Annotated in this window: 106 protein-coding genes, 4 tRNA genes and 1 pseudogene (2 of these 111 cut by a window edge); 56 read left to right on the forward strand and 55 right to left on the reverse strand. The window is 71.3% G+C overall.

The features are described 5' to 3' along the window. Positions 1-76, forward strand: the 3' end of a protein-coding gene (locus tag QUY26_RS20025; protein ID WP_289948617.1) for an ATP-binding protein. The gene continues 431 nt to the left of window position 1, outside the view; only the last 76 of its 507 coding nucleotides appear in the window; its start codon lies off the left edge, out of view; it ends in the stop codon at positions 74-76. A 229-nt stretch (positions 77-305) separates the two neighbouring features. On the opposite strand, the gene QUY26_RS20030 is transcribed toward QUY26_RS20025, so the two are convergent. Further along, on the reverse strand, positions 306-1,112 hold the full coding sequence (locus tag QUY26_RS20030; protein WP_289948619.1) for an NAD(P)H-binding protein: 807 nt from the start codon (positions 1,110-1,112) through the stop codon (positions 306-308). Positions 1,113-1,219: 107 nt separating this feature from the next. Here QUY26_RS20030 and QUY26_RS20035 point away from each other — a divergent pair, with 107 nt between their 5' ends. Next, positions 1,220-1,648 carry a winged helix-turn-helix transcriptional regulator gene (locus QUY26_RS20035; protein WP_289948622.1) on the forward strand — a complete coding sequence of 143 codons (429 nt, stop codon included), beginning with the start codon at positions 1,220-1,222 and terminating at the stop codon, positions 1,646-1,648. Here QUY26_RS20035 and QUY26_RS20040 read toward each other — a convergent pair. Further along, positions 1,645-3,204, reverse strand: a complete 1,560-nt coding sequence (locus QUY26_RS20040) for a PLP-dependent aminotransferase family protein (RefSeq protein WP_289948624.1) — start codon at positions 3,202-3,204, stop codon at positions 1,645-1,647. The two genes, QUY26_RS20035 and QUY26_RS20040, sit on opposite strands and share 4 nt — an antisense overlap. Positions 3,205-3,245: 41 nt before the next feature. Here QUY26_RS20040 and QUY26_RS20045 point away from each other — a divergent pair, with 41 nt between their 5' ends. After that, complete coding sequence (locus QUY26_RS20045; protein ID WP_289948626.1) at positions 3,246-3,743, forward strand: carboxymuconolactone decarboxylase family protein; 498 nt, start codon at positions 3,246-3,248, stop codon at positions 3,741-3,743. Between the two features lie 24 nt (positions 3,744-3,767). On the opposite strand, the pseudogene QUY26_RS20050 reads toward QUY26_RS20045, so the two are convergent. From QUY26_RS20050 to QUY26_RS20060, 3 genes and pseudogenes are all read right to left on the reverse strand, one after another. Then, positions 3,768-5,069 (reverse strand): annotated as a pseudogene (locus tag QUY26_RS20050) (MFS transporter). 192 nt (positions 5,070-5,261) lie between these two features. Next, positions 5,262-6,782 (reverse strand): aminopeptidase P family protein, encoded by a 1,521-nt coding sequence (locus QUY26_RS20055; protein ID WP_289948628.1) that lies wholly within the window; start codon positions 6,780-6,782, stop codon positions 5,262-5,264. A 75-nt stretch (positions 6,783-6,857) separates the two neighbouring features. After that, a complete protein-coding gene (locus QUY26_RS20060) occupies positions 6,858-8,297 on the reverse strand; it encodes a PP2C family protein-serine/threonine phosphatase (protein WP_289948629.1) in 1,440 nt (479 codons plus the stop codon). Between the two features lie 614 nt (positions 8,298-8,911). Between QUY26_RS20060 and QUY26_RS20065 the strand changes: the two genes are divergently transcribed. Both QUY26_RS20065 and QUY26_RS20070 read left to right on the forward strand, forming a co-directional pair. After that, entirely contained in the window at positions 8,912-9,613 is a 702-nt protein-coding gene (locus QUY26_RS20065) for a bifunctional DNA primase/polymerase (RefSeq protein ID WP_289948630.1), read from the forward strand. Between the two features lie 54 nt (positions 9,614-9,667). After that, the gene (locus QUY26_RS20070; RefSeq protein ID WP_289948632.1) at positions 9,668-10,372 is read left to right on the forward strand and encodes a hypothetical protein; all 705 of its coding nucleotides are present in this window, start codon (positions 9,668-9,670) and stop codon (positions 10,370-10,372) included. Positions 10,373-10,654: 282 nt separating this feature from the next. Here QUY26_RS20070 and QUY26_RS20075 read toward each other — a convergent pair whose 3' ends face one another. The 3 genes from QUY26_RS20075 to QUY26_RS20085 form a co-directional block, all read right to left on the reverse strand. Then, positions 10,655-11,677 (reverse strand): DUF5926 family protein, encoded by a 1,023-nt coding sequence (locus QUY26_RS20075; protein ID WP_289948634.1) that lies wholly within the window; start codon positions 11,675-11,677, stop codon positions 10,655-10,657. A 198-nt stretch (positions 11,678-11,875) separates the two neighbouring features. Further along, the gene (locus QUY26_RS20080; RefSeq protein ID WP_436840369.1) at positions 11,876-12,517 is read right to left on the reverse strand and encodes an ATP-binding protein; all 642 of its coding nucleotides are present in this window, start codon (positions 12,515-12,517) and stop codon (positions 11,876-11,878) included. Between the two features lie 38 nt (positions 12,518-12,555). Continuing rightward, positions 12,556-13,416 carry a glycerophosphodiester phosphodiesterase gene (locus tag QUY26_RS20085; RefSeq protein ID WP_289948636.1) on the reverse strand — a complete coding sequence of 287 codons (861 nt, stop codon included), beginning with the start codon at positions 13,414-13,416 and terminating at the stop codon, positions 12,556-12,558. 215 nt (positions 13,417-13,631) lie between these two features. Here QUY26_RS20085 and QUY26_RS20090 point away from each other — a divergent pair, with 215 nt between their 5' ends. From QUY26_RS20090 to QUY26_RS20100, 3 genes are all read left to right on the forward strand, one after another. Continuing rightward, entirely contained in the window at positions 13,632-15,275 is a 1,644-nt protein-coding gene (locus QUY26_RS20090; RefSeq protein ID WP_289948637.1) for a S1C family serine protease, read from the forward strand. A 52-nt stretch (positions 15,276-15,327) separates the two neighbouring features. Then, positions 15,328-15,412 (forward strand) — tRNA-Ser (locus tag QUY26_RS20095). A 321-nt stretch (positions 15,413-15,733) separates the two neighbouring features. Continuing rightward, positions 15,734-15,862 (forward strand): hypothetical protein, encoded by a 129-nt coding sequence (locus QUY26_RS20100; protein ID WP_289948638.1) that lies wholly within the window; start codon positions 15,734-15,736, stop codon positions 15,860-15,862. Positions 15,863-15,956: 94 nt separating this feature from the next. On the opposite strand, the gene QUY26_RS20105 is transcribed toward QUY26_RS20100, so the two are convergent. Beyond that, positions 15,957-16,508 carry a hypothetical protein gene (locus tag QUY26_RS20105; protein WP_289956428.1) on the reverse strand — a complete coding sequence of 184 codons (552 nt, stop codon included), beginning with the start codon at positions 16,506-16,508 and terminating at the stop codon, positions 15,957-15,959. A gap of 27 nt (positions 16,509-16,535) precedes the next feature. On the opposite strand from QUY26_RS20105, the gene QUY26_RS20110 reads away from it, so the two are divergent. The 3 genes from QUY26_RS20110 to QUY26_RS20120 all read left to right on the forward strand — a co-directional run bounded on the left by QUY26_RS20110 (position 16,536) and on the right by QUY26_RS20120 (position 20,732). Further along, positions 16,536-17,294 carry a GntR family transcriptional regulator gene (locus QUY26_RS20110; RefSeq protein ID WP_289955851.1) on the forward strand — a complete coding sequence of 253 codons (759 nt, stop codon included), beginning with the start codon at positions 16,536-16,538 and terminating at the stop codon, positions 17,292-17,294. A 999-nt stretch (positions 17,295-18,293) separates the two neighbouring features. After that, a protein-coding gene (locus QUY26_RS20115) for an IS5 family transposase (RefSeq protein WP_436840517.1) occupies positions 18,294-19,077 on the forward strand; the annotation gives its coding sequence in 2 pieces (ribosomal slippage) (positions 18,294-18,628 and positions 18,627-19,077; 786 coding nt in all). 1,409 nt (positions 19,078-20,486) lie between these two features. Continuing rightward, entirely contained in the window at positions 20,487-20,732 is a 246-nt protein-coding gene (locus tag QUY26_RS20120; RefSeq protein ID WP_289948641.1) for a hypothetical protein, read from the forward strand. 116 nt (positions 20,733-20,848) lie between these two features. Here QUY26_RS20120 and QUY26_RS20125 read toward each other — a convergent pair whose 3' ends face one another. Continuing rightward, positions 20,849-21,991: a bifunctional DNA primase/polymerase gene (locus QUY26_RS20125; protein ID WP_436840370.1), complete on the reverse strand. Its 1,143-nt coding sequence runs from the start codon at positions 21,989-21,991 to the stop codon at positions 20,849-20,851. Between the two features lie 372 nt (positions 21,992-22,363). Here QUY26_RS20125 and QUY26_RS20130 point away from each other — a divergent pair, with 372 nt between their 5' ends. From QUY26_RS20130 to QUY26_RS20170, 9 genes are all read left to right on the forward strand, one after another. Next, positions 22,364-22,675, forward strand: a complete 312-nt coding sequence (locus QUY26_RS20130; RefSeq protein WP_289948643.1) for a hypothetical protein — start codon at positions 22,364-22,366, stop codon at positions 22,673-22,675. Positions 22,676-22,961: 286 nt separating this feature from the next. Further along, on the forward strand, positions 22,962-24,149 hold the full coding sequence (locus QUY26_RS20135; protein ID WP_289948644.1) for an acyl-CoA dehydrogenase family protein: 1,188 nt from the start codon (positions 22,962-22,964) through the stop codon (positions 24,147-24,149). Beyond that, the gene (locus QUY26_RS20140; protein ID WP_289948645.1) at positions 24,146-25,279 is read left to right on the forward strand and encodes a bifunctional MaoC family dehydratase N-terminal/OB-fold nucleic acid binding domain-containing protein; all 1,134 of its coding nucleotides are present in this window, start codon (positions 24,146-24,148) and stop codon (positions 25,277-25,279) included. The genes QUY26_RS20135 and QUY26_RS20140 overlap by 4 nt, the downstream gene beginning before the upstream one ends. Position 25,280: 1 nt before the next feature. After that, positions 25,281-26,348: an acyl-CoA dehydrogenase family protein gene (locus tag QUY26_RS20145; RefSeq protein WP_289948647.1), complete on the forward strand. Its 1,068-nt coding sequence runs from the start codon at positions 25,281-25,283 to the stop codon at positions 26,346-26,348. A 35-nt stretch (positions 26,349-26,383) separates the two neighbouring features. After that, positions 26,384-26,893, forward strand: a complete 510-nt coding sequence (locus QUY26_RS20150) for a MaoC family dehydratase (RefSeq protein WP_289948649.1) — start codon at positions 26,384-26,386, stop codon at positions 26,891-26,893. Next, positions 26,890-28,056, forward strand: coding sequence for a lipid-transfer protein (locus tag QUY26_RS20155; RefSeq protein ID WP_289948650.1), 1,167 nt, complete (start codon positions 26,890-26,892; stop codon positions 28,054-28,056). Before QUY26_RS20150 ends, QUY26_RS20155 begins: the two co-directional genes overlap by 4 nt. Before the next feature lie 52 nt (positions 28,057-28,108). Next, positions 28,109-28,999: a DUF1906 domain-containing protein gene (locus tag QUY26_RS20160; protein ID WP_289948651.1), complete on the forward strand. Its 891-nt coding sequence runs from the start codon at positions 28,109-28,111 to the stop codon at positions 28,997-28,999. 338 nt (positions 29,000-29,337) lie between these two features. Next, positions 29,338-29,901, forward strand: a complete 564-nt coding sequence (locus QUY26_RS20165; RefSeq protein ID WP_030357870.1) for a SigE family RNA polymerase sigma factor — start codon at positions 29,338-29,340, stop codon at positions 29,899-29,901. Positions 29,902-30,255: 354 nt separating this feature from the next. Beyond that, the gene (locus QUY26_RS20170) at positions 30,256-31,905 is read left to right on the forward strand and encodes a long-chain fatty acid--CoA ligase (protein WP_289948653.1); all 1,650 of its coding nucleotides are present in this window, start codon (positions 30,256-30,258) and stop codon (positions 31,903-31,905) included. Between the two features lie 189 nt (positions 31,906-32,094). On the opposite strand, the gene QUY26_RS20175 is transcribed toward QUY26_RS20170, so the two are convergent. Then, positions 32,095-33,342 (reverse strand): MFS transporter, encoded by a 1,248-nt coding sequence (locus QUY26_RS20175; RefSeq protein ID WP_289948654.1) that lies wholly within the window; start codon positions 33,340-33,342, stop codon positions 32,095-32,097. A 242-nt stretch (positions 33,343-33,584) separates the two neighbouring features. On the opposite strand from QUY26_RS20175, the gene QUY26_RS20180 reads away from it, so the two are divergent. Together QUY26_RS20180 and QUY26_RS40945 are read left to right on the forward strand one after the other, a co-directional pair. Further along, complete coding sequence (locus QUY26_RS20180) at positions 33,585-34,172, forward strand: TetR family transcriptional regulator (RefSeq protein ID WP_289948656.1); 588 nt, start codon at positions 33,585-33,587, stop codon at positions 34,170-34,172. Between the two features lie 337 nt (positions 34,173-34,509). Then, complete coding sequence (locus tag QUY26_RS40945; RefSeq protein WP_354670763.1) at positions 34,510-34,815, forward strand: transposase family protein; 306 nt, start codon at positions 34,510-34,512, stop codon at positions 34,813-34,815. 156 nt (positions 34,816-34,971) lie between these two features. On the opposite strand, the gene QUY26_RS20185 is transcribed toward QUY26_RS40945, so the two are convergent. From QUY26_RS20185 to QUY26_RS20195, 3 genes are all read right to left on the reverse strand, one after another. Further along, positions 34,972-35,463: a hypothetical protein gene (locus QUY26_RS20185; protein ID WP_289948658.1), complete on the reverse strand. Its 492-nt coding sequence runs from the start codon at positions 35,461-35,463 to the stop codon at positions 34,972-34,974. A 307-nt stretch (positions 35,464-35,770) separates the two neighbouring features. Beyond that, positions 35,771-40,735, reverse strand: coding sequence for a response regulator (locus QUY26_RS20190; protein ID WP_289948660.1), 4,965 nt, complete (start codon positions 40,733-40,735; stop codon positions 35,771-35,773). A gap of 231 nt (positions 40,736-40,966) precedes the next feature. Next, on the reverse strand, positions 40,967-41,485 hold the full coding sequence (locus QUY26_RS20195; RefSeq protein ID WP_289948661.1) for an SSI family serine proteinase inhibitor: 519 nt from the start codon (positions 41,483-41,485) through the stop codon (positions 40,967-40,969). 198 nt (positions 41,486-41,683) lie between these two features. Here QUY26_RS20195 and QUY26_RS20200 point away from each other — a divergent pair. Continuing rightward, positions 41,684-41,774, forward strand: a tRNA-Ser gene (locus tag QUY26_RS20200). Positions 41,775-42,124: 350 nt separating this feature from the next. Next, positions 42,125-42,200 (forward strand) — tRNA-Arg (locus QUY26_RS20205). A 92-nt stretch (positions 42,201-42,292) separates the two neighbouring features. Here the strand turns inward: QUY26_RS20205 and QUY26_RS20210 are convergent. Both QUY26_RS20210 and QUY26_RS20215 read right to left on the reverse strand, forming a co-directional pair. After that, positions 42,293-43,513 carry a tyrosine-type recombinase/integrase gene (locus QUY26_RS20210; RefSeq protein WP_289948663.1) on the reverse strand — a complete coding sequence of 407 codons (1,221 nt, stop codon included), beginning with the start codon at positions 43,511-43,513 and terminating at the stop codon, positions 42,293-42,295. Beyond that, positions 43,506-44,000, reverse strand: coding sequence for a helix-turn-helix domain-containing protein (locus tag QUY26_RS20215; RefSeq protein WP_289948665.1), 495 nt, complete (start codon positions 43,998-44,000; stop codon positions 43,506-43,508). The genes QUY26_RS20210 and QUY26_RS20215 overlap by 8 nt, the downstream gene beginning before the upstream one ends. 304 nt (positions 44,001-44,304) lie before the next feature. Here QUY26_RS20215 and QUY26_RS20220 point away from each other — a divergent pair, with 304 nt between their 5' ends. The 11 genes from QUY26_RS20220 to QUY26_RS20270 all read left to right on the forward strand — a co-directional run bounded on the left by QUY26_RS20220 (position 44,305) and on the right by QUY26_RS20270 (position 54,423). Further along, on the forward strand, positions 44,305-44,532 hold the full coding sequence (locus tag QUY26_RS20220) for a DNA-binding protein (RefSeq protein ID WP_289948666.1): 228 nt from the start codon (positions 44,305-44,307) through the stop codon (positions 44,530-44,532). Positions 44,533-44,784: 252 nt separating this feature from the next. Then, the gene (locus tag QUY26_RS20225) at positions 44,785-44,940 is read left to right on the forward strand and encodes a hypothetical protein (protein ID WP_289948667.1); all 156 of its coding nucleotides are present in this window, start codon (positions 44,785-44,787) and stop codon (positions 44,938-44,940) included. Further along, on the forward strand, positions 44,937-45,371 hold the full coding sequence (locus QUY26_RS20230; RefSeq protein ID WP_289948669.1) for a DUF2742 domain-containing protein: 435 nt from the start codon (positions 44,937-44,939) through the stop codon (positions 45,369-45,371). Before QUY26_RS20225 ends, QUY26_RS20230 begins: the two co-directional genes overlap by 4 nt. Further along, a complete protein-coding gene (locus tag QUY26_RS20235) occupies positions 45,368-46,606 on the forward strand; it encodes an AAA family ATPase (protein WP_289948670.1) in 1,239 nt (412 codons plus the stop codon). Before QUY26_RS20230 ends, QUY26_RS20235 begins: the two co-directional genes overlap by 4 nt. Before the next feature lie 316 nt (positions 46,607-46,922). Next, positions 46,923-47,156, forward strand: a complete 234-nt coding sequence (locus QUY26_RS20240; RefSeq protein WP_289948671.1) for a hypothetical protein — start codon at positions 46,923-46,925, stop codon at positions 47,154-47,156. An 11-nt stretch (positions 47,157-47,167) separates the two neighbouring features. Next, positions 47,168-47,413 (forward strand): hypothetical protein, encoded by a 246-nt coding sequence (locus tag QUY26_RS20245; protein ID WP_289948673.1) that lies wholly within the window; start codon positions 47,168-47,170, stop codon positions 47,411-47,413. 46 nt (positions 47,414-47,459) lie between these two features. After that, complete coding sequence (locus tag QUY26_RS20250) at positions 47,460-47,741, forward strand: hypothetical protein (RefSeq protein ID WP_289948674.1); 282 nt, start codon at positions 47,460-47,462, stop codon at positions 47,739-47,741. Positions 47,742-47,968: 227 nt separating this feature from the next. After that, entirely contained in the window at positions 47,969-48,361 is a 393-nt protein-coding gene (locus tag QUY26_RS20255; RefSeq protein WP_289948675.1) for a hypothetical protein, read from the forward strand. A gap of 324 nt (positions 48,362-48,685) precedes the next feature. After that, positions 48,686-49,318, forward strand: coding sequence for a hypothetical protein (locus tag QUY26_RS20260; RefSeq protein ID WP_289948677.1), 633 nt, complete (start codon positions 48,686-48,688; stop codon positions 49,316-49,318). 241 nt (positions 49,319-49,559) lie between these two features. After that, on the forward strand, positions 49,560-49,862 hold the full coding sequence (locus tag QUY26_RS20265; protein WP_289948679.1) for a hypothetical protein: 303 nt from the start codon (positions 49,560-49,562) through the stop codon (positions 49,860-49,862). Positions 49,863-50,019: 157 nt separating this feature from the next. Beyond that, positions 50,020-54,423 (forward strand): phage tail protein, encoded by a 4,404-nt coding sequence (locus QUY26_RS20270; RefSeq protein WP_289948680.1) that lies wholly within the window; start codon positions 50,020-50,022, stop codon positions 54,421-54,423. A 129-nt stretch (positions 54,424-54,552) separates the two neighbouring features. On the opposite strand, the gene QUY26_RS20275 is transcribed toward QUY26_RS20270, so the two are convergent. The 18 genes from QUY26_RS20275 to QUY26_RS20360 form a co-directional block, all read right to left on the reverse strand. Further along, positions 54,553-54,771, reverse strand: a complete 219-nt coding sequence (locus tag QUY26_RS20275; RefSeq protein ID WP_289948681.1) for a hypothetical protein — start codon at positions 54,769-54,771, stop codon at positions 54,553-54,555. Then, positions 54,768-55,238, reverse strand: coding sequence for a hypothetical protein (locus tag QUY26_RS20280; protein WP_289948682.1), 471 nt, complete (start codon positions 55,236-55,238; stop codon positions 54,768-54,770). Before QUY26_RS20280 ends, QUY26_RS20275 begins: the two co-directional genes overlap by 4 nt. A gap of 76 nt (positions 55,239-55,314) precedes the next feature. Continuing rightward, a complete protein-coding gene (locus QUY26_RS20285; protein ID WP_289948683.1) occupies positions 55,315-56,484 on the reverse strand; it encodes a helix-turn-helix domain-containing protein in 1,170 nt (389 codons plus the stop codon). A 366-nt stretch (positions 56,485-56,850) separates the two neighbouring features. Then, on the reverse strand, positions 56,851-59,010 hold the full coding sequence (locus QUY26_RS20290; RefSeq protein ID WP_289948684.1) for a zonular occludens toxin domain-containing protein: 2,160 nt from the start codon (positions 59,008-59,010) through the stop codon (positions 56,851-56,853). Between the two features lie 86 nt (positions 59,011-59,096). Continuing rightward, positions 59,097-59,261 carry a hypothetical protein gene (locus QUY26_RS20295; RefSeq protein WP_289948685.1) on the reverse strand — a complete coding sequence of 55 codons (165 nt, stop codon included), beginning with the start codon at positions 59,259-59,261 and terminating at the stop codon, positions 59,097-59,099. Beyond that, the gene (locus QUY26_RS20300; protein ID WP_289948688.1) at positions 59,254-59,487 is read right to left on the reverse strand and encodes a hypothetical protein; all 234 of its coding nucleotides are present in this window, start codon (positions 59,485-59,487) and stop codon (positions 59,254-59,256) included. The genes QUY26_RS20295 and QUY26_RS20300 overlap by 8 nt, the downstream gene beginning before the upstream one ends. Positions 59,488-59,583: 96 nt before the next feature. Next, positions 59,584-59,919: a hypothetical protein gene (locus QUY26_RS20305; RefSeq protein WP_289948691.1), complete on the reverse strand. Its 336-nt coding sequence runs from the start codon at positions 59,917-59,919 to the stop codon at positions 59,584-59,586. Next, on the reverse strand, positions 59,907-60,107 hold the full coding sequence (locus tag QUY26_RS20310) for a hypothetical protein (RefSeq protein ID WP_289948692.1): 201 nt from the start codon (positions 60,105-60,107) through the stop codon (positions 59,907-59,909). The genes QUY26_RS20305 and QUY26_RS20310 overlap by 13 nt, the downstream gene beginning before the upstream one ends. Further along, complete coding sequence (locus QUY26_RS20315; RefSeq protein ID WP_289948693.1) at positions 60,104-61,003, reverse strand: DUF2637 domain-containing protein; 900 nt, start codon at positions 61,001-61,003, stop codon at positions 60,104-60,106. Before QUY26_RS20315 ends, QUY26_RS20310 begins: the two co-directional genes overlap by 4 nt. After that, positions 61,000-61,497, reverse strand: a complete 498-nt coding sequence (locus QUY26_RS20320; RefSeq protein WP_289948694.1) for a hypothetical protein — start codon at positions 61,495-61,497, stop codon at positions 61,000-61,002. Before QUY26_RS20320 ends, QUY26_RS20315 begins: the two co-directional genes overlap by 4 nt. After that, the gene (locus QUY26_RS20325; RefSeq protein ID WP_289948695.1) at positions 61,494-61,946 is read right to left on the reverse strand and encodes a hypothetical protein; all 453 of its coding nucleotides are present in this window, start codon (positions 61,944-61,946) and stop codon (positions 61,494-61,496) included. The genes QUY26_RS20320 and QUY26_RS20325 overlap by 4 nt, the downstream gene beginning before the upstream one ends. A gap of 193 nt (positions 61,947-62,139) precedes the next feature. Beyond that, positions 62,140-62,517, reverse strand: a complete 378-nt coding sequence (locus QUY26_RS20330; RefSeq protein WP_289948696.1) for a DUF6907 domain-containing protein — start codon at positions 62,515-62,517, stop codon at positions 62,140-62,142. Continuing rightward, positions 62,514-63,209 (reverse strand): hypothetical protein, encoded by a 696-nt coding sequence (locus QUY26_RS20335; protein WP_289948698.1) that lies wholly within the window; start codon positions 63,207-63,209, stop codon positions 62,514-62,516. The genes QUY26_RS20330 and QUY26_RS20335 overlap by 4 nt, the downstream gene beginning before the upstream one ends. Beyond that, positions 63,209-63,592: a hypothetical protein gene (locus QUY26_RS20340; RefSeq protein ID WP_289948701.1), complete on the reverse strand. Its 384-nt coding sequence runs from the start codon at positions 63,590-63,592 to the stop codon at positions 63,209-63,211. The genes QUY26_RS20335 and QUY26_RS20340 overlap by 1 nt, the downstream gene beginning before the upstream one ends. A gap of 706 nt (positions 63,593-64,298) precedes the next feature. Beyond that, positions 64,299-64,937, reverse strand: coding sequence for a site-specific integrase (locus QUY26_RS20345; protein ID WP_289948704.1), 639 nt, complete (start codon positions 64,935-64,937; stop codon positions 64,299-64,301). Positions 64,938-65,323: 386 nt separating this feature from the next. After that, positions 65,324-66,094, reverse strand: a complete 771-nt coding sequence (locus tag QUY26_RS20350; protein WP_289955858.1) for a protein kinase domain-containing protein — start codon at positions 66,092-66,094, stop codon at positions 65,324-65,326. A 136-nt stretch (positions 66,095-66,230) separates the two neighbouring features. Then, positions 66,231-66,674 carry a hypothetical protein gene (locus QUY26_RS20355; RefSeq protein WP_289948706.1) on the reverse strand — a complete coding sequence of 148 codons (444 nt, stop codon included), beginning with the start codon at positions 66,672-66,674 and terminating at the stop codon, positions 66,231-66,233. Positions 66,675-66,919: 245 nt separating this feature from the next. After that, the gene (locus QUY26_RS20360; protein ID WP_289955859.1) at positions 66,920-67,162 is read right to left on the reverse strand and encodes a hypothetical protein; all 243 of its coding nucleotides are present in this window, start codon (positions 67,160-67,162) and stop codon (positions 66,920-66,922) included. A gap of 107 nt (positions 67,163-67,269) precedes the next feature. Between QUY26_RS20360 and QUY26_RS20365 the strand changes: the two genes are divergently transcribed. From QUY26_RS20365 to QUY26_RS20390, 6 genes are all read left to right on the forward strand, one after another. After that, a complete protein-coding gene (locus QUY26_RS20365; RefSeq protein WP_289948708.1) occupies positions 67,270-68,013 on the forward strand; it encodes an XRE family transcriptional regulator in 744 nt (247 codons plus the stop codon). Positions 68,014-68,015: 2 nt separating this feature from the next. Beyond that, positions 68,016-68,486: an NUDIX domain-containing protein gene (locus QUY26_RS20370; RefSeq protein ID WP_175512619.1), complete on the forward strand. Its 471-nt coding sequence runs from the start codon at positions 68,016-68,018 to the stop codon at positions 68,484-68,486. A gap of 100 nt (positions 68,487-68,586) precedes the next feature. Further along, positions 68,587-72,150, forward strand: coding sequence for a type I restriction endonuclease subunit R (locus tag QUY26_RS20375; protein WP_289948712.1), 3,564 nt, complete (start codon positions 68,587-68,589; stop codon positions 72,148-72,150). A 5-nt stretch (positions 72,151-72,155) separates the two neighbouring features. Next, the gene (locus tag QUY26_RS20380) at positions 72,156-73,577 is read left to right on the forward strand and encodes a restriction endonuclease subunit S (RefSeq protein WP_289948714.1); all 1,422 of its coding nucleotides are present in this window, start codon (positions 72,156-72,158) and stop codon (positions 73,575-73,577) included. Continuing rightward, positions 73,574-75,133: a type I restriction-modification system subunit M gene (locus QUY26_RS20385; RefSeq protein WP_289948717.1), complete on the forward strand. Its 1,560-nt coding sequence runs from the start codon at positions 73,574-73,576 to the stop codon at positions 75,131-75,133. Before QUY26_RS20380 ends, QUY26_RS20385 begins: the two co-directional genes overlap by 4 nt. Positions 75,134-75,206: 73 nt before the next feature. Beyond that, entirely contained in the window at positions 75,207-75,857 is a 651-nt protein-coding gene (locus QUY26_RS20390; RefSeq protein ID WP_289948719.1) for a HEPN domain-containing protein, read from the forward strand. Positions 75,858-76,105: 248 nt separating this feature from the next. Here QUY26_RS20390 and QUY26_RS20395 read toward each other — a convergent pair whose 3' ends face one another. The 4 genes from QUY26_RS20395 to QUY26_RS20410 all read right to left on the reverse strand — a co-directional run bounded on the left by QUY26_RS20395 (position 76,106) and on the right by QUY26_RS20410 (position 80,336). Then, the gene (locus tag QUY26_RS20395; protein WP_289955861.1) at positions 76,106-77,350 is read right to left on the reverse strand and encodes an FAD-dependent oxidoreductase; all 1,245 of its coding nucleotides are present in this window, start codon (positions 77,348-77,350) and stop codon (positions 76,106-76,108) included. Positions 77,351-77,537: 187 nt separating this feature from the next. Continuing rightward, complete coding sequence (gene sigJ, locus QUY26_RS20400; protein WP_289948721.1) at positions 77,538-78,485, reverse strand: RNA polymerase sigma factor SigJ; 948 nt, start codon at positions 78,483-78,485, stop codon at positions 77,538-77,540. A 217-nt stretch (positions 78,486-78,702) separates the two neighbouring features. Continuing rightward, positions 78,703-79,302, reverse strand: a complete 600-nt coding sequence (locus tag QUY26_RS20405) for a CatB-related O-acetyltransferase (RefSeq protein ID WP_289955863.1) — start codon at positions 79,300-79,302, stop codon at positions 78,703-78,705. Between the two features lie 203 nt (positions 79,303-79,505). Next, positions 79,506-80,336, reverse strand: a complete 831-nt coding sequence (locus QUY26_RS20410) for an MOSC domain-containing protein (protein ID WP_289948725.1) — start codon at positions 80,334-80,336, stop codon at positions 79,506-79,508. A gap of 215 nt (positions 80,337-80,551) precedes the next feature. Between QUY26_RS20410 and QUY26_RS20415 the strand changes: the two genes are divergently transcribed. From QUY26_RS20415 to QUY26_RS20455, 9 genes are all read left to right on the forward strand, one after another. Next, on the forward strand, positions 80,552-81,568 hold the full coding sequence (locus QUY26_RS20415; protein ID WP_289948726.1) for a DUF2797 domain-containing protein: 1,017 nt from the start codon (positions 80,552-80,554) through the stop codon (positions 81,566-81,568). Positions 81,569-81,687: 119 nt separating this feature from the next. Further along, positions 81,688-82,074: an antibiotic biosynthesis monooxygenase family protein gene (locus QUY26_RS20420; RefSeq protein WP_289948728.1), complete on the forward strand. Its 387-nt coding sequence runs from the start codon at positions 81,688-81,690 to the stop codon at positions 82,072-82,074. A 55-nt stretch (positions 82,075-82,129) separates the two neighbouring features. After that, positions 82,130-83,032: an amidohydrolase family protein gene (locus tag QUY26_RS20425; RefSeq protein WP_289955865.1), complete on the forward strand. Its 903-nt coding sequence runs from the start codon at positions 82,130-82,132 to the stop codon at positions 83,030-83,032. Positions 83,033-83,135: 103 nt separating this feature from the next. Beyond that, complete coding sequence (locus tag QUY26_RS20430) at positions 83,136-83,882, forward strand: response regulator transcription factor (protein ID WP_289948730.1); 747 nt, start codon at positions 83,136-83,138, stop codon at positions 83,880-83,882. Continuing rightward, entirely contained in the window at positions 83,879-85,582 is a 1,704-nt protein-coding gene (locus QUY26_RS20435; RefSeq protein WP_289948732.1) for an ATP-binding protein, read from the forward strand. Before QUY26_RS20430 ends, QUY26_RS20435 begins: the two co-directional genes overlap by 4 nt. 26 nt (positions 85,583-85,608) lie before the next feature. Next, positions 85,609-86,970, forward strand: a complete 1,362-nt coding sequence (locus QUY26_RS20440; protein ID WP_289948733.1) for a bifunctional glycosyltransferase family 2/GtrA family protein — start codon at positions 85,609-85,611, stop codon at positions 86,968-86,970. Further along, complete coding sequence (locus QUY26_RS20445) at positions 86,967-89,174, forward strand: glycosyltransferase family 39 protein (RefSeq protein WP_289948735.1); 2,208 nt, start codon at positions 86,967-86,969, stop codon at positions 89,172-89,174. The genes QUY26_RS20440 and QUY26_RS20445 overlap by 4 nt, the downstream gene beginning before the upstream one ends. A 94-nt stretch (positions 89,175-89,268) precedes the next feature. Beyond that, on the forward strand, positions 89,269-90,822 hold the full coding sequence (locus QUY26_RS20450) for an MFS transporter (protein WP_289948738.1): 1,554 nt from the start codon (positions 89,269-89,271) through the stop codon (positions 90,820-90,822). A gap of 105 nt (positions 90,823-90,927) precedes the next feature. Then, positions 90,928-91,776 carry a TetR/AcrR family transcriptional regulator gene (locus QUY26_RS20455; protein WP_289948740.1) on the forward strand — a complete coding sequence of 283 codons (849 nt, stop codon included), beginning with the start codon at positions 90,928-90,930 and terminating at the stop codon, positions 91,774-91,776. Here QUY26_RS20455 and QUY26_RS20460 read toward each other — a convergent pair. The 4 genes from QUY26_RS20460 to QUY26_RS20475 form a co-directional block, all read right to left on the reverse strand. Beyond that, positions 91,751-92,209 carry a PPOX class F420-dependent oxidoreductase gene (locus QUY26_RS20460; RefSeq protein ID WP_289948742.1) on the reverse strand — a complete coding sequence of 153 codons (459 nt, stop codon included), beginning with the start codon at positions 92,207-92,209 and terminating at the stop codon, positions 91,751-91,753. The two genes, QUY26_RS20455 and QUY26_RS20460, sit on opposite strands and share 26 nt — an antisense overlap. A gap of 81 nt (positions 92,210-92,290) precedes the next feature. Next, complete coding sequence (locus QUY26_RS20465; protein WP_289948744.1) at positions 92,291-93,109, reverse strand: YceI family protein; 819 nt, start codon at positions 93,107-93,109, stop codon at positions 92,291-92,293. Positions 93,110-93,393: 284 nt separating this feature from the next. After that, on the reverse strand, positions 93,394-95,964 hold the full coding sequence (locus QUY26_RS20470; RefSeq protein WP_289948746.1) for an MFS transporter: 2,571 nt from the start codon (positions 95,962-95,964) through the stop codon (positions 93,394-93,396). A gap of 19 nt (positions 95,965-95,983) precedes the next feature. Continuing rightward, the gene (locus QUY26_RS20475; protein WP_289948748.1) at positions 95,984-96,487 is read right to left on the reverse strand and encodes a MarR family winged helix-turn-helix transcriptional regulator; all 504 of its coding nucleotides are present in this window, start codon (positions 96,485-96,487) and stop codon (positions 95,984-95,986) included. Between the two features lie 175 nt (positions 96,488-96,662). Between QUY26_RS20475 and QUY26_RS20480 the strand changes: the two genes are divergently transcribed. After that, positions 96,663-96,887 carry a hypothetical protein gene (locus QUY26_RS20480; protein ID WP_289948750.1) on the forward strand — a complete coding sequence of 75 codons (225 nt, stop codon included), beginning with the start codon at positions 96,663-96,665 and terminating at the stop codon, positions 96,885-96,887. Between the two features lie 98 nt (positions 96,888-96,985). Here QUY26_RS20480 and QUY26_RS20485 read toward each other — a convergent pair whose 3' ends face one another. From QUY26_RS20485 to QUY26_RS20505, 5 genes are all read right to left on the reverse strand, one after another. Next, entirely contained in the window at positions 96,986-97,930 is a 945-nt protein-coding gene (locus tag QUY26_RS20485; RefSeq protein ID WP_289948752.1) for a hypothetical protein, read from the reverse strand. A 175-nt stretch (positions 97,931-98,105) separates the two neighbouring features. Beyond that, entirely contained in the window at positions 98,106-98,978 is an 873-nt protein-coding gene (locus QUY26_RS20490; RefSeq protein WP_289948754.1) for an RNA polymerase sigma factor SigF, read from the reverse strand. Positions 98,979-99,221: 243 nt separating this feature from the next. Beyond that, positions 99,222-100,160 carry an RNA polymerase sigma factor SigF gene (locus QUY26_RS20495; RefSeq protein ID WP_436840371.1) on the reverse strand — a complete coding sequence of 313 codons (939 nt, stop codon included), beginning with the start codon at positions 100,158-100,160 and terminating at the stop codon, positions 99,222-99,224. A gap of 242 nt (positions 100,161-100,402) precedes the next feature. Further along, a complete protein-coding gene (locus QUY26_RS20500; RefSeq protein ID WP_030357900.1) occupies positions 100,403-100,696 on the reverse strand; it encodes a Dabb family protein in 294 nt (97 codons plus the stop codon). Positions 100,697-100,706: 10 nt separating this feature from the next. Continuing rightward, positions 100,707-100,886: a hypothetical protein gene (locus QUY26_RS20505; protein WP_289948759.1), complete on the reverse strand. Its 180-nt coding sequence runs from the start codon at positions 100,884-100,886 to the stop codon at positions 100,707-100,709. Positions 100,887-101,404: 518 nt separating this feature from the next. Here QUY26_RS20505 and QUY26_RS20510 point away from each other — a divergent pair. Continuing rightward, complete coding sequence (locus QUY26_RS20510) at positions 101,405-101,803, forward strand: hypothetical protein (protein ID WP_289948760.1); 399 nt, start codon at positions 101,405-101,407, stop codon at positions 101,801-101,803. 292 nt (positions 101,804-102,095) lie between these two features. Next, on the forward strand, positions 102,096-102,929 hold the full coding sequence (locus tag QUY26_RS20515) for a hypothetical protein (RefSeq protein ID WP_289948761.1): 834 nt from the start codon (positions 102,096-102,098) through the stop codon (positions 102,927-102,929). A gap of 82 nt (positions 102,930-103,011) precedes the next feature. Here QUY26_RS20515 and QUY26_RS20520 read toward each other — a convergent pair whose 3' ends face one another. From QUY26_RS20520 to QUY26_RS20540, 5 genes are all read right to left on the reverse strand, one after another. Beyond that, the gene (locus tag QUY26_RS20520) at positions 103,012-103,743 is read right to left on the reverse strand and encodes a hypothetical protein (protein WP_289948763.1); all 732 of its coding nucleotides are present in this window, start codon (positions 103,741-103,743) and stop codon (positions 103,012-103,014) included. Positions 103,744-104,446: 703 nt separating this feature from the next. Continuing rightward, positions 104,447-104,534: transfer RNA gene (locus QUY26_RS20525), tRNA-Ser, on the reverse strand. Positions 104,535-104,582: 48 nt separating this feature from the next. Beyond that, positions 104,583-105,044: a tRNA adenosine(34) deaminase TadA gene (gene tadA / locus QUY26_RS20530; protein WP_289955867.1), complete on the reverse strand. Its 462-nt coding sequence runs from the start codon at positions 105,042-105,044 to the stop codon at positions 104,583-104,585. 54 nt (positions 105,045-105,098) lie between these two features. Continuing rightward, the gene (locus QUY26_RS20535) at positions 105,099-105,656 is read right to left on the reverse strand and encodes a tRNA adenosine deaminase-associated protein (RefSeq protein ID WP_289955868.1); all 558 of its coding nucleotides are present in this window, start codon (positions 105,654-105,656) and stop codon (positions 105,099-105,101) included. Between the two features lie 192 nt (positions 105,657-105,848). Further along, positions 105,849-106,046, reverse strand: a complete 198-nt coding sequence (locus QUY26_RS20540; RefSeq protein WP_289948765.1) for a hypothetical protein — start codon at positions 106,044-106,046, stop codon at positions 105,849-105,851. Between the two features lie 103 nt (positions 106,047-106,149). On the opposite strand from QUY26_RS20540, the gene upp reads away from it, so the two are divergent. After that, positions 106,150-106,785 carry a uracil phosphoribosyltransferase gene (upp, locus tag QUY26_RS20545; protein ID WP_289948767.1) on the forward strand — a complete coding sequence of 212 codons (636 nt, stop codon included), beginning with the start codon at positions 106,150-106,152 and terminating at the stop codon, positions 106,783-106,785. A 40-nt stretch (positions 106,786-106,825) separates the two neighbouring features. Here upp and QUY26_RS20550 read toward each other — a convergent pair whose 3' ends face one another. After that, positions 106,826-107,485 carry a LytR C-terminal domain-containing protein gene (locus QUY26_RS20550; protein ID WP_289948768.1) on the reverse strand — a complete coding sequence of 220 codons (660 nt, stop codon included), beginning with the start codon at positions 107,483-107,485 and terminating at the stop codon, positions 106,826-106,828. A gap of 97 nt (positions 107,486-107,582) precedes the next feature. Further along, on the reverse strand, positions 107,583-107,879 hold the full coding sequence (locus QUY26_RS20555; protein WP_003999914.1) for a type II toxin-antitoxin system VapB family antitoxin: 297 nt from the start codon (positions 107,877-107,879) through the stop codon (positions 107,583-107,585). A gap of 120 nt (positions 107,880-107,999) precedes the next feature. Here QUY26_RS20555 and QUY26_RS20560 point away from each other — a divergent pair, with 120 nt between their 5' ends. Next, positions 108,000-109,655, forward strand: coding sequence for a helicase HerA-like domain-containing protein (locus QUY26_RS20560; protein WP_289948770.1), 1,656 nt, complete (start codon positions 108,000-108,002; stop codon positions 109,653-109,655). 105 nt (positions 109,656-109,760) lie between these two features. Here QUY26_RS20560 and QUY26_RS20565 read toward each other — a convergent pair whose 3' ends face one another. After that, complete coding sequence (locus QUY26_RS20565; RefSeq protein WP_289948771.1) at positions 109,761-110,354, reverse strand: HhH-GPD-type base excision DNA repair protein; 594 nt, start codon at positions 110,352-110,354, stop codon at positions 109,761-109,763. A gap of 266 nt (positions 110,355-110,620) precedes the next feature. Here QUY26_RS20565 and QUY26_RS20570 point away from each other — a divergent pair, with 266 nt between their 5' ends. Then, positions 110,621-112,205, forward strand: the 5' portion of a protein-coding gene (locus tag QUY26_RS20570; RefSeq protein WP_289948775.1) for an ABC-F family ATP-binding cassette domain-containing protein. Its footprint extends 14 nt past the window's final position; only the first 1,585 of its 1,599 coding nucleotides appear in the window; its start codon is at positions 110,621-110,623; its stop codon lies beyond the right edge, outside the window.

Below are 112,205 nucleotides of genomic sequence, written 5' to 3' on the forward strand. Positions count from 1 at the left end.
GGGGCGCGGTGGCGCGGTGATCAGCTTCGACAAGGTGCTCAAGTGGCGGGAGGACGCGCCGCTCGTCAGCGCGTAGTCGGTCGTCAGCGCGACGGCGGGCTGCTGCTGGCGCTGTCCGTACGTCGACGTCGCCCTGCACGGCGGTGCCGAGCCCAACCTCGGCCCCGAAGTGCTCGACGGCACCGCCGAGTTCATCGCCTGGTGCGTCCTGCGCGCCCTCGACGCGGAATGACGCGGGATGATGCGTAATAACGCGGAATGGCGCGGAATCCGGAAGTGGCGGGGCCGGAGGCGCAAGGGCCGGTTCACCGCACTGTCGCCGCGTACACCTCGATGGCCGGCCGCGGCGCCCGGCCGAGCAGCGCGCGCAGCTGGTTGTCCGTGACCGACGTGCCGTCGAGGAAGCCGCCCGCGATCGCCGAGTAGGTGCTCAGGAGCATCGGCACCTGGAAGGGCAGGGCGTCGCCGGAGGCGGTGACGGCCTCGCGGGTCGCGGCGAGGGTGCCGGGTTCGTAGCGGCCTTCGACCGCCGCGGCCAGGTCGGCGCCGCCCAGGGCCTGTTCACCGACGAGTTCGTAGGTGCGGCCCGCGTGCGGGGCCGGGTCGGTGGCGACGCGGACGGCGACGTCGGCGAGGTCCTCGCGGGCGACGGCGGCGAGGCGGCCGTCGCCGAGGGGCGCGGCGACGGTGCCGTCGGGGCCCGGGGCGGCGATCGCGGCCAGGAACTCGGCGTACAGGCCGTTGCGGAGGACCGTCCAGTTCAGCGGGGAGCGGCGCAGTCTGCGTTCGGTCCAGCGGTGGGCGAGGGCGTACGTGAGGTGGTCGCCGTCGCCGCTGAGGCTGGTGTAGACGAGGTGGCCGACGCCCGCCTTCTCGGCGGCGGAGATCACGGCCTCGTGGCGGGCGGCGACGACGTCGTCCTCGGCGGCACCGGCCGAGATGACGAGCAGGGTGTCGACGCCGGTGAAGTCCAGAGACGACGGGTCGTCGAAGTCGACGCGGCGCTGTCCGGGGGCCGGGGCGCGGGTGCCGACGACGACGTCGTCGCGGTCGGCGAGGCGGGCGGCGACGAGCTTGCCGAGTGCGCCGGTGGCGCCGGTGATCATGAGCATGGGAATGTCCCCCGTCGTTCTGGTTTCCTGGAGAGCGGTCGGCGGTGCTCGCCGGGCCCGGGAAACATCGTGGTCGGCGGCGGACGATCACGTAAGGAGGCACTTCGATGTCAGCAGGGCACACGGCGGTAACCACTTCCGGCGCGCTCGCGGACAAGCCGGTGATCAGCTGCGAGACGCCGCAGGACGAGTGCGGGGTCCGGGACGTCCTGGACCGGCTCGGCGACAAGTGGTCGGTCTACGTGGTGGTCGAACTCGCCTCCGGAGTCCTGCGGTTCAAGGAGCTCCAGCGCCGCATCCACGGCGGCATCTCGCAGCGCATGCTGACCCTGACGGTGCGCCGTCTGGAGCGCGACGGCCTGGTCAAGCGCACCGTGCACCCCACGATCCCGCCGCAGGTGGAGTACGAGCTGACGGAGATGGGCCACAGCCTCACCCACCTCGTGAAGTCCCTCGCGGACTGGTCGATCGCCCACCGCCCGGCGATCGCCAAGGCGCGGGAGAAGTACGACGCGCGGTCCGCGGCCGACGCCTAGCCGTCCCCGGCGGGGCCCCGCTCCGCTTCTTCCTCCGCCGCCGGTGGCAGCACCCGGCACAGTGCCTCGATCGCCGCCGCGTACCCGTGCTCGGGCGGTGTCGCGTACCCGACCACCAGGCCGTCCGGCGCGTGCGTGGCCGCCTCCGGGTGCCGGTAGCCCGACAGGCCCTCCAGGGCGACGCCCTGCCACGCGGCGGCCTTCACGGCGGACGCCTCCGTGCCGGGCGGCAGCCGCAGCACGGCGTGCAGGCCTGCCGCGATGCCGGTGACGGAGATGTGCGGGGCGTGTTCGGCGAGGGTGGTGACGAGGTGGTCGCGGCGGCGCCGGTAGCGCTGGCGCATGCGGCGGACGTGCCGGTCGTAGTGGCCGGAGTCGATGAGGTCGGCGAGGGTGAGCTGGTCCAGGACGCTCACCCAGGCCTCCCGCTCGCCCTTGGCGGCGACGACCGCGCCGACCAGGTGTTCCGGAAGAACCATCCAGCCGATCCGCACGGCCGGCGACAGGCTCTTGCTCACCGACCCGACGTACACGACGTGTTCGGGGTCGAGGCCCTGGACGGCGCCGACGGGCTCCCGGTCGTAGCGGAACTCGCCGTCGTAGTCGTCCTCCAGGATCAGCCCGCCGTGCGTGCGGGCCCAGTCGACGACGGCGCCGCGGCGCGCGGGGTGCAGCGGCCCGCCGGTGGGGAACTGGTGCGCGGGCGTGAGCAGCACCGCCCGCACGGGCCCCGGCACGTCCGCCAACTCCTCGACGCGGGCGCCGTGTTCGTCCAGCCCCAGGGGCAACGTCCGTACCCGCGCCGCGTCCAGGATCGAGCGGTGGAAGCCGAGCCCGTACGCCTCCACGGCAACGGGGTCTCCTCTGTTCGAGCGGAGCCGAGAACGTGGGGAAGGCCCGCTCAGCGCCCCGCCGCCCGCGCCGCCACCGGGACCGGCGAACAGCAGCCGCAGGGCGTGTGCGAAACCGGAGCACACCACGATCCGGTCAGGATCTGTCCTGGTCCCGCGCACCCGCGCCAGGTACGAGGCGAGCGCCCGGCGCAGCTCGATCCGGCCCTGCGGATCACCGGGCCCGAAGGCCTCGTTGGGCGCGGCGGTCAGCGCGCGGCGGGCGGCGGCGAGCCAGGCGGCGCGGGGGAAGGAACCGGCGTCCGGCTGGCCCTGGACGAGGTTGTGCGCGGGCTTCGCGGGGACGTTCGGCGAGCGCTTGGGCACGCGGACGCGGGGCGGGGGCGCGGTCCTGCCCCGCGCTCCCGGCTCCGCTCGAACAGGGGAGACCCCCAGTGCGACGCGGGTGCCCGAGCCCTGCCGGGCGGTCAGCCAGCCCTCGGCGACGAGTTCGGCGTAGGCGTCGGCGACGGTGTTGCGGGCGACGCCGAGGTCGGCGGCCAGGGAGCGGTACGGGGGCAGGCGGGTGCCGGGGGCGAGGCGTCCGTCCTGCACGGCGGCGCGCAGGGCGCGGATGAGCGCGGCTCTGCGACTGCCGCCGCCGGACAGCTCCAGGTGCAGGTCCCTGCCGACGCTCTCCGCCGAATTGACCCAGGATTCCGCCATGGAAATGCACCCTACCCGTGGTCTTTGACCGCCGTAGATTCATGGTCATGACGAACAGCACGACGCACACCGTGTCCCACGAGCCCGTTGCCCGCATCGACTTCGCCAAGACCGCCCCGAAGGTCTTCAAGGCCGTCATCGGCCTGGACGCCGCCGCCCGCGCCGGACTCGACCCGGCCCTGGTGGAACTGATCCAGATCCGTGCCTCGATCCTCAACGGCTGCGCGTACTGCCTGCACATGCACACCAACGACGCGCGCAAGGCGGGCGAGAGCGAGGACCGGCTGCACCTGGTCGCCGTCTGGCGCGAGGCCAGGAACTTCTACACCGCCAAGGAGCAGGCCGCTCTCGCCCTGACGGACGCGGTCACCCTCGTCGCCGACGCCGGTGTTCCGGACGCCGCGTACGCCGAGGCGGCGGCGCACTTCGACGAGGCCGAGCTGGCCCAGGTGATCGCCCTGATCCTCGCGATCAACACGTGGAACCGGATCGCCCTCAGCACGGCGAAGGTGGCCGGTACGGACGAGCGCGAGGGCTGAGCGCCCTCGGCGCTCCTGCCCTCGCTACCGGCCCCGGCTGTCTGCTGCCCGCCGAGGGCTGATGTGCGGGCATCGGCCTGCGGCCTCGTCCTCAAACGCCGGACGGGCTGAAATCGCCACCGCCGCCGGACGGGCTGAAGCAGCCCACCGCGCCGCGGGCCCCATCGCGTACGAAGCCCCCAGGATCACCCCGCCAAGGAGCAGCCACCCCGGCGCCCCCCACTCCACCAGGAGCGTGGCGAGGACCAGGGGGCCGAGGGTGCGGGCGACGGTGACGCCGGTGCCGAAGAAGCCCTGGTACTCGCCGATCCGGCCGGCGGGGGCCAGGTCGAAGCCGAGCTGCTAGGAACCGGCGGACTGCAGCATCTCGGCGGCGAGCAGCACCACGGACGCGGCGACGAGCACCGCGGCGGCCGTCCACGCCCCGCCCGCGGCGGCCGACAGGGCGAACACCGCGCACGCGGCCAGCATCAGCACGCCGGACCTGCGCACGGCCCGCACCGCCGTCGGGATCCCGGAGACCGACCGTGCCGTACGCACCTGGAAGGCCATGACACCGACGGTGTTGAGGACGAACAGCGCCGAGACGAGCCACGCGGGGGCGTCCGTGCGCTCGGTGAGCCACAGCGGGATGCCGAGGCTGAGCAGCGGCATCCGCATCAGGAGCACGGTGTTGAGGAGGGTGACCAGCGCGTACGGCCGGTCCCTGAGCACCGCGAGCCGCTCGCCCGCCACCGCCGCCCTCGGCGCCACGGCGGGCAGCCGCCACAGCACCGCGGCGCACACCACGAACCCGGCGGCGTCCAGCGCGAACACCGAGAGGTACGCGGCCTCGCTGCCCTGGTGCAGCGCGATGCCGCCGAGCCCGGCACCCACGGCGAGCCCCGCGTTCAGCGTGGACTGGAGGTGGGCCAGCAGCCCGGTGCGCTCCTCCTTGGCGACGAGCCCGGCCAGCAGCGCCTGACGTGCCGCGGAGAGGCCCGACTGGGCGGTGGCGTACACGAGGGCGGCGGCCACGAACGGCACGAAGTCGCGGACGACGAGGAAGGACGCGACGGCGGCGCCGGTCGCGAGGGCCAGGAGCACGGCCGTGCCGCGCGGCCCGCGCCGGTCGGCGAGCCGCCCGAGCGGCACCCCCACGACGGACCCGACGGCCCACGCGAGCGTCAGCCCGAGCCCGATCCGCGCCGGGGCGAGCCCGACGACGTGCGTGAAGTAGAGGGCGGACGTGACGTAGTACGCGCCGTCGCCCACGGAGTTGGCGAGTTGCGCGAGGGCTAGCTGCCGCGCGGGGCCGGGGGCCGGAAGGAGGCGGGATGTCGTCATGCCCCGAACATTAGGAAGCCAGTGGCCCCCTCAAGTGGTCCGCTTCCCGCATCCATTCATGGGCCAATTCGACGCTTCCCTGGCCGCCTCGACGCTTCCCCGGAGCAGCGAAAAGCGCCGGACGGGCTGGTCCAGCCCGTCCGGCGCTCGGGGGCGAGCGCGGCGCGCGATCTGCCGCGCCCACGCCCTGGGTCAGCTCTTCAGCTCGGCCATCCAGCGCTCGACCTCGTCCGACCGCCGGGGCAGCGCGGCGGACAGGTTCCGGTTGCCGTCCTCGGTGACGAGGATGTCGTCCTCGATGCGCACGCCGATGCCCCGGTACTCCTCGGGCACGGTCAGGTCGTCGGCCTGGAAGTACAGACCGGGCTCGACGGTCAGGCACATGCCCGGCTCCAGGGTGCCGTCCACATACGTCTCGGTGCGCGCGGCGGCGCAGTCGTGGACGTCCATGCCGAGCATGTGACCGGTGCCGTGCAGCGTCCAGCGGCGCTGGAGCCCCAGTTCGAGGACCCGCTCGACGGGACCCTCGACGAGCCCCCACTCGACCAGCTTCTCGGCGAGCACGCGCTGCGCGGCGTCGTGGAAGTCGCGGTACTTGGCGCCCGGCTTGACCGCCGCGATACCGGCCTCCTGGGCCTCGTACACGGCGTCGTAGATCTTCCGCTGGAGTTCCGTGTAGCGGCCGTTGATCGGCAGCGTGCGGGTGACGTCCGCGGTGTAGTACGTGTGCGTCTCCACGCCCGCGTCGAGCAGGAGCAGCTCGCCGGAGCGGACGGCGCCGTCGTTGCGCACCCAGTGCAGGGTGGTGGCGTGGGGGCCCGCGGCGCAGATGGAGCCGTAGCCGATGTCGTTGCCCTCGACGCGGGCGCGCAGGAAGAACGTGCCTTCGATGTAGCGCTCGGAGGTCGCCTCGGCCTTGTCGAGGACCTTCACGACGTCCTCGAAGCCGCGCACCGTGGAGTCCACGGCCTTCTGCAGCTCGCCGACCTCGAACTCGTCCTTGACGAGGCGGGCCTCGGAGAGGAAGACGCGCAGCTCCTCGTCGCGCTCGGCGGTGACCTTGTCGGTCAGGGCCGCCTCGATCCCGGCGTCGAAGCCGCGCACGACGCGGACGGGCCCGGTGGCCTCGCGCAGCGCGCCGGCCAGCTCGCGGACGTCGGAGGCGGGGATGCCGTACAGCTTCTCGGCCTCGGTCAGGGAGTGGCGGCGGCCGACCCACAGCTCGCCCTGGCCGTCGAGCCAGAACTCGCCGTTCTCGCGGTCGGAGCGCGGAAGGAGGTAGATCGTCGCGTCGTGCCCGCCGGCCCGGTTCGGCTCCATGACGAGGACGCCGTCCTCGGTCTGGTTGCCGGTGAGGTAGGCGTACTCGACGGAGGCGCGGAAGGCGTACTCCGTGTCGTTCGAGCGGGTCTTCAGGTTGCCCGCGGGGATCACGAGGCGCTCGCCGGGGAAGCGCGCGGAGAGCGCGGCGCGGCGGGCGGCGGTGTGCCCGGCCTGCTCGATCGGCTCCAGGTCGCGCAGCTCGGTGTCGGCCCAGCCCGACTTCATGTTCTCGGCGAGCTCGTCGGAGACACCGGGGTAGAGGCCGTTCTTGCGCTGCTTGATCGGCTCTTCTTCGGTCTCCACCAGCTCTTCCGGGGTCTCCGGGTTGAGGGCGTCCGACACGGTCTGCCTCCTGATTGACGGCTCTGTACGACTCTGGACCCCCTCCATCGTACGGTCGTACGGAAGGGGGCCCAGGGGCGGAAGACCTGTTACCGCGAAGGCTCACGGGCCGTGCGCGAGGCGTCACTCGAAGCGCGCCGCGAGCAGCACCACGTCCTCCTCGCTCGCCGCGGCGGACGCACTGTCCAGCCCCTCCGGCAGGACCGTGCGCAGCACGTGGTCGGCGATCTCCCCGGGGTCGTCGCGGGCCGCCTTCGGCACGCTCGCGGCGGCCGCGTGCAGCCGTGCGAAGGCCCGGTCCATGGCGTCGCCCGTGCGCTGAAGCAGCCCGTCCGTATAGAGAAGCAGCGTTTCTCCTGGCTCCGGGCGGATGTCCACGCTGGGCGCCTCCCAGCAGGCGAGCATGCCGAGCGGTGCCGAGAGGGACGTCTCCACGAACTCCGTGCGCCTCTCCCCGACGATCAGCGGCGGGCTGTGCCCGGCCCCGGCGAGGACGATCTTGCGCTGGGCGGGCTCGCAGAAGGCGAACAGCGCCGTCGCCGACCGCGCGGGTTCGGTGAGGCGGAGCAGCAGCTCCAGGTCGGAGAGGACGGCGACGGGGTCCTCGCCCTCCATCACCGCGTACGCCCGCAGGGAGGCCCGCAGCCGTCCCATCGCGGCGACCGCGCTCGGCCCGGACCCGGTGACGGAGCCGACGGCGAGGCCGAGCGCCGCGTCCGGCAGGGGCAGCGCGTCGAACCAGTCGCCGCCGCCGCGCGGCCCCGTGCTGTGCCGGGCCGCGAGCTGCACCCCGGCGACGCGGGGCAGCCGCGGGGGCAGCAGTTCCGCGCGCAGGGTCGCGGTCGTGGAGCGGGCGCGGTCGAGTTCCACCAGGCGCGCCAGGTGCTCGGTGGCGTACTGCAGGTAGCGGCCGGTGAGGTGCCGCTGCCGCTCGGCGGGCTCGGCGGGCTCGTCGTACAGCCAGACCACCGCGCCGACGCGGCCCGCCGAGTCGGTGAGCAGCGGCAGGGCGTAGCTCGCGGCGTACCCCAGGCGGACGGCGACCTCGCGGTGGCGGGGGTCGAGGGTCTCGTCGGCGAGGAGGTCCGGCTGCACGATCTCGGTGACGGGGGTCGCGGCGGGGGGTGCGGACTCCGCCGCGCCGGGGGTGGCTGCGGCGGTGGCGTCGAGGAGGCGCCCGAAGGAGGTGGCGGCGCGGGGCACCGTCTCCAGATGGCCGAGGTCGGCGCGGGCGAGGCCGAGGCCGACGGTGGTGGTGGGGCCGAGGCCGTCGGCGGGCTCCAGGACGACGAGGCCGCGGCGGGCGCCGACGAGGGCGGCTCCGGCGCGCAGGAGTTCGCCGAGTGCGCCGTCGAGTGCGGCCGTGCGGGACAGGCGTTCGTTGAGTTCGTGCAGCGTGGTGAGGTCGGAGACCCAGCCGGCCAGGCGGTCCTGGATCAGTGCTCCTGGGGCTCCCTGGACGCCGGAGGCGGCAGGGGCTCCCTGGGCGGACGGGGCAGTGTGGGCCGGTGGCGGAACAGTGGAATCGATTCCGGCCACTTTCGGGAGGTGCGGGGCGTTCATGGCTGACGGCTTTCCGGCCAGCGCGTATTGCTCAATAGCATCGCAAACCCCCTGTCATTCTGCGCCGCTAGCAATGTCTCCACATCTACACGCAGGGGAGAGGGGATGTCCAGCATTGTCCTGCAAGGATTCCTGGTGTCCAGTGGGACGGGAGTGAATTCCGGGAACTGTCAGCGATCTTGAGAACTTGTCTGAAAACTGTTGCAGGGAACGGCATATTGCGGTCGACTGACATTGTTCGAAGGAGCGTCACAGCGGTCGCGATGGGTACGTACTCGGTGATGGTCAGGGGCAGTTGCGGGACGCCCGGAACCTGGCGGCGGACCCGAGCGTCCTAACCCACGGCGGCCGTACCCCATCCTCCCGCGGCACGGGCGGCAAGAATTACGCGGGACGGCAAACGCCAGGCGCCGCCACCCCTCGCCACGTCAACGCTCGGCCCATAGGGGAGCCCCATGCCGCAGGCTGGGGTGTGATGCGCCAGCTTGTACGCACCTGTACGCACTTGCATGCACCTAGTACGCGCACCTCGTACGCACGTCGATAGTGATCCACACATGGTGTGATGTGGCCCGAAGTGTCCCTCTGCGTGTAACGGAAAGGAACGAGCGCTCATGCGCGAGATCCTCGGAAGGCGACGCAGGCTCCTGTCCTGGCGAATCGGTAGGAAGTCTGACCAGAGTCCCGCTCTGCTCGGCGCGGCCATCACCTTCGCGACCGTGTGGCGCTGGCCCGTGCTGCCCGGCGTCGGCATCGACAGCCAGGTCAGGCGTGGTATCGACACCGAAGGCGACCGGCGCTGCGCCTGCCCCGACCCCGAGTGCGGATTCCCCGGCGCCCATCCGCTCGACCCCGGACTGCTCGCCGCGACGACCGACGAGCGCATGGTGCGCTGGTGGTGGACCAACCGCCCCGGCGCACCGGTGCTCCTCGCCACCGGCGGCCGCGCCCCCTGCGCCGTGAGCCTGCCCGCCGCGGCCGGCGCGCGCGCCCTCGCCGCACTCGACGACGCGGGCATCAGGCTCGGCCCGGTCGTCTCCACCCCGGCCCGCGTCTTCATTCTCGTCGCGCCGTACTCGATGGAGCAGTTGGGCGCTCTTCTGTACGCCAAGGACTGGGTCCCGGGCTCACTGCGCTTCCACGGCGAGGGCGGGTACGTGGCGCTGCCGCCCTCGGAGACGGGCCAGGGCCAGGTCCGCTGGGAGCGCGCGCCCCTGCAGGGCTCGGCCGCGCCCTGGGTGCCCGACGTCGAGGCCGTCGTGGACGCGGTGGTCGACGCCCTCACTCGTACGGGTGTGAGCGCCCCCGAGTTGTAGGGCATTGGGCGCGCGGCGAACGCTCCGCGCGCCCGCCGTCGTTATCTTCGGGCCATGCACCCGCGCCCGGCTGTGAACCCCCGCCTGCTCGCGCTCCTGGGAGTCGTGGCCGTCGCGGTGCTCGTGCCGCTCGCCGGCGCCTCCGCGGGGCCCGTGCTCCATGACTCCGTACGTGACGACGCCGTACGCCATGACGCCGCACGCGACGACTCCGCACGCGACGACTCCGCACGCGACGACGCCGCACGCGACGACTCCGCACACCATGACGCCGCACACCATGACTCCGCACGGAGCGACGACGCCAAGCGTCCCGGGCTCCCGCCCTCGCCCCCGCCGTCCCGGCCCGCGGCCGCGCCACCGTCCCGGCCGCAGGACAAGCCCCGTGACGCCGTCGCTCCCGCGCGCCCCGCGCACGACGCCGCGCCCCCGCGGGAGACCACCGCCCGGTGCGGCCCCGAACTGTCCTCGCCGCACGGCGTGGAGGCCCAGACCTGCGTCCTGTCCCAGGCCGGCGACACCTGGGCGCGTACCTACTACCGCAACGCCACGGGCGAGGCGCTGAAGGCCGTTCTGAGTGTCATGGGGCCGAAGGGGCGCACCGTGCAGATGCACTGCGCGGTGGGCGCCGACGACGAGCCGGCGGTGTGCGAGACGCCCCGCGAGCGCACGGCGGGAACGGCGGCGCGGTACACGGCGGTGGCGGAGTTCGCCCGTGCGGGCGGAGCTGCGCTGCTGCTGCGCTCCGGCAGCAACTGAGCGGTGTCCCGGTGCAGTTGGGACGGTTGTCGGCCGCCGGACGGCCACCAGGTGTGCACCGGGCACAGAAACGCCCGGTTGCTGGCGACGGGGGATGCACCAGCAACCGGGCTACCTGAACGGTAACAAGAGATCGGCGCTTGGCAAATTCGATCTCAGTTATCCGGACAGGGATTTACCTGTGACCAAGGGGAGTTGTGACGGGAGTCACGCGTTCCGTTCCGACTGACTGGTGGGTCAGTGCGAACGGCTCGCGCGCCGCGGCCCGGGATCCCCGCGAGGTCAGCTGAGGGTGACCTGTCGGTTGGTGAGGCCGCCGCGCGCCCTGCGCTCTTCCGGAGTCAGCGGCTCCGTCGCCGCGAGCGCCGTCGCGAGGCGCGACGCGAACTCGGCGGCGGGCTGCTCGATGTCCGCGGCCCCCATGCCGCTCGGCAGGTCCCACACCGGCACCGTCAGACCGTGCGCGCGGAAGGAGCCGACCAAGGGGGTCCCCCCTGCTCGAGCGGAGTTGAGAGCTTGGGGGAGGGTGCCCTCGCCGAGGCTCGACGTGCCGGCCGCGTGCAGCCGCGCGAGCGCGTCGAGGAGCTGCTCCTCGGGGTGCGGCATGACCCAGCGCAGGTGGTTCTTCTCCGGCGTCTCGCACCAGTAGGCGGCGTCCACGCCGGAGAGCTTGACCGTCGGGATGGCGGCGGCGTTCGCCCGCTCCAGCGAAGCCGACACCTCCGGCGTGGCGTTCTCCGCGTCCGGCACCCAGAACTCGAAGCCGGGGTGCACGACCGGCTCGAAGGCGCTCTTCTCGTCGATGAGCTCCTGCAGGCGCGGGCCGTCCCCGGGCGCGCGGCGGCCGGGGACCGGCTGGCCGGGCTCGGTGACGAGGGCCCGCTGGAGGGTGTCGGCGAGGTCGCGGCTGATGTCGCCGGAGGAGGTGTCGTTCTGCAGGCCGAGCAGCACCGAGCCGTCGTCGCGGCGCAGCGCGGGCCAGGCCATCGGAAGCACGGTCGCCAGCGTCACGGAGGGCACGCCCTCGGGGAGGCCGTCCTTCAGGGTGAGTTCGACGGTCGCCGCGGGCACCAGCTCGCGCAGGGCCACCCAGTCGCACTCGCCGGGCAGGCCGTCGAAGGGGCGCTGCACCAGTTCGGTCACGGCGTGCGCGGCGGCCCGGCCGTGACAGGCCTTGTACCGGCGGCCCGAACCGCAGGGGCAGGGTTCCCGGGCGCCGACGACCGGGACCTCGCCGTCCTTGAGCTGCGGCTGCTTGCCCTTGCTGCCCTGGTTGCCCTTGGTCTGCGGGCGCTTCTTGGCCATCGTGGGTGTCTCCCGGTTACGGCTCGCTTGCGTACGGGCGCGAGCCTAGCCGTTCGCCGCCGGGGGCCTGGGGGACCGGGTGCGGCCCCGCTGTCCGCGGAGTCAGTCCGCTGCCGCGTCAGTCCACTCCCCGCGGTGTCAGTCCACGCCCCGCGGTGTCAGTCCACTGCTCACGGTGTCGGTGCCCTGTCCGCGGTGTCAGTCCACGTCGTCGAAGGGGTCCGTGATGCCGAGGTCGGATATCGCGGCCGCCGACGGCGCGGCGACGCGCGTAGCGAAGTCCTCGTGGCGGTGCCCGGACTGCACCAGGGCCCAGACGGTGACCTCGCCGCGGATGTCGTCGCGTACTCCCCATGCCTCGGCGAGGGCGGTGATGATGTTGAGCCCGCGGCCGCCGTGGGCCGTGACCGAAGGAGTGGCCGGGATCGGGCGGGTCGGACCGCCGCCGTCCGTCACTTCGACCGTGAGCCGACCGGTCTTCTCGACGCGCCACGCGGCGCGCACGTCTCCGTCGTCTCCGTCCCCGTTGAGCCCCTCGCCCAGCGGCCTGCCGTGTCGGCAGGCGTTGCTGAGGAGTTCGGAAAGGATCAGTACGGCGTCGTCGATGACCGACTCCGACACCCCGTGGCCGCGCAATTGATCGCGCATCCGGTGTCTGGCTTCGCCCACGCCCGCAGGACCATGGGGTACGGCCATGCTCGACGACGTGGGCACCTCCTGTGCCACCACAAACGCCACCCCCGAGACCTCCTTTGCCCCACGCCACGGTGTGAATGCCCCAATGGACTGGACCGGAAACCGGCCAACACCGCGATGGTGACGCACTCGACACGGTCGCATACGCACCGAACGCGCCGGTGCACTCCCCGTAATGGGCGTCAGGCGCGGCCGAGTTGGGACAGCACCTGCTTCGGGCGGTTGGTGATGATCGCGTCCACGCCGAGCCGGGCGCACAGCTCGACGTCGGCGGGCTCGTTCACGGTCCACACGTGCACCTGGTGCCCGGCCCGCTTGAGCTTGGCGACGTACCCGGGGTGGTTGCGTACGATCCGGATCCCCGGGCCCGCGATCCGCACGCCCTGCGGGAGGCGGCCGTCGCGGTGGCGGGGCGAGACGAACTGCATCAGAAAGACGGTGGGCAGCGTCGGGGACGCGGCCCGCACGCGGTGCAGCGAACGCGCCGAGAAACTCATGACGCGGACGGGCGAGGGGCCGTCGGCGGGCGGCGCGTCCAGACCGAAGCGCTTCAGCAGGTGCAGCAGCCGCTCCTCGACCTGGCCCGCCCAGCGGGTGGGGTGCTTGGTCTCGATGGCGAGCTGGACCCGGCGCCCGGAGGCATTGTTTTCAGCCACGAGCTCAAGGAGCCGTTCCAGGGTGAGGACAGAGGTGTCGCTGGGGTCGGCGGGGTCCTTCCCCTCGTCCCAGTCGGGGCCCTCGGTGTCTTCGGGGTCACCGGGGTCTCCGGGGCCGCCGCGGCTCTTCCAGGAGCCGAAGTCGAGGGCGGCGAGGTCGGCGAGCTCCAGGGCGGAGACGGCGCCGCGGCCGTTCGAGGTGCGGTTGACGCGGCGGTCGTGCACACAGACGAGATGGCCGTCCGCGGTGAGCCGTACGTCGCACTCAAGGGCGTCGGCGCCGTCCTCGACCGCCTTCTTGTACGCGGCCAGGGTGTGCTCCGGGGCGTCCTCGGAGGCTCCGCGGTGGGCGACGACCTGGATGTGGGGCTGTCGTGCGTGGGTCACCGCGTCATCGTGCCATCGCTGACCGGTTGCGCCTTCCGTATGGGTGGGTTTCGCCCGCCGTGAACGCACAGCATCGGCTTATGGTGCCCTGACAGCCCATGGGAAAAGCTGACTGAAGACAAAACTGAACCGAAACGCAAAACTGAACCGAAACGATCGTCTGCTGCTCTCAGGCCGTGACCGAGTACGACAGCGTGGACCGAGGAGAAGAAGCTGTGAGCACCGAGAACGAGGGCACTGAGGTACCCCCGGCCCCGTCCGCACCCCCCGTGCCGGTGGATACTCCCGCTGCTTCCGCCCCCGACGCCCCGGCGCCGAAGCCACCGGCGGACGAGCCCGCCGCGTCCGCGACCACCCCGGCGGACGCTCCCGACGCGAGCACGCCGCCCGCGTCGGCTCCGGCTCCCGCCCCGGCCCCGAACATCCCCGATCCGTACGCCCACACGGCAGGGCACGCGGGCGGGGGCCAGCAGGGCGCCGGTCAGCAGGGCGCCGGCCAGCAGAGCGGCAGTCAGACGGGCGGCGGATACACCCAGGCGGGTCAGCCCGGCGCGGCGTACGGCCAACAGCCCGCCCACGCGCAGGCTCCGGCCCACGCCACGCCCGTCGCCTCGCCGTCCGGCGCGTGGCCGCCGCCCCCGGCCGTGCCGTCGTACGCACAGGACGGCGCCGGGTCCGGCGGTTCGGGCTGGGGCGCGTCGTGGACGGCGGAGCAGCCGGCCGCGCCGAAGCCGGGTGCCCGGCGCGGCGGTCTGGTCGCGGCGGTGCTCGCGGCGGCGCTGGTCGCGGGCGGTGTCGGCGGCGGCCTCGGCTTCTGGGCGGCGGACCGCAACGACGACAACAGCACGGACTCGACGACGGTCTCCGCGTCGGACAGCCCCGCCGACCTCAAGCGGGAGCCCGGCTCGGTGGCGGGCATCGCGAACAAGGCGCTGCCGAGCGTCGTCACCATCGAGGCCCAGAGCGGCAGCGGCGAGGGCGGCACGGGCACGGGCTTCGTGTACGACAAGCAGGGCCACATCCTCACCAACAACCACGTGGTGGCGTCCGCGGCCGAGGGCGGCAAGCTGTCGGCGACGTTCTCGAACGGCAAGAAGTTCGACGCCGAGGTCGTGGGCCGCGCCCAGGGCTACGACGTCGCGGTCATCAAGCTCAAGGACAAGCCCTCGGACCTCGCCCCGCTGCCGCTCGCCGACTCCGAGAAGGTGGCCGTCGGCGACTCCACGATCGCGATCGGCGCCCCCTTCGGCCTGTCGAACACGGTCACGACGGGCATCGTCAGCGCGAAGAACCGCCCGGTGACCTCCAGCGACGGCGGCAGCAGCAAGAGTTCGTACATGAGCGCGCTGCAGACCGACGCGTCCATCAACCCGGGCAACTCCGGCGGCCCGCTCCTGGACGCCCGCGGCGCGGTCATCGGCATCAACTCCGCGATCAAGCCCGCCGACAGCGGCGGCATGGGCGGCGGCCAGTCCGGCTCGATCGGCCTGGGCTTCGCGATCCCGGTGAACCAGGCGAAGAACGTGGCACAGCAGCTGATCAAGACGGGCGAGGCGACGTACCCCGTGATCGGCGCCTCGGTCTCCCTGGCGAACACCTCGGACGGCGCCGTCATCTCCGACCGTGCCGCCGGCGGCTCCGGCGCCGCGGTGGAGCCGGGCGGCCCGGCGGCCAAGGCGGGCCTCAAGTCCGGCGACGTCATCAAGAAGCTCGACGACACGGTCATCGACAGCGGCCCCACCCTCATCGGCCAGATCTGGACCCACCGCCCCGGCGACACCGTCAAGATCACCTACGAGCGCGACGGCAAGGAGCGCACCACCGACGTGGTCCTGGGCGCACGCAAGGGCGACAGCTGACCCGCTACTCTTGACCCCGCGCCCGCGGCCGATCACCGGCCGCCCGGCGCGGGGTGGGTTGCCCGAGCGGCCTAAGGGAACGGTCTTGAAAACCGTCGTGGCGCGAGTCACCGTGGGTTCAAATCCCACACCCACCGCAGGCAGGTCAGGGACCTAGCAGGTCAGAAGGGGTGCAGCTCTCCGGAGCGGCACCCCTTCCGCATGACCTTGTCTCACCCTGGCTCGCCCGTTTCCCACCCCTGACCAGTGCGTGCGGCCAACCTGCGGCCAGGTGTCAGGACGGCGGAACCCTAGCTCTCGAGCCGCTGCTGATTCACACAGAAATGCGGTCTATCGAAGCGTCCGGCTAGTAGCTACGTTTGGAACGTCTCCGTCTTCTTCGTAGGGGGAAGGACCGGCCTGCCTGGGCGGCGTGCCCATGTCGGCAGGCCGGTCCCTGCACCGAAAGGAGGGGAGACATGGCCGACGAACCGTCGACCAAGCGGGCGAAGATCTTTCGGGAACTTGCTTCACGTGTGGCGGTAGCTCTGAGCGTTCGCGCTCTATGGGCTGTCATTGTGGAGCTCGTTCGCGGCGACGATCTTTGACCGCACCCGGCGCGATGGGGTCTCCCCCTTCCCACGCGCCGGAACCATGAATGACTGGTGCGGTTTGCGCGGCCATCCACGAGTCTGTTGGTGACTATCCCGGTCCTTCGGCGTCGCTTTCGTGCTCGGCCAACCCTTGCTCGATCAGCGCGTTCATCTTCGCTTCCTCGCCGTCCAGCACCTTGGCGTAGTAGCGCTGGAGGACGGCGACGCTTTGCCCCGCCCGGCGGGCCGTCTCGGCGAGGCTCACCCCGGAGCGGAGCCAGAACGACACGCATGCATGCCGCAGGTCGTACGGAATCGCGGCCAGCGGAGAGGCCACCTGCGCGGCCGTGAGCGCCTTCCGGCGAGCTTCCTTCCATACGGCGCCGTACTCCTGAGACCGGACCGGCCCGCCGCGTACAGCGCTGAACAGTCGCCCCTCTGCCGTAGTGCCGCACGAGCCCAGGTGAGCACGCAGGATGTCGACCAGCACCGGCGGAATGGGCACCGGCCGGACCGCCCGGCGGGCCCGGTGCTTCAACTGCCGTTCCTCGTAGGGCTTGCCGTCGTCCGTCCACGCGGAACCCACCTGCGGCCGGGCACCGGCGAGCAGGAGACGCCCCCACCCCTCGGTGGGAAGGTCACACTGGTCGGCGCTGAGCATGGAGACTTCCTCAGGCCGCATGGCGGCATAGTAGATGCACGCGAAGTACGGGCGCCGTACGCGCGGATTGCTGCCCACTACGCGGAGCTGATCGCGTCCGGTGAGCTGCCGCCAGGGTCGCTTCTGCCGAGCATCAAGAACCTCTCCGAGGAGTGGAGCGTGAGCACCGCGACGGCTGAGAAGGCCCTGCGCAAGCTCCGCAACGAGGGCCTGGTCAGGGGCATTCACGGCATCGGAACGGAGGTTCTGGACCGGTCGGCCCCGATGTCTTCGGGATCTCAGCGCCAGGACCGGGGGCACCGCACCGGGTCGAGTTGGGGATCAGGTGAACGGTCTGACTCGCACCAGGCGGCGGTAGTCCCGGCACCTACGGATGTAGCTCAAGCCCTGGACATTGAGCCTGGCTCCGAAGTCATCCGCCGACGCCGCGTGTACAGGGACCGACACGGCATCGTGGCGCACAGCACCTCGTGGATCCCCATTCAGTACGGGAAGTTGATCCCCCAGTTGGCAAAGAGTGAGCGCTTGACCGGGGGAACGTCGCTCCAACTCATCGCCACGGCAACCAGCCGCCCGATCAGTCATCGGATCGACACGGCCTCTGCCCGTCTGCTGACAGCCGAGGACGCACAGCTTCTGGAGTTGGACCCCAGCAACCCGCCTGTAGAACCTTCAGTCGTGATGACAGCGAAGTTCGTCGACAGCGAGGGCAGCGTGGTGGAGTACGGCGTCGACCTTGGCGGCCCCGGCCGGACCTGGCGAACGGAGTCGGAGGTCTCCGAGTGACGGTCATGGATGACACGCTCATGAGCGTGCTTGAAGGTCGCCTAGACGCATTGCTCTCGGCTCGCCATAGCGGCCCACTCACACTCGAAGCCGAAGCGGAGACGGCCGCCATCTCTCGGACCTTGACGAAGCCGATGCCTACCCGTCCGCCACGCTGTGTCCTGATGGCAGGGCTCCCCGGCTCCGGTAAGACCACGCTCGCCCGTGTCCTAGCCGCTCGTGGGTTCATGCGCCTGTGTCCGGATGAGGAGATGTACCGCCGCCACGGTGTGTACGGGGTGGACTTCCCCGGGGCACCTTCCCCGCCCTTGAGCGGCCGGTCCTTGAGGATGTCGCGGTTGAACTGCGGAAGCAGCTTCTCGCAGGGCGCGATGTTGTGGTGGACCACGGCTTCTGGACCCCGTAAGACCGCGCCCGGTGGAGGACCATCGCGACCGACGCAGGTGCCTCTTCAGAGCTTGTCTATTTCGCAGCAAGCCATGACGAACTCTGGTCCCGAATCAGCCAACGCAACGAGTTCTATGCGCACGACCCCAATGCGATCTTTTTCTCTGAGAGCGACCTTCAGCGATACCGCACTCGCTTTGTGCCCCCAGGAGCTGACGAACCACACGTGACATACGACGGTGACCCTGCGGGTGTGTTCGCGGCCATCGACGCCGAGTAGGGCTTGTCGTTGGCCTACTCCAGCAACAATCCCTTGCCGTCCCCTGGACCAGCCCGCGTGTGCGGGGACCACTGCTGCGCCATCAACAAGTTGAACGTCGTCATGGGACCACCCCCGCATGCGCGGGGACCACAGCATGCCAGGGTGGCTAATCCGGTAAGCGGTGGGACCACCCCCGCACGCGCGGGGACCACGTCCCACTCGGCCTCGATCTCGGCCTGTGACAGGGACCACCCCCGCACGCGCGGGGACCACACTTCCTGTAAGACGCCATTTCGTTTGGTGTGATCTTGCGGCAGCCTGGGACGGTGACTTCTTCGCTTGTTGAGCGAATGGCTCCAGATGATCTGTGGGAGCTGTTCGAGCGGGTGGTGCCGCCGGCGCCGGAGCGTCCGCAGGGCGGCGGTCGCCGTCGGCATGGGGACCGGGAGGTGCTGGCCGCGATCATCTTCGTCGCCACCTCGGGCTGCACGTGGAACCAACTGCCGCCGGGCTTCGGCCCTTCGGGAGTGACCGCTTTCCGCCGGTTCACCGAGTGGTCCGAGGCGAGGGTGTGGGCCAAGCTCCATCGCCTTGTCCTCGATGAGCTCGGCTCCCGCGGTGAGCTGGACTGGTCGCGCTGTGCGATCGACTCAGTCAGCGTCCGCGCCCTCAAAGGGGCGGCTGACGGGACCGAATCCGACCGACCGCGGCAAGAGCGGATCGAAAATCCACCTGATCGTCGACCGTCACGGCCTGCCTCTCTCGCTCGGAATCTCCGCCGCCAACCTCCACGACAGCCAGGCCCTCATCCCGCTGGTCCGCGGTATCCCGCCCGTCCGCTCCCGCCGCGGCCCCAGGCGTCGGCGGCCCGCCAAGCTCCACGGCGACAAGGGGTACGACTACCCCCACCTGCGACGCTGGCTCTCTTTACGGCAGATCACCCACCGCATCGCACGCAAGGGCACTGAGTCTTCCCAGCGCCTGGGTCGGCACCGCTGGGTCGTGGAACGGACGGTGTCCTGGCTGTCGGGCTGCCGCCGACTCCACCGCCGATACGAACGCAAGCCCGAGCACTTCCTCGCCTTCACCGCCATCGCGGCAACCCTCATATGCCATCGCAGAATCGCCAAATGAAATGACGTCTAAGTTCCTGCCCCTGCGCACACTGGGACCACCCCCGCACGCGCGGGGACCACAGGAGCTGACCAGGCACGTTAGCTAGACCGACCCCGCTTTTTGCTCGCTTTGAGAGAAGCGGACATTTCATCCCCTTCTGCATCCCAGTAGCTGACGCATGAAGAGTATCCAGGCCGGATCCGGCCCGGGTGTGGCCAACCTGCGGCCAGGTCGCCCGCGTTCTGTGACTGTGGCATGCGGTCTCAGCAGGTCAAGGCCCATACTCGTCACGCCGAGTTGGCGGTCTTGGAAACCGTCGTGGCAGCGATGTCACCGTGGGTTCAAATCCCACACCCACCGCAGGCAGGTCAGCGTATGAGCTGGTCAGAAGGGGTGCCCCGATTCCGGGGCGCCCCCTCTTCATGACTTCACGGGCATCTCCTGAGTGCGCGACGTCCTGATCGAGCGAGGGCACCCGAACCATGGGTCGGTGCTGGTGGAGCAACTGGCCCATGCGTCGCGGGAAGACGCGCAGAGGGGGCCGTTGAAGAAGCAGACGGGGCCGTTGAGGAAGCGGCGCCGAGGCCGACCAGCCCGCAGCCGGAAGAGTCGCGAGGTGCCGGCACGACCGCAGCCAAGCGAGAGGTCAGGGCCAGTCAGGGGCGTCTTTCTGGCTCGACAGGTCCCCGTGGCCCTCTCCCCAGTGGTTGACCCAGCGCACTCGCCGCATGCGTAGCGGCCGTTCGGACCATCCACTTGCGTGCCGCACCGTCGACAGAAACGTTGTGGTGATCTCTGCCTCGGGGGGCGCGGTGTCCGCCACCGTGTCCGCCTCAGCTTCGTGCGGGCGCTGCTTCTTCATGCTGCGGAGCGCACTCAGAGGTCGGACCACACAGTGTGCAGTCCTTCAACTCGGTGGGAGGGCCTGTGTAGTGGTACCCCCACCGACGGCCGTCAGGTTGAGGTCGTTTCACGACGGCTGCCCTCCCTGGCCAAGGGGAAGCTCCGCCAACCAGGAGACGGGAACGCCTTGCAATGTGTATCCGTGGCCGTCGTCGGCGCGGCTGCCCCGCCGAGAATGCGCATCGCCTCAGAGGCAAGGCGAGTTGGACGTCGCCCTGTTTCAACCCCCCTGTCGTCAGTGTTGGTTCGGATTCCTGTCCCCTCTGTTTGATGAGAGGGAGGGGGAGAGGCATGGGAGGGGGGAATGATCACCCGGGATTGATGTGTGATGTTCACCTCAAGGCGTGCGCGCTTCTGTGGTCAACTTGCCCCCTATGTGTGCATATCAGTGGGGTGTTTTGACTGTTTCATCACGACTGCATGTTTACTGTCAAGGGGCCTTGAGCGTTCTTGACATGCGGTTTGTGTAAAACGCATGATCTCCCGGCGTCCGAATTCTGGCGCCTGCAATTCGAAACGGGAGAATGAAAATGCGTAAGGCTTGCACGGCAATCCTGACGGGACTGTTCAGCGTCACACTCTTTGTCGCGCTTCCTGGCAACCAGGGCGAAGCCCGCGCCATCACCTTCGACCCCAACGCGTGCCTTGATCTCTCCCAGGTGCAGGTGTGCAAGAAGGGCTACATCTACAAGAACGTGCCGATGACCGGGCCCGTGGCGCCCGGCAAGTGCCGTCCGTGGGTTTCGGTGAAGACCAAGAAGAAGTGCTGACGACACTGCTCCGCAGTTCGCGCGCGTGAGTGGCGGGCCATCATGTGATGGTCCGCCACTTTCTGTTCGTCTGGGGTGATGCGGGCGGGACGGGGGCGGAGGGCGGGGCGGTCGGCCTACCCGTGGCCCGTAAGCCGCGCCGCCGACGCGATCGTCGATGCCGCCTCGCGCGCGGTGAGGCCCACGCGGACAGCCGCGTCGGTGAGGGGTGCGGTGAGGGCCTCGCCGAAGCCGTTCTCGTACGCGCGGCACGCCGCCCAGAACAGGCGGGTGTTGCGCTGTCCTTCGTGCGCGGCGAGGACGAACTGGACCAGGCCCTGGCCCTGTTGGAGGTCCGGCGCACCCGCGTGCGCGGGCCGCGGTCGGCGTCGCGGTGTCGGCGTGAGCAGGCGCAGGAGCGCGGGCGGGCAGGTGGCCGGCGGGAGGTGGGCCGTGCCGGGGACCGCGCTGTAGACGCCGTGTTCGGTGCGGGAGCCCGGGCCGACCAGATAGCCGCCCGCGCCCCGGATGTCGATGCCGGGTGCCAGGCGGCCCGCCGAGTTCGGTACGACGGTGTCGGGCGGCCCGGCCAGCCAGATGTGACGGCCCCCGCTCGGCGTCGCCACGACCACGGTCTCCGGGATCGTGAACAGGTGCCGCAGCGCCAACTCGCGCAGTTCCGCCGGGGCGTCGACGCCGGACTTGGTGTCCAGGTCGATGCCGATCAGGTGGTACGGCGGCAGCCCGCAGGCGATTCCGTATCCGGAGGCCCAGGGCGCGGCGGCGAACAGCTCGCGGATGCGGTGCGGGTCGGTCGACGCGTCGTACACGCCGTGTCCCATGCGGCCGCACTCGCCGCGGCAGGGCGATGGCCGCGGAGGGGCGTCGCGGTGCTCCGGGGAAGCGTGGTGTCCCGGGGTGCCGTGGTGCCGCGCGTCGTCGTGGTGTCGCGCGTCGTCGTGGTGCCGCACGTCGTCATGGTGTCGCACGTCGTCGTGGTGCGGGGAGCGCAGCGCCGGGAGCTTGCTCCGCGACAGCGGGATGACGGCGAGGCCTCGCTCGGCGGCGGTCAGGGCGTGGGCCAGGGCCAGGGTGGCGGTGCGGCGGTCGGCCCGGACCGCGGTGGCGTCGGGCGCGGCGGTCCGGTGCGCCGCCGGGTGGGGCCCGGTGTGCGGATCAGGGTGGGGCTCGGCGTGCGGATCGGCCCGGTGGGGCTCCGCCGGGTGGCGGGGGGAGTGGTCGGCGTCGCGGTCTGCGGCATGGCGGTCGATGGGGGCCATGACTTCAGTTTCGTACAAACGTTCGATGAAGGGAAGGGGGGTGGCTGAGGGTGGCGCGCCGGGCAGGGGCGGCGCCCCTCTTTTCGGGCTCCTGCCGGAACGCTTCAGCCCGTGCGGCGCCTGGCCTCGGTCACCGGAACGGCGCTGAGCTGCGGCTTCAGGGGCGCAAAGCATGTTTATCGACTTGTCCTCACGCTTGCGGGGGAATCGGTCCTTCCGGGGTGGTTCGCCGGGGATTCGGTGGGCAACTCTGGTCTCGCGACGTCGTGCAGATGCAGGACCGGGGCGGTCGGCCAACCGCCTTGGAGCAAGCGTTACTTGAGACGTGTCCGGCTCCCGGCCGGTGCGAATCTCCCGTTCTGGAGGAATGACATGGCAAGCATCCGTACCGCCCGCGCCCTCGCTGCTGTCGCGGCCCTGCCCCTCGCCGCCGCGCTGTTCTCCGGTGTTGCGATGGCCGACAACGGCTCGTTCGCGGACGACGGATCCAACGCCGGTGTGGCCACGGTCAGCGGCAGCGGCGTCGGCGACGACAACAACGGCAACTCGTCCACGACGCAGCAGCAGGCGGTCGGCAACGGCGCCTCGAACCAGAGCAACACGGCTCAGGTGAACGGTTCCGCGTTCACGGAGATCAACCAGTCCAACGCGAACGTCGCCGTGAACTTCAGCGAACTGTGGTGACCTCGGGCCTCGTTGGGGAGTGATCCTCGGGGGCTGCTCCAAGGGGTGATGTGACAGTTGCGCGGCGGTGCCTCGGGCCCGCCGCGCAGCTGCGTTCGGCGTGCCGGGAGTCGCGGGGGCCTTGACGCCGGTTCTATTTCTGACGGACAGTCAGAAATCGTTCCGGGTACGTGGTGCCGTACGGGGTCCGTACGTGATCCGTACGTGACCCGTACGAGGCCGTACGAATCCCTGCGAAGCCGAACCAGGCCGTACGAGGCCGTACGAGAAGGAGAGGCCGCCCGCCGTGCACCTCGCCCCCACCGAACGCCAGCAGCGCCTGCGCGCCGAACTGCGCGCGTACTTCCGCGAGCTGATGCCGGACGGCCCGCCCGCGAGCGACGACAAGGCCGCACAGCGGCGGCTCCTGCGCCGCATCGGCGCGGACGGCCACCTCGGTCTCGGCTGGCCCGTCGCGTACGGAGGCCAGGGGCGCGGCGCCGACGAGCAGTTCGTGTTCTTCGACGAGGCGTACCGCGCGGGCGCGCCCGTGTCGATGGTCACGCTGAACACGGTCGGGCCGACGCTGATGAAGTACGGGACCGAGGAGCAGAAGGCCGCCCTGCTGCCCGGCATCCTGCGTGGGGAAACCGTCTTCGCGATCGGTTACAGCGAGCCGTCCGCGGGCACGGACCTGGCGGCGCTGCGGACGCGGGCCGTTCGAACGGAGGGCCCGCCCGACGAGTGGCTGATCCACGGCCAGAAGAGCTTCACCTCCAACGCCCAGAACGCCGACTGGATCTGGCTCGCCTGCCGCACCGACCCGGAGGCCCCCAAGCACCGGGGCATCTCGATCATCCTCGTGCCGACCGACGCGCCCGGGTTCTCCTGGACCCCGATCGAGACCGTCGGCGGCCAGACCACCACGGCGACGTACTACGACGGCGTGCGCGTGCCCGCAGGGAACCTCGTCGGTGAGGAGCACGGCGGCTGGAAGCTCATCACCAACCAGCTCAACCACGAGCGGATCGCGCTCGCGGCCATCGGCATGCAGGCCGAGGACTTCTACGCGGCGGCGCGCACGGCCGCGCAGTCACCTGATCCGGTGAGTGGTGAGCGCCGGATTGACGCTCCGTGGGTCCGTTTGAAACTGGCTGAGGCGCATGCGCGGCTCGCGGCTACGCGCCTGCTCAACTGGCGTTTGGTGGGGGATGTGGAGGCGGGCGGTCCGGCCCCTGGGGACGCGAGCGGCGTGAAGTTCGTGGGAACCGAATCGGCGGTCGAGGTGTACCGAATATGTCAGGAGATCGCGGGGGACGCGGGGCTCGTGCGGGCCGGTTCACCCGGATCCCTGGCACTGGGGACGGCCGGGGACGGGGAGCTGGAGCGGATGAACAGGGCGGCGCAGATCAACACCTTCGGGGGCGGGGTGAGCGAGGTGCAGCGGGAGATCGTGGCGACGATGCGGCTCGGGATGCGCAGGGGGCGGCGATGACGCGCGGGGCCGACGCGGGCGGGCCGGATGGGCCGGATGGGCCGGGCGGGCCGGGCGGGCACGAGCCGGACGAGCTGTACGAGAAGTTGAAGGCGTACGAGGGCCGGGCCGCCGCGGTCGCGGGGCACGGCAAGGACCCGGTGAACGAGCCGATGATCAGGCACTGGTGCGAGGCGATGGGAGACACCCACGCCGCGTACGCCGGCCCGGAGGCCGTGGCCCCGCCGACCATGCTCCAGGTGTGGACGATGGGCGGCCTCTCCGGACACAGCGGCCGCTCCGAGGCGTACGACGAGCTGTTCGCCCTGCTCGACGACGCCGGGTACGCCTCGGTGGTGGCGACGGACTGCGAGCAGGAGTATCTGCGTCCGCTGCGCCCCGGGGACGAGATCACCTTCGACGCGGTGATCGAGTCGATCTCGGAGCGCAAGACGACCAAGCTCGGTACGGGGTACTTCGTGACGACGCGGATGGACGTCCGCGCGGACGGCGAGCCGGCGGGGACGCACCGCTTCCGGATCCTGAAGTACGTGCCCGCGCGAAGGCGGGCGTCGAGTGCGGACGCGGCGGGATCGGCTGGGGCAGCGGGGCGGGAAGCAGTCGCCCCGGCGCGGAGCCGACGGCCCCGGCCCGTGATCAACAGGGACAACGCGGGTTTCTGGGAAGGCGTGTCCCGGCACCGGCTCCTGATCCAGCGCTGCGGCTCCTGCGCCCGCCTCCGCTTCCCCTGGCTGCCGGGCTGCAACGCCTGCGGCTCGCCCGAGTGGGACACGGTCGAGGCGAGCGGCGAGGGCACGGTCTATTCGTACGTGGTGATGCACCACCCGCCGTTCCCGGCCTTCACCGCGCCGGAACAGGCCACTGCCGGGACGGGGCCGTACGCGGTCGTGCTCGTGGAGCTGGCGGAAGGGGTCCGGATCATCAGCCAGGTGGTGGGGGTGGAGCACGAGCGGGTGCGGATCGGGATGCCGGTGCGGCTCGAGTTCCAACGGGTCGACGAGGAACTGGAACTGCCGCTGTTCCGGCCGCTCGCGCAGGTCGGCGATGCGCAGGTCGGCGATGCGCCGGACGGTGACTCGGGCGTGGTCCCGGCCGGGGCGGCCGTTCGCGGGCGAGAGGGCGTGCGCTGACATGGACTTCACGCCTACGCCGGAGCAGGCGGCCGCCCGGGACCTGGCCGCGCGGATCTTCGGGGATCTGTCCACACCGGAGCGGCTCGCGGCGGCGGGCACCGCGTCGGACGCCGAGCTGTGGAAGGCGCTGTGCGCGGCGGGCCTGCCGGGCGCGGTCGAGGAGGTCGGACTGCTCGGCCTCGTGCTGCTCCTGGAGGAGCAGGGTCGGACGACGGCGCAGGTGCCGTTCGCGGTGAGCTGTGTGTACGGACTGCTCGCGGTCTCGGCGCACGGTTCGACGGACCAGCGGGCGCGGTTGCTGCCGGGGCTGCGGGACGGGACGGAGGTGGCGACGGGGGCGTTCCCCGCGCGCGGCGGGGCCGGTCGGGTGCGGGCCGAGGACGGCAGGCTGACGGGGGCGGTGCCGTGGGTGCCGTGGCTGCGGGACGCGACGTTCGTGCTGGTGCCGGCGGGGGACCGGGGCTTGTGGCTGGTGCGGACGGCCGACGCGGGGTGCGAGCCGGTCGAGCTGACGGCGCCGTGGCGGGCGGGACGGCTGGTGCTGGACGGGGTGCGGGGAGAGCGGCTGGGCGACGGTGCGGGCTCCGGCCGGGGCGGGGGCGCGGCGGAGGTCGCGTACGACGACGTGCTCGCCTCCGCCCGGACGGCCTTCGCCGGGCTGCAGGCGGGGGTCTGCGCGGGTTCGCTGGCCCGCGCCGTGGCGTACACCAATGAGCGGGAGCAGTTCGGGCGCCCGCTCGCGGCGAAGCAGGCGGTCCAACTCCGTGCGGCAGAGGCGTACATGGACACGGAGGCGATCCGGGTCACCGCGTACGAGGCGGCGTGGCGCCGGGACGGGGCACTGGCGTACGGCACGCACGCGCTGACCGCCGCGTGGTGGGCGTCGGAGGCGGGCCGCCGCGTCGTGCACGCGGGCCAGCACCTGCACGGCGGCGTGGGCGCCGACGTGGAGTTCCCGGTGCACCGGCACTTCCTGTGGGGCCGCCAGCTGGACGCGTATCTGGGCTGTGGCGGCGAAGTCCTCGCCGAGCTGGGCGACTTGATCGCTACGGAGGAGTCCGCATGAGTACGGAGGAGTCAGGTGCGGGAGGGGGAGGCCGCATGAGCCCCGGGTCCGTCCCGCGCGCAGGGGACGCGCTGCCGCCCCTGGAGATCCCGGTCACCCGCACCCTGATCGTCGCCGGGGCCATCGCCTCGCGGGACTACCAGGACGTGCACCACGACGCGGAGCTGGCCAGGGCGAAGGGCTCCCCCGACATCTTCATGAACATCCTCACGACCAACGGCCTGGTGGGGAGGTACGTGACGGACTGCTTCGGCCCCGGAGCCGTGCTCAGGAAGGTGGCGATCAGGCTGGGGGCGCCCAACTACCCCGGGGACACGATGACGTTGACGGGGACGGTCGAGCGGGTCGAGCGGGCCGGGCGGGTCGAGCGGGTCGCGACGGGTACGCCGGGTGCCCCGGGTGCGCCCGGCGGAGGGGTGGCGGCGGTCACCGTCAGGGTCGTCGGCGCCAACAGCATCGGCAAGCACGTGACCGGCACCGCCACGGTGACGGTGCCCGCCGGACCACGGCGGACGGCGGGCGGACGGACCGGGGGTGACGCGTGAGCGTACGGAAGAAGGACAGCCTCGGCGGGCAGGCGGCGGTCGTCGGGATCGGGGCGACGGAGTTCTCCAAGGACTCCGGGCGCAGCGAGCTGAAGCTGGCCGTCGAGGCGGTGCGGTCCGCGCTCGACGACGCGGGCCTCGGCCCGGCCGACGTGGACGGCCTGGTGACGTTCACGATGGACACCAGCCCGGAGATCACGGTGGCGCAGGCGGCGGGGATGGGCGAGCTGTCCTTCTTCTCCCGCGTGCACTACGGCGGTGGCGCGGCCTGCGCGACCGTGCAGCAGGCGGCCCTCGCGGTGGCGAGCGGGGTGGCCGAAGTGGTCGTGTGCTACCGGGCGTTCAACGAACGCTCGGGCCGCCGCTTCGGCTCCGGGGTGCGGCACCGGGAGCCGTCGGCGGAGGGCGCGGCGCTCGGCTGGTCGCTGCCGTTCGGGCTGCTCACGCCCGCGTCGTGGGTGGCGATGGCGGCCCAGCGCTATCTGCACACGTACGGCCTGACGACGGAGGCCTTCGGCCAGGTGGCGGTCGTCGACCGGAAGTACGCGGCGACGAACCCCGCGGCGTACTTCCACGGCAGACCCATCACGCTCGCGGACCACGCAGCCTCGCGGTGGATCGTCGAGCCGCTGCGGCTCCTGGACTGCTGCCAGGAGACGGACGGCGGCCAGGCGATCGTCGTGACGAGCGCGGAGCGGGCCCGCGACCTGCCGCACCCGCCCGCCGTGATCGCCGCCGCGGCCCAGGGCGCGGGCCGCGCGCAGGAGCAGATGACGAGCTTCTACCGCGACGACCTCACGGGTCTGCCCGAAATGGGCGTGGTGGCACGGCAGTTGTGGCGCACGTCGGGGCTCGCGCCGGGGGATGTGGACGTGGGGATCCTGTACGACCACTTCACGCCGTTCGTGCTGATGCAGCTGGAGGAGTTCGGGTTCTGCGAGCCGGGAGAGGCGGCGGAGTTCGTGGCGAAGGAGCGGCTGCCCCTGAACACCCACGGCGGTCAGCTCGGCGAGGCGTATCTGCACGGGACGAACGGCGTGGCCGAGGCCGTCCGGCAGATCCGCGGCACGGCGGTGAACCAGATACCCGGCGCCGCGCGGGCCCTCGTCACGGCGGGCACCGGCGTCCCCACATCGGGGTTGATTCTGACGGCGGACGGCTGAACGCGGCGCGTGTCCCGCGCTCGGCGGCGGACCCTGCCCGTTCACTCGCTGCATGCGCCATCGAAAGAAGCTCCTGGGAATCGTGCTGGGCCTGGCCCTGGCCACACTGGCCATGGACACGGAGGCGGGCTCGGCCGCGTCGACGACGACCACGATCACGCCGCCGGGCGGGCCGCCGCCGGGCCCCGACCCCGGCTTCGCGCGCGCCGCCTCCGCGGGCCGCGCCGGCGGCCTCTTCTACGGCCGTGCCTTCGACACCTGCCAGGCGCCGTCCGCCGACACCATGCGCCGCTGGCTGGCATCGGACTACGGAGCGGTCGGGGTGTACTTCGGCGGCCGCGGCCGGGCCTGCCCGAACCAGCGGCACCTGAGCCGGGACTGGCTGCGCTCGGTCGACGAGATGGGCTGGGGGGTGCTGCCGCTGTACGTCGGGTCGCAGTCGCCGTGCGTCGTGGCTCAGAACAAGCAGCATGTCCGCATCGAGGGCAGCCCCGCGCGGCAGGGCGCCCGGGAGGGCGGGGACGCGGTCGACAAGGCCCAGGCCCTCGGCATCGCGCCGGAGAGCCCGCTGTACCTGGACATGGAGTCGTACCGCCACAACGATCGCGCCTGCGCACGCGACACCCTCGCGTTCGTCCGCGCCTGGAACCGCGAAGTGCGCAGCCAGGGCTACGTGCCGGGCTTCTACAGCAGCGCGAACTCCGGCGTACGGCACATGGACGAGGCCCGTCGGCAGGGAGTCGACGACCTGCCGGAGGTGATGTGGTTCGCGCGCTGGAACATCCGGCCCGATCTGTACGGCGAGCCCGCGCTCGGGCAGGACGCCTGGCAGCCCAACCGGCGGATCCACCAGTACGCGGGCAACGTCACCGAGCGGCACGGGGGACGCACGATCACCATTGACCGCAACCTCGTGGACGCCCCGGTGGCCACACTGGGCTAGACCTGCCCCGTCGGACCGTGGTCCCGGGGGTTCCTCCGGGACCACGGTCCCACCCGGACCACGGTCCCACCCGGACCACCGTGACGGACCCGTGCCCGCCCGGTCTCGCCCGGCCTCGCCCGCCGTGCGCCCGCCGACCGCCGGGCGCGTACGCCCCCGGACCCCGACCCCCGCCGCCAGCCGCTTTCGTACACCTCAGGGTTGAACCCGCAGGGGTCGGCTCCCTCTCCTCCACCTTCAGGAGGTGGGGCTGGCTCCCCTCGTACAACCTGAGGCGGACAAGCCTTCGGGACCTGCGGCCGATCCGCTGATGTAGGGGTCGCTTCTAGCGTGGAGCCATGACCGCATCCATGGTGTCCGTGTGCACCAGCGCATCGAAGGCCGCGACGCGGACCACGAGTCCTTCCGCCTACCCGTCGTTCGCCTCCTACGTCCGCGCCCGCCAGCTTGTGCTGCTGCGCACCGCCCGGTCGCTGACGGCGAACCCGAGCGATGCCGAGGACCTGCTGCAGACGGCACTGACCAAGACGTATGTGGCCTGGGACCGGATCGAGGACCACCGGGCGCTGGACGGCTATGTGCGCCGGGCGCTCCTGAACACCCGCACGTCGCAGTGGCGCAAGCGCAAAGTCGACGAGTTCGCCTGCGACGAGCTGCCCGAACCCGAGACCGTGCCGGCCGGTGACCCGGCCGAGCAGCAGGCGCTGCACGACGCGATGTGGCGCGCGATCATGAAGCTGCCCGCGCGGCAGCGGGCGATGGTCGTCCTGCGGTACTACGAGGACCTGAGCGAGGCCCAGACGGCCGAGGTGCTCGGGGTCTCCATCGGCACGGTGAAGAGCGCGGTGTCGCGTGCGCTCGGCAAGCTCCGTGAGGACCCGGAGCTGACGCCGGTCCGCTGAACGCCGGTTTCCGCCGCGCGTCCGGCTCTCCCGCGCGTCCGGCTCTCCCGCGCGTCCGGCTCTCCCGCGCCTCCGGTCCCCCGCGCCTCCGGTCCCCCGCGCCTCCGGTCCCCCGCGCGTCCGGTTCCCCCGGGTGTCGGCCCGCCGAGTGTGTGCTCCGCCGGGCACCGCTCCGCGCCTCCGGCCCGGGTTCGACGGGGTCATGCCACGTCGTCCGCTCCGTCGCGGTCATTTTCCCTTCAGGTGCTCCCGCGGTAGTGACATACCGTGCGGTATGCGGCAAGAATCTGGGGCTACTAGCAGGTAAAGCGCCGGGACCACCCGGTCGCCTGTGCCGCCCACCAGGAGGACGCCGTGCTGAGCACCATGCAGGACGTACCGCTGACTGTGACCCGCATCCTCAACCACGGGACGACCGTGCACGGGGATTCGCAGGTCGTCACGTGGACCGGTGACGGTGCTCCGCAGCGCCGGGCCTTCCGGGACATCGGCGCCAGAGCCGCCCAGCTCGCCCACGCCCTCCACGACGACCTCGGCATTCGCGAGGGCGACGCGACGGGGACGTTCATGTGGAACAACGCCGAGCACGTCGAGGCGTACTTCGCCGTCCCCTGCATGGGCGCCGTCCTGCACACCCTCAACCTGCGGCTGCCCGCCGACCAACTGACCTGGATCGTCGGCCACGCAGCCGACCGCGTGATCATCGTCAACGGCTCGCTGCTCGGCCTGATCGCACCGCTCCTCGACCGCCTGCCGACCGTCGAGCACCTGGTCGTCTCCGGTCCCGGTGACCTCTCCCTCCTCGACGGCGCCCGCGTCCGCGTCCACGACTACGAGGAACTCATCGCGGGCAAGCCCACCACCTACGACTGGCCCGAGCTCGACGAACGCCGTGCCGCCGCCATGTGCTACACCTCCGGCACCACCGGCGACCCCAAGGGCGTCGTCTACTCCCACCGCTCCATCTACCTGCACTCCATGCAGGTGAACATGACCCAGTCCATGGGCCTCACCGACGCCGACCTCAGCCTCGTCGTCGTACCGCAGTTCCACGTCAACGCCTGGGGACTGCCGCACGCCACCTTCATGACCGGCGTCAGCATGCTGATGCCGGACCGCTTCCTGCAGCCCGCGCCGCTCGCGGAGATGATCGAGTCCGAGCGGCCCACACACGCCGCCGCCGTCCCCACCATCTGGCAGGGCCTGCTCGCCGAACTCACCGCCAAGCCCCGCGACGTCAGCTCCCTGGGTCAGGTGACCATCGGCGGCTCGGCCTGTCCGCCCTCCCTGATGGAGGCCTTCGACCGCCTCGGCATGCGCGTCTGCCACGCCTGGGGCATGACCGAGACCTCGCCGCTCGGCACGGTCGCGCGTCCGCCCGCGCATGTCATCGGCACCGCCGAGGAGTTCGCCTACCGCCTCACCCAGGGCCGCTTCCCCGCCGGTGTCGAGGGCCGCCTGGTCGGCCCCGACGGCACCCACCTGCCGTGGGACGGCGAGTCCGCGGGCGAGCTCGAGGTGCGCGGCCCCTGGATCGCCGGTTCCTACTACGGCGGCGTGGGCGGCGAGGCACTCAAGCCCGAGGACAAGTTCAGCCCCGACGGCTGGCTGAAGACCGGCGACGTCGGTGTCATCAGCGCCGACGGCTTCCTGACCCTCACCGACCGCGCGAAGGACGTCATCAAGTCCGGCGGCGAGTGGATCTCGTCCGTCGAGCTGGAGAACGCGCTGATGTCCCACCCGGACGTCGCCGAGGCCGCCGTCGTCGCCGTCCCCGACACCAAGTGGGGCGAACGCCCGCTCGCCACCGTCGTCCTCAAGGAGGACGCCACCGCCGACTACGCCGCCCTGCGCGATTTCCTCGCCACCCGCGTCGCCAAGTGGCAGCTCCCGGAGCGCTGGGCGATCGTCCCTGCCGTCCCCAAGACCAGCGTCGGCAAGTTCGACAAGAAGGTGCTGCGCAGGCAGTACGCGGCGGGCGAGCTGGATGTGACCCAGCTCTGAAGCTCGGCTGCCGTACGGCACCGGCTGCCCCGCGGGCGTGGCTCGCGGGGCACCGTCCCCTCCGTCCAGGTTGTCCAGCCTGTCCAACGCCGTTGCCCTGCGCACCACTCAGCCCCGCAGTGACTGCTTAGCCTCGCAGTGACTGCTCAGCTCCGTGCCCGCTGCTCAGTTCCGCAGCCGCAGCGTCGCTCATCGTCGTGTCCGCAAGGACGTCACCCCCCACGCCACGGCCAGGCAGCCCGCCGCCACCGCGCACACCCCGTCCCAGCCCCAGTGTGTGAACGCCGTGCCCGCGAGGGCCGAGGCCGTCGCTCCGCCCGCGAAACCCGCCACCACATAGGCGGTGTTGGCGACCGCCGGGGTGGAGGTGGTGGTCAGGGCCAGGGTCTGGTTGGCGATGTGGCTCGCGACGAGCGCCGCGTGGACGGCGACCGCCGCCGCGCACAGGGCCCACAGCCGCTCCCCGCCCAGCCAGAACAGCGGCACCGACACCGCCGCGAGCGTGTAGGCCGACGCCACCACCCTGGCCACGCCGAACCGGTCCACGAGGCCGCCCGCGACCGGCGCCACGAGGCTCGCCGCCAGGCCGAAGAGCCCGAACAGGCCGGCCGCGCCCGTCGTCATGCCGTACCCGCCGTTCCCCTCGCCGGTGAGCAGCAGCGCGAGGGAGGTCCACAGCGCGCTCCACGCTCCGTACATCCCGCCCTGGCGTATGCAGGCCCGGCGCAGCTCCGGTGACATCCGCACGACACCGGGGAGTTGGGCGAGGCCCGCGAACAGCGGGCCGGTGCGGCGGTGCCCTTCCTTGGGCAGGGCGGCCGCGGAGGCCAGGCCGAGCACCGCAGTGAGCACGGCCGCGCCGACGAAGACGGCACGCCAGCCGAAGGCCTGCCCCGCGAGCGCGCCGAGCACCCGGGCGGCGACCACGCCGGTGAAGAGCCCGGCTATGAGGGCCGCGACATGGCTGGCCCGGCGGTGCGCCGGTGCCCGCGCGGCGACGAGCGGCACGAGCAGCTGCGGAACGACCGTCGCGGCGGAGGCGACCAGGACGGCGGCGGCGAGCACGGTCGCGCCCGAGGCCGTCGCGCCGACGGCCAGCGCGGCGGCGGTGGCCAGGGACAGCGCCGCGACCAGCCGTCGGCGGTTCACACGGTCGCCGAGCGGGGCGAAGAACAGCAGCCCGGCCGCGTACCCGAACTGGGCCACCGAGGCGATCCACGCGACGCCCGACGGTGTGGAGCCGAAGTCCCGGGCCATGAGGGGGAGCAGCGGGGCGGCGACGTAGATGTTCGCTGCCGTGACCGCCGTGCAGACGGCTATGAGGACGAGGAAGAGGCCCGGTGGGAGCCCGCGGGGGTCCGCCCGGTCCGCGGCTACTGCCACCGGCGTGCCCGCGGGCGCGTCCGTCCGGACGGGAGATGGCGTGCGTGAGGTCATGGGTGGCAGGGCTCCTCTTGCTCCTTCTACGTACCGCGGCGGCACTCTCGTGCGACCGACGGCGCTCTCGTACGACCGACGGCGGGCGCTTCCGTACGACCCACGGCGCTTCCGTACGACCGTCGGCACTCGTCCCGCAGTTAACAACCAACTGGTTGGTTGTTAAAGTCTGCGCCCGCTCCCTGGCGCCTGTCAAGCAACCAAACAGTTGGTTAGAAGCGGAATTCGCTTACGCTGTTCCCATGGGAGTGAGAGACCCCGAGGCCACCAAGGCCCGGATCTTCGACGCGGCAGTCGCGGAGTTCGCCAGGTTCGGCATCGCGGGCGCCCGCATCGACCGCATCGCGAGCGAGGCGAAGGCCAACAAGCAGCTCATCTACGCCTATTACGGCAACAAGGCGGAGCTGTTCGCGCAGGTCCTCGAGAGGAAGATGGTCGATCTGGCGGTCAGCGTCCCCATCGACGCCGACGACATCGACGGCTGGATGGACCGGTTGATCGACTACCACGCCACCCATCCCGAGGTGCTGCGCCTGCTCTTCTGGGAAGGCATCGAGTACGGCAGCACGGAGGAGTTGCCGCACGAGTACGAACGCCAGGCGCACTACGACCGCAAGGTCGCCGCCTTCGAGGAGGCCCAGGCGCGCGGCGTCATCACGGCCGCGATCCCCGCCCCCGACCTGCTGTTCATGCTGGTCGCACTGGCCGGGTGGGCCTCCGCGGTGCCGCAGATGCGGCGGGTCCTTGTGGGCGGCGAGGAGGAGGACCGCGCACGCCTGCGCGCCTCGGTCCGCGCCGCCGCCCGCCGTCTCACGGCGCCGGGCGACTAGGTGTATTGACCCGGAGGGTCGTTGACGCGGGGCGAGCAGCCCCTGGCCGGTCCCGGGGCCAGGGGCAGTCCGATTCCGGAGCCGAGGTCAGTCCGCCCCGGAGCCCGGGTCGGTCCGCCTCTCCCCCCGGAGCCGGCTCTGGTCCACTTGGTGTGGTCGCGTACGCAGCGCGACTGTCGATCTTTTCGTGATGGTGGCTGAGGTAGCCCGAAAATCGCCCGGCCGGTGTGCCGAGTGGTCGACAGTCCGCGCCGTGAACGAAGTACGGCTGCAACTCGAAGAGTTGTTGTTCTCCTCGCTGAAGAACGTGTTGGTGGAGTCGGTCGAGGCGACCGACATGGTCGTCCGAGTGGAGGCCCTGAGTACTGCCTGGCAGGCAACATGTCCGGACTGTGAGCGCGTGTCGGAGCGCATACATGGCTCCTATCTGCGGTTTCCTCATGATCTGCCGACGGCGGGCAAGTCCGTCGTGGTGGCATTGAGGGTGCGCCGGTCCATCTGCGCGGAGGGCTCCTGTCCGCGTAAGCCTTCGCCGAACAGGTGCCAGGGCTCACCCGCAGGTTCGGCCGGCGGACGGAAAGGCTTCGATCGTCACTCATCCCGGTCGGCCTCGCGCTCGCGGGCCGGGCCGGGGCTCGCATGACGGACGTCTTCGGGGCGCCGGTCAGTCGGAAGACCTTGCTTCGGCTGATCGCCGGTCTGACGCAGCCGTGGAATCCGGTGTCGTGGAAGGCGGTGTCGTGGAAGGCGGCGTCGTGGAAGGCGGCGTCAACCGGATCATTCTGTGGAATCAGCGATGTCAAGCCGTGTGCTTGTGCATCACGGCGAGGTAGTGCCGATCGCGGTGCGGAACGTGGTGGTCCCGGCCAGGCAGGCTGAAGACAGCGCGGACCTCGGCTGGCTGGGTGCGGATGCTCGACTGCTCGCCGAAGGTCAGGACAGGGTTGACCTCGTGCTGGCAGCCGGCGGTGTTGAGGGCCGTGACCAGGTCCTCGCGGAGCACGGTGGCCTCGAATGACTCGGAATCGGGAAGGACGAGCGGCGGGAGTTTGGCGGTCGAACCAGGCCAGAGGTTGATCCAGATGCCGCTGACGGCCCGCTGCGTGACCACCAGTTGCAGCCCTTTCCAGGAGTAGGGGTAGCCGTCGATATCGGGCCCCTTCATGACGTGGGCGGGGTGCGGGCGCCCCGGGCCGAGAAGATCTTCAGCCTCGGTCAGGGGCATTCCGCAGTGAAGTGGGCCGATCCGGCCGGTTCGGGCGAAGTCGACGAGCACGTTCATCAAGGTCACGGCAGTGACTGTGACACTTTCCTGGGCCTGTGCGCACTCCGATATCAGCGCGGTGCGGAGCCTGCCCCGCCCTGTCGGACGTCGACGAACGGCAGCAGGCGGACTGTCGCCGGCAGGTCCAGTTCGCGTGGTGTCGGCCTGCCGGAGTGAGTGTGTCGGCGAGGCGGTCGAGTAGCCGGTCCAGGGCCGCCTGGCCGTCCTCGACGGCTGCCTGCTCGTCGTCGGTCAGCGGGATGGACACAGCCGCCACTGACATCACCACCGGTGACCTCTCCACACGAAGTGGGCCAGAGCCCCGGAGCCGGAGTCAGTTCGTACCGATCTTCGCCAGCAGGTCCACGATCCGGCTCTGCACCTCGTTGCTCGTGGACCGCTCCGCGAGGAAGAGCACGGTCTCGCCCGCGGCGAGCTTCGGCAGGTCGGTCTCGTCGACGGCTGCCGTGTAGACGACGAGGGGGGTGCGGTTGAGCTGCCCGTTCGCGCGCAGCCAGTCGACGATCCCGGCACGTCGGCGGCGTACCTGGAGCAGGTCCATGACCACCAGGTTCGGCCGCATCTGCGCGGCCAGCGTGACCGCGTCCGCGTCGCTCTCGGCCCGCGCGACCTTCATACCGCGCCGCTCCAGGGTCGCGGTCAGGGCGAGCGCGATCTCCTCGTGCTCCTCGATGAGCAGGACGCGTGACGGGTGCTGCTCGCTGTCGCGCGGCGCGAGGGCCTTCAGGAGCACGGCCGGGTCGGCGCCGTACGCAGCCTCCCGCGACGCCTGTCCGAGTCCCGCCGTGACCAGCACGGGAACCTCCGCGGCGACCGCGGCCTGCCGCAGCGACTGCAGCGCCGTGCGCGTGATCGGCCCGGTCAGCGGGTCCACGAAGAGGGCCGCGGGGAACGCGGCGATCTGCGCGTCGACCTCCTCGCGCGAGTGCACGATGACCGGGCGGTAGCCGCGGTCGCTGAGGGCCTGCTGGGTGGTGACGTCGGGCGCGGGCCACACCAGGAGGCGGCGCGGGTTGTCGAGCGGCTCGGGCGGCAGCTCGTCGTCCATGGGCTGCGGCTGCGGCTGGTTCGACACCTCGACGGCGCCCCCGGGGCCGTCGAGCAGCTGCGGGCCCTCGTCGGCGTCGGCGTCCGGGGCGCCGATGGCGTAGGCGCGCCCGGTGCCCTCCGTGGTCGGCGAGAGCCTGGGCTGCGGCTGCGCCTTGGCCTGCTGCGGCTGCGGGCCCGGCTGCGCCTGGGGGTGCGGACGGGCCGTGTCCTGGCGCTCATCGGCGGCAGGCTCGGGCCGCGTGGACAGCCGCCTGCGCCGCCCGGAACCTCCGGAGGAGGGCTGCGCGGGAGTCTGGGAACCCGCAGTGCCCTGAGCGCCCTGGGGTGCCTGGGACGGGTCCTGTTGCGAGGGCTGTGCCTGCGGCAAGGGGTGGGCCTGCGGGGCCTGCTGGGGCTGCGGGGCGGGTCCGGCCTGCTGAGGCTGACCCAGGTGACCGGGCTGACCCGGGTGACCGGGCTGTCCCGGCTTCCCGGCGGCCTGGCGGCCGAACGGCACACCCTGCCCGAGCGTTCGTACGCTGATGGCGCGCCCCTGCGTCGAGTTCGGGTCGACGGGAGCGGCCTCGGCGGGCAGCGGCTGGGCGGCACGCACGCGTGGATCACGTTCCGGCGGCAGGGCCGCACCCTGGGCGGGTGCCGGGACGCCCTGCGCGGGCGTTCCCTCAGTGTGCGGGCCGACGTGCGGACCGGCCTGCGGACCGCCCTGCGACGACACACCGGCGGCCGGGGCGCCCGTGGCCGGAGTCCCGGAGGCAGGCGTGCTGTTGGCCGGGGTGCCGCCCGGAGGCGTGCCCTGGACCGGCATCCCCTGGGGCGGCATCCCTTGGACCGGCATCCCCTGGGCCGCCGTCCCCTGCGACGGAGTCCCGTCAGCGGCCGGGGCCTGCCGTGCGCGCCGACGTCCGGTGGGAGCCGGCTGCTGGGTACCCCGTGCCCCCGGGGCTCCCAGTGCGGCGGGACCGGCCGGACTGACCGGACCGGCCTGCCCGGGCAGCATCGCGGCCGCGGCCTGCGCGGGGTGGGGCTGGAGCGGGGTGTGGTCCTCGGCCGGATCGCGCAGCGCGGCGGCGTGCTGTCCGGTGTCGTCCTGGCCGGTCGGGCTGGTCGAGCCTGCCGGGCTGGTGGAGCCGGCCGAGCCGGTCGCGCCGACCCCGTGCGCTCCCGCGGGCAGCCCGTGAGCCGCCGCACCGGGCACGCCACCCGGAGCGCCCTGCGCACCCGCGGGCAGCCCTCCCTGAGCCCCGGCGGGCAGCCCTCCCTGAGCCCCAGCAGGCGCACCCCGCCGAGCCCCCGCCGCCCGCACGCCCTGCGCTCCCCCGGTCCGCGCTGCCTGCGCCCCCGCGGTCACACTCTCCTGGGCCTGCGCCTGTCCCTCCGGCGCACCGCCCTGCGCGGGTACGCCACCACGGCTCCCCGCCTGAAGTCCGGCCTGCACACCCGCCGGTACGTTCACCGAGGCGCCGACCTGCACAGGTCCACCGCGCGTCGCGCCCAACTGCCCGGGCCCGCCCTGCGGGAGGCCCCCCTGCTGCATGCCCCCCTGGGGCACTCCCCCCTGGGGCACTCCGCCCTGGGGCACTCCGCCCTGCGGCACTCCGCCCTGCGGCACCCCACCGTGCGGAACACCCCCCTGAAGAGCACCCCCCTGAAGGGCACCCCCCTGAAGAGCACCCCCCTGCACCCCGCCCACCTGCTCGGCCAAGCCGGGTGCGCCGTCGCCCTCCTCGCGGTCCGCTTCGGCCGGCGGCAGCGCGAACACACGCCCGCTGGAGGCCTCCTCCGCGGCGGCACGCTCCCGAGCCGCGGCCAGCGCGCGCCGGGCCCGTCGGCCACCGGCACGCGGCTCCGCGCCCTCTCCGGCCGCGCCGGACGCACCCGCCTCCGGACCGGCCGACGGGCCCGTCCCCGAGGGCAGCGCGGCCAGCGCCTGCTGCTCCCCGCCACGCCGCGCCCGCCGCCCGGACGCCACGGCGACCTCCGTCGACATCGGCCCGCCCTGCGAGGGCACCCCCTGCGGCGGCACGGCCTGGCCCAGAGCCGCCGATCCCGCTGCGTGCTCGGCCGCCGTCATCACGGCACCCTCGGCCGGACTCGGCCGTCCCCGACGCCGTCCGGTGCCGCCCGCGTTCCCCGACGTACCGCCCGGGGCGTCGCCGGAAACCGCACCACCGGCCCCGACGCCCGCGTGCGCGCCCGCGTCCGAACCGGCGCCCGCCGGTCCCCCTGCCACAGCGCGCCGCCTGCGCCGCCCGGTCCCGCCGGAACCGGAACCGGCGGCCTCCACGGACCCCGTGTCGTCGGCAGCACCCGCACCGCTGTCTCCGGAGGCGGCGGTCGGGCCGCCGTCATCCCCGGGGACCGCACTGTCCAAGAAGGAGTCCACGGAGGACCGCCGCGCCCGCCGCCGTCCGCCGCCGGTAGCACCGCCCGCGCCCCCGGAGGGATCCGCCCCCTGCCCAGGCACCTGCGCACCCGAACCAGCGGTCTCCGTGGACCCCGAAGTCTCCGTGGGCCCCGCGAAACCGACAGCGCCCGCCGCGGCGGCACCCGCGGCGTCGCCCATGGGCACTTCGAGTACGTACGCGCTGCCGTTCATGCCCGGCACCTCGTGCGTCTGCAGCACGCCGCCGTGCGCCTCGACGATGCCGCGCACGACGGGCCCGTGCACCGGGTCACCGCCGGGGTACGGCCCGCGGACCTCGATGCGGACGACCTCGCCGCGCTGGGCCGCGGCCACGACGACCGTCGAGTCGACGTAACCGGCCTGCCCTGCGGGGGCGCCCGAAACCACGGCTCCCGTGCGCGCGTTGCCGGTGGCGTCGATTCCGGCCACGTCGGCGATCAGATGCGCGAGCGCGGTGGCGAGGCGGCGCGCGTCCACCTCGACCTCGATCGGCGGCGCGTGCACGGCGAACTGGGCGCGCCCCGGGCCGATCAGCTCGACGGCACCGTCGACACCGGCGGCGACGACGGCGTCGAGCGGGACGGCCGTGCGGGACAGCTGGTCGGTGCCCGCCTGCAGCCGTTGGTAGCCGAGGACGTTGTCGACGAGCGTCGTCATGCGGGCGTATCCGGCCGACAGATGGTGGAGCACCTGGTTGGCCTCGGGCCAGAGCTGGCCCGCGTCGTCGGCGGCGAGCGCCGACAGTTCACGGCGCAGTTCGTCGAGGGGGCCGCGCAGCGACTGGTCGAGGACGGCGACGAGCTGGCTGTGGCGCGCGGCCAACTCCTCGTAGCGCTCCTGCTCGCGCTCGGCCAGTGCCTCGTGGCGGTCCTTCTCGCGCTCGGCGAGCGCCGCGTACCGCTCCTGCTCGGCGGCGAGTTCCTCCTCGCGCAGCTCGGCGGCCTCCGACAGCTCCTCGGCGTGCCGGGCGAGCGCGGCCTCGTACTTCTCGGAGAGCGCGTCGTAGGGCCGCCGGTCGGTGAACGTCATGACGGCGCCGACGAGCTGGTCGCCGTCGCGCACGGGGGCCGTCGTCAGGTCGACGGAGACCTTCTCGCCGCTCTTGGACCACAGGACCTGGCCGCGTACGCGGTGCTTGCGGCCGGAGCGCAGGGTGTCCGCGAGCGGGGACTCGTCGTAGGGGAACGGCTCGCCGTCGGCGCGCGAGTGCAGGACGAGGGGGTGCAGCTCCTGGCCGCCGAGGTCGCTTGCGCGGAAGCCGAGTATCTGGGCGGCGGCGGGGTTCACGAGCACGACGCGGCCGTCGGTGTCGGTGCCGACGACGCCTTCCGCGGCGGCCCGCAGGATCATCTCGGTCTGCCGCTGTGAACGGGCGAGTTCGGCCTCGGTGTTGAGCGCGCCCGACAGATCGCGGACGACGATCATCAGCATCTCGTCGCTGCCGTAGCCGCCGTACCCGCCCTGGCTGCCGAACCGGTCGTCGTACGCGTGCCGACTGTCTTCCAGGTTGGAGCTGGTGACCTCGACGGGGAACTCGATGCCGTCCGTGCGGCGGGCGACCATCCGCTTGGGTTTGGTACGTCCGCGTTCGTCCGTGGTGTCCGGTCGGCGCATGGAGCCGGGGATCAGCCGGGAGTCGAACTCCGGCAGCAGATCGAGAAGTCCGCGCCCCACGAGCGCGGTGCCTGGCGCCTCGAAGGCCTCGAGCGCGATGGCGTTCGCGTTCACGACGGTCCCGTTGGCGTTGACCAGTACCAGCGCGTCAGGGAGCGCGTCGAGTATGGCTGCGAGGCGAGCAGCGCCTCGGGATGGCCTGCTGCTCACGACGACGCTTCCTCCCTGGTTACCGCATCTTGCTGACCGCCCGAGCCATCTTGCCCCTCGGTTCGCGACGTGTCACGGGAGGGAGTCTACGGGGAGTGGTTGCGGGCGCGACGCCGGATGAGAGGGAGGTCGCACGCAGAAGCTGTGAGCCTTCAGTAGTCCCTGGTCACGGAAGGGTCGCGAGGCGCACCCCGGTGAAGGCTCCGGCGCACGGCCCGCCGCGGGCCCGCGTCAACCGCCGTTCACGGGCAGGACGGGCACGAGGTTGTTCCACCGCGAGATCTGGCAGCCGTCGGTGCGCGAGAACGTCGCGTCGACGGGACGCCCGTGCCAGTCGCCCCGGACGCGGGCGGTCTCCGGCCCTCCGTACTGCTGGGTGCACAGGGCGTCGCGCGGGACCGGCTCGAAGGGGTTCGCGCCCTCCGCCGCGAGCTGATCAAGACGTTCGCACGCGGTATCGGGCGAAGGGTGTGTGCCGCCCGTGGGGGCGCACTCCAGGGTGTACGTGCCGTCGCCCGCGCCGGCGCCGCTGACGGTGACGGTCAGCCGGTGGGCGGCGGGGCGGTCGACGGTGTGGCCGCCGATGGGGCCGGTGGCGTCGTCGACGGCGCGGCCGATGGCGCCGGGGGCGCCCGCGCCGAGCGGGCTGCCGCCGAGGTGGTCCGCGTGCGCGGTGGCGGGGAGCGCGGCCAGGGCGGCGAAGGACGCGGCGGCGGTGAGGAGGAGGCGGCGCGGTGTGGACGGCTTCACGGGTTCTCCCTGAGGGGCGCGGTTCCTTGCTGGTACCTACCGCCTCTAACGCCACGGCCCCCGCCGCGTTGCGGCCCCGTTTTACGCTTTGCCCTGCGGGCCGCACGACTAGTACCGTGGAGGCCGCGATTGGTGACCCGCCCCCTGGCTGTGTCATCATCTGCACGCACCCCCGCGCTTGCGCGGGAGCGCAGGTTGGGAGGCGTCGCCTAGTCCGGTCTATGGCGCCGCACTGCTAATGCGGTTTGGGTCTTAAAGCCCATCGAGGGTTCAAATCCCTCCGCCTCCGCACCACGATCCGAAGCCCCGGTCATCCGACCGGGGCTTCGGCCGTTTCGGCCTGGGCCGTTTCCGCCTGGGCTGTTCCTGCCGGGGCCGTTTCCACCGGGGCTGTTTCCACCCGTGCCGTCCCGTGTCGTGTCGTCCCGTGTCCGCCCGGCGCGCCCGCGAGGCTCACCACCAGCCCACCCCAAGATCACCGAGCCCTGCGGCGTGCCCTCCCTGTGAAGGCGTTTGCCCAGCTCAGAGGGGGTGCGCGAAACGGATTTCGCCTCACGGCGCAGGTCATGTAATGTTGTTCCCGCAACGCCGACCGGGGCGAAAAGCCCGGAAGGAAGAGCAACACAACAGAAAAGTCAAGCACTCGTAGCTTAACGGATAGAGCATCTGACTACGGATCAGAAGGTTGCAGGTTCGAATCCTGCCGAGTGCACCAGAAAGACCAGGTCAGGGCCCTGATTCCTCTACGGAGGATCGGGGCCTCTGTCATGACGTCTCACAATTTCTCACATTCGCTGTTGATCATGCTCAGCCGAGCAGCTCGCCGAGCTTGTCCGAACCCGCCTTCAGCGACTGCGGATCGGGGTGCACGTAGACCCGCTTCGTGAAGCCGAGGTCTGCGTGACCGGCCCATGCCGACACCACGGTGTCGGGGACACCGTTGTTCGCCATCCACGACAGGCACGCGTGCCGAGCGTCGTACAGCCGCACCTTCCGTACGCCCGCCGACTGCATCCGCTCGTACGCCCGACGCCGGAGCCAGTCCGTCTTGACCGCGGCGCCCAGCTCGTCGACGACCACGCGGCCCGACGCGGCGTAGCCCTCGCCCGCCTTCAGCTTCTCCTTGGCCTGGCGCGCGCGGAACAGCTTCAGCGCCACCAGTACAACCGCGGGTAGCGGCAGCCACCGCTCGCCCGACTCGGACTTGGTGTCCTTCTCGATGACCTCGCCCGCGACGAGCGTGCGCGTCGCCTCCACCCGGATCGTGCCCGCGTCCAAGTCGACGTCCGACCAGCGCACTCCGCAGACCTCGGCTGGCCGCATCCCGATCAGCGACAGCAGCATGACCGCATGCAGGCGGTCGCTGGCCACGTGGGCGAGGAACTGCTTCACCTCGTCCTCGGTCCACGGCGTACGAGCCTTCTTCCGGGCCTTGTCGTCCTTGCGGGCCTGCCTCGGGATCGACGCGTGCTCGGCAACGTTCCGCGCGACCAGGCCTCGACGGATCGCCAGGTTCAGCGCGGCGCGGAGCCGACCAAGCGTCAGGCTCACGGTGCGCACGCTGAGTCCGGTCCCGGGCTTGCCGCCGATCCGTCGCGCGCTGGTCAGCATCCAGTCGACGAGAGAGTCGATGTCGTCCTCGGTCAGTTCTTGGAGGCGCCGGTGTCCGAGATGTGTGCGGACGTACCGCATCGCGTCCTCATACGATCGCGCAGTTGCCCGTTCGACGTCGCGCGTCGACACCTTCAGCCACATGTCGACGAGTTCGGCCACGGTCGTCTTGGTCGGGGCCACGAAGGTGCCGTTGGCCTTCTGGTGCTGGATGCGCGCGTACTCGGCGAGCGCTTCCTTGCGTGTGTCCTTCGTGACGGTGAGCTGCCTGCGCTGCAACACCGGCTTCCCGGTCTCCGGGTCGGTGACTACTTCGCCGGTGGCCTTGTCCTTCTTCGGGGCGTACCCGGCATCGACAACGAACCGGTACCGGGTGGCGCCGCCCTTCAGTGTGATCTTTTTGATCGGATCAGCCACGATCCTCCCCTTCTTGCTGGTCGTGTTGTTCTTGCTGCGCGCGCTCTTGGGCGTCACGTCGCACCCAGCGCGCCGCAACTACGTCTGCGCGTGACTTCGGCATCCACTGAAGGGCGCGGGCGAGATCGGCCGCGCCGGTGGTCGACAGGAAGCCCATGCCTCCGATCCAGTCGCGAGCCATGCCGGCCGTCGTCGACACCTTGGGCGTGACGTTGTACGGCTCGTCGTCAGCCAGGTCTAGCGGGATCAGCAGATCGACCGGAGACACGCCGAGCACGTGGGCCAGAGCGAACAGGTCGTCAACGTCTACCCGCCTCTCGCCGCGCTCGATACGCCGCAGACCGAGGACAGGGATCGGGCGCCGCGTCTCGGCGAGCCGCTCAGACAGCTCTACGAACGTGAGCCGTTGGCCCTCGCGGATGCGCTTGATGTTGTGCATCAGCGTCTCACCGGCCGGACCAAGGGGCGTCTTCTGCTTCTCTGCCATACACCGCAGCATCGCATCATGATGATGCGTGCACAAGCCGCACGCGATGCGCTTGACGCGCACTCTTGAGCGGGTACAGGATGGACCCCGTGAAGGATCATTCTGATCGCTCAAGCGATGTGATCTGTGCTGCTCAGGTGCAGATCCCGAACCCTGACGCGCATCCCACGATCTCTGTGGCGCTCGCAGCACGCATCGCCGGTGTGGCTCGCCGGACCGGATACGCCGCAGCCCAGCGGGGTGAATGGCCCGTCGTCCGCACTGGCCGCGCAGTCCGCATCCGCACTCGCCCGTTCCTCGCGCAATGCGGATTCACTTCGGACGCTGCCTGATGGGCGGCCCGACACTCGCCGAGATCCGGAAGTGGCCAGCCACCGTCGGCGTGCCGCAGGCCGCGACCGCGATCGGGTGCAGCCAGTCCCAGCTCTACGCGCTGATCAAGCGCGGTGAGGCGCCCGTTAAGACGCTGTCGTACGGCCGCCGCCACGTAGTGATCACCGCGTCCCTCGTCGCCCTTCTTGAAGGCGCATGAGACGGCCCGGCCGCCAGCGATAGGAGCGCCAGCGACCGGGCCTCAGCCGTGCCCACTCACAGCGATGCCCCGGGCCTCCACTCGACCGGAACCCAGGGCAACGCACTACAGAACGGAACGCAACCGTGAAATCCATCTTGCCAGACCCGACACAACCCGACGAGGCGCTGCGCCGCGCTCGCGCGGCAGACCAGCCGTGCACCGTGCCGCCGTCGCACATGAACCGCGGCCTCCAGACCCTGGAGGTCGGCCGTGCCTAGGCGCCAGCACGGGCGCTGGGCCCACACCGACAAGCCCCGGCGGGGGTCGGGGGCGTCGACGCTCGGCCGTAAGCGCAGGCTCATGGAGGAACGCCTCCGGGCCCGCGCCGAGCTGCGCGCGACCCAGCTCCTGGCCAGGTCCGCATGACCGGCCGTACCGGCCGCGCCCGTCTGGCCAACACAGCCGGACGCGTACGGCTGCACACCGTCCCGCCAGAGGCCAGTGCCGGGCAGATCACGCACCTGCGGGCCTGTGCACAGGCCGAGGCACTCCGTGTGGACGACTGGCCCGAGTACGGCAGCCTTCCGTGGCTGCAACTCCCTGCAGATGACCCGCGGGTGTACGTCGCCACGCTGGAGGCCGCCGAGTTGCACCGGATGGACGAAGAGCGGCGGCACGCCGACGCCCGCGCGCAAGCTGCCGAGACGCTCCAATCCGCCATCGAGGCCGCGGCCACCCGCAGGGGGACGATGCGTACCCGGCCGCCGCACAAGCTCACGCCGACGCCTGGGTGGCCGCCGATCGCGGTGCCCGGCAAGCCCGGCGAGTACCTGACCTACCAGGAGATCAGCGCGTGACGAACCGGTACGACTCCCAGGTCCCGCCCGTGCACATCCGCGCGGCGGGGCTCGGGGGTGCCAATCCGGGCGGCTGGCCCCGGGCCACCCGGGCCGCGCCTGAGCCGAGCCGGAAGCCGGACGTGTGCCCGAAGCATGACCAGGCGCTTCCGTGCCAACACGTCCGCTGCAAGCCGGGCGGGGCTGAGTCCACCGCGAGCGGGCTTGTACTTCCGAACGGCTACCAGAAGCCAGTCGAGGCCGAGCGGGAACGGTTCCCGCGGCTGGACTGGGATGAGGCGTTCGCCACCGACTTCAGCCAAGTCGACTGGCTCCCCGGCCGCTTCATGGAACGCGGCCAGCAGGTCGCCCTCGTCGGCGACGGCAAGGTCGGCAAGACGCTGTTCGTCCACGACTGGCTCTGGCGGTGTGTCACCGGCCGCTCGTTCCTCGGCGACGAGCAGCGCGACCCTCTGAGCGTCCTGTACTTCGACCGCGAGAACAGTCTCCGCGACATCGTCACCCGCATGATCGCCTTCGGTGCCAAACCGGTTGATCTGCGAGAGCGCTTCGATTACCGGCGATTCCCCCGGTTCTCCGGAGGGCTGGACGCTGCTCCGATCGCGGTTGCCGAGCTGCTGGAGATCGTGGACGAGACGCACCCGGACGTCGTTGTCCTCGACACCGTGTCTCGGTTCATCGAGGGCAAGGAGAACGACGCGGACACCTGGCTTTCCCTCTACCGCCGTATCCATGTCCCGCTCAAGGATCGGGGCGTGGCCGGGTTCCGCCTCGACCACATGGGCAAGGACACCGATCGCGGTAGCCGTGGCTCGTCAGCGAAGTCCCAGGATGTCGACCACGTCTGGGAGATGGCCCGCACCGACGAGCACCACCAGGACGACGGCGACGTGCACACCGTCACGACGCAGATCCGTATGAAGCGCACGCACACCCGCACCGGCATCGGCGACGACGTCCTTAGTGTCACCCGGCGCGGTCGAAAGGGGGCGAACGGTCTGTGGCTGCCCGGCGAGACCCGCCATGAGCTGTCGGACCCGGGGAGCCTGCGGCAGCAGGAACAGGTGATCCAGAGCTATGTGGATGAGCTGCTGTCCCGCAACGCCCCGCTGTTCGGCCGGGACAAGCTCCGCCAGTGGTGCTCCGAGCGAGGCGTCTCCTTCCCCGGGAGGGACACCTTGGCGGCCGAGGTGACTAAGAGGTTCAAGGCTCAGAGGGACTCGCGAGATGTCTGAATACTCCTGTTCCCTCCCCCCCGGCAGCAAGATCTGTCCCTTACCTGTTCCCGCCTGTTCCCCTAGACCGCGAAATGCCAGGTCAGACCTGTTCCCGCCCTCGCCGTCTGGACAGGGAACAGGTTGCCTGTTCCTTGTTCCCACACCGTAGGTGGGGAACAGGGAACAACCCGGGCCACGAGAAGGCGCCATGGCTGAGGCGGCTGGCCTGTGCCCAGCCCTTGTGGCTGTCCCGGCTGGCCCCCTCCAGGGCGATCACATCAGCCCCGATACCACCGCGAGGACGGATGTCCTCATCCTCATCCCAGGAGTCCTCATGGAACCCACCCGCACTGACTGGCTCGTCGGCCAGTTCGACGCCGTTGCCGTCGCAGCCGCCTACGCCTGTGGCCACTGCAACAGCACCACCGAAATCCACACCGTCGACGGCGTCCTCAGAGTCGCCGTCCACCACGACGACGAATGTCTGGTCCTGAACGGCGTGCTGCCCTCGGCACCGGACGTGATGCGCGCCTTCGCCAGCTCCGTGCCCGACACCTCCCACCCCTGAACGGATGCCCCATGACTGAGTCGACATCCGCTGTCGAGCAGGCCGTGCAGGCCCGCATAGCCGCGGCCCGCGTCCGCATCCAGGCCGCCACGAGGCGCCGCGACGAGCTGGCCGCAGCCCGACGCCGCGGCCTCGCGGCCCGGCACGTGAACAAGCTCCGCAACCTCGCTCAGGCCGAGCAGCGGGCGCAGCAGCAGCGCCCCGACGAGGACCAGGACGACGAGCCCGCGTCCGCCATGGCAGACACCGACCACTGAGACTGCGGCCGTCACCCGGCGGCCGGCCAACCGAAGGAGAAGCACCGTGACCGAGCAGAACACCACCCCGGCCAACGACCCGTGGTCCCCGAGCACCGCCACCACGACCCCGCTCCCGAACCTCTTCACCGACCTCGACGACCAGCCCGTCACCGTCATCACGCAGATGACCGCCACCGGTGACCAGGCCGGCGGCTACGTGCAGATCAGGTTCGGGTCGGTAGAGCTCCGTCTCGACCCCATTGAGGCGCAGCGGCTCGGCGAGTACGTGGCCAAGGCGTCCGACGAACTCCACGGCCAGGTGCTCGATGTGGTCCTAGCACCGTAAAAAAGCGGCGGCTGACCCGCACGCAATCGGCCGCCCCGCGGGACTCGGGGCGGCCACCCCCAGGATTCCATGGGCCCGGTCGTCGCCTCACCGCGGCGGCCGGGCTGTAGATGATCAGCACCGCGCGAGGACCCCATGCAAGCCCCCCTCTGGGCTGGACCCCGTGCGCTGCCTTCGTGTCCGGCCGTCATGAACCGTCGGGTCGGGGTCCGGTGGTTGTTGACCCGGTGTTCGAGACGCTCGGCGCGCACTACGACGAGCTGAAGATCCTCAACCTGATCGTGGACCGGAACGAACGCCGCCGCGACCTGAACGCCGGGCAGAAGGCCATGGTCGCGCTCGCGCTGGAACCGATGTTCGCTGCCGCGCAGCCCACGGGACGACCGAAGGATGACGGCTCCGAAGCGGCTCGGTCACGGAAAGTGAAGGAAACGGTCGCAGATCTGCGACAGCAGAACGTGTGGGTCGAGCCCACGGCGCGCGAGCGCGAGTCGGCAGCACGAGCCGCGAAGGTCGTCGGCGCCTCCGGCCGAGCCGTCCTGTTGGTTTCGGGTTGGGTTGGTGTGGGGTCCGGTTGGTGTGGTCGGGCGTTGGGGTGGGGTTCCGTTGGGGTGTACTGAATGTTCGTTCAGTAGTGGGGTGGGCGGGAGATGGGGCGGTGTGGGTGGGTCGGGGCGGTTGTTTTTCCTGTGGTGTTACTGGTTTGTCTGGTGTTTTGGTAACGGGGGGTGGGTGGTGGCAGGACGTTTGACTGTCGAGTCTCTACAAGTCGGCATGGCGAAAGGCCCGGCCCCGTGGGAGCGGGGGCCGGGCCTTTTTGCTGTGAGTGCAGCCTCAACCGCCGTCCAGGGTACCGGGTTTGTGCAGGTGGTGCGGCGTATGCTGGGGGTGGCATTTCAACCGTGCCGTGCTGTGAGTGTGGATCTGCAGCTGAGGGGTGCTTTGTGGTAACCGAACAAGAGATTGCTGAGCAGGTGGCTGCGGTAGAGGCGGCTGAGGTGCTGCTCGATCAGGCCGAGGACTTCCACCAGCGCGCTGCCAGTGAGCGCAGTGTGCAAGAGCTCGCGGTGGCGAAGGCCGAGGCGCACGCCGTCAGGGACAAGCTGCGTTCGATGCGTGCCCGGTTCGCGCGTGAGCGGGCGTCTGAGCGGGCGCGGGCACAGGCCGAGGCCGCGTTCCCACCGAAGCGGCGCCAGGCGCTCACGCAGCAGCTCGGCGACTCCAGGGATGAGGCCGCTCACGCGATCACCAGCCTGGAGAGGGCTGCGGCCGAGGCGCTGCGGCTGGTGGCCGAGTACGCCGCGGCGGTGCGGGAGGTGTCCGCGGAGCTGGTCGGTGTGGGCCTGCGGGCTGGTGACGGTGGTGAGGACGGCGGGTCGGCGGCCGGCGCGGTCCGTCTCGGCGGTGAGACGTGGCGGGCGGCGGATGCGGGCGCGATGGTTGCGGCGGTGATGCAGGCCGCGGTCGCTGCGCACGATCGGCAGCACGTGTTCGCTCAGCTGCGGTGGGCGCAGTTGGGTGGCGTGGCCGAGGCGCAGGCGCGGGCCGAGCTGCTGGCGCGGGCGGTCGAGCGGTGAGCGGGGATGCGTTCGCCGAGGAGTTCGGCGCGGGTGGACCATCCGATGGTGGTGTGGGCGTGGCCGCGTGGAGGGCGTTCCGGGACTGTGCGGCTGTCGAGGAGGCTGGGCAGGCTGCCCGGGACAGGGCGCCGGGCGGGGTCCTGGCGGCGCTCTTGGAGCCTGTGACGGATTCGGTGGGGCGGTGGGGCCGGTGAGCCGCCGGAAGGGCCGCAGGCGCCGCAGGAAGCCCGAGCCGAGCGTGACGATTCCCATCGTCGCGGGTGAGGGCGCCGGACTCACACTCACGATCGTCGGACTCAGTGCCGAGGCACTCGCCGAGGCGCGCGCGCAGGCGGCGGCCGGGTACATCGACCACGTCCTCGTGCTCCGCATCGTCGTCGCGTTCATCGAGGCGGCTGGTGTCGACGTCACCGCCCACACGTGGTCGGGGCCGGAGTACATGGCTCTGCTGGACATGCTCGGTTTCCTCCCGCCGATGTGGTCTGCGGACGAAGACGCTGAGCTGGACCGTCTCCTGATCGGGGCAGCCGGTGGGGAATGACATTGAGATTCGCGTGCGGGTCGCGAACCAGTCGGGGAGGGGGCTTGCCTCCACTAACGCCTCGATGCAGGCCCTTAGGCGGAATGCGGCGAGTGCGGCTCAGGGTCTGCGGACGCTGGAGACCCGCAGCGCGGCTGCCAGCCGTTCTCTGCGGCAGGTGGAGAATCGTGCGCAGGCGACGACGCGGGCCCTCCTCGGTCTCCGGGCTGCGGGAAACATCCGTGTCACGGCGACGTACGACGATCAGGTGACGGGTGGCGTCGCTTCAAGTAAGGCGGCGCTGCGCGACCTGAAGGCGCAGAGTCCTGTCCGTGTCACAGCGACGTACGACGATCAGGTGAGGAGCAGTGTCGCTTCGGCGAAGGCGGCGCTGCGGGATCTCAAGGCGCAGAGTCCCGTCCGTCTGGGCGTGACGTTCGACGGGCGGGCCAGCCAGATCACTGCGGCGGCGTCGGCGATGCGGGACCTGCGTAGCGACGCCCGGGGCGCCGACGCCGCGCTCGGCTCGCTGGCGACCCGCTCGGTGGCCACTGCTGCCGCGCTGAACACGTTGGAGCAGCAGGCCGAGGACGCGTCCCGGGCGCTGCGTACGCTCCGGGGCCGGGCTGCTGCTGCCGCGGCAGCGATGGACGACCTGCGTACGCGGGTCGCGGGCGCGGCGAACGCCCTGCGGATCTTCAGCATGCGCGCTCAGACAGCCGATGGGCGCCTCAGTGACCTGTCGGACCGGACGCGCACGCTGCGCTCCGACAGCGACGATCTCGACGCCAGCATGCGGCGCCTGACCACCACTCTCGCCGGGCTGCGCGGGAGTCTCGGGACGCTCCGTACGTCCAGTGGCGGCGCCAGCGTGGGCATGAGCGGCCTGGTGCAGGCGGCGTTGCTGCTGGCACCGGCGCTGATTCCGATTGCGGCGGCGGCGGTGCCGGTGGCGGGGAATCTGGTGGCGGCCGGTGTGGCGGTGGGGGCCTTCGGTCTGGCGATCGGGGGCCAGGTCGCGGCGATGGCGAAGGCGTCGGAGGCGGAGAAGAAGTACAAGGATGCCGTCAAGGAGCATGGGCGCACGTCTGAGGAGGCGGCGAAGGCCGAGAACGCGTATTTGCGCCAGGTCAGGGACATGGACCCGGCGACGCGGCGGGCGGCGGCTGCGCTGGGGGTGTTCAAGGACCAGTACAAGGCGTGGTCGAACTCGCTGGCCGGGGACACGATGCCCGTCGTCACCAAGGGGCTGGGGATTTTCGGAGCGCTGCTGCCTCGGCTGACACCGTTGGTGCGGACCACGAGCAGCGAGCTGGACCGGCTGATGACCGTCCTCGCGGGCGGGGTGAACTCCAGCGGCTTCGAGCGGCTGATGGACACCTTCTCCCAGTTCGCGGGCGGTGTCCTGAGCCGGGCGACGGACGGCTTGGTGCACTTCATGCGGGTGATGTCCGGCGGGGCGGGCGCCGGGCAGTTCGGTGAGTTCATGTCGTACGTCCGCGAGGTCGGCCCGCAAGTCGCGGAGACGCTCGGCAACCTCAGTCGGGCGCTGGTGCATGTGGTGGCTGCGGCGTCGGACGTGGGTGTCGGGGTCCTCGCCGCGGTCAACGCGTTCGCGCAGTTGATCAATGCGATCCCCACCGACGTGCTGTCCACCCTGTTGCAGTTCGTGGTGGTGTTCAAAGCGGTGTCGCTCGCTGCGGCAGGGCTGGGGGCTGCGGGGGGCGGTATCGCGGCGTTCGGTGCGTCGTTGGCGGCGATGCGGGCTGCGTCGGTCGCGGCGGGCGGTGGCCTGGCTGGTCTCGCGGCTGCCTTCGGGGCGTTGTCGCGGGCGGCGAAGGTCTCGGTCGTGGCTGCGGGCATCGGCCTCGTTGCCGTCGCTGTCAGCAAGCTTTCGAACATCGGTAAGAAGGCGCCGCCGGATGTCGACAAGCTGACGACGTCGCTGGCGAATCTGGGGCGTTCCGGCAAGGCGACGGGCTACGTGGCGGAGGTGTTCGGCAAGGGCTTCGAGAAGCTGCATGATCAGGTCAAGAAGGTCACCAACCCGTCCGTCGTAGAGTCGATCAACAACTGGGGTGCCAGCATCTCGGGCGGGATCCTCGACGCTGGCGACGCCACCGAGGAGTTCACCAAGAGCGCGGACGCCGTCGACAAGTCCCTGACCGATCTGGTTCGGGGCGGGAAAGCGGATCTGGCGAAGGCTGCTCTGGCCGACATGCTGAAGGGGTGGGACCCGAAGGAAGCTGAGAAGTTCCGGAGCAAGATGGACGGCTTCAAGGATGCGCTCGCGGATCAGCGGCGTGAGGCCGAGTTGACGGCGCAGTCCATGGGCGTGTTCGGGATGCAGTCGCTGGCGGTGCAGGAGAAGCTGGCCGCTCAGAAGCAGAGCGCGGACGCCCTGCGCCAGTCGATCGTGGCCCTCAACGACGTGCACCGGAGCGCTTCGGAGGCGATGAACGCGTTCGAGCAGTCCATCGACGACGCGATGAAGGCGGCCGGGGAGAACAGCGGCGCGCTGCGCATGGTCGACGGCCATCTCGACCTGAACTCCAAGAGGGCCCGGGACGCCGAGGCCTCGCTCCGCGGTCTGGCGAAGAGCACCGATGAAGCGGCGACAGCGGCGCGTCAGGCGGATGAGCCGTGGACGCGGGTCAACGGGATCTACGAGCGGGGCCGTGAAAAGTTCGTCGCGGCTGCGCATGCGATGGGGCTGAGCCGGGCGGAGGCTGTGCAGCTGGCCAAGCAGATGCAGAAGATCCCGGATTCCAAGAAGCTGAAGATCGAGATGCGTACCGAGGATGCCGTGGCGGGCCTGGACTCGGTGATCTCCGCGATGAAGAAGACCCCGAAGTCCAAGAGCGTCACGGTCAAGGCACTGACCAGGGACGCAGTTGACATGCTGAAGTCCCTGGGCCTGAAGGTCACACGGATGAAGGATGGCTCGTTCCGGGTCACGGCGAAGACCGGGGCGGCGCACTCCAGCATCGGCGCGGTTCGGCGGGCTCGGGACGGCCTGAAGGACAAGACGATCTCTATCCGCGCCGAGGTAGCGGCGTTCAGGGCGGCAGTGAGCGGGCTGATCGGCCGGACGCTGGGCACCTCGTTCATCAACGTGGTGTACCGCAAGAGCGCGCCGTTGGGTGCCGCGCTGCTGGGTGGTATGCGTGCTTTCGGTGCGTCCGGTGGTCTGGCCAGTGGCCTGCCGCGTAGGCGGTTCGCGGGCGGGGGCGCGGTGCAGGCGTTCCCGAGCGGCGGATATGTCCAGGGGCCGGGTGGCCCGACGTCAGACAGCATTCTGGCCGGGTTCGGGTCGGGTGCGGTGGCTCGGGTGTCTGACAGTGAGTACGTCGTGCAGGCGCGGGCGGTGAAGAAGTACGGGGTGCGGTTCCTTGATGCTCTCAACGACGGCCAGTTGAAGATCCCGGGTCTCGCGCGGGGTGGGTTGACGAAGGCGCAGCAGCGGGCGCGGCAGCGGGCGAAGGAGCGGGCTGAGGCGGAGTCTCGGGCCCGGAAGGAAGCTACCGGGGAGCTGACGGTCAGCTATTTCGGGCAGCGGGCGGGGTACCGCAATCCGGAGATCCGTAACCAGTTGGGGGCCCCTGACTCGCTGGGTGATCTGACGTCGTCGCTGAACAAGTGGCGGTCGATCATCAAGCGGGCGACGCATGGTGGCGTGGAGCGGAGTCTGCTGCGGTCGCTGACGCGGGCGGGGCGGTCGCTGATCTCGCACGAGAAGAAGATCCTCGGCGTGAACAAGGCCCTGGACAAGGCGAAGGACAAGCTGGGTGATCTGCGGTCGGCGGCGTCGCAGCTCCGCAGTGGTGTGAAGGACCGGGTGGTGTCCGATGCGGGTATCACGCGGGCGGCGGGGGCAGAGGATGCCCGGCTCACGATCAACACGTTGTTGTCGCAGATGACGGGCAGTGCCGCCAGTGCGAAGCAGTTCGCGAGCATGCTGAAGTCCCTCAAGAGCCGTGGCCTGTCGAAGGATTTGATCGCGCAGATCGCCGAGGCCGGGGTCGAGGGCGGAGGACTGGAGACTGCTGCGGCGGTTCTCGGTGGCGGCAAGGGTGAGATCAAGCGGCTGAATGCCCTGCAGAAGGAGATCGTGTCGGCTGCTGGGTCGGCGGGGAAGACGGCGGCGGATGCCATGTATGGGGCGGGGATCAAGGCTGCTGAGGGTCTGGTGAAGGGGCTGCAGAAGAAGCAGGACAAGATCGAAAAGCAGATGATGAAGATCGCCAAATCCATGGAGAAGGCGATCAAACGGGCGCTGAAGATCAAGAGCCCGTCTCAGGTCATGGAGGAAGTCGGCGACTTCACCGCCGAAGGCTTCGCGCAGGGCATGCGCCGCAACCGGTCCGTGACCCCGGCCTGGGAGTCCATGCTCAACGCGCCCCCCGTCTCGGCACGGGGACGTGCCCCCGCGGGTGGAGCGCCGGGCGGGGTGCAGCCGATCGTCGTGCACCAGACCATCACGCTGGACGGGCGCGTGGTGGCCCAGCAGATCTTCGACCCGCTGCGCAAGGAGGTTGCCCACCGCGGCGGCAACGTCCAATCCGCCCTCGGCAGGCCGTGAGCCGCGGCGCCCCGCCTTCCACGGCATGCCGCGGCCCGCTCCTCGGGGCCGGTGGCGGAGACGTGTACGCCACCGGCCCCGGACCCGCCCGCCCCTGAACCTGGGGGGAGAGGGGGCGGACGGGCGTCTTCACGCCTCACGGTCGAGGGCAACCCCCGGGCCGTTGGCGTGCAGGGGGCAGGCGTACACCCCGATATCGAGGACGACCGCCCCGATCTTGCCCCGCGAGATGCCGGCCGCCACGGCTCCGCTGGTGAGCTGGGCGCCACACCACACGCAGGCACGTCCCGAGTACTGCTCGTAGGACAGGTCTCTGGCGGGCGGCGGCTCGGGGCGGCGGGCGTTCACGGCTCGATGGTCCGCAGGGTGTCGGCGAGGGTGAGCAGCGCGCGCAGGCGGGCGGTGGAGCACAGGTTCCCCGGGTGGTGCGGGGGCACGACCCAGTGCGTGATCATGGAGAGGTTCCCGATGCGCGGGACGAGGAGGAAGCTGCCGTGGCCGAGGCGCTGTTCCTCGCCGTTCCACTCGGCCCGCGGCGGCACGAGGACGTAGTAGTCGCCGCTGGATGCCCGCAGGTCGCGAACCACGGGGCCGTGCAGCCAGTCGTCGAGGGCCGCGGCCACTGCCTTCGGGTCCTGGCCGCACACGGCGTCGTGGATGCGTGATGCCGGGACGCGTACCGCGTCGAACCGCACGCCGAGCGGCAGCAGGGAGACGCCCCGGTTGGCCCATTCCGCCACGGCCTCGCGGGGGTTGGGGTGGGCGCGGGCGAGCCAGTCGGCGATGGCGAGAGAAGACGATGTGACGGGCGTCATACTTCGGAAGGTAGGGAGCCGCAACGGCGCACCGCAATGACAGTTTGACGGCCCGTCACACCGAAGTAGCAGTAGCTCACACAGGCGTGCCGAGAGCATCGACGAGTTCACGCATCTCCGGCGTCAGGGTCCGCCTCCGCTCGACGACCTGACCGAGGATGTCCTGCGCATACCGCTGCTGCACCAGCCACTCCGGCGCCACCTCATGGACCTCCCGCAGCACGCCGACGGCCTCGCCATGCTGACGCATCTGCACATGGGCGCGCGCCACATCGAGCCGGTGGCGGTGATGCTCCGTACTGTCCGCCGGCCCCGACGCCGACAGCCGCTCGGCGGCCTTGAGGACCTGGTCCGGCCGGTCAAGGACGATGTCCCTCTCCGCACGCTTGTACGCCACCGTCAGTGGCCCCCAGGTAGCCAGCCGCTCATGCCCTCGCGGCAGTTCACGGCCGGTGAGGACCGCGGCGGACTGCGCCAGGCGCAGGGCATCGGCGGCCTCGCCCTTGCGGCCGTCACGCAGGCATGCGGCCGAGAGCTGGAGCAGCACCCACCCCCACGCCGCGAGGTCTTCGGGCGTGGCCCGGGACACCCGGGGTTCAAGGTCGTCCGCCCACCGGATGGCCATCTCCCGGGCGTCGTCGAGGCGGCCCTGCCGCATCAGCAGCCACACCCAGGTGGTGACGATGGAGGCGGCGCGCAGCCGGTCGGGGCTGGCGTCCAGGGCGCGGCTCAGGGCGGCCTCAGCGGACTCATACGCGTGGACCTGGGTTAGGACGCTGCCCGCGATCTGCAAGAGGTGAGCGCGAAGAGCACGGGCGTCGGGGCCGTCGTCGAGGGCGTCCGCATCCCGCAGGAGCGGAACGGCCAGGGCGACAAGGTCGTGCAGGCGGTTGCCGAAGTACGCCGCACGCACGGCGCTGAGTCCCGCCGTGATCGGCTGCACGCTGATGTCTTCGTCCGGCTGGGCAGGCGGCGATTCAAGGGCCTGCTGGAGTGGCAGCCACGCGCCGGGAGCAGGTCCCGGGCTGGCGGGCTCGCGGCGGAGCAGGCGGGTGGTGGTCACGCGGAGCGCAGCGGCCAGGCGGTGGGCCGTCTCCAGGCGCACGTCACCGGTGGTGGCGCCTTGCTCTAGCTTGCTGATGGTGGAAAGGGACACGCCGCTCGCGGCGGCCAAGTCGCGCTGGCTCATGCCGCGCCGCTTCCTGAGGTCGCGGAGCTTGGGGCCGATGTCGGTGGTCTCGGGCATACTGGTGCCTCCGTTCAGAGCTCGACACTCCGAACGTACCCCCTGGTGAATCCGGGGGAGTCTCAGCGGCCTCCGTCTTCACCCAAGACGGAGGCCGCTGAAGCCCCGGGCGCGGCCCGGGACCAAGACGCAGCGAAGCCCCCAGGAGCGGCCGTCACACCGCCACTGGGGGCTTTCTGCTGCGCTACCAGCAGCCTCCGCCACCGGGCCTCACCACGGGGGAGGGAGGCAGGCCGGGGGAGGCAGACGCGCCCGTTTCCCGGTCTCCCCGGGGGTGCCTCCCCCGCCTCCCTCCCCTCCCCCAACCGGCATATGCACAGGTCACAGCAGGGGAGGCGGGGGAGGGAGGCACGGGGGAGAACTCCCTCAGATACCGGCGCCTCCCCCGTCGCTATCGACGCTGTCGGCGTCCTCGGCAAGGCGCTCCAAGACGGCGTCCTGGACACGGTCACGGGCCACGACCATGACGCCCTTGGACTTGTACTGCTCGGCGCCATAGGGCTCCAGGGCCCGCTTCAGGTCGGTTGGCCCCCAACTGCCGTACACCTCAGGGTTGCGGGCAGCGAGCCGGTGCAGCACCTCCTGCACGAGCATCCGCGTCGCGTCACCGATGACGGCCGCGGTGTCGGCGAGCGGGTCGGCCACCTCGAACACGGGCGCATCGTCCGGACCGGTGCCCTCGTACACGGCCATGGCGCGCTCGACGACCGGAGTCACCTCGTCGATGCCGCGCTCCGGGTCGCGGGCGACGTAGTGGGAGCGGATGACCTCGAACGGCTTGTTCGTGAACCCGTAGGTGACGGCGGTGCCGATGTCCTGGCCGGGCACCAGCTCGGTGGCGCGGATGCCGGCCTTGTACTTGCCGGAGCCGAGCAGGCCGTCGTTGGCGACCTGGTCGCCGACCGCGAACGCCACACGGTGGCTGGTGTTGCGGGTGACGTCGCGCGGGATGCTGTCGGCGGTCGGGGAGACGGTGACCCAGATGAGGGTGATGCCGACCTTGCGGGCCTTCTTCATGACCCGGATGGCGAGCTGCGCGGCCTCGGGCCCGTACTGCTTGTGCATGAACAGCTCGTGGCACTCGTCGAACACGACGACCTTGGGCCGCATCCGCGGGTCCTTCAGGGCGAGTTCGCGGGTGAGCTTCGTCGACTCGCCGCCGAGTTCTTCGAGGAGCTTGCCGCGCACGGTGACCTCGTTGGCCAGGCTACGCAGGGCTTCGAGGGCGGCCTTGAGCTGCTCGTCGTCGTCGCCCTTGACCAGGGCCCGCAGGCGCGGCTTGAGCGGGTCGTAGTCCACGTTCGCGGCCATCACGTACACCTCGGCGATGACCAGCGGGTCGAGGATGGCGCCGAGGAGCAGGGCCACGACGATGGACGTCTTGCCGGAGCCCATGATCCCGCCGACGATCCAGTTCGCGGCCATGAGCTTGCCGATGATGGGCTCGCCGCGCTGCGAGACGGCGACCGGCACGCCCTTGAAGTAGTCGGTCGTGCCTTCGATGAGCAGCGGCCACGGCGGCACCGGCCCGTTCAGCGATCCCTGGTCGGCAACCCACAGGTCCAGGACACCAGGCTGGTTGGGCGGCTCGGTCGGCCAGGTCTCGACGGGCTTGCGCATCAGGTTGTGCGCGAGGACGTTCTTCTTGGCGTTGACCATCTCGACGGTGACGCCGAGCGGGAGCTGCACCTGGGTGTGATAGCCGTTGCCGAGCCGCACGGTGGGCTGCACCCAGCGTGGCTGCCACCCTTCCTTGATCGCGGCGTTCAGTGCGGAGACGCCGAGCTTGCCGAGGGCCCGCATGATGGCGTTCTCGTCGGGGATGACACCCCGCTCGCCGGTGTCGGCGGGCAAGGACCAGGTGGGGGCGGTCTTCTGGTGGCGGCCGACCGCCCACACGCCGCCGAGCGCCATGAACGGCGAGGCGAGCAGTAGCGGCCACCACACGATGCCGCCGATGAACGCCACCCACCCGACGAGGCCGACCACCGCGCCGAGCGGGGTGAGGACGTCGTTGATGTCGTCCGTGGCCGCGGCGAGCATGCAGCCCACGAGCAGCAGGACGCCGGCGCCCGCCCCGGCCCCCATGGCGAGGGCCTTGGGGGCGTTGACGGCCATCTGTAGCAGCTCGACGCGGCGGCGGTGGCGGGCGAAGCGGTAGGCGTAGGCGCGCTGTTCCCACTGCCGCACGAGCTCTTCGTTGCCGCCTGCCTCGGCGATGCGCATCATCCGCGAGTGCACGGCCGTGGTGCGGGACTCCCAGGCGCGGCGGGCCAGGACCCGGGCGCCGCCCGCGGTGTAGGCGGCGTGACGGACCAGGGCGCGGTACGTGGTGTGCTGGCGGGCCTCGACGACCACGCGCCGCAGATGGTCGATCCGTACCCGGCGGCGCGGCCGTACCTCGACGGCGGCAGGCTCCGGGGCGGGGTCGGGTACGGGGGTACTCGGTGTACCCGAAGGGTCGGGTACGGCGGGTACGGGTGTACCCGCGCCCTCTGCGTTGGCCGGTGCGTGAAGATCAGTCATGCTGGTTTCTCCGGTTGCTCGATGGGTGATCGGGGCCCCGGGGCGGCCGGTGTACCTGTGGCGGGTACGGCCGCCCCGGGGTGTACTCAGGTACGGTTCTGGCGCTTGCGGGCCTTGTCCTCGATGCGCTTCAGGGCGCGCTTGCGCTCGGTGTGGGCGTCGTAGCCCATGGCGGCGGCGTGCTTGAGACCGCGGAGTTCGACGACGGCGATCTGCGCCTTCTCCCAGGCCGTGTACCGGATCTCAGCCACGGGGCTCCTCCTCGTCGCCCTGCGGGGCGCTGAGGGCGAGGGCGGCCCAGGTGCGGGCGACGTCGGCGTACAAGGCGCCGACGGCGACCAGCGTGGGCACAAGGTGCCGGTCCTCCCGCTGACTCATCGTCTCGGCGCGGCGAGCGATCCGGTTGGCCAGGTGCGCGAACTCTTCGGCCTGGCCCTGGCACTCTTCGCGGGTCTTGATCGGGTCGGTGGGTTCCACGGGGCTCCTTCCTCCGGCCGGACGGACTGTCCGGCCCCACCGCACCCCCGCAACCACGGCCGTGATGACCGGGGTTGGCGGAGGACGGAGGGACCGTCAGCGGCCCCTGTGCTCGCGCCAGATAGAGCGGAGGATGAGCAGGCAGGCAGTGGCGCAGGTCCCGCCGATGGCCACGGCCACGGCTACCAGGGCGAACGCGAGGGCCAGGGCGCAGACGACGCAGCCGCCCACGCACGCGATGCCGGTGATGGTCCACCACTTCTTCGCGTCGAACTGCTGCCGCGGCGTGTGCGAGCACTGCGGCTGCGGTTGCTGTTGGGCTGCCTTGGCGAGTTCGACGGCGGCGAGTGCCAGCTGCACGGCAACGGTGTTGGTCTCCGCCTCGGTGACGGCCTTCTCGGCCTTGGCCAGGGGGTCGGTCATCGCGACCATCCCAGGACGCTGCGGGCCACGAGGAGGCCGCCGAGCAGGCCGACGACGAACGTGGCGACCAGCGGCTGCCCGGCCAGCGCGACGACGAGCGTCACGACGGCGGTCACGACGAGCGTCAGGAGCGCGGGCAGCAGCGTCGGGAAGTACAGCAGCACAACCGCAGCCAGCGCGGCGAGGAGCCACTTCACGACGGCACCTCCTGGGATGAGAGCTGGTCACGGATGCGCTGCGCGCGGGCCTGGCCGATGCCGTACTTCTCCTTCAGGCGCCGTACTCCGGGTACCTCGTCGCCGAAGTCGGCCTGTACCTGGGGGATGAGCGGGTCGGGGTACACCGGCTCGTCGTCCGGCTCCTCAGGCTCCTCGGGGTCGTTGTCGCACCCGACGAACAGGTTGTAGAGGGCGGGGTGTACCTGCTTCTCGGGTACGTGTACCTCGTCGGCAGGTACGGGCTCGGGTACGGGTACCTCAGGGGCGGGTACGGGGTCCTCGCGGACCGGCTCGGGGCGGGCCGTGATCGGGAGGAGGCGGACGCCCGGAGGTACCGCGGCGGGTACGGCGGGTACGGGTACCCCGGCCTTCGGGTACACCCCGGGTACATCAGGTACAGGGGCGGGTACACGCTCAAGGCCGACGGCCGCCGCGGGCTGCGGACTCGTCTGCTCGGCGCCGGTCTGCCCGTGTCCGGCGAGGGCCTGGTGGATCTGCCTCATCAGCGCGCCGAAGGCGAGCAGCGCGGCCGTGGGCGGCACGGCGGCCACGATGTAGTCGAGCAGCTCGGCGCGGGAACCGACCCCCGCCACGTTCAGCGCGATGGAACCGATCGATCCGGCGACGGTCAGACCGATCGCCCACCAGTCGACGCGACGGAGCAGCGCGGCACGGAGCATGAGCAGCTCGCCCGCGACGATGAACAAGTCCAGCGTGGCGGGCCACGCCCACGCTCGGACCTCCTTGCCGCGCATGCCGTGCGCGAGGGCGACCTCAGCGAGGTGGGCGTAGGACAGCCAGAACGCTGCGCCGGTCAGGGCGACGATGACGACGCCCGCCGTGACGGCGAGGGCCCGGGACGGGGTGCTCTTCACCGGCCCTCACCCCCGCGGGAGTTCTCGGCGTGGGAGAGCTGCGACGGCTCGGTGCGCGGGGCGTCGGTGAGCCAGGCGAAGGGGCGGAGGCTGGCCGCGGCCTGGAAGACGCGGATGGCGGAGGCCTCCGGGGACGTGCCGAGGGCGTAGACGCGGCCACCCGTCAGGCTGGCCAGGAGCCGGGCGGCGTGGTGCTCGCAGCCGTTGGCGCCCGCGCCGGTGGCGTCGAGGACCGTCACGACGACCGGCCCGCCGCACGGCTCCGGGTCCTCGCGGTGCGCGGCCGGGCAGCGCGGGGGCGTCTGGCGGCCGGTGACCGGCTCGGCGCCGACGGCGCGCAGCAGGATGCGGAGCGCCTCGCGGATGGCCCCGTGGGCCTGGTTGAGGGCGAACAGGTCGCCGTGGTCGATGTGCGCGTAGTCGGCGAGCAGCTGCCGGGCGACGTCGACGGCGACGGTGAGGTCGTGGGGCTCGGGGGTGTTGTGCTGGCTCATTCGCCCACCTCCGGGGCGGCCAGGAGGCGGGCGAGGGCCAGTGTGAACGCGTCGTCGTTGCCCCGCTCGATGTCCGCGGCCAGGGTCTGGCGCATCAGTTTCAGGGCCAGCAGGCCCTGGAAGACGCTGCCGGTCTGCGGGTCGCGGGCGGCGGCGAGCATCTCCTCGAAGAGCTCGCGCACGCGAGTGCCGGTCTCCTGGAACTCCCGACGCGCGGTGGCCAGCTCCTCCTGCGCCGCGCCGCGCTCCCGCTCCGCTACGAAACGGTCGGCGTGCTCCTGCGCGAGTTCACGCAGCAGGTTCTCGGCGTGCTCGTCGGCGTCCGCGAGCTTCGCTGTCTCCTCCTGGTAAAGGCCGTGCCACTTTTCTGCCTCCGCCGTGGCGGCAGCCGCCTCAGCCGCTGCGGCTCGCAGCGCACGCAAGGTCTCGGTACGGATGATTCGGATCATGTTTCGCCCACCTCCGGGGCGGCGGCGCGCACAGCGCGGTGCGCGCAGAGGATGACGGCCTCACGGTCACCGCGCGCGTTCGCGTCGAGCAGCGCGGCCATCAGGGACGGAATCGGGGGGAGCGGCCGGGGCGACCGGCACGCCGCACGGATAGCGGCGTGCTCGGTCGGCCGGCGCACGGGCAGCGCGCTCATTACGGGCGGCCTCCCGCGAGGATCACGGCGAGCTCGCGGGCCTGGTCGCGCAGCGCGTCGGCCTGTGCGGTGAGCGCGTCGGCCATGGCCTCCAGCCCGGCCAGGCCCGTCGGGTACCAGTCCCCACCGATGTGGACGCCGACGAACGGCAGGCGCAGGAACGAGTCGTCCACGTACGGGCGGACCTCCAGTGCGGTCACCAGGTGGATGGCCGGGCCGCGGCGGGTGGGCAGCGTCAGCGGCCGGTCCGGGCCGAAGTGGGAGAGGTCGACGCGGTACTGCGGGGGGCCCTCGTGGCCGATGCACCAGTCGGGGCAGGTGATCGTGATGGGCCCGTGGTCGAGGGTGTGCACCGTGACGGTGCGCGCCGCGCTCACCGCCCGGCCTCGGCGGCGAGCAGCTCGGCGGTGCGTGCCTTGATCCGGGCGTCGGTCGCCTCGCGGTCGGCCGCCGCGATCTCCGGGTCACCCTCGAAGTCGTCGACCGCCACGGTCTCCGCGTAGTCGATGAGCGTCTCGAAGCGGTCGAAGAAGGCGCGGGCCTCCCGGAGCGCGCTCCGAGCCTCGGCGATGCTCAGCTCGGCGGTGTCCTTGTTGTTGTGCAGCCACAGCTGGGTGTGGCGCCCGTACGCCTGCGACCGGTAGTCGGAGACGACGACCTCGGCGCCGAGCCACGGCAGGTCACCGCAGTCGATGGCGCGCATCGTGGTCTCGATCGGCGTGGTGCGGCGGGCGCCGAGCCCCTCGTCGGGGGTGAGGGCGCGCTGCGCGGCGGTGAGCGGGCCGTCCTCGTTGAGGAAGGCGGTCACGGTCATGCCGCGCTCGGCGAGCTGCGCGCGCAGCCTGGTCTCGGCCTCGTTGAGGCTGATCTGACGGGAGTCGTATCCGGCCTCGATGTGGTGGTCGGCGCCGGAGACGGGCCACCAGATGACGAGCTGTCCGGGGGTGAGCTCGGTGTGCCTGATCAGGACCGAGACGGTCTCGGTGCCGGGGTGTTGGCGGGCATGCTCGACGAGGTAGGGCAGGTGCTGGTTCGTGGTCGTGTCGAGGGCGGGGATGGTGTTCGTCATCAGACCGCCACCACCGTCAGGGCCTCGAAGCGGGCGGCGATGGTGCGGTCCTTGGGGCGGTAGGTGGCCAGGCGGGCGGCGAAGGTGGCGGCGGCGTACAGCTTCACCTTGACGGCCTTGCGGGCGCGGCCCTTGAGCTTGACGGTGGCCTCGCGGGTGGCGTCGGGGGTCACGCCGCGGGAGAAGGCGGCGGAGAAGCGGTGCGCGGTGGCGTCGTCGAGGCCGGCGGCGACGAGGCGGGTGCGGGCGGTCTGGGGGGTGCCGGTGGCGACGGCCTTGGTGGCGCGGCGGGTGGCGCGGGTTCCGGCCGTGCGGCGGCGGAGGGTGGCGCGAAGGGCACGGCGCGTGGCGCGGTGCTCGCGGCGGGTGGAAGACTTCCTCATAGCGATCTCCTGGTGATGTCAGGTAGGTCGTGAGGCCCCGTGCCGGTGGGACTTGGCGGAAACACCGGCACGGGGCCGCCCCGTTTCCGGAGTGGCTAACCTTGCAACTACAGAGTATCCGGAAACCTTGTAGATACACAAGGCTCATGCGAAGATTCCCCGCAACTACACGCGAGGGAGAGAAGTGAGCGACGGACAGACGACGCCCCGACACACGAGGACTCGACCTATCCGGGTGCCGGGTCCCCTATGGGATGCGTACGGGCGCATCTGCGAGCGACTCGGTACCGACCGGACGAACGACTTGCTGGACCACATGCGCGCGCGCGTCCGGGAGCACGGTGACGAAGCGGATCGTGCCGGGCTTGCGGCGGCGGAGGCCGAGTTGGCCGAGCGTCGGGCACGCAAAGGCGGCCGGCCGAAGCGCTCTCCGGAGAGTTGACGGTGCATCAGGGGATTCCGTCTCACGAACGTCTCACAGAGCCGGTGTCTCGATGCGCTGTCAGGGCCTCTGACCTGCCGCTGGGTCACTCGCCATAGAGCCCATAGAGCCCATGGAGGGAATTCAGATCACTACGGATCAGAAGGTTGCAGGTTCGAATCCTGCCGAGTGCACAGCAGCCCAGAGGCCCTGTGGAGTGATCCACAGGGCCTCTGGCTTTTGTCTTGACGGCAGTGTTTGACGGCAACCGCCCTCGAGAGCCGATCAGACGGCTACGAGGACATCGGCCGCGCCGTCGTCATCGTCCGTTGCGTTGCCGTCACCCCTCAGGGCATCCCCGACGCGATCGAACGCCGAGCGCTGCGAGTCGAGCCGGACGAAGGTGTAGACGTCCATGGTCACGCGGATCGAGCTGTGGCCCAGGATTTCCATGATCATGCGAGCGTCGGCGCCCTGTTCGTGAAGCAGGGAGGCGCAGGTGTGGCGCAGGTCATGGAAGCGGACCTTACGGACTCCGGCGCGAGTGCACAGCACCTCGAAGGACCGGTTCAGGTTGCGCGGCTCGATCGGTGTCCCGTTCTTGGTGGTGAAGACGAGGCCCTGCCCCGTGCCCTTCCAGTTGTCCCCCGCGCCCTTCCGGTCGGCGATTTGCTGGGCACGCTGAGCACGGAGCGCCGTCACGCACTCGGACGGCAGCGCCACGCGACGGGCCGAACGCTGAGTCTTCGGAGCGACGATCAGCAGTTCCCCACCGACGCGCTGTAGGGCTTGCCGAACGGTGAGCACCCCTTCGTGAAGATCCACGTCCGACCAGCGCAGCCCCAGCAGCTCACCGCGCCGCAGACCGATGCGGACCGCCAGTTCGTACGCGGCCCACAGACGGTTGTCCCGAGCGGCCGCCACCGTTCCAAGCCGAATCGGCCGCAGAGCCGCAGACAGAGCCCCATGCGTCATGCAGCTGTGCTGACAACGTCCCGGCCGAAATGAGGCCGAGGACCGTGACGCATCGAAGAAGCGTGGCTGAGGCCGGCGGGTGGTTGCTGGAAACACACGTGACGGGTGCTCGTTCGGCGCACCCGCCGTCGTGGCTGACTTTCGGTGGCTCAGGTCAGAACTCCTCTCTAACTCGACAACGAGGGACCGGGGTTCCAGCAGCACCCGCATACGAGCACGCCAACCGCCCCGGTACCATCGGCACCGGGGTCCTGATCAGGGATTCCGCGACGGGGCCACCCTGAATGCTGTCCAGGCGGAGGGGTGGTCCGGTCTTCTGCTTGTGGGTCTACGGCTCAGCTCAGGGCCTTACCGACCTCGTAGATCGTGGGCCTGTCCTCGGGAGCCGGACTGAGCATGGCGTCGATCAGTTCGCCCAGCTCGCCGTGCACCTTCACCGGCCGGCGTTTGCCACTCGCGACGGCTTGTCTCTGCTCGGGGCGCGGTACGTCGTCCGGGTACTCGACGGCCCGCCAGCCTGTGGCGGAAATGAGCAGGGACGCGCCGAGCGCATAGATGTCCGCTTCCTGCGTAGGCTGCGCCTCTCCGGTCGCAAGCACGCTGCGCGCGATCTCCGGCGCCTCGTAGTGGACGAGGCAGCCGCGGAACGGGAAGTCGTACCCCTCGGGGACGTGTCCACCCCGTGCCAAGGCCAGGTCGATGAGGTGCGTGCGATCCGGGCCGATGATGAAGTGTGCGGGCTGCACGTCGCCGTGGGCCCAGCCCTTGCCATGTAGCTCGGCCAGCGCCTCTACGCAGCCGAGGGCCGCGCTGGTATGAGGCTTCGTACGAGAGCCCGGCTCACGACAGGGCTTCCACAGCTCGTACAGGTCGGGCCCTTCGTGCCACGGCTGGAAGTTCCAGGTGCCCAACTCCCATTCGCCGTACGCGCAGTCATCGACGCCGAGTCGGTACAGCACGGCTCCCTCGCGCGCGGGGGCGAGCGCCGTCCAGGGCTGGGCGGGCCAGTCGGCCGTAGCTGCGATCGGATAACCGACCTTCACCGCGTACTGCCCGCGATGGCTCTCGACCTCCCAGACCCTTGAGCCCCGACGATTGACGACCAGGCGCTGAGCCTAGGGCATCAGTGCATCGAGCACGACGATCGGCAGTTCAGGGGGTGTCCCGGACAACGTCTGTTCTCCTTCCGGGCGGCGCAGCCGACCCCGCATCGAGGTCGGCCGCGCCGCTGGTGTCGTGTCGCTACGCCTGACCGTACGGACGGCCGCAGTCCGCGTCGCACTGCGCGAGGTTCGTGCCGTCTACGGTCCAGAGGTCGTCGAAGACCATGAATCCGGCCGCCTTCATCGCGTGTGCGGACGCGGCGACCTTCTTCGGGTCTCGGGGGCTTCCGCCCGGCATGGGGTTGTGGTGGAGGAAGCGGCCGGCGTACCGGTCGCAGAGCGCGGCGTACTCCTTCGTGTGCAGGATGAGCGCGTGCAGACCGAGGTCCACGTCGTCGGACGGGACCATGGGGACGGTCGCGGTCGCGGCGGTGACCAGGAAGGCCACCGCCTGGTCCGCGATCCGCCCGGCCCGTTCGCGGGACTGCCCGTCGTGGACGATCACGAAGTGGGTGAGGCTGTCGAACAGCTCCTCACCAGCCACCGCGCGACCGGTCTTCTGGTCGTTGGCCGTTGCCGTCATGCGGATACTCCTCGAGTGTCGCTGTGTGTGGAACTTGCGCTCGCATCGGTCGCCGAGGCACGGCCTATGGCGACCGGGGGATGGAAGGCCGACCCGAACGGGGAAGGGGGAGCCAGGGAAGGTGGCACCCCGTTCGGGGCGGCCGGTCTACTGGCTGGTGCCGAGGGCCATGCCGATCACCAGGCCACACGATCCGCTGATCGTGATGATGAACAGGACTCCCGCGTACCGGCCGATGGCGCGGATCACAGGCCGTCCCGGCTGTTGCCGTTCTTGATGGCCAGGCGGGCGCTCAGATCTTCCCGCGCGGTCGGGGCCACCACGTTGTTCGGCAGGGCATCCCACTCGACGCCGCCACCGACGGGCCTTATCTGCACCCGGGCGCCGACCTCGCCCATGACGACGCCGATACGTCCACTGGCAGTGTCCTTTGCCAGTTCACCGATGCCTGGTCTGGTCTGCTGGTTGCTCGCCATGCGGACGAGCATCCTGCCGCTCATCAGGACGTCGGAACCTCCGACAAACCCCACTTCGGGACGTCCCGCATCGGGTAGAACGTCCCTAGTGCCGTCCCCGACTGTTAGGAGAGATTGGGATGCCGAACGAGAGGTTACGTGCTGCCATGGCGGCCGGCGGCTGGACTTACGCCGCCCTTGCGGACAAGGTCGAAGTCGACCCCAAGTCCGTTGAACGATGGGTCAATCTGGGGCGTACGCCGCGCCGGGCCACGGCCATGCTGGCAGCGGAAATTCTAGGAGAAGACGTGCACGCTCTATGGCCCGCGCTCCGGCAGGCACGCCCTGCCCGCGCTGTCAGTCCGGAACTTGTGGCTCTCTACGACCAGCGGGCGGACATCCCCGTGTCCACCTTCGTGGACGTGCTGACCCAGGCGCGCGAGCACATCGACGTGCTGGTGTACGCCGCCGTCTTCCTGCACGAGGCGTACCCGCGGCTCAACGACTTGTTGCGAGAGCGAGCGGACGCCGGGTGCGCGGTCCGTATCGCGATCGGCGACCCGGACAGTACGAACGTCCAACAGCGCGGTGCGGAGGAGAGGTTCGGCCACGGGATCGAGTCCCGTTGCCGACTCGCCCTCATGCACTACCGCCCGCTTGCCGGGGTACCTGGCATCGAGGTGCGCACCCATGCCACCACGCTCTACAACTCGATCTATCGTGCGGATGACCAAGCACTGGTCAATGCTCATGTCTGGGGCGTGAACGCCTACGGCGCTCCCGTCTGGCATCTCCGCCGCAGCGGGAAGGGTGGCATGTTCGACACCTACGCCAGCAGCTTCGATGCGGTGTGGGAAACCGCGACGCCGGTACGAGAAGGGTGACCATGGCACGGACCGAGTACTACGACGACCCAGCGGCACCGGAGCCGAACAGCCTGGTGGTCGCCGCGTCCGCCGTGGTCACCGACGACGAAGGGCGCGTACTCCTTCAGCGCCGCAGGGATAACGATCTGTGGGCGCTGCCAGGTGGCGGCATGGAGATGACGGACTCACTCCCAGGAACGGCCGTCCGCGAGGTGAAGGAAGAAACCGGACTGGACGTAGAGATCACCGGGCTCGTGGGCACGTACACAGACCCTCGCCACATCATCGCCTACTCGGACGGTGAGGTGCGTAGGCAGTTCAACGTCTGCTTCACCGCCCGCGTGGTCGGGGGCCGGCTCGCGATCTCGGACGAGTCCACGGAGCTGCGGTTCGTTCAGCCGGAGGAAATCGATCAGCTACCGATGCACCACACACAGCGGCTCCGGATCCGTCACTTCCTGGAGCACCGAGAGCAGCCCTATCTCGGCTGACCTCGTAGGTGTGGATCTCCGACGATATTCGGCCCTCCCCACATGCCCCTGCGTAAGCTGGAGCCACCTTAGTGAGGCGGGATATCGGGGGTAGGGCAGCATGGACGACCGGCTTCGCGACTTCGCGAAGGGCTCACCCAACTTCGGGGTGCTGTATCAGCACCAGCCGCTGCTCTCCCTGTACGGGGCTTCCGCCGAAGCGACCGTGTTCACGAACCCCAACTCCTCCCTGGTCCAGGCAGGCCAGTTCGGCGAGGTCCTCGCCGAGGAACTGGTCGCCCGTATCGGGATGCGGATCGAGGGCGACCGGCAGATCGACCGGCTGACCGCTCTGACCAGGGCCGGAGTCCTCGTTCCGGAGATTCGCGACGACTTCGACCGGCTGCGCCGCGACCGGAACAAGGCCGCCCACAGCCACCTCTTCGACACGGCGCGGGCTCTGGCCGCCGTGCGGATCTGCTACCGGCTCGGCCTCTGGTTCCACGATGCCATCGACGGCCGGCGGACCGTCGCCGAGTTCGTGCCGCCCACGGACCCCGGTGACAGCGCTCAGATCACGGACCCGGCCGAGCTGGCCGAGCTGCGCGAGGCCCTCGACGGCCACCGCCAGGCGCTCACGCAGGCCCGCATGCGGCTCGCCGAGGCCGGCGACGCGCTGGAAGCCGAGCGTAGGGCGCGGGCCGAGGCCGAGAATCTGATCGCCAGCGCCGACGCCAACAAGAGCGAACTGCTCGCACGGGTCGAGCAGTTGAGCACGCAAATCGAAGAGCTGCGCGCCGACCAGCAGACGAAGTACGAGGCCGCTCGCAGGGAGCCGCGCACGGTCGACGCCAAGCGGCGCGAAGCGATCATCCACCGTGCCCAGCGGCCCGCCGCACTCAACGAGGTGCAGGCCCGCGAAGCGATCGACGAAATGCTGCACGCGGCCGGATGGGTCGTCCAGGACCGCGACCAGGTCAACCCGGGAGGGAACCAGGGCGTGGCTGTACGTGAGTTCACGCTGGCCACCGGCCGCGCGGACTACGTCCTGTATGTCGACGGCAGGATCGTCGGTGTGATCGAGGCCAAGCGGGAGGGCGACCACCTCTCCAGCGCCGTGGAGCAGAACGACCGGTATGCGGCTGGCGTCCTCAAGGAGCACCGGCTCGCCGTCTGGCGGGAGGCGGAGCCGTTCGCGTTCCGCTACGCGACGACCGGCACCGAGACCTATTTCATCAACCGCCTCGATCCCGACGCCCGCTCCCGAGAGGTGTTCTCCTTCCACCGCCCCGAGACGGTGGCCGCCTGGATGCGCCGCGCCGACGAGACACCGGCCGTCCCGACGTTCCGGGCTGCCCTACGCCGACTGCCCGTGCTGGAGCCGAACGGCCTGCGTCTCGCACAGATCGACGCCATCAGCGGCCTGGAGAAGTCCCTAGGAGAGGACCGGTCGCGGGCACTGATCCAGATGGCGACGGGCGCCGGCAAGACCTTCACCGCCGTGGCACAGACCTACCGGCTGCTCAAGCACGCCAAAGCGCGCCGGGTCTTGTTTCTTGTCGACCGGAACAACCTGGGCAGGCAGGCGTACGACGAGTTCCGCAAGTTCACGACACCAGACGATGGCCGCAAGCTGTCGGACATCTACAACGTCGACCGGCTCGGGGCGGCGGGCCTCCAGGACACCTCGTCGGTAGTCATCTGCACGATCCAGAAGATGTACTCGCTGCTGCGCGGGGAGACCCTCGTCGATGACGAGCAGGCGGACGAGGCATCGGACAGCACGGCGTACGAGGACACGTACGCGACGGATCTGCCTATTGAGGTCTCCTACAACCCGAAGGTTCCAATCGAGTCCTTCGACCTGATCATCGTGGACGAGTGTCACCGCTCGATCTACGGCCTGTGGCGGGGCGTGCTGGAGTACTTCGACGCACACCTGGTTGGTCTGACCGCCACTCCCACACTCCAGACCCTCGGCTTCTTCGGACGCAACCTGGTCTCCGAGTACACCTATCCGCAGGCCGTCGCGGACGGGGTGAACGTCGACTTCGACGTCGTACGGATGCGCACCGACCTGCGCGAGAAGGGCGCCGCGACCATCGAGTCGGGCACGACGGTGCGGGTTAAGGACCGCAAGACGCGGCGGCAGCGCTACCAGGAACTGGAAGACGACTTCACCTACACGACCGGGCAGATCGGCCGCTCAGTGGTGACGGTGGACGAGATCCGGGCGGTGCTCACCGCGTACCGGGACAACTGGCGGCGCTGGTTCCCCGGCCGGACCGAGCTGCCGAAGACCCTCATCTTCGCGGTCGGCGAGGACCATGCGGAAGACGTCCTCGCCCAGGTCAAGGAAGTCTTCGGGCGCGGCGACGACTTCGCGAAGAAGATCACGTACAAGAGTCGTCAGGCTGGCGAGGACCCAGACGAACTGATCCGTGCCCTGCGGACCTCGCCCCGGATGCGTGTCGCCGTCACCGTAGACATGATCGCGACCGGTACGGACGTGAAGGCCCTGGAGTGCGTGATCTTCCTGCGCGAGGTGCGCAGCGCCGTCCTCTTCGAGCAGATGAAGGGCCGCGGCGCCCGCACCATCGACGCGACCGAGCTCCAGGAGGTAACCCCGGACGCGGACGCCTCGGTCCGCAAGGACAGGTTCGTACTCGTCGACGCGGTCGGCGTGACGGACTCTCCACTGGTGGACGCCAAGCCGCTGGTGCCGGCGGGTGAGCGGCAGGTTTCGCTGGCGAAGCTGCTGGACAAGGCCGGTACAAAATCAATCAGTACTGGTGAGGCCGAGATCCTAGCGGGACGACTGGCCCGGCTTAACCAGCAGCTGACGGACGAGGAACGCGAGCAACTGACGCGGGCCTCGGGTGGCCGCACCCTGTCGGAGATCGCGGGCGCCATCGTGAAGGCAGTGGACCCGGACCGGCAGGAGCGTGCGCTGGAAGAGGGTGGCCAGGCGGCGGCCAGGCGGCTCGTGGAGGACGCGATCGCACCGCTGACGGATTATCCCGATCTGCGACGCCACATCATCGAGATCCGGCGGGACAAGGACTACCTCTTCGACGAGTTCACGGCCGTCGAGGTGACGGACCTCGACGAGATCCCACGCGAGGAGCGGGCCCGGGAGGAGGTTGGCCGCTGGAGCCGACTTCTGAAAGACGAGCGTGATCGCATCGCGGCGGTCAGCATTGCCCTGACGAGCCCCCGGTCGGTTTCCCCTGCGGAGGCGTACGCCGGGCTGAAGGAACTGGCACTGGAGATCCGCCGCCCGCAGTTCGCCTGGACGCCACAGGTGCTGTGGACGTACTACGAGGACCTGGGTGCGGCGGTCCACTCCGACGGCGGTCGGGAAGCGGGTGTCCCTGACCTGATCTCGCTCATTCGGTACGAGCTCGGGGTGGACGAGGAACTGCGGCCCTACCGTGAGACGGTGGAGGAGCGCTTTGAAGGATGGCTGCTCAAGCAGCAGCAGGCAGGGGCGGACTTCTCGGAGGAGCAGCTGTGGTGGTTGCGGTCCATACGGGACGTGGTGGCGAGCGACGTCGGCATCAGCGCGGCGGAGTTCAACGCCGAGCCCTTCAAGGGGAAGGGCGGAGGACGGGGATTCGCCCACGCGTTTCCGGGGCGGGATGTTCGGTCGTTGTTGAGTGAGCTGAATCGAGAGTTGGCTTGAGCGGGTTGAGTGACGCAGAGCTTCCGAAGGGGTGGGTTTGGGCTACCCTTGGGGATATTGCCAGTTGGGGCAGTGGAGGAACGCCCAAGAGCGGCGTCACCCAATTTTATGGCGGAGATATCCCATGGGTTGTCAGCGGTGATCTGAACGACGAGCCAATCTACTCAACAACGTCGACCATCACGACTGAGGGACTGGACTCGAGCTCGGCGAAATGGGTACCTGAGGGCTCCGTTCTTATCGCCATGTACGGTGCCACGATTGGCAAGCTGGCCGTCACCGGGCGACCGCTCACCACCAATCAAGCAGTGGCGTTTGCAACCCCACATAAAGCGCTCATCGACAAGCGGTTCATGTTCTGGTATCTACGGTCCCAGCGTGACGTCCTCCGTAAGGCCGGGAAGGGTGGGGCGCAGCCAAACATCAGCCAGACAATCCTAAAGGCGTGGCCAATCCCCGTGCCACCGCTCGCTGAGCAGCACCGAATCGTCGAGGCCATCGAGGGCCACATCTCTCGCCTTGATGTGGCGCAATCCAGCTTGACCGTGAGCGCCCGCCGCTCGGCCAAATTGCTGCAGCGTCTCGCTTCAGTCGCAGTGGCAATAGATGCCACAACTGCACACACGACAACATTGGGCGCAGTGGCAAGTGTCGTAAAGAACGGCATTTTCATTTCTCGTCCCGGTAGCGAACCAATCGGGGTCCCCATCCTCCGAATCGGCGCTGTTCGCCCTTTGAGGCTGGATACAACCGATATCCGCTACACAGGCCTACAGGACAACTCGGAGGAATTGTCAGGGTCCCTCCTTAACGCCGGCGACCTTCTCTTCACTCGCTACAACGGAAACCCCGAGTATGTGGGTGCATGCGCCGTAGTCCCTGATGCCACAGGATCGCTCACCTATCCCGACAAACTGATTCGCGTCGTCGTGGACCGTCAGGTGGTATTGCCAGAATACGCTGCCCTAGCCTGTTCTGCCGGAGCAGCACGTCAATACATTCGTCAGCGCGTCAAGACGACTGCCGGCCAAGCAGGTATCTCGGGACGAGAGCTTAAGAGCGTGCCCCTCGTACTCCCCAGCGTCGAAGAACAACAGCGCAGAGTTCGGCAGTACCAAGCCGCTGCGGAAGCCATAGGAATGTTGCAAGGAGGAATCGAGCGGGCAAGCATTCGCAGCCTGCACCTACGTAACGCCCTCTTGCATCGTGCCTTCAGTGGTCAGCTCGTCCCCCAGGACCCCGCCGACGAGCCCGCTTCCGTCCCCCTCGGACGCATCCGCACCAAGCGCGAGGCCCAGGACGACAAGCCCAAGCGGGCCGTCCGCCGCCCTCGCAAGACGGTCACCGCAGACGCACCGCCCCCGCCCCCCGCATCTACAACATCCTCCTCCCCCGCCAACGCCGTTCAGCAGGAGCTTCCGCTGTGACCCCCGCATCCCCCGCCCTGGCGCACGCACAGACCAACGCCCTGGTCGCCAAGCTCTGGAACTACTGCAATGTCCTCCGGGACAACGGCCTTTCCACCATCGAATACGTCGAGCAACTCTCGTACCTGCTCTTTCTCAAGATGGCCGACGAGATCGCCTCCGACCCCTTCACGGAGCAGGAAGCCAAGGCCGTCGTACCCACCGAGTACGATTGGCAGTCCCTCGCCCGTCTCAAGGGCATCGACCTGGAAGTCCACTACCGCAAGACCCTCGAAGAGCTCGCGAAGAATCCCGGGACCACCCTAGGCACGATCTTCGCCAAGTCCCAGAACCGAATTACAGAGCCCGCCCTCCTTGAAAAGCTTGTCATCGATCTGATCGGCAAGGAGGACTGGACGATCCAGGGGACGGACCTCAAGGGCGATGCTTACGAGGGCTTGCTCGCCAAGGGTGCCGAGGACACCAAGACGGGTGCTGGCCAGTACTTCACGCCCCGCGCGCTCATCGACGCCATGGTCGACGTAATGCAGCCGAGACCCGAGGACACGATCACCGACCCCGCCTGCGGGACCGGAGGCTTTCTGATCGCGGCGCACAGCTACATCCGCAAGCACCACATGCAGCACCTGTCACGGGAACAGCGTCTTGAACTCGGGTCCGGCAAGATCTGGGGCAACGAACTGGTCACCGGCACGGCCCGCCTGGCAGCCATGAACATGCTGCTGCACGGCATCGGTGACGCCGACGGCAAGTCACTCATCACCGTGGGCGACGCCCTCGCCGACAAGCCTGACCGCCATGCGTCACTCGTACTCGCCAACCCGCCCTTCGGCAAGAAATCCGCGATCACGATTGTCGGAACGGACGGCAAGGCCGAGAAGGAAGACATCTCATACGAGCGAGACGACTTCCGCGCCACCACCACCAACAAGCAGCTCAACTTCCTCCAGCACATCATGTCGCTGCTGGAGATGAACGGCCGAGCGGCCGTGGTGCTGCCGGACAACGTGCTCTTCGAAGGCGGCGCGGGCGAGAAGGTCCGCCGACGCCTGCTCGACGAGTTCGACCTGCACACGATCCTGCGCCTGCCCACTGGCATCTTCTACGCGGGCGGCGTCAAGGCCAATGTCGTGTTCTTCGAGAAGAAGCCGCCCCGCAGCGGGAACGCCCACAACACCTCAAAGCTCTGGGTCTACGACTTCCGCACCGCCAAGCACTTCACCCTCAAACAACACCCCCTGACCCGTGCGGCTCTGGACGAGTTCGTCGAGGCGTACCTGCCAGGCAAGCCGCGCAGCGAGCGGGTGGAGTCCGAGCGTTTCAAATCCTTCGACTACGACGAGCTCATCGCCCGCGACAAGGTGAATCTCGACATCACGTGGATGAAGGACCCGGCTCTCGACGATGCCGACAGCCTGCTGCCGCCCGAGGTGATTGCCCAGGAGATCGTCGAGGACTTGCAGGCCGCGCTGAGTGAGTTCGCGGCCATCGCGGAGGCCCTCGGCGGTGAGATCTCGGCCGACACCGACGCGATTGAGCCAACTGAGAGCGGCTGAACCGTAACTGGGTTGCCCCTCCCTCGTCCCGCCGGAATCCTAAATTCCCAGACCAGCGAGACGGGGGAGTTCCATGCCAGCCGCACAGCCGCAGACACGCGAGTTCCGGGCCTTCCTGACCAACCTGGAGTACGCCCGGAAAATGATCGTGGCGGGTCAGAGTCTGGCTGCCTTCCAGTCCCCTGTCATCGACATCGGCGACTTTTATCGGGCTGCCTGGGTCCAGGCTGTCAGCGCTATCGACCATTGGTTCCACGAGGAGCTCTACCGGCGCGTCGCGGAGCTGGCCGCCGCAGACAGCCCCGGGATGCCCTACCAGTTGACGAAGTTCGAGTTGCCTCTGGTCAAGGTGGAGGAAGTCCGGCGCGGTACGACGACACTCGCCGACGCCGTCTCCGAGCACGCCAAGGCGAAGTGGGGCAACGCGGCGCTGCAGAATCCTCGCAAGATCAGCGAGGCGCTGAAGCTGGTGACGGAAGAGGATATTTGGGCCAAGGCGGCCGTTCAACTCAACGAGTGGAACCACGGCCGTACGTCCATGAACGCGCAGACCCTGAAGCAGAAATACAACTCGATCACCGATCGTCGCAACAGGATCGCCCACGACGCGGACCTGCTGGACGGCGACCTCAAGCGTCGCCGCCCCATCTCCGACGCTGACGTGACCGACGCGATCGACTGGATCGAGCGAATCGCCCTCGCCATCGCCACTGTGCTGGGATGAGTAGACCTCTCAGGCCCTTCATTGCGACGAGGTCACCGTTCGGAGTTGACGGCAGTTCTGACGGCAACGACGGCACACTGAGGCGCATGATCGCCAAGCTGAGCGATCGGAGCAGGAGGCCGCTGGCACTCCCCAGGGCGGGGTGCCCGATCCTACGGATCAGAAGGTTGCAGGTTCGAATCCTGCCGAGTGCACAGTTGGACGAAGGCCCTGCGGATCACTCCGCGGGGCCTTTGTCGTGCGGTCGCTCAAGCCGGTGCCTCGGTGGGCGTCACGGCCTGGGGGCGTGCGGCCACGACGGGGCGGCGGCGGTTCGGGAGGCCGAGGGTCGGGTTGGCGACGGCCCAGGCCGCGCTCTTGCAGACCAGTTCCTTGTACGTGGCGGCGAACCGGCCCGTCAGGGCTGCCTTGACGGCGCGGTCGTCGGCCGTGACGTACTGGATCAGGCCCTCCTTGCGGCCCAGTGAGACGCACTGGTTGAAGTAGCGGAGCGGGGTCTTTGAGATCTTGCCGCCGGTCAGGCGGGCCGCGATCGCGTCGGCGGCCTGCCAGGCCATGGGGGCGCCCGTGGCGCACGACATGCGCAGCGGCTTGTCGCCCGGGCCCATCGCCATCGCCGCGTCGCCGACGGCGTACACGTCCGGGTGCGAGAGCGAGCGCATGGTCCTGTCGACCATGATCTGGCCGGTGTCGGTGACCTTCAGAGTGGTGGCCCGCGCGATCGGGTGGACCGCGAAGCCGGCGGTCCACACGGTGACGGCCGCCGGGACGGACGCGCCGTCCGCGGTCGTGACGTGGTCGGCCTCGACGCGGGTGACGGCGGCGTGTTCGTGCGCGGTGATGCCGAGCCCGGCGAAGACCTTGCGCACGTGGGCGCGGCCCTTGGGGGAGAGCCACTCGCCGAGGGCGCCGCGGGCGGTGAGGGCGACGTCGAGGTCCGGGCGGGCCTCGGCGATCTCGGTCGCGGCCTCCAGGCCGGTCAGGCCGCCGCCGACCACGACCACGGGCTGTCCCGCCTCCAGCCGGGCCAGGCGCTCGCGCAGCCGCAGCGCGCCCGGGCGGCTCGCGATCTGGTCGGCGAACTCGGCGGTGCCGGGGACTCCTTGGCTGTTCCAGCCGCTGCCGAGGGCGTAGACGAGGGTGTCGTACTCCAGGGTCTCCTCGGGCGCTCCGTTCGGCGCCCCCTCCGGGGCTTCGGTCTCCCCGGGCGGTGTCGTCTCCGTGACGGTCACCGTCTTGCGGTCGACGTCGACCGAGGTCACCTTCGCGAGCTTCAACGCGACGCCGGTGCCCGCGAACATCTCGCTGAACGGCCGGGGCTTGAGGTCCTGGCCGACCGCGAGCTGGTGCATGCGGACGCGCTCGACGAAGTCGGGCTCGGCGTTGACGAGGGTGATGGCGACGTCCTCGCGGCGCAGCCGCCTGGCGAGGCGTCCGGCGGCGGAGGCTCCGGCGTATCCGGCTCCGAGGACGATGATGCGGTGCTGCTGCATGGTCATGCTCCCTGTCTCGGCTCTTCCGCGGCGTCGGCTCTCTCGCGGTGTTCGCCCCTTGAACCGGATGGCCCGGCGTTTTCTGACAGGGGTGTGATGTGAGGCGCGTCACATGGGGTGCGCGGGGGTGTCCGGGGTGGGGTGCAGTGGTGGTGAGGGTGGGGGCGCGCGGGCGGGGCCGGAGGGCTCAGAAGGCGTTGAACAGGGGGTTTCCGTGGTCCTCTGTCGCCCATCGCTCGGTCGCGCGGACCAGCTTGTCCGGGTTGACCTGGTTGCGGAACGCCGTGATGCCCTCGGGGGTGACCTCCAGGCACAGGATGCCGACGACCCGGCCGTCGACGACCGCCACGGCGGCGGGTCCGCCGTTGGCCGTCGTCGCGTACACCCCGGCCGTGCCGCCGGCGAAGTCCCGCTTGGCCTTGCCGGGCTTGAACAGGCCCCACATGAACTTCGCGACCGCGACCGCGCCTTCGAACGGCTTCGCGCGGGCCGGGATCTTGCCCCCGCCGTCGCCGATGGCGATGGCGTCGTCGGTGAGCATCCGCACGAGCTGGTCGGTGTTTCCGCTGGTCGCGGCCGCGAGGAACTCCTCGACGATGCGCCGGGCGGCCGTCTCGTCGATGTCGGTGCGGGCCTTGCCGTCCGCGACCCGCTGCTTGGCGCGGTGGAAGAGCTGCTGGCTGGCGGCGTCGGTGATGTCGAGGATCTCGGCGATCTCGCGGTGCGGGTACGCGAAGGCCTCCCGCAGCACGTACACCGCCCGCTCGTTGGGGGAGAGGCGTTCGAGGACGGTGAGGACCGCGTACGAGACGGATTCGCGCTGTTCGGCGGTGTCGGCCGGGCCCAGCATCGGGTCGCCGGCGAGCAGGGGCTCGGGGAGCCACTCGCCCACGTAGGTCTCGCGGCGCGCGCGGGCCGAGGTCAGCTGGTTGAGGCAGAGGTTGGTGAGGACCTTCGTCAGCCAGGCCTCGGGGACCTCGACGCGGTCGACGTCGGCGGCCTGCCAGCGCAGGAAGGTGTCCTGCACGGCGTCCTCGGCCTCGCTCGCGGAGCCGAGGAGGCGGTAGGCGATGGCCTCCAGGCGGGGCCTGGAAGCCTCGAACCGGTCGACGTCGTCCGTGGTCAAGAGGGCCATGGCCCGGATCCTAGTCCGGTGGCGCCGGCAGGGTCAGTCCCGGTCGCGGCAGCAAGGGCGGCTCCGGCTGCGGCAGTAGCGGCGGCTCCGGCTGTGGCAGTAGCGGCGGATCCGGCTGTGGCAGCCGCGGCGGCTCCGGCAGCCGGGGCGGCTCCGGTCGCGTGCAGGTGCCGTCCCGGTCGCCGCGGTCGGGTCAGGAGCCACCACCTGGGCCGGGTCAGGGAGCCACCGCCTCCAGCGCGTCGACCGAGCCGGACATGATGGTGCGGACGTGGGCGGTGAGGTGGTCGAGGGGCCAGTCCCACCAGGCGAGTTCGAGGAGACGGGCCACGTCATCGTCGTCGTAGCGGCGGCGGATGAGCTTGGCCGGATTGCCGCCGACGATGCCGTAGTCGGGTACGTCCTCGACCACGACCGAGCCGGAGGCGATGACCGCGCCGTGGCCGATGCGGACGCCCGGCATCACCGTCGTGCGGTAGCCGAACCAGACGTCATGGCCGATGACCGTGTCGCCGCGGCCGGGCAGGCCGCTGATCAGGTCGAAGTGCTCGGACCAGGGACCGCCCATGATCGGGAACGGGAAGGTGGAGGGGCCGTCCATGCGGTGGTTGGCGCCGTTCATGATGAACCGCACGCCCTCGCCGAGCGCGCAGAACTTCCCGATGACCAGCTTCTCCGGGCCGTAGTGGTAGAGCACGTTCCGGGTCTCGAAGGCCGTGGCGTCGTCCGGGTCGTCGTAGTACGAGAACTCGCCCGCCTCGATCAACGGCGAGGTGATCAGGGGGCGGAGGAGCACCACACGCGGCTGGTCCGGCATCGGATGCAGGACGTTCGGGTCGGGGGTGAGGGGGAGAGGTGGCACGGGCGGGCTGCTCCTCGGTGTGCGGTTGTGCAGGTGGTCGTCGCAGGGTCGTGGACGGGCTCGTCCGCGGTCCACCCATTTCTGCCCGGGGGCCTGCTTCGGAGAGGGCCGCATGAGGGCTTCTTCCCGAGTGCCGCCGGGCCCAGGAGGTTCCCGGCTCAGGGGACTTCGGGGGCGCCCCACGTGTCCACGGTCACCTCGTCGCCCACGGAGATCTTGCCGGGGGTCAGGATCGCGTACTTCGTGCCGAGGGCCACTCCGCCCTGGGGCGCGCGGCGGTACGAGGCGAGGGTGCGCAGGGGCTCCGGGCCCGCGCGGCGGCCCGCGTCCTGGTCGACGAGGGTGACGGCGCAGCGTATGGCCGGTTTCGTGTAGCCCAGTTCAGCGGTGCCGATCGTGAGGTGGTGGGCGCGGTCCTCGGTGTGCGGCTCGTCCCAGCCCGTGACGACGACGTTGGGGCGGAAGCGGTCCATGGGAAGCAGCTCGGCGCCCCGCTCGACGATCTTCTCGTTCAACAGGTCCACGGTGGAGCGGGAGATGAGGTGCAGCGCGCTGCTGTCGGCGTAGCCCGAGGTGCCAGGGATCCGGCCGTCGGTCACGCGGTGGTGCTCCGGCGGTACGCGGACGAGTCGGCTCGCGGCGCCCAGGACGTCCGACAGCCACGCCGCCACCGCGTCCCCCTGGTCGATCCCTGTGTACGCGGCCCCGAAGAGGTCCACGTCCCGGCGCGGGCCGGTCGTGTCGACGTCCACTCGGACGTCGTCGTGGCCCGGGGCCCGGAGCGTCAGGAGGGCGCCGTCCGTGTCTACGGAGGGGCGGATCAGGGCGAGCCTCGGGTCCCGCCGCTGCGTGCGGTACACCCCCTCCTCGCTGACGACCATGAAGCTGCGGTCGTGCGCCAGGCCCGCCGGGGTCAGGACGGCCTCGCTCGCCGGTGTCCCGGCGCAGCCCTTGACGGGGTAGTACGACAGCTCGGCGACGACAGCCATGCGTCGGCCCTTTCTCTCGGCTTCTCTCGGCTTCTCTCGGGTCTCTCGGGTCTCTCTAGGGTCTCTCGGTTTCCGGTTGTGGTGCGGACGGTGCTCTTGGGGAACGCAGGGACCGGTCCGAAAATGCCGTACGTGGGCCTGGAACAGGCGGACTTGACCGTTCCGTGGAGGGCGTGGTCAGGGGCGTTGTCAGTGGGGTGCCGCATGCTTCTCGTATGACGTGGTGGTGTGCGGGGGTGCGGTGGTGGGTCGGTGGCGGGCCCGTCCTCGGGTGGTACGCGCCGGGGCGCGGCGAGCGCGAGAGTCCGCTGGTGTTCGGGGGCGCGGTGGCCTTCCGGGTGCGGGGCGGGCGGCGCTGCCTCGGGGTGTGGCGGGGCGGACGGTGGACGGCCTGTCCGGTGGGCGCGGCGGTGCCGGGGCGGGTCACGCGGGCGCAGTGCGAGGAGTGCGCGCGCGTCGACCGGGCGCACTCGGTCGCGGCGGACACGTTCGCCGACGACCCGCGGCCGTACCACGTGTACGTGGCGTGGTTCGGGCCCGGCCTGGTCAAGGTGGGCATCACGGGGGTCGCGCGAGGCGGCGCGCGACTGCTCGAACAGGGTGCGGTGGCCTACACCTGGCTCGGGCGGGGGCCGCTGATGGCCGCGCGCCGGACGGAGGAGCTGCTGCGGACCGCGCTCGGCGTGCCGGACCGGATTCCGTACGAGCGCAAGCGGGTCCTGCGGGCGCGGCTGCCCGGAGTGGACGAGCGGGCCGGGGAGTTGGCGGAGCTGCACCGGAAGGCGGGGGCGCTCGGCGGGTGGCCCGAGTCGTTGGAGCGGCTGCCGTGCGCCGTCGTGGACCACGGTGAGGCGTTCGGGCTCGACGCGATCGGCGGGTTCGGCGCGGCGGGGCTGGTCGTGGACGAGCTGGCGGACGGCGGGGTCGTGGCGGGGGAGCTGGTCGCTGCCGCCGGGCCCGACCTGTATGTGGCCGTGGGAGCGAGTGATCAGGGGGTGGTGATCGACAGTCGGCTGATGAGCGGGTGGCGGCTGGTCGGGCTGGAGGAGCCAAGGGGTTCGGGGGAGCCAAGAGGCGTGAGGGAGCCAAGAGGGGCTGGAGAGCAAAGAGGGGCGGGGGAGCCAAGGGGTTTGAGGGGGCCGAGGGGGCCGAGGGGTTCCGGGGAATCCCCGTGGTCGGGGGTGACGGTTCCGGTGCGGGGGATGCCTGTGGTGCAGGGCGGTTTGTTCTGAGCGGGTTGTTCCGAGGGGAGGGCCTTTGGAGACCGGAAGGCAAAGACCTGCCGCCCGTTCGGCAATGACGGGGCCGGAGGGGTGGACACGGACTCGGCGGACGACGGAACGTGGGCGTCATGAGTGATCAAGAGCTTGGTGCTGCGGCCGCCGACACCTTCGCCCCCAACAGCCCCACCCCCAACAGCCCCACCCCTCCCTTCGAGCCCCCGTACTACGCCGTCGTGTTCACCTCCCTGCGCACCCCGGGGGACAACGACTACGGGGCGACGGCCGACCGGATGGACGAGCGGGTGAAAGCCGTGCCCGGGTACCTCGGGATGGACTCCGCGCGGACGCCGGGCGGACTCGGCATCACCGTCGGCTACTTCCGCGACGAGGAGGCCATCGCGGCCTGGCGGGGCGACCCCGAGCACCGCGAGGCGCGGGCGCGGGGCCGCAAGGAGTGGTACGAGGACTACGTCGTGCACGTGGCCAAGGTCGAGCGGAGCTACGGCCTTGGCTGAGGCCGGGGCTGCCGGGGCTGCCGGGGCTGCCGGGGCGGCCGGGGCTGAGGCCGGGCTGCCTGAGGCGGAGGCCGGGCGGGCCGAGGCCGAGCGGGTCACCGCGTTCTGGGAGCGGCTGGGGCTCCCGGGACTCGTCGACGTACACACGCACTTCATGCCGGAGCGGGTCCTCAGCAAGGTGTGGGACTACTTCGACGCGGTCGGGCCGCTCACGGGCGTGCGGTGGCCGATCACGTACCGGCACGACGAGGAGCGGCGGCTCGCGGTGCTGCGCGGGTTCGGGGTGCGGGCGTTCACGTCGATGCTGTACCCGCACAAGGCGGGCATGGCGGAGTGGCTCAACGGCTGGGCCGCGGAGTTCGCCGCGCGGACGCCGGACTGTCTGCACACGGCGACGCTGTTCCCGGAGCCGGACGCCGAGCGCTATGTGCGCGAGGCCGTCGAGGCCGGGGCGCGGGTGTTCAAGTCGCATGTGCAGGTGGGGGCGTACGACCCGAACGACGCGCTGCTCGACCCGGCGTGGGGGCTGCTCGCGGAGGCCGGGATCCCGGTGGTGATGCACTGCGGCTCGGGCCCCGCGCCCGGCAAGCACACCGGGCCCGAGCCGGTGGGGCGGCTGCTCGCGCGGCATCCGCGGCTGCCGCTCGTGGTGGCGCACATGGGGATGCCGGAGTACGCGGACTTCCTGGACCTGGCCGAGCGGTACGAGGGGGTGCGGCTCGACACGACGATGGCGTTCACGGACTTCAGCGAGGCGACGACGCCGTTCCCGCGCGAGGAGTTCGGGCGGCTCGCGGACCTCGGGCTCGGCGGGAGGATCCTGCTCGGGACGGACTTCCCCAACATCCCCTACGGGTACGTCCACCAGCTCGACGCGCTGGAGCGGCTCGGGCTCGGCGACGACTGGCTGCGGGCGGTGTGCCACGGGAACGGGGCGAGGCTGTTCGGGCTGCGGTGAGGCGGGGCGCGGGAGAGCCCGGTTCAGCACGGCGCCGCGTTTTCTCAGGGAATTCACAGGCAGCCGAAAGCCCCTTCTCACGGCCCCCGCCCACGCTGAGGTCATGACCACGACCTCGCCCCAGGGGCGTACCGAACTGCTCAGGCCGGACGGGAGCCGCGTCCGCGTACTCGTCGTGGACGACGAGGTGTCGCTCACCGAACTGCTCTCCATGGCGCTGCGCTACGAGGGCTGGGAGATCCGCAGCGCCGGGGACGGCGCCGGTGCGGTGCGGGCCGCGCGGAGCTTCCGGCCGGACGTCGTCGTGCTCGACATGATGCTGCCGGACATGGACGGCCTCGCCGTGCTCGGGCGGCTGCGCCGGGAGCTGCCCGACGTGCCGGTCCTCTTCCTGACGGCGAAGGACGCCGTCCAGGACCGGATCGCCGGGCTCACCGCCGGTGGCGACGACTACGTGACCAAGCCGTTCAGCCTCGAAGAGGTCGTCGCGCGCCTGCGCGGGCTCATCCGGCGCTCCGGCGCGTCCGGCCGGCGCGGTGAGTCCGTGCTCGCCGTGGGCGACCTGACCCTCGACGAGGACAGCCACGAGGTGACGCGCGGCGGCGACTCCATCCACCTCACCGCCACCGAGTTCGAGCTGCTGCGCTACCTCATGCGCAATCCGCGGCGCGTGCTCAGCAAGGCGCAGATCCTCGACCGGGTGTGGAGCTACGACTTCGGGGGGCAGGCCAACGTCGTCGAGCTGTACATCTCGTATCTGCGCCGGAAGATCGACGCCGGACGGGAGCCGATGATCCACACGCGGCGGGGCGCCGGGTATCTGATCAAGCCCGCCGTTCTGGCGGCGTGAAGCTCCCGCACGGCTCACGCCCCGCGCGCACCCGCAAGCCCCGTACCCTCCGCACCCGCCTCGTCGTCTCCGCCGTCGCGCTGATCGCCGTCGTGTGCGCGGTGATCGGCACGGTCACGACGATCGCGCTGCGGTCGCATCTGTACGAGCAGGTGGACGGTGCCCTCCGGCAGGTCTCGATGCGTGCGTCGGGACCCCCCGAGAACACCGCGGACGCCGGGAATCCGCCGGACCACCGTGACGGCGGGCCCGGCGGCGGGCCGCTCCGGTTCGTCACCAAGGGCCCGCAGGAGATCGGCACCGTCGGCGCCGTCGTGGGCGAGGACGGCACCCTCACCGAGGGCGCTGTCAGCACCGAGCCCGACGTGTCGAGCAACTCCCCCGAATCCGTCGCCAGGACCCTCGACGGTGCCCAGCTCGACGCCCTCGCGAAGGTGGCACGCGACGGCGAGCCGCACACCGTGGACGTACCCGAACTCGGCGAGTACCGCGTCGAGTACACCAGTGGCCGCTTCGGGGACTATCTGGTCGGCCTGCCCACCGCCAAGGTCACCAACACCCTCAACACGCTCGTCGTCACCGAGGTCAGCGTCACCGCCGCGGGCCTCGTCGCGGCCTCCCTCGCGGGCGCCGCGACGGTCGGCGTGGCGCTGCGCCCGCTGCGCCGCGTCGCCGCCACCGCGACCCGCGTCTCCGAACTCCCCCTGCACAGCGGCGAAGTGGCCCTGCACGAACGCGTCCCCGACGCCGAGGCCGACGCCCGCACCGAGGTCGGCCAGGTCGGCGCCGCGCTCAACCGCATGCTCGACCACGTCCACTCGGCGCTGCACGCGCGCCAGCGCAGCGAGACCCGGGTGCGCCAGTTCGTCGCCGACGCGAGCCACGAGCTGCGCACGCCGCTGGCCTCCATCCGCGGGTACGCCGAACTGACCCGCAGGGGGCGGGAGGAGACCGGCCCCGACACCCGTCACGCCCTCGGCCGCATCGAGTCCGAGGCCGCGCGGATGACCGGCCTGGTCGAGGACCTGCTGCTGCTCGCCCGCCTGGACGTGGAGCGCGGCAGGTCCGGCACGGCGGGCCCCGGACCTCTGACCCGCGAGCCCACCGACCTCTCCCCCATGGTCGTCGACGTCCTCAGCGACGCCCGCGCCGCGGGCCCGGACCACAACTGGCGCCTCGACCTGCCCGACGACCCCGCGCTCGTCCTCGCCGACCCGGCCCGCGTCCAGCAGGTCCTGGTGAACCTCCTGGCCAACGCCCGCACCCACACCCCACCGGGCACCACCGTCACCGCCCGGCTGCACCGGCACGGCCCCTGGGTCCGCCTCGACGTCGCCGACGACGGGCCCGGCATCCCGCCCGACCTGCTCCCGCACGTCTTCGAACGGTTCGCGCGCGGTGACAGCTCCCGCTCGCGCGCCCACGGCTCGACCGGCCTCGGCCTCGCGATCGTGCAGGCCGTCGTCGCCGCGCACGACGGCGCCGTGGCGGTGACGAGCGAGCCCGGCAGCACGGTGTTCACCGTCCACCTGCCCGCGTACGACGAGGCGGGCGAGCCGTCGCCGTACGGGAACGACGGGACGCCCGCGTACGGGAACGACGGGACGCCCACGTATGAGAAGGGCGGGACGCCCACCTACGGGAACGGCGGGACGCCGACGTACTCACAGACGGGCCACAGGCTCACCACACCGCCCTGACAGCGCACTTGGCGAGCGTCGGACGCATGCCAACCGACTCTTCCCAGGGGCTCTCGGGCACGCTGCCGACCCGAGCGCACCTCCCCGCGCACGGCGTCCGGGGCGGGGCGCCGGCGGCCCCCGTCCTCGACATCGTCATCCCGGTCCACAACGAGGAGAAGGACCTGCCGCGGTCCGTGCGCAGGCTCCGCGACCACCTCGCGCGGACCTTCCCCTACCGCTTCCGCATCACGATCGCTGACAACGCCTCCACGGACGCCACCCCCGAGCTCGCGGCCCAGCTCGCGGCGGACGTGCCCGACGTGACGTACGTGCGCCTGGAGCAGAAGGGGCGCGGGCGGGCGCTGCGCGCTGTCTGGGGCGCCTCGGACGCGCCCGTGCTCGCGTACATGGACGTGGACCTGTCCACGGACCTCAACGCGCTGCTCCCGCTGGTCGCGCCGCTGATCTCCGGGCACTCCGACCTGGCGATCGGCTCCCGGCTCGCCGGCGGCTCCCGGGTCGTCCGCGGGCCCAAGCGGGAGTTCGTCTCGCGGGCGTACAACCTGATCCTGCGCGGCTCGCTGCACGCCCGGTTCTCCGACGCCCAGTGCGGGTTCAAGGCGCTCCGGGCCGACGTGGCACGGGAGTTGCTGCCGCTGGTCGAGGACACCGGGTGGTTCTTCGACACGGAGATGCTGGTGCTCGCCGAACGCGCGGGGCTGCGCATCCACGAGGTGCCCGTCGACTGGGTCGACGACCCCGACTCGACCGTCCACATCGTGAGGACGGCGGCCGAGGACCTGAAGGGCGTCTGGCGCGTGGGCCGCGCCCTCGCCGTCGGCGCGCTCCCCCTGGACCGGCTCGCGCGCCCCTTCGGGGATGACCCGCGCGACCGCCGGGTCCCGGGAGTGCCGGGAGGGCTGGCCCGCCAGCTCGTCGGCTTCTGCGCGGTCGGCGCGCTCTCCACCCTCTTCTATCTGCTCCTGTACTCCGGCTTCCGTACGGTCACGGGGGCGCAGGCCGCCAACGCGTTCGCGCTCCTCGTGTCCGCCGTCGCCAACACCGCGGCCAACCGCCGCCTCACCTTCGGCGTGCGCGGCCGGGCCCGCGCGGTCCGCCACCAGGCGCAGGGCCTGGTGGTGTTCGCCGTCGGCCTGGCCCTGACCAGCGGCTCCCTCGCGGCACTCGACGCCGCGTCCGCGCACCCCGCGCACGGCACGGAGCTGGCCGTCCTCGTCGTCGCCAACCTCGCGGCGACGGTCCTGCGCTTCCTGCTCCTGCGGGTGTGGGTGTTCCCGGACCGCCGCACGGAGCCGACGCCTTCCGGAGGCACGCGGCCGACGCCCCACGCCACGGAGCCCGCGCCGTCCGCCCCGCGCACGTACGAAATGAGGGACCCCCGATGACCACCGCGACCAACCCACCCGCCGCCGCCCCCGTGGCCCTCGAAGGTGCGCCTCAGGGACACCGGCGCGCGGCCGGGCTCCTCGCGCGCCTGTGGCGCGGGCGCGCCGAGGATGCGCGCTGGGTGCGCCCCGCCTTCCTCGGCCTGCTCCTGGCCACGGCCGTCCTCTACGTCCACGACCTCGGCGCGTCCGGCTACGCCAACTCCTTCTACTCCGCGGCCGCGCAGGCCGGTGGCCAGAGCTGGAAGGCGCTGTTCTTCGGCTCGCTGGACGCGGGCAACGCCATCACCGTCGACAAGCCCCCGGCCGCGCTGTGGCCGATGGCCCTGTCGGTGCGGCTCTTCGGGCTCAGCTCCTGGGCGATCCTGCTGCCGCAGGCGCTGATGGGCGTGGCCACGGTCGCGGTCCTGTACGCCGCCGTGCGCCGCCGCTTCAGCGCCGCCGCCGGACTGATCGCGGGCGCGGTGCTCGCGCTCACCCCGGTGGCCGCGCTGATGTTCCGCTTCAACAACCCCGACGCGCTGCTCGCGCTCCTGATGACCGTCACTGTCTACTGCGTGCTTCGCGCCCTGGAGCACGGGCGCACCAAGTGGCTGGTGTGGGCGGGCGTCGCGGTCGGCCTCGCCTTCCTCGCCAAGACCCTGCAGGCGTTCCTGATCCTGCCGCCGCTCGCGGTCCTGTACGCGGTGTGCGCGCCGGTGCGGCTGCCCAGGCGCCTTCGCCAACTCGCCCTGTCCGGCCTCGCGACGGTCGTCGCGGGCGGCTGGTGGGTCGCGGTCGTCGAACTGTGGCCCGAGCCCTCGCGCCCCTACGTCGGCGGCTCCCAGCACAACTCCTTCCTGGAGCTGACCTTCGGCTACAACGGCCTCGGCCGCATCAACGGCGAGGAGACCGGCAGCGTCGGCGGGGGCGGCAGGCCCGGCGGCGGTGGCCGCTGGGGCGAGACCGGCCTCGGCCGGATGTTCAACTCCGAGGTGGGCGGCCAGATCTCCTGGCTGCTCCCGGCCGCGCTGATCCTGCTGGTCGCGGGGCTTGTCGTGACGTGGCGGGCGCGCAGGACGGACACCGCGCGGGCGGCGTTCGTGGCGTGGGGCGGCTCGCTCCTGATGACCTCGGCCGTCTTCAGCTTCATGGCCGGGATCTTCCACCAGTACTACACGGTGGCCCTCGCGCCCTACCTCGCGGCGCTCGTCGGCATGGGCGCGACCGTGCTGTGGGAGGAGCGCGCCAAGGGGTGGGCGGGCGCGGTGCTCGGCCTCACGGTCGCGGTGACGGCCTGGTGGGCGTACGAACTCCTCGGCCGCACCCCGGATCACGTGCCGTGGCTGCGGACGGCCGTCCTGGTCGCCGGGCTCGCGGGTGCGGCGGGGCTGCTGCTCGCGGCGCGGCTCGGACGGCGGCTCGCCCTCACGGCCGTGGGCCTCGGCCTCACGGCGTCGCTCGCCGGTCCGGTGGCGTACACGCTGTCCACAGTGGACACCCCGCACACCGGGTCGATCGTGACGGCGGGGCCCCCGGGGGCGGGGCGGTCGGGTGGGCCCGGTGGCGGCGGGCCCGGTGGTCCTGGCGGGGGCGGGGACGGCGGAGGCCGTCCTCCGGGGCAGCAGGGGCAGGCCCAGGGCCAGCGGAACCAGCCTCCGGGCCAGCAGGGCCAGGGCGGGCAGAACCCGCAGGGCCAGCCCCCTGGCCGGCAAGGCCAAGGCCGACCCCAGCAGGACGACGGCCAGCAGAACGGCCAGCAGGACGGCCAGCAGGACGGCCGAGCCCGCGGCCAACGCGGAGCCATGGGGGGCGGCATGGGCGGCGGCATGGGCGGCCTCCTCAACGGCGCCCAGGTCGGCGCCGACGAGAAGCGCCTCCTGGAGGCGAACGCCGACCGCTACACCTGGGCCGCGGCGGCGATCGGCGCGCAGAACGCGGCGAGCCACCAACTCGCCACCGGCGAACCGGTGATGGCCATCGGCGGCTTCAACGGCAGCGACCCGTCCCCCACCCTCGCCCAGTTCAAGAGCTACGTGGCCGACGGCAGGATCCACTACTTCATCGCCGGAGGCGGCATGGGTGGCGGCATGGGCGGCAGGGGAGGCGGAACAGGCAGTGACGAAGGCACCGCCTCCCAGATCTCCACCTGGGTGACCGAGAACTACACCGAGGTCACCGCGGGCGACGCGACCTTCTACGACCTCACCGAGCCCAAGAGCTGAGGGCCGATACCCAACCCAGTTGTACAGCGTATGGGACTTCCTCTACGGTGTACGTCCACCCATCGACGTACACCGTAGAAGAGAAGGAGCCCAGATGACGTCGACCACCGCCGACAACCCCGAGGCGGTCGTCGGGCACGGCGACCGCCACCCACAGCGCTGGCTGATCCTGGGCGTCATCTGCCTGGCCCAGCTCACCGTGCTGCTCGACAACACGGTCCTGAGCGTCGCGATCCCCTCGCTCACCAGCGAGCTGGACGCCTCGTCGGCCGACATCCAGTGGATGATCAACGCGTACTCGCTCGTGCAGTCGGGCCTGCTGCTCACCGCGGGCAGCGCGGCCGACCGCTACGGCCGCAAGAAGCTCCTGACCGCGGGCCTGGTCCTGTTCGGCATCGGCTCGCTCGTCGCGGGCCTGGCCCAGACGTCCGCACAGCTGATCGCGGCGCGCGCCGGGATGGGCATAGGCGGCGCCCTGCTGATGACGACGACCCTCGCGGTCGTGGTGCAGCTCTTCGACGACGCCGAGCGGGTCAAGGCGATCGGCCTCTGGGCGACCGTCAACTCCCTCGGGTTCGCGGCGGGTCCGCTGCTCGGCGGCTTCATGCTCAACCACTTCTGGTGGGGCTCGATCTTCCTGATCAACATCCCCGTGGCGCTGATCGGCGTCGTCGCGGTGGTGCGCATGGTGCCCGAGTCCAAGAACCCCCAAGGAGACCGCCCCGACCTGCTCGGCGCGCTGCTCTCCACCATCGGCATGGCGTCGGTGGTGTACGCGATCATCTCGGGCCCCGAGCACGGCTGGACGTCGGGGCAGGTCCTGGTCGCGGCCGGGGTCGGCGTGGTGGTCCTCGCGGCCTTCGCGCTGTGGGAGCTGCGGGCCCCGTACCCCATGCTGGACATGCACTTCTTCCAGAACAAGCGCTTCATCGGCGCGGTGACGGGCGCGATCCTGGTGGCCTTCGGCCTCGGCGGTTCGCTCTATCTGCTGACGCAGCACCTCCAGTTCGTGCTCGGCTACGAGCCGCTGGAGGCGGGCCTGCGCACCGCGCCGCTCGCCGCGACCGTGGTGCTCCTGAACCTGGTCGGCATCGGCGCGAAGGTGCACGCCAGGCTGGGCACGCCGCTGACGATCCTGGCCGGCATGACGACGCTGGCGGGCGGCCTCGCCGTGGTCGCGTCGTTCGGCGGGCACGACTACTCGGGCATGCTGGTCGGCCTCGTCCTGATGGGCGCGGGCATCTCGTTCGCGATGCCCGCGATGGCCAACGCCATCATGAGCGCCATCCCGCCGGAGAAGGCCGGAGTGGGCGCGGGCATCAACGGCACCCTCGCCGAGTTCGGCAACGGCCTCGGGGTGGCGGTGCTCGGCGCGGTCCTCAACTCGCGCTTCTCGGCGCTGGTCGCGGTGTCCGCCACGTCGTTCCCCGCGGCGCTCGCGGCGGCGGACTCGGCGGGGGAGCGGGAGCGCATCTCGGACGCGTTCTCCTCCGGCCTGGAGACCAGTCAGCTGGTCGGCGCGGTGGCGCTGTTCCTCGGCGGCGCGCTGGCGGCGGCGTTGCTGTGGCGTGCGGAGCGGGCAGACTCCGGACGGAACGCGGCGGAGGCGGCGGATTCGGCGGACGATCCGCAGCAGGCGTCCGCATAGCATCGGGACGGGTGCGCGAAAGCGTCCGGCGCGGGGCGTACGGCGCGATCCGGACGCCCCGCTCCCGGCCCCACGGAACACGTACGAGTACCAGGAAGGTGCGCCATGGCGAAGGCAGCCGATCGCCCGAAGAGAGCCGCGCGCACGAGTGTCTGGCTGGAGGGCAAGGCGCCGCGCGGCACCGGTCGCCGGGGGGCCCAGCCGACCGGCCTCGACCGGGACCGCATCACCGAGGCCACCGTCCGCCTCCTGGACGCGGAGGGCCTGGCCAAGTTCTCGATGCGCCGCCTCGCCGCGGAACTGAACGTCACCGCGATGTCCGTGTACTGGTACGTGGACACCAAGGACGACCTCCTGGAGCTGGCGCTCGACCGGGTGGCCGCGGAGATGCGCCTGCCCGACACCGAGTCCGTGCCCGGCGAGTGGCGCGAGCAGCTGCGTGAACTGGCCGCCGGATACCGGGACCTGTTGGTCCGCCACCCCTGGGTGTCACCGCTGATCGGCGAGTTCCTGAACATCGGGCCGAACTGGCTGGGGTTCTCCCTCGCCATCCAGCGGGCCGTCCGCAACACCGGGCTCACGCCCTCTCGCCAGAACGGGGCGATCGCCGCGGTGTTCCAGTTCGTGTACGGCTTCGGCACCATCGAGGGGCACTTCCGCGCCCGGGTCGCCGCCGCGGGGATGACCCAGGACGAGTACTTCCGGGACGCGGTCGGTTCGGTGAACGAGGAGCTCGCCACGAACGAGGCGGTGCGGTCCGCGAAGGAGCTGATGGAGTCCCGCGGCGAGGGCACCGTCTCCGAGATGTGGGCCCGCGACTTCACGATCGCCCTCGACCTGATGATCGCGGGCATCGAGTCGCTCCTCGACCCGGCCGTCCGCACCGGGGACGCCCCCGCGGAGGCCGCGGGGAGCGCCCCGGCCGGGGTCACCGAGGAGGAAAGCCCCCGGTAGCCACCGGACCCCACCGCTCCGGGGTGATCCGGATCAGCGACTTGCCCTGCTCGCGCATGGCGTCGCGGTACTCGTCCCAGTCGGGGTGCTCGCCCGCGATGTTGCGGTAGTACTCGACCAGCGGTTCCACCGAATCCGGGGCGTCGATCACCTCCGCCGTGCCGTCGACCTGGACCCAGGGGCCGTTCCACTCGTCCGAGAGGACGACCACGCTCACCCGTGGATTCCGCTTCGCGTTGCGGGTCTTGGCGCGCTCGGGGTACGTGGAGATCACGATCCGGCCCGAGTCGTCGACCCCGCAGGTCAGCGGTGAGGCCTGCGGGGTTCCGTCGGCGCGCGCGGTCAGGAGCAGCGCCTTGTGCCGGGGCCGGACGAAGTCCAGCAACTCGGCGCGCGACACAGTGGTGTTGGTGGCGATGTTCGGGGGCGTCATGGTCACGACGGTACGCCCGTGCCGCCTGCGACGGGCGGGACCCGCCCGGGCCCGTCCGGCGAGTCCCGCCCTTCGCAGGCCCTAGACCTGCGGCAGGTTCTCGCCCTGCACGGCCTGGATGTCCAGCTCCACCTTCAGCGTGGTGCCGATCGCGGAGATGCCCGCCTGGAGCACCTGGTTGTAGTTCATGGCGAAGTCCTCGCGGCGCAGCTCGGCGGTGGCGCGGAAGGCGGCGCGGGTGCCGCCCCACGGGTCGGCGCCGGTGCCGAGGTAGGCCAGGTCCAGGCCGACGGGCCTGACGACACCGTGCATGCCGAGTTCGCCGTGCACGGTCCAGCGGTCGGACCCGGCGGGCTCCAGGCCGGTCGAGCGGTAGGTGATCTCCGGGTACGTCTCGACGTCCAGGAAGTCGCCGGACTTCAGGTGACCGTCGCGCGTCGCGTTGCCGGTGTCGATGGACGCGGCCGCGATGACCGCCTCGACCCGCGACTTCTCCAGGTCCTCGGAGATCTCGACGCGCCCTGAGAACTCGTCGAACCGCCCGCGCACGCTGGAGATCCCCAGGTGCTGGGCGACGGCGGCCACGGACGAGTGGACGGGGTCGATCGTCCACGGTCCGGGCGGCGGCAGCTCGGTGCCGCCGGCGCGGCCGAGGACGACCTGGCCGACGTCGGCGCGCCCGCTCGCGGTGACGAGGGCGGTGGCCGCGGCGGGCGCGTACCCGACGGCGGTGACGATGACGGTGTACGCCCCGGCGGCCAGCTCCGTGGCGTCGCGCACCACGCCCTCGCCGTCGGCGTCGGCGCGCAGCACCTGTGTCCCCGTCATGTCGGTGACCGTCACGACGGCGTGCGGCACGGCCCACCCGTCCCGCGTACGGATCCGTGCACTGAGTCCCACTTCTCGCTCCCCTTTTGCGCCTGGACCGGCGCCGCTCTCGCGGACCACATGCTCGCCGCGTTGGTTCCTCGATCGATGGTCGCGGCAGGTCGCGCGAAGCACGGACCTGCCGCGATGGGTCGCGCCGAGCACGGACCTGCCGAGGCAGGCCGCGCCGAGCACGACATCGGCCCCCGGCGGTGGCGACCGGCCGTCCCCAACCGTCGCGTCGCCACCGTCCCGGGGGCCCTACGCACCGCCCGGGGGCCGCGTCCGCTCAAAGCGCGGCCCCGAGGCGGGGTCCCTCACTCGCCCGGGTGGGCGAGTTCGATGTCGTGGCTCTCGACGACACCGCTGTCGCCGCCGACCGTCAGGCCGGTGGCCACGGGCGGGTAGCCGGTCGCGATGACCGTGTACTCGCCGCTGTCCAGGTCGGTGAAGGCGTACGCGCCGTCCGTCCCGGTGGTGGCGGTGGCCACGACGTTCCCGGCCGCGTCGACGAGCGTGACGCGCGCGCCGTTCAGCGGCCCGCCCTCGGCCCGCACGGTGCCGAGCACCCGGGCGCCGGAGCGCAGTTCGACCTCGACGCGGGTGACGCCGACGGCGGACACCTCGACGGGCAGGGCCACCGGGCGGTGCCCGGCCGCGTTCACGGCGACGGTCACGGGGCCGGGGACCAGCTCGGCGAAGGCGAAGTCGCCCTGCTCGCCGGAGGTTCCGGTGGCGAGCACATCGCCGCGCACATCGGTCACGACGACCATCGCGCCGGTCACGGGCAGCTTGGCGTCGGCGGTCCGCACGACTCCGCTGAGCCCGCTGGTCCCGCTCAGGAGCAGGTCGTACGCGAGCGGCTCGGTGCCGACGACGACGGTCGAGGCCTGCGGCTGGAAGCCGTCGGCGGAGGCGATCAGGACGTACGAGCCGGCGCCGGGGGCGTCCACGGCGTAGGAGCCGTCGTCCTGGGCGACCGCACGCCCCACCTGCCGTCCGCCGAGGGAGATCAGCGTGACCGCGGCCCGGGGCACGGGCGCGCTCTCGGCGCCGCGGACGAAGCCGCGCACCGGCACGCCCCCGGTGTCCGTCGCGGGCGCCGCGCCGGAGCCCGTGACGGACGCCGTGGCGGCGAGCCGCTGGGTGCCGTCGGGTCCGGCCTCGGTGCGCGCGGCGACGGAGGCGAGCACGGGCCCGGCGTCGGCCGGGGCACCGCCGGCGGTCGCGGTGGCGGGCGAAGCGGGCGCCGGGGAGGCGGAGGTGTCGCCGGACTCGGCGGCCTGCGCGAGGGCGCCCGCCGTGCGCAGCGGCACCTCCTTGATGAACAGGGTGACCAGGAACGCGAGGAACGCGATGGGTGCGGCGATCAGGAACACGTCCGCGATGCCGTGGCCGTAGGCGCTCTCCATCACGGTCCGGAACGGGGCGGGCAGCGCGTCCAGGTCGGGGATGCCGCCTCCGCCGGTGCCGCCGTGGCCGAGGGCGGCGCCCTGCGGGCCGAGGTCGGCGAGGCCGTCCTTCACGTAGTCGGTGATGCGCGTCGACATCACGGCGCCGAGCGCCGAGACGCCCATGGCGCCGCCGAGGGAACGGAAGAAGGTGACGACGGAGCTGGCGGCACCGATGTCCTCGGGCGCGACCTGGTTCTGCGTGCACAGCACCAGGTTCTGCATCATCATGCCGATGCCGAGGCCCATCAGGGCCATGTAGCAGGCGATGTGCCAGTACGCGGTGTCGTACCGCATGGTGCCGAGCAGACCCAGACCGGCGGTCAGCAGCACACCGCCGCTGACCAGCCAGGCCTTCCACCGGCCCGTCTTGGTGATCAACTGCCCCGAGACGGTGGACGACACGAACAGGCCCGCGATCATCGGGATCGTCATGACGCCGGACATCGTCGGCGACTTGCCGCGCGCGAGCTGGAAGTACTGGCTGAAGAAGACCGTGCCCGCGAACATCGCGACACCGACGAACAGCGAGGCCACCGAGGCGAGGGCGATGGTGCGGTTGCGGAAGAGCCGCAGCGGGATGATCGGCTCGCCGGCCCTGGACTCCACGAGCAGGAACAGCAGGCCGAGGACGATCGAGCCGCCCACCATCGCGTACGACTGCCACGACAGCCAGTCGTACTTCTTGCCGGAACCGGAGCCCGCGAAGGTCACCCACACCAGGAGCAGCGACACGGCGGCGGTGATGAAGAAGGCACCGGCCCAGTCGACCTTGACCTCCCGCTTCACGACGGGCAGCTTCAGGGTCTTCTGGAGCACGATCAGGGCGATGATCGCGAAGGGCACGCCGACGTAGAAGCACCAGCGCCAGCCGAGCCAGGAGGTGTCGGTGATGACGCCGCCGAGCAGCGGGCCGCCGACGGTGGCGACGGCGAAGGTCGCGCCGAGGTAGCCGGAGTAACGGCCGCGCTCGCGCGGGGAGATCATCGCGGCCATGACGATCTGGGCGAGCGCGGAGAGACCGCCGACGCCGATGCCCTGGACCACGCGGCAGGCGATCAGCATCCCGGCGTTCTGCGAGAGTCCGGCGACGACCGAGCCGAGGACGTAGACGACCAGGGCTATCTGGACGAGCGCCTTCTTGCTGAACAGGTCGGACAGCTTGCCCCACAGCGGGGTGCTCGCCGTCATCGAGAGCAGCGCGGCGGTGACGACCCAGGTGTAGGCGGACTGGCCGCCACCGAGGTCACCGATGATCTCGGGCAGGGCGTTGGAGACGATCGTCGACGACAGGATCGCCACGAACATGCCGAGCAGGAGGCCGGACAGGGCCTCCATGATCTGCCGGTGCGTCATCGGGGCGCCGCTGTCGGCGTGCCCGTGCGCTCCGTGCTTGGCATGGCTGCCCCGCACACCGGACGGTGTGGATGTTGCCATGGGTTCCTTTTCCTGATTCTCACGCGGGTGTACGGGTGGGTTCGGTGGGTTCTACGGACGCGTGCGGCGGTCCGGGGAGCCGGGCCGAAGCCGCGCGGCAGTCCCCGAATCCCGCACGCAGGCGGGCGAGCAGCGAGCTGAGCCGACCGACGTCGGCATCGGACCAGTCGTGCAGGTAGTGGGCGAGGGTCGCGATGGAGAGCTCGGACAGCTCCTCGAACTTGGCCTCGCCCGCGGGGGTGAGCCGCAGGATGCGCGAGCGTTTGTCCGCGGGGTCCGGGGCCCGGTCGATCCAGCCGCGCTCCGCGACGTGCGCGACATGACGGCTGGTCACCGACATGTCGACGGCGAGGAGTTCCGCGAGGCGGCTCATCCGCATCTCGCCGTGACGCTGGAGCAGCGTGAGCACGGCGGCGGAGCCGCTCGGGCAGTCGGCGGGCAGGCCGCGGCCGAGGCCGCGCTTCACGGCGCCGATGGCGCTGAGCTGGCGGGCCAGCTCCGCGTATTCACGCTGTGCGGCCATGGCGTCCACCCTCTTTTCGTTGCTTAGGGCAACCATAGAAGCAGTTGGTTGCCGCAGGCAAACTAAAACCGGACCAACGGGCTAAAGGGCTGGCAAAGGTCTCGGACCACGGAGGTAAAGCCGCCGGTCAGCGGGGGTTGGGCCGGGCGGCGGGGATTCGCTAGGGTCCTGCCCCATGGCACACAACCCCCATGCACCGCAGGGCGCCCCGGGCCCCGAGGGCCAGCACGACCCGGCGGGCTCCACCCAGATGTTCCGCGCCTTCGTCGACGAGCCCCCGCAGGGCGGCCGCGCGCAGCGGCAGGCGGCGGCCCCGGCGGGCCCGCGCATCGGCCTGATCGTGGGCGTGGTCGTGGCGATCGCGGTCGTGGCCGCGGTGGCCTGGCTGGCGCTGAAGTAACGCTCCGGGCGGGCCCCGGAGCGACGCTCCGGCGCCCGCCCGCACGCGGGTGCGGGCGCCCGGTGGTGCCTCCCGGCCTCGCTGAGGTCCCCTGAGGGCTACTTCCACTCCACGTCGACGTCGCGCGTCTCGATGCGCATGCCGAGCGGAACACGCCACCAGTCGACACAAACAGGCCAAGTCTTCTTCACGGTTCTCCCGGCCTTGATGGGCGCGGGGAGCTTCCGCGTGGACTCGATGGTCCCCCAGTCCACGCCGAGGGCGCCGATGATGTGCGTACCGAACGTCACGCTGCCCGAACGCACGGCGGAACCCCCGGTGTTGCGGAAGGTCAGGGTCACGTCCTCGCACCACCGCTTGTCCCCGGCCTCACGCCGGGGCTCGCCGGTCCTGAGGACGGCGGGGCCGGGGGGTTTCGGCTCCGGGCCGGGCTTCGGGGCCTGGCCCGGGTCGGGGGCGGGCTTCGAGGGGGTGCCGGGGGTGGAGGCGCCGCCGCTGGGGGAGCCGGGGCGGGTGTCGTCGCCCCCGCCCCCTTTCTCCCCTTTCTCTTCTTCCTCCCCTTCCTCTTCGCCGCTCCCGCCGCCCTGACCGCGTCCGCTCGACGGGCCGCCCGGCCCGTCCCGGTCCCCGGAACTCGCCCTGCCGCCGGGCGACTTCCCGCCCGACCCGTCCGACCTGCCGGACCCGCCCGAATCCCCGCCGGAGGACCGGCCGTCGTCGCCCCCGGCCTGCCCGGCGCCCTCCGCCCCGGAACCTCCCGCCCCGGCCCTCTTCCCCGGCGCCTCCCCGGAGGACCCTCCGCCCGAAGGACCCCCCTCCGAAGGCGCCCCGTCCAGCGGCACGAACTCCACGTCCCCACTGGGCCCCACGGCCTTCCCGGACCCCTTCTCCGGCCCGCCCCCGGCCGCACCGGTGGCCACATAGCCGTCCCGCGCGTCGCCGCCGCACGCGGCGAGCAGCCCGCCGATCCCCAGCACCACGGCCGAGGCGCCCGCTATCGCGCCCCGGCGGCCACGTCCGCCACTCCACGCACCACGAAGCATCGCGCCAGTGTGGCTGACGCTCCGTCAATTAGGAACCCCGTCAACAGAATGGTCCCGGTGCCGTGGCGCGTCCCCGTCCCCACCCTCGTGGTCCGCGCGAGCGCAGCGCGCGCACGACCGACAGCCCCGGCGGTTGCTCCCGGGGCTGCGGTGGGGTCGGACGGGGCGGAACTCGTCAGTCCGCGATGAGCCCCTCCCGGAGCTGGGACAGCGTCCGGGTCAGCAGGCGGGAGACGTGCATCTGCGAGATGCCGACCTCCTCGCCGATCTGGGACTGCGTCATGTTCGCGAAGAAGCGCAGCATGATGATGCGGCGTTCGCGCGGCGGCAGTTTGGCGAGGAGGGGCTTCAGGGACTCGCGGTACTCGACGCCCTCCAGGGCGGTGTCCTCGTAGCCGAGGCGGTCCGCGAGGGAGCCCTCGCCGCCGTCGTCCTCGGGGGCGGGCGAGTCGAGGGAGGAGGCGGTGTACGCGTTGCCGACGGCGAGGCCGTCGACCACGTCCTCCTCGGACACGCCGAGCACGGCGGCCAGTTCGGGCACCGTGGGGGAGCGGTCGAGGCGCTGGGCGAGCTCGTCGCTGGCCTTCGTCAGGGCCAGGCGCAGCTCCTGGAGCCGGCGCGGGACGCGCACGGACCAGCTGGTGTCCCGGAAGAAGCGCTTGATCTCACCGACGACGGTCGGCATCGCGAACGTGGGGAACTCCACGCCGCGTTCGCAGTCGAACCGGTCGATCGCCTTGATCAGGCCGATGGTGCCGACCTGGACGATGTCCTCCATCGGTTCGTTGCGGCTGCGGAAGCGCGCCGCGGCGTACCGCACCAGGGGGAGGTTGAGCTCGATCAGGGTGTCTCTGACGTAGGCACGCTCGGGGCTGTCCTGGTCGAGTGCGGCGAGCCGCAGGAAGAGGGAGCGGGACAGGGTGCGGGTGTCGATGGTTCCCGGCGCCGTGGTCACGGCTTCGGAACCGTTGAGCGCGTCGGGCGCGGATTCGCTCTCACTGTCGAGCGTGAGCGTGAGCACCTTCGAGCTGCCCTGGTCTGCGGACATGCCACCCCCTTGAGGTCGCGGACGGTCGCGGCCGGCGCCCCGTCGAAGGAACGCAGCCTCCACCTGAATACCGGCGGCGGGGCCCCGGCAAACGCGGTTCCAGCAGAATGTCACATGTCGGCAACACGCTGTAGTGACTTGTCGACAAGTGAGGGTGACGTCCGTGCAGGAAAGAGGGGGTCTGAGACTTTTTCGGCCCCGACTCCGTCGGTAACGACCGAAAGGCTGCTCCACCCGATACGGTTACGCCTCGATCCGATTTGCGGACCGAAGTCGCGCGAAGCTTCTGGCGAGCAGGCGCGACACATGCATCTGGGAAACGCCCAATTCGGCGCTGATCTGGGACTGGGTCAGGTTGCTGTAGTAGCGGAGCAGCAGGATTCGCTGTTCCCGCTCGGGCAGTTGGACGAGCAGGTGCCGGACGAGGTCGCGGTGCTCGACGCCGTCGAGGGCCGGGTCCTCGTACCCGAGCCGGTCCAGGAGCCCGGGCAGCCCGTCGCCCTCCTGCGCGGCCTCCAGGGACGTCGCGTGGTACGAACGCCCGGCCTCGATGCAGGAGAGCACCTCCTCCTCGGTGATCCGCAGCCGCTCGGCGATCTCGGCGGTGGTGGGCGAGCGCCCGAAGGACGTGGTCAGGTCCTCCGTCGCCCCGGTGACCTGCACCCACAGCTCGTGCAGCCGCCGCGGTACGTGCACGGTGCGCACGTTGTCGCGGAAGTACCGCTTGATCTCGCCGACGACCGTGGGCATGGCGAAGGTCGGGAACTGCACGCCGCGGTCGGGGTCGAAGCGGTCGATGGCGTTGATGAGGCCGATGGTGCCGACCTGGACGACGTCCTCCATCGGCTCGTTGCGGCTGCGGAAGCGGGCGGCGGCGTAGCGCACCAGCGGCAGGTTGGCCTCGATCAGGGCGCCGCGCACCCTGGCGTGCTCGACGGTGCCCGGCTCCAGCTCCTTGAGCTGGGCGAACAGCACCTGGGTGAGGGCGCGGGTGTCGGCGCCCCTGCTGCTCGGCGCCTTGGCGGGCGGCGGCTCGGAGCGCGGTGGTTCGGTGGGCGGTGGCTCGGCGGCCTGTGCGGGCGGGGCGTCGGGGGTCCGCGCGTGCGGTGCCTCCGTGGCCCGGGCCGCCGGGGTCTCGGGCGCCTGTGCGGGCGGCGCTTCGGGCGCAGAACTGGCCGGCACGGTCAACGCCACCCCTTCTCCGGCGAGTCCGGCCGAGCTCGGTCAAGCTCGGTCGACCTCGGTCAACTCATCCGTCAAAAGCGGTCATAGCATCACAAGACATGTGCACTGTGTGCAAGCACCTGATAACTCCGTGTTGAGGGGCAAGTTGGGGCATAAGACGCGGAACGGCCCCGCACCGTTCCCGGTGCGGGGCCGTGGAAAACGTGCCGGCGGTCGCGGAACTCGCGGCGGCGGCGGCCTCAGAACTCGTAGTCGGCGATCACCCACGTGGCGAACTCGCGCCACAGTCCGACGCCCGCCTGGTGCGCCGGGTGCTCCAGGTACCGGGTGAGCGCATCGGTGTCGTCGACGGCCGAGTTGATGGCGTAGTCGTACGCGATGGGGCGCTCGGAGATGTTCCAGGCGCACTCCCAGAAGCGCAGCTCGGGGATGATCCCGCCGAGCTCCTCGAAGGCCTTGACCCCGGCGACGACACGCGGGTCGTCGCGCTCGACGCCGTCGTTGAGCTTGAAGAGGACCAGATGGCGGATCACGGGCGCTCCCTCAGTCGTCCTTGCCGCCGTTGGCGACCCAGGTCATGAAGTCGCCGATGGCCTTGGCGGCGTTCGAAATGCCCTCGAACCCTACCTGGACGTAGTCCGCGGCCTGCTCCGGGTCGGTGATGATCACGTAGAGGACGAACACCACGAGGACGAAAAGAATGATCTTTTTCGGGTCCTTCACGCTGTGGCCTCCCCTTGCCCGTTCATCCCCGAACCCCCGTGTGCGGTGTTCCGTGCCGTGTTCCGCTTGTGCCGGGCGAGTCTAACGTGGCGCGAACTCACCAGGTTTTTAAGGACCAATGACCCGGGGGCAGGGGCCCTTCGTCTGGCCGTTTCCGGTTGCGGGCGGCGCAGGATGGTGGTGAGCCCGGCGGATCTGGCAGGAATCCAAGGGCCCGGGATCGGTCTCCACTGCGGGGTCCACGCCGTCCTCTTCCCCCGGTGGCGGCGTTGACTTGGGAGTTCGGTCCTCGTCGGGGGGAGCGGCTTGTCCCCCCGATGCCGCTTCCCCCGTCCTATCGGAAGAAGGCCCCGGTGCCCTGACGGCGCCGGGGTTTTTCCGTGTCTGTTCGGTGTTCTCCGGTGCTTCTTCGGCGTTGCCGGGTGTTCTTCGGCGGCGCCCGCGCGAAATGCCGAAGCACTCGTGATCAATACCCCCGGTCCGTATGCTTGTCCGTATTACGGGGGGTGATGCATCCCATGCAGATGGTCATTCACGTACGACTGTCCGTGGCCGCGGACGAACTGCCCTGGTTTCTCGTTCCCGCCGCCGAGCCGACCCTGCGCACTCTTTTCGAACGAATGGGCGGAACACTCCAGTCCTTCAGCCTGCACCCGCCCGACGGCGTCGAGCTGTACTTCACGCTGCCCGCCGAACCGCAGCCGACCGCCGACACCGTCGAGCAGGCCCTGCGGCTGCTGCGCGGCGCCTTCGGCCTGCGCCCCGGAACCCACCAGATCGTCCCTCCGACCCGCACGGGCGCCACCGGCACCCGCCGCCTCCAGTTCGGCGGCACCCGCGGGCGCGGGCGGGTGTGCGCCGAGTGCGGCGGGGTCGACGAGCGGCACGAACGGGGGTGCCCGCGTTCCCGGAGCTGAGGGGCGGCGCGGGGCGCGCCCGGGCGGGGACGGTCCGCCGCGCGGCGGGGCGCGGGCCCCGCGGGGCGCCGGTGCGCCGCGCCGGACGGTGCGGGAACCGCAGACACCCCGGACACCCCGGACACCCCGGACGCCGCGGGCGTCAAGCGGAGCACGCGGGTCACGTGCGGCACGCGCGCCTCGGCGGCTCCCACGCGACACCTGGCAGCCGCCGCTCCCCCTCGGGTACGCCGCCAGCATCCAGGGGCTCGGCGGCTTCGCGGCCCCGCTGCTCGCGGGGGCGAGCTTCACCATGGCCGCGCTGCTCCTGCCGACCCTCGCCGCGGCCCAACCCCGCTTCGCCCGTTGGCCGGACGCGGCGGTGTCCCTGTTCATCGCCTCCGGACTCGCGCAGATCGGCGCCGTCCAGGCCGCCGTCTGGGCCCGCCGCTACGACACCCTGCCCGAGGAGCTGGCCCAGTGGTGGCCCGGCGAGGTGCGCGAAGGACGGCCGACCCGCTGGCTGCGCAACGTCCAGCGCGGCCACGCCGTCCTCAGCCTGCGCTGGGCCGACCGCACCCGCGCCTTCTACCACGCCGGGATCGTCCTCCTCCTGAGCGGCACCCTCGTCGTCGGCGTACCCCCGGGGCGGGTGCCGGGCCCCCGCTGGACCCTCATCGGCACGGCCGCCCTCGGCCTCGCCGGGGAGCTGGCCTGGCTGGTCCACGCGGCGTTCTTCGACCGCGCCCGCCGCCGCGCGGCCCAGGGCCACCTGGCGGCCGCCGTGGCGGGGCTCGTCGCGGGGGTGGCGCTGGTGCCGTCCTTCGGGGGGACGGGGCGGGTGGTGGCGGGGGTGGTGCTTGTCGGGGCCGCGGCGGGGCACGGGGTGGTGACGGTGCGGGCGGTACGCGCGGTGCGGACGTTGCGGGGGACGGCCGCGGCCTCACCGGCGATGGTGCGGTCGGCGGTGGCCCTCGGCGCGGGTGCCGCCGTGCTCGCGGCCGGTGCGGCGCTGCTCCTCACGACGGATGCGGCGCTGCTCCGGGCGGCGGTGGCGGTGGGTGCGGCGCTGGTCGCGGGGGCGCACATGGCGCGGTTCGTCGTGCTGGTGCTCGCGGAGCGGGCGGAGGACGCGGAGGACGAGTGAGACGGGAGGAGTGCGACGGGCGGAGGCGGGCGGTGTCAGGGAGTCAGAGGTCGGCTGCGCAGGAGCGGCGGCGCGGTCTCGCTCACCGCGCGGTCGGCTTCGCCGAGGGTGAGAGGCGCCCCCGCCCACCACCGACCGGCTCCACCCCGCCCGACCGCCGCCCACGCCGGTCCCGATGCCCCCGCACCCGCCACGCCCACCGCCCCCGCCCCCGCACCACCGAAGGCTCCCCGCCCCGCGCCCCCGACCGATCCCCGGCACGTACTCCGGACAGCACCCCACCCCGAACCCCGGAGTCCGCCACCCCCTGCGCCGCCCCCACCGCCCCCTCCATGTGCTCGTCGACGAGCGGCGGGGTCCCGCCGACCGCCGACTCCAGGAGGCCGGTCATCTCCTTGGGCCGGACGACGATCCGGTCCCTCTTGCCGCCCTGCACCTCGCCGAGGTGCCGCAGGTCGTCCGGGGAGAGAAGCCCGTGCAGCCCGTCCACGCGGAGCGCGACGTTCTCGCGGGAGCCGACCGTGGACGTGTTGCGGTGCGACTCCCAGTCGCTCAACAGCTCCTGGAACTCCGACCCGTGATGCCGGGTCAGCCGCTCCTGGTTCGTATGCCCGCGGAACCGGCCGGCGAGGACTTCGCCGATGAATGCGTTCGTCGTGTACGAGGCGCCCAACGAGCTCGCGGACGGACGGGCCAGCTGCGCCAGTGAGCCGTCCCCGAGCACCTCGTACGCCACCACGTCGACCGTGCCGCCGCAGTCCGCCACCACGAACCGCCGCCCCGGCCTGCGGAGGACGTTGCGCAGCGCCCGCACCGGGCCGGTCGGCGTCAGCTCCTGGACGGCGCAGTACAGCGTGGCCGTGTCCGGCTCGGGTTCGAGCAGCAGGGCGTCGTGCCCGGACGGGAAGCAGTCCGCGCACCCGGTCCAGACAGACCTGGCGTTCCGCCCGTGTGCCGGGGGCGGGCAGGTGCAGCGCGCGGCGGGCGGTGATCAGGGCGGGTCCCTCAAGACCGGCTTCCTGGTACGTGGCCGCCTGCTGGATGAGCGCGTCGGTCTCCGCCTTCAGGCCCCGGTCGACGGAGACGCCCAGCATCGCGGCGGGCACGAGGGGCGAGAGCGCGTCGAAGGTCCCGAGCCGCTGGGGGACTTCGGGCAGCGTGGCGGCGGCGGAGGCCTCGCCGTAGAGGTTCCAGGCGACGATGTCGACGCGGGTGCTCCAGCCCTCGGTGATCTCCCCGTGGACGAGCACCACGGGGTGCGCGGCGAGCACTTGGCGGACGAGGTACAGGTCGGTCTCGTGGCGGTTGAGGGGGCGCCGGAACAGGCCCGGCACGCCCGCCATCAGCTTGGGGCCCGGCAGTTCCCTGAGGGCCTCGCGCAGATGGGAGTCGAACTCGGCGTTGACCGGGTCGATCTGCGCGTGCGGGTCGCTGGCGCGGAAGAAGGGGGCGGTGAGGGCGGGGGCCCCACGCGAAACACCCCGCCGACCCAGTTTCCTGGACCAGCGGGGTGTCTGTGGCGGTAGCGGAGGGATTTGAACCCTCGGTGACTTGCGCCACACTCGCTTTCGAGGCGAGCTCCTTCGGCCGCTCGGACACGCTACCGAGAGAGATCCTAGCCCAAGGTGGGCCGTGGACCGAAATCCGTTTGGACTACCCCTCGGCGGGCGGGCCGCCGCGGTCCCGGGAGCGGGCGAAGAAGTCGGTGAGCAGCCGCGCGCCCTCCTCGGCGAGTACTCCTTCGATCACTTCGGGCCGGTGGTTGAGACGCCGGTCGCGCAGCAGGTCCCACAGGGAGCCCGCGGCACCGGCCTTGGCGTCGCGGGCGCCGTAGACGACGCGGGCGAGGCGGGACTGCTGGAGCGCGCCCGCGCACATCACGCACGGCTCCAGGGTGACGACGAGGGTGCAGCCGGGCAGCCGCCAGCCGCCGAGCTTCGCGGCGGCCCGGCGCAGCGCGAGGATCTCGGCGTGCGCGGTGGGGTCGCCCCCGGCCTCGCGTTCGTTGTGGCCGGTGGCGAGCACCGTTTCGCCGTCCGCGGACAGCACGACGGCGCCGACGGGCACGTCACCGCCCCGGACGGCCCGTCCGGCCTCGTCCAGGGCGATCCGCATCGGCGCCCGCCAGCGCTCTCGTACCGGATCTGGGAGTTGTGTCACACGGCGAACCTAACGGACGGTTTCGAGGAACTCCGCGGCTCCGAGGATGTCGGCGATCTCGTTGAGCGCGTCGCCGCTCTCCAGGCCGAGCAGGTCCTTCTCCGGCACGCCGAGGTCGCTGAGGATCTGCCTGTCCCCCAGCGGCCCGGAGGGCACGGCGTCGGCGGACGCGTCGGCGGCGTCGCCGTCGCCCTCGTCGGCCGTTTCGGACTCGCCGTCCTCCGTGCCGTCGAGGTTCAGCGCCTCCAGGGCGTCGGCCTCGGCGTCCGGGTCGCGGCCCAGCATCTCGTCGGTGAGCAGGATCTCGCCGTAGGCGCTGCGGGCGGCCGCCGCGGCGTCGGAGACGTAGATCCGAGGGTCCTCCTCGCCGTCCACACGGACGACGCCGAACCAGGCGTCTTCCTGTTCGATGAAGACGAGGACTGTGTCGTCGTCGGCGCCCGTGATGCCGGCGGCGGCCTCACGGGCCAGGTCGGTCAGATCCGACAGGGTCTCCACATCGTCGAGCTCCGTGTCGCTCGCTTCCCACCCGTCTTCGGTGCGCGCGAGCAGTGCGGCGAAGTACACCGTGACTCTCCCACTGTTCATAGGCGCCGGTTGGGGGTCCCCCCGGCGGACGTCGGCGGCGGGAGTGCTGTTCCAAGCCCCGCCCACTCGGAATCGTGGCAGAAACAACGGCTTCAGGAGAGGTCTTCGGACCGCTGTGTCCGCGTCGCGTTGCGAATCACAGGCCGCTTTCGGACCGCGGCCCCCTCGCGGCTACCAGCGGAACGTACGCATACGCATCGCCTGCCGCAGTCGGGCCGCCCGTGCGCGGCGTGGTGTCACCCGGGCCCGCAGCTCGCGGGCCTCGGTCAACTCGTGCAGGAACTGGGCACGGCGCCTGCGCCGCTCGGCTTCCGTCTCGCGCCGTCTGCGGCGCTCGGCGTCGCTCTCCCGCTCTTCCCGGTCGGGCATAGGCCACACCACCCCAGCTCGTACGTCCACCTTCCCCCCGTGGCCGGGGTTGATGCCAGCGCGGGGGGATCAGGGGGCCGCTTCGCCCGGTTACTGTTGAACAATGCGGATCCACGTCGTCGACCACCCGCTGGTGGCGCACAAACTCACCACGCTGCGCGACAAGCGCACCGACTCCCCGACCTTCCGGCGCCTGGCCGACGAGCTGGTCACCCTGCTCGCGTACGAGGCCACCCGGGACGTGCGCACCGAGCAGGTCGACATCGAGACCCCCGTGGTCGGGACGACCGGCGTCAAGCTGTCGCATCCGCGGCCGCTGGTCGTGCCGATCCTGCGCGCCGGTCTCGGCATGCTCGACGGCATGGTCCGCCTGCTCCCGACGGCCGAGGTCGGCTTCCTCGGCATGATCCGCAACGAGGAGACGCTGGAGGCGTCCACGTACGCGACCCGGATGCCGGAGGACCTCTCCGGCCGTCAGGTCTACGTCCTCGACCCGATGCTCGCCACCGGCGGCACGCTGGTCGCGGCGATCCAGGAGCTCATCAAGCGCGGCGCGGACGACGTGACCGCCGTGGTCCTGCTCGCCGCCCCCGAGGGCGTCGAGGTCATGGAGCGCGAGCTCGCGGGCACGCCGGTGACGGTCGTGACGGCGGCGGTCGACGAGCGCCTCAACGAGAACGGCTACATCGTGCCGGGGCTCGGCGACGCGGGTGACCGCATGTACGGGACGGCCGAGTAGCCGTCGTACGGGAAGGGAACTGCTGAGCCGCCTTCGGCGCTCAGCAGTTCTTGCCGTCCGACCGGTCGCCCTTCGCGGGCTCCGGCGCGGGCGCGGCCAGTGCCGCCAGGGCCTTGTCGGCGTCCGCCTTCCTCGTCAGGTCCTTGAACTTGCTGCCGAGGATCAGATCGACCTCACCGCCCTTGCGGGCGTCCGTCTGCCGGGCCGCGCCCTTGAGCTGGGCGGCGAGCACCGGCAGCGCGGTGTCGGCGGCGGACTTCGCGCCGAGCACTATCCCCGGCCCCTCGACCTTCTTGTCGAACGCCTTCGTCGCGTTGTCCACGTCGCCGATGGCGAAGCCGCGCTTCCTCAGCTCGGCCGCGGTGTCCTTGGCGAGGCCGTCGCGCTGGGTGGCGTTGAAGACGTTGACGGTGATCTGGCGGGGCTGGGGGAAAGCTTTCGGCTTGATCTTGCGGGCCGCGTCGGCCGTCGCCGGTCTCGTCGCGCAGTCCTTCGCCCCGCCCGCCGCCGACGCCTTGTCGTCGCCGGAGAACACGTCGATGAGCTGGAGGCTGCCCCAGCCGAGCAGCCCGGCCACGGCGAGCGACGCGACGGCCCCGAGCACGATCCGGCGACGGCCGCTCGGACGGCGCATTCGCGGGTATTTGTCCCCCGTGATGCGGTACTTGCCGCCCATGCCGGGGGGAGTGAGCATGCTCATGGGCGCAGCGTAGTGCCGCGCGGCGGTGATTCCTACTAAATGATCATTGCTCGGCGGCAAGGCCAACCCAAAAGGGCCAACGCGGCCGGGGCCCGGCTCAGTCCAGTTCGAGAACGCGGGCGTGCAGCACCTGGCGCTGCTGGAGCGCGGCGCGGACGGCGCGGTGCAGGCCGTCCTCCAGGTACAGATCGCCCTGCCACTTCACGACGTGCGCGAAGAGGTCGCCGTAGAACGTGGAGTCCTCGGCGAGCAGCGTTTCCAGGTCCAGCTGGCCCTTGGTGGTCACGAGCTGATCGAGGCGGACCGGGCGCGGCGCGACGTCCGCCCACTGCCGGGTGCTTTCCCGGCCGTGGTCGGGGTACGGCCGGCCGTTTCCGATGCGCTTGAAGATCACACGGAAAGCCTACCGGTCAAGTCTCTCCGGGCGCAGCCATGGCGGCCGAGTGCGATCCTCGGAAATGACGCCGGAAACCGGGACAAACCCGGAACTCTCAAGCCGAGAGCAGGGGCCGAAGTGAGCGACAGCCAGCCGATGCCGTCCACACCCGATGGCGGAAACCGCCCGAACGAGTCCGTGTCCGACGCGTCGGTGACGCCGTCCGAGCTGCCCCCGGAGGCCGCCGGCATCGCCGCCGGGTACGCCTTCGAAGGCCCCGCACTCGACCTCGGTGCCCTGCTGTGGGACGGGCAGTGCCTGCCGGGGGCGCAGGTGCGCGTCCCGCTGCCGATGCTCAACCGGCACGGCCTCGTCGCGGGCGCCACCGGCACCGGCAAGACCAAGACCCTCCAGCTGATCGCCGAGCAGCTGTCCGCCCAGGGCGTGCCCGTCTTCCTCGCCGACATCAAGGGCGACGTGTCGGGGATCTCGGCGCCCGGCGAGGCCGACGAGCGGGTCACGGGGCGGGCCAGGGACGTGGGGCAGGAGTGGGCGGCGCGCGGGTGCCCGAGTCAGTTCTACGCCCTCGGCGGGATCGGCACCGGGATCCCCGTGCGGGCCACGATCACCAGCTTCGGCCCCGTGCTGCTCTCGAAGGTGCTCCAGCTGAACCAGACCCAGGAGCAGTCGCTCGGCCTGATCTTCCACTACGCCGACCAGAAGGGCCTAGAACTCGTCGACCTGAAGGACCTGCGCGCCGTCGTCACCTTCCTCACGTCGGACGAGGGCAAGCCCGAGCTGAAGGCGGTCGGCGGTCTGTCCACGGCGACCGCCGGGGTCATCCTTCGGGCGCTGACGGCGTTCGAGGCGCAGGGGATGGGGGACTTCTTCGGGGAGCCGGAGTTCGACACGCGGGAGCTGCTGGGCGGAGCCACCGCCGGTGCCGGAGCGGACGCACCGGGCCTCGTCTCCGTACTCGAACTGCCCTCCGTGCAGGACAAACCCGCCCTCTTCTCCACCTTCCTGATGTGGCTCCTCGCCGACCTGTACCACGACCTGCCCGAGGTCGGGGATGTGGACAAGCCCAAGCTCGTGTTCTTCTTCGACGAGGCGCACCTGCTGTTCAGCGGCGCCTCGAAGGCGTTCCTGGAGTCCGTCACGCAGACCGTGCGGCTGATCCGGTCCAAGGGCGTCGGCGTCTTCTTCGTCACCCAGACCCCGAAGGACGTGCCCGCTGACGTGCTCGCGCAGCTCGGCAACCGGGTGCAGCACGCGCTGCGCGCCTTCACGCCCGAGGACGAGAAGGCCCTCAAGGCGACGGTGCGTACGTTCCCGAAGTCCGCGTACGACCTGGAGGAGACCCTCACCGGCATCGGCACCGGCGAGGCCGTCGTCACCGTGCTCAGCGAGAAGGGCGCGCCCACGCCGGTCGCGGTCACGCGGCTGCGGGCGCCGCAGTCGCTGATGGGGCCGATCCCGGCGGCGGACCTGGAGCGGGCCGTCCGCGAGTCGCCGCTGTACGGGCGGTACGCGGAGGCGGTGGACCGGGAGTCGGCGTACGAGCGGCTGAGCGCGCGGGAGGCCGAGCGGGCCGCCGCGTCCGCGTCCGCTTCGCAAGAGGCCTCGCGTGCGGCGGAGCCGAAGGCGAAGCCGGCGTCGAAGGAGGGCGGGGGCGGGGTCGTCGAGCAGGTGATGGGCAGCGGGATGTTCAAGTCGCTGCTGCGGTCGATGGGGACGCAGATCGGCCGGGAGATCTCGCGGTCGGTCTTCGGCACGGCGAAGCGCCGGCGCTAGCGGCGGGGCACTCCGGGTCGGGTCGGGGGCTCCGGTCGGGCGCCGCCCCGGTCAGGCGCCGCCCTGGTCGGGTGGCGGCCCGTGTCGTGCGGTCGCGCAGGACGGCTATGCCTTCGCGGCCTTGGCCGCCTTCGCCGCCGCCTTCATCTCCTGCTTGTGCGCGCGGACCTTCTGCAGCGACTCGGGCCCCGTGATGTCCGCGACGGACCGGAACGCCTTCGGCTCCCCGTACGCCCCGGCCGCCTCCTGCCAGCCCTTGGGCCGCACGCCGAGCTGCTTGCCGAGCAGGGCCAGGAAGATCTGAGCCTTCTGCTTGCCGAACCCGGGCAGCTCGTTCAGGCGCCGCAGCAGCTCACGGCCGTCGGCCGCGTCCCGCCAGACGGCCTCCGCGTCGCCCTCGTAGTGCTCCACGAGGTACTGGCACAGCTTCTGCACGCGCCCGGCCATCGCGCCCGGGTAGCGGTGCACGGCGGGCTTGGCGGAGAGCAGCTCGACGAAGGCGTCCGGGTCGTACGCCGCGATGTCGTGGGCGTCGAGGTCGTCCGCCCCCATGCGCCGGGCGATCGTGTACGGACCCGCGAAGGCCCACTCCATGGGCACCTGCTGGTCCAGGAGCATCCCTACGAGCGCGGCCAGCGGGCTGCGGCTCAGCAGCGCGTCGGCCTCTTCTTGCTGGGCGAGGTGCAGCGTGGCGTCCATGGGGCGATCATCTCGCGGGTGCGGGGGGTTCGCAGGGCGGCGCGTGCGGGCGGGTGCGCGGGCGGGGCGGGCGGCGGTGGACTCACGGGCGGGCGGCGGTGCGGTCGGGGTCCGGCCGTGGCACGGGGGCGGCGTCCGGAAAAGCGGGTGCGGGCGGGGCGGGCCGCCGCCTAGCCTGGAGGCATGTCTACGCCCCGCATCTCCTAGCCAGGACACACGCCTCCACGCCACCCGTGTGTCCTTTCGCTATTGCGGAGCGTTTCCCCATGCTTTCTGTATGTGACGTCGACCTGCGCGTCGGCGCCCGGACCCTGCTGTCCGGCATCTCCTTCCACGTGGGCCCCGGCGACCGCGTCGGCCTGGTCGGCCGTAACGGCGCGGGCAAGTCCACCCTCCTGAAGACCCTCGCCGGGCAGGCCCCGCACGCCACCGGCACCATCACCCGCACCGGCTCCCTCGGTCACCTCGCCCAGGACCCGGCCGCCGCCGACCCCGCGGCCACCGTCACCGACCGGATCCTGTCCGCGCGCGGCCTCGACGAGGCGGTGCGCGCGCTCCGGGACGCCGAGGCGGCCCTGGCCGACGGCGGCGTGCGGGGCGAGTCGGCCGCGCTCGCCGCCTACGCCCGCGCCGACGACGCCTTCCAGGCCCGCGGTGGCTACGCGGCCGAGGCCGAGGCCGCCCGGGTCGCGGCCGGGCTCGGCCTGCCCGAGCGGGTGCTCGGGCAGCCCGTGGGCGAGCTCTCGGGCGGGCAGCGGCGGCGCGTCGAACTCGCCCGGATGCTGTTCTCGCGCCACGACACCCTGCTGCTCGACGAGCCCACCAACCACCTCGACCGGGACTCGGTGGAGTGGCTGCGGGCGTTCCTGCGCACCTACCCGGGCGGAGTCGTCCTGGTCAGCCACGACGTGACGCTGCTCGCCGACGTCGTCAACCGCGTCTTCCACCTCGACCCCGGCCGCGCCGCCCTCGACGTCCACAACACCACCTGGCCCGCCTACCTCGCCCAGCGCGCCGCCGACGAGCGCCGCCGCGCCCGCGAGCGCGCCAACGCCGAGCGGAAGGCCACCGCCCTGCGCACCCAGGCCGACCGGATGCGCGCCCACGTCGCCACCGCGACCGCCGCGAAGAACATGGCGCGCCGCGCCGACCGGCTGCTCGCGGGCACCGAACCCGCGCGGCGCGGCGAGAAGGTCGCCCGCATCCGGCTCCCCGAACCCGCCCCCTGCGGCCGCATGCCCCTCGGCGCCGTCAGCCTGGAGAAGGCGTACGGGACCCTGAAGGTGCTGCACGGCGTCGACCTCGCCGTGGACCGGGGCAGCCGTCTGGTGGTGCTCGGGTTCAACGGGGCCGGGAAGACGACGCTGCTCCGCCTCCTCGCCGGGCGCGAGACACCGGACGCGGGCCGGGTCGTGCGCGGGCACGGGCTGCGCATCGGGTACTTCGGGCAGGAACACGACACCCTGGACGGGGAGTCGACCGTGCGGGAGAACCTCGCGGCGGCCGCGCCGGGACTGACCGACGGCGAGGTGCGGCGGGTGCTGGGGTCGTTCCTGTTCACCGGCGATGACGCGGACAAGCCCGCCAAGGTGCTCTCCGGCGGCGAGAAGACCCGGCTCGCCCTGGCCGGACTCGTCCACTCCGGCGCCAACGTGCTGCTCCTGGACGAGCCCACCAACAACCTCGACCCCGCCTCCCGCGACGAGGTGCTGGCCGCCGTCGGGACGTACCCCGGGGCGATCGTGATGGTCACCCACGACGAGGGCGCGCTCGACGCCCTGCGCCCCGACCGGGTCCTCGTCCTGCCCGACGGGACCGAGGACCTGTGGAGCACGGAGTACCGGGAGCTGG

It is taken from the genome of Streptomyces flavofungini (assembly GCF_030388665.1).
GTDB lineage: Bacteria > Actinomycetota > Actinomycetes > Streptomycetales > Streptomycetaceae > Streptomyces > Streptomyces flavofungini_A.

What these genes read in the sequence shown, in the direction of transcription:
- QUY26_RS20430 (WP_289948730.1), top strand. Translation starts at nt 83,136, where the DNA reads ATGACCACGACCTCGCCCCAGGGGCGTACCGAACTGCTCAGGCCGGAC.
- QUY26_RS20035 (WP_289948622.1), top strand. Translation starts at nt 1,220, where the DNA reads ATGTCAGCAGGGCACACGGCGGTAACCACTTCCGGCGCGCTCGCGGAC.
- QUY26_RS20510 (WP_289948760.1), top strand. Translation starts at nt 101,405, where the DNA reads ATGCAGATGGTCATTCACGTACGACTGTCCGTGGCCGCGGACGAACTG.
- QUY26_RS20075 (WP_289948634.1), bottom strand. Translation starts at nt 11,677, where the DNA reads ATGGCCAAGAAGCGCCCGCAGACCAAGGGCAACCAGGGCAGCAAGGGC.
- QUY26_RS20030 (WP_289948619.1), bottom strand. Translation starts at nt 1,112, where the DNA reads ATGCTCATGATCACCGGCGCCACCGGCGCACTCGGCAAGCTCGTCGCC.
- QUY26_RS20405 (WP_289955863.1), bottom strand. Translation starts at nt 79,302, where the DNA reads ATGCCGGACCAGCCGCGTGTGGTGCTCCTCCGCCCCCTGATCACCTCG.
- upp (WP_289948767.1), top strand. Translation starts at nt 106,150, where the DNA reads ATGCGGATCCACGTCGTCGACCACCCGCTGGTGGCGCACAAACTCACC.
- QUY26_RS20375 (WP_289948712.1), top strand. Translation starts at nt 68,587, where the DNA reads ATGGACGACCGGCTTCGCGACTTCGCGAAGGGCTCACCCAACTTCGGG.
- QUY26_RS20440 (WP_289948733.1), top strand. Translation starts at nt 85,609, where the DNA reads ATGCCAACCGACTCTTCCCAGGGGCTCTCGGGCACGCTGCCGACCCGA.
- QUY26_RS40945 (WP_354670763.1), top strand. Translation starts at nt 34,510, where the DNA reads ATGGTCGTCCGAGTGGAGGCCCTGAGTACTGCCTGGCAGGCAACATGT.
- QUY26_RS20490 (WP_289948754.1), bottom strand. Translation starts at nt 98,978, where the DNA reads ATGTCCGCAGACCAGGGCAGCTCGAAGGTGCTCACGCTCACGCTCGAC.
- QUY26_RS20055 (WP_289948628.1), bottom strand. Translation starts at nt 6,782, where the DNA reads ATGGAGGGGGTCCAGAGTCGTACAGAGCCGTCAATCAGGAGGCAGACC.
- QUY26_RS20230 (WP_289948669.1), top strand. Translation starts at nt 44,937, where the DNA reads ATGACCGGCCGTACCGGCCGCGCCCGTCTGGCCAACACAGCCGGACGC.
- sigJ (WP_289948721.1), bottom strand. Translation starts at nt 78,485, where the DNA reads ATGGCCCTCTTGACCACGGACGACGTCGACCGGTTCGAGGCTTCCAGG.
- QUY26_RS20100 (WP_289948638.1), top strand. Translation starts at nt 15,734, where the DNA reads ATGGCCGACGAACCGTCGACCAAGCGGGCGAAGATCTTTCGGGAACTT.
- QUY26_RS20415 (WP_289948726.1), top strand. Translation starts at nt 80,552, where the DNA reads ATGACGTGGTGGTGTGCGGGGGTGCGGTGGTGGGTCGGTGGCGGGCCC.
- QUY26_RS20240 (WP_289948671.1), top strand. Translation starts at nt 46,923, where the DNA reads ATGGAACCCACCCGCACTGACTGGCTCGTCGGCCAGTTCGACGCCGTT.
- QUY26_RS20320 (WP_289948694.1), bottom strand. Translation starts at nt 61,497, where the DNA reads ATGAGCCAGCACAACACCCCCGAGCCCCACGACCTCACCGTCGCCGTC.
- QUY26_RS20060 (WP_289948629.1), bottom strand. Translation starts at nt 8,297, where the DNA reads ATGAACGCCCCGCACCTCCCGAAAGTGGCCGGAATCGATTCCACTGTT.
- QUY26_RS20180 (WP_289948656.1), top strand. Translation starts at nt 33,585, where the DNA reads ATGGGAGTGAGAGACCCCGAGGCCACCAAGGCCCGGATCTTCGACGCG.
- QUY26_RS20045 (WP_289948626.1), top strand. Translation starts at nt 3,246, where the DNA reads ATGGTCATGACGAACAGCACGACGCACACCGTGTCCCACGAGCCCGTT.
- QUY26_RS20335 (WP_289948698.1), bottom strand. Translation starts at nt 63,209, where the DNA reads ATGACGAACACCATCCCCGCCCTCGACACGACCACGAACCAGCACCTG.
- QUY26_RS20165 (WP_030357870.1), top strand. Translation starts at nt 29,338, where the DNA reads ATGACCGCATCCATGGTGTCCGTGTGCACCAGCGCATCGAAGGCCGCG.
- QUY26_RS20450 (WP_289948738.1), top strand. Translation starts at nt 89,269, where the DNA reads ATGACGTCGACCACCGCCGACAACCCCGAGGCGGTCGTCGGGCACGGC.
- QUY26_RS20305 (WP_289948691.1), bottom strand. Translation starts at nt 59,919, where the DNA reads ATGGTCGCGATGACCGACCCCCTGGCCAAGGCCGAGAAGGCCGTCACC.
- QUY26_RS20475 (WP_289948748.1), bottom strand. Translation starts at nt 96,487, where the DNA reads ATGGCCGCACAGCGTGAATACGCGGAGCTGGCCCGCCAGCTCAGCGCC.
- QUY26_RS20245 (WP_289948673.1), top strand. Translation starts at nt 47,168, where the DNA reads ATGACTGAGTCGACATCCGCTGTCGAGCAGGCCGTGCAGGCCCGCATA.
- QUY26_RS20460 (WP_289948742.1), bottom strand. Translation starts at nt 92,209, where the DNA reads ATGACGCCCCCGAACATCGCCACCAACACCACTGTGTCGCGCGCCGAG.
- QUY26_RS20285 (WP_289948683.1), bottom strand. Translation starts at nt 56,484, where the DNA reads ATGCCCGAGACCACCGACATCGGCCCCAAGCTCCGCGACCTCAGGAAG.
- QUY26_RS20130 (WP_289948643.1), top strand. Translation starts at nt 22,364, where the DNA reads ATGGCAAGCATCCGTACCGCCCGCGCCCTCGCTGCTGTCGCGGCCCTG.
- QUY26_RS20120 (WP_289948641.1), top strand. Translation starts at nt 20,487, where the DNA reads ATGAAAATGCGTAAGGCTTGCACGGCAATCCTGACGGGACTGTTCAGC.
- QUY26_RS20445 (WP_289948735.1), top strand. Translation starts at nt 86,967, where the DNA reads ATGACCACCGCGACCAACCCACCCGCCGCCGCCCCCGTGGCCCTCGAA.
- QUY26_RS20280 (WP_289948682.1), bottom strand. Translation starts at nt 55,238, where the DNA reads ATGACGCCCGTCACATCGTCTTCTCTCGCCATCGCCGACTGGCTCGCC.
- QUY26_RS20150 (WP_289948649.1), top strand. Translation starts at nt 26,384, where the DNA reads ATGAGCCCCGGGTCCGTCCCGCGCGCAGGGGACGCGCTGCCGCCCCTG.
- QUY26_RS20550 (WP_289948768.1), bottom strand. Translation starts at nt 107,485, where the DNA reads ATGAGCATGCTCACTCCCCCCGGCATGGGCGGCAAGTACCGCATCACG.
- QUY26_RS20420 (WP_289948728.1), top strand. Translation starts at nt 81,688, where the DNA reads ATGAGTGATCAAGAGCTTGGTGCTGCGGCCGCCGACACCTTCGCCCCC.
- QUY26_RS20160 (WP_289948651.1), top strand. Translation starts at nt 28,109, where the DNA reads ATGCGCCATCGAAAGAAGCTCCTGGGAATCGTGCTGGGCCTGGCCCTG.
- QUY26_RS20565 (WP_289948771.1), bottom strand. Translation starts at nt 110,354, where the DNA reads ATGGACGCCACGCTGCACCTCGCCCAGCAAGAAGAGGCCGACGCGCTG.
- QUY26_RS20145 (WP_289948647.1), top strand. Translation starts at nt 25,281, where the DNA reads ATGGACTTCACGCCTACGCCGGAGCAGGCGGCCGCCCGGGACCTGGCC.
- QUY26_RS20105 (WP_289956428.1), bottom strand. Translation starts at nt 16,508, where the DNA reads ATGCTCAGCGCCGACCAGTGTGACCTTCCCACCGAGGGGTGGGGGCGT.
- QUY26_RS20290 (WP_289948684.1), bottom strand. Translation starts at nt 59,010, where the DNA reads ATGACTGATCTTCACGCACCGGCCAACGCAGAGGGCGCGGGTACACCC.
- QUY26_RS20325 (WP_289948695.1), bottom strand. Translation starts at nt 61,946, where the DNA reads ATGATCCGAATCATCCGTACCGAGACCTTGCGTGCGCTGCGAGCCGCA.
- QUY26_RS20395 (WP_289955861.1), bottom strand. Translation starts at nt 77,350, where the DNA reads ATGCAGCAGCACCGCATCATCGTCCTCGGAGCCGGATACGCCGGAGCC.
- tadA (WP_289955867.1), bottom strand. Translation starts at nt 105,044, where the DNA reads ATGCGGATCGCCCTGGACGAGGCCGGACGGGCCGTCCGGGGCGGTGAC.
- QUY26_RS20470 (WP_289948746.1), bottom strand. Translation starts at nt 95,964, where the DNA reads ATGGCAACATCCACACCGTCCGGTGTGCGGGGCAGCCATGCCAAGCAC.
- QUY26_RS20370 (WP_175512619.1), top strand. Translation starts at nt 68,016, where the DNA reads ATGGCACGGACCGAGTACTACGACGACCCAGCGGCACCGGAGCCGAAC.
- QUY26_RS20480 (WP_289948750.1), top strand. Translation starts at nt 96,663, where the DNA reads ATGGCACACAACCCCCATGCACCGCAGGGCGCCCCGGGCCCCGAGGGC.
- QUY26_RS20540 (WP_289948765.1), bottom strand. Translation starts at nt 106,046, where the DNA reads ATGCCCGACCGGGAAGAGCGGGAGAGCGACGCCGAGCGCCGCAGACGG.
- QUY26_RS20355 (WP_289948706.1), bottom strand. Translation starts at nt 66,674, where the DNA reads ATGACGGCAACGGCCAACGACCAGAAGACCGGTCGCGCGGTGGCTGGT.
- QUY26_RS20215 (WP_289948665.1), bottom strand. Translation starts at nt 44,000, where the DNA reads ATGGCAGAGAAGCAGAAGACGCCCCTTGGTCCGGCCGGTGAGACGCTG.
- QUY26_RS20360 (WP_289955859.1), bottom strand. Translation starts at nt 67,162, where the DNA reads ATGCTCGTCCGCATGGCGAGCAACCAGCAGACCAGACCAGGCATCGGT.
- QUY26_RS20390 (WP_289948719.1), top strand. Translation starts at nt 75,207, where the DNA reads ATGCCAGCCGCACAGCCGCAGACACGCGAGTTCCGGGCCTTCCTGACC.
- QUY26_RS20125 (WP_436840370.1), bottom strand. Translation starts at nt 21,991, where the DNA reads ATGGCCCCCATCGACCGCCATGCCGCAGACCGCGACGCCGACCACTCC.
- QUY26_RS20455 (WP_289948740.1), top strand. Translation starts at nt 90,928, where the DNA reads ATGGCGAAGGCAGCCGATCGCCCGAAGAGAGCCGCGCGCACGAGTGTC.
- QUY26_RS20175 (WP_289948654.1), bottom strand. Translation starts at nt 33,342, where the DNA reads ATGACCTCACGCACGCCATCTCCCGTCCGGACGGACGCGCCCGCGGGC.
- QUY26_RS20365 (WP_289948708.1), top strand. Translation starts at nt 67,270, where the DNA reads ATGCCGAACGAGAGGTTACGTGCTGCCATGGCGGCCGGCGGCTGGACT.
- QUY26_RS20040 (WP_289948624.1), bottom strand. Translation starts at nt 3,204, where the DNA reads ATGGCGGAATCCTGGGTCAATTCGGCGGAGAGCGTCGGCAGGGACCTG.
- QUY26_RS20485 (WP_289948752.1), bottom strand. Translation starts at nt 97,930, where the DNA reads ATGCTTCGTGGTGCGTGGAGTGGCGGACGTGGCCGCCGGGGCGCGATA.
- QUY26_RS20410 (WP_289948725.1), bottom strand. Translation starts at nt 80,336, where the DNA reads ATGGCTGTCGTCGCCGAGCTGTCGTACTACCCCGTCAAGGGCTGCGCC.
- QUY26_RS20070 (WP_289948632.1), top strand. Translation starts at nt 9,668, where the DNA reads ATGCACCCGCGCCCGGCTGTGAACCCCCGCCTGCTCGCGCTCCTGGGA.
- QUY26_RS20065 (WP_289948630.1), top strand. Translation starts at nt 8,912, where the DNA reads ATGCGCGAGATCCTCGGAAGGCGACGCAGGCTCCTGTCCTGGCGAATC.
- QUY26_RS20515 (WP_289948761.1), top strand. Translation starts at nt 102,096, where the DNA reads ATGGCCGCGCTGCTCCTGCCGACCCTCGCCGCGGCCCAACCCCGCTTC.
- QUY26_RS20140 (WP_289948645.1), top strand. Translation starts at nt 24,146, where the DNA reads ATGACGCGCGGGGCCGACGCGGGCGGGCCGGATGGGCCGGATGGGCCG.
- QUY26_RS20220 (WP_289948666.1), top strand. Translation starts at nt 44,305, where the DNA reads ATGCGGATTCACTTCGGACGCTGCCTGATGGGCGGCCCGACACTCGCC.
- QUY26_RS20080 (WP_436840369.1), bottom strand. Translation starts at nt 12,517, where the DNA reads ATGCGACCGTGTCGAGTGCGTCACCATCGCGGTGTTGGCCGGTTTCCG.
- QUY26_RS20340 (WP_289948701.1), bottom strand. Translation starts at nt 63,592, where the DNA reads ATGAGGAAGTCTTCCACCCGCCGCGAGCACCGCGCCACGCGCCGTGCC.